The sequence below is a fragment of the Pseudomonas auratipiscis genome (assembly GCF_036324085.1).
Lineage (GTDB): Bacteria > Pseudomonadota > Gammaproteobacteria > Pseudomonadales > Pseudomonadaceae > Aquipseudomonas > Aquipseudomonas auratipiscis.
On the sequence record NZ_JAZDCU010000008.1, the window covers coordinates 114,070 to 225,647 of the forward strand.

Here is a 111,578-nt window from a genome sequence, read left to right on the forward strand (position 1 = left end):
GTGTTTTTGGGGTGCTTTTCAAAGCTGAAGGGTTTGTGAGGAAGGTGCTTTGTAACGGCATCTTCAAGTGAGCCTGCGTTAGCTACATATGCATCTAAGCAAAAGTTAAAGCAATTTTCAATTTCTTCCTGATGTAATAGGTAATCGTCTATGCACTCTCGTAGTCGTTCATTTTGGTAAGTCCAAATGCGAGGAGGAATATATGCGGTTTGTTCGGTTTCATGCGTTCGGCGTGTTGTGGATAATCGTTTTATTGTTGTTAAATCCGCGATAAAAAAGCCTATGTGTTCTCGGTTGTCCCACAGGCGATGCAGTTCTAAAATTGCTACATCAAGTTTGCGAGCTGTTAAGCTCTCTTGTATTTTTTCCTGAATTTTTGGGTGGCGTGGAAGATCACTTGCGAGAATATTATTTTCGCTGCAGATGCTTATTAAATCGCGTATTATATGAAATATAGCTTTAAGGCTATTCGCGTTGATGCAAGATTTGATACCCCACATTCGCCAAGTGGTTATAATGCGGAGTAGCCGCGCGTTAGCAGGATCTAAGGATTTTGCTCTACGTCCGGATTTATAGTTAGCATTGATACAGTCATCACCGAAATCCAGGATCATCCGCCTGCCAGCCCATGGTGATATATCCCACAGAGCATCCCCCCATCGTGAAAGCACCTTACCTGTCTGGTCCTCGCTTACAGTCCAATCTTCTGGTGGGGGCCAGCTGGGAGGTCGGAATGATTGGCTGCTAGGACTCAACCAGTCGCAAGTTCGTCTTAAGCCGAGCATCTCCAGCGTCTTCACGGTGACTCCTCCACGGAAGTAATCCTTCTGTGCCACTCTGGATGATAGTTTCCCTCTTCCACTCTAGCGAGCGCTTCGGTCAGCCACTGTCTTCGTAATGGGTTTGACTCGTCAAACCAAGTGAGTTTCTTTGAAATCCTTTCAATTATCAGCTCAGCTGGATGGGCTTCGCTCTGCTTCTTTCCCTGTACCAATTTCGACAGCTCTATTATTTTTAGATGTCTGAAACACGCCAAAGACCAGACATAATCTGGGGTGTCGATGTCCCGGTGATGTTCACAACACATACACCCAGAAGGACGGATGCAGTCCGGCGATAGCATATTATTGGATAAGGTATTTGAACGAACAGGATTTCCATCGCACTCACCTGGCGCCACAGATTCAGTACGAATAAGTGAGGGGTCGTTCATAGACCAAAAACGTATGACTTCAGAAATAGCGCGTTGTTGGCTTGGGTGTTCGTAAACTTCCAAGAGCGTTTCTTTTAAGTGTTGAGCCATCGTTGCAGTTAGATTTGCATCACCTGTTTGGCGTAGCAACCAGTTTACTCGCGTGCTTCTCAGCTTTTGAGGTGAGACAAATTTAATTCCAATATTCTTGCAGGCGTGTCTTAGGTTAAAATGAGGGCGAGTTTCGAAAGGACGGCCAAGTGTCCGAGTTAAGGGGAAGATAGCATCTGAGTCAGGACAAACTTGACGTCGCCACGACAGATAACGTTCGAAGTGCGGTTTGTATTCTTTAAAAATCTCGAATAGAACTTCGCCACCTCTTCGTGCCTTTCGATCACGTATCTGGTATCCGTCAAGGTGGCTGGTGTAGGAAAAATGACGGAATTTAAGTTTGTGAGCTTGAGAGAGGTTCATGCCTGTTTGGCCAATGAACATCAATAGCTCTGCTTCTATCCTTCTATTTATCAGCGGATGTCGGGTACGTAGAGTCCCGTCGGCTTCATAGGCGGCAAAATTTGCAAAGCTTTTTTCTTGGCTCTTGCTTCTGTAACCAAGCTTGAAAGACTCGCGGTGCCGCTGAAGGGATTTTGAGTTATATCCGGACCACTCGATTAGTTCGCCTCCATCGCGCAAGGGGATGCGTACAGGAAGGGGAGATCTCATAACGACGTCGAAAGTTAGGGCGTCACAGATATCTTGCAGAAAATGCCCAAAAGAATATGTTTCTGCAAGATTTTGCTTCTCGGCTGCTATGCCTTGTGCAGTCTTACGCCGCCGTGGCATACGTAAACGTGTGATTGAGATTAGAGGGCTGCCTCGGTTTAAAATCTCGTCAAGCACCACGCCTACGTCATCTCCACTTTGATAGGCAGATGATTGACTAAGGTCTTTGCGTATCTGCTGCCTATAAAGCAGGTAGTCAGTCCAAGCCAGAAAGGTCGACTGGATAGAAATAATATTTAACGGGAGGCATTCACTCTCGGCCCATTTGAACATTGACTTTATGCGCGAGATTTTTCCGTAGGCACTGAATTTGCTTCCGCCGCTGATTAATTTCGTATGTAGGTTTTCATGTATTTTAGTTACAAGTTCTATGCGTTCTTCTATAGGTTTGCCAAGTTTTCCATCTTTAATCTCCTGTAGAACGTTGCGAACAGGACGGCCCGCGCCCCCGTGATATAACAAGCATAAGAGGTTCCAGGGGGTTTCCGTGCGTCCAAGTTGTATAGTAGGGAAAGTAAGATTAGGGGTGGAACTGGCGTTAAGCATCGAAATCACCCCAGTTTCTATTCTTCAAGCCAGTAAAAATTTCATGAAATGCTTGTGCGGCTTCCTGTTTGCCTTTTGTGCTTTCAAGGAACTTTATGTACTTAAATGTCGTAGTTTCTTGCTTGTGATGCATCGCATTTTTTACGAACTCGATTGCAGCTGCAGGTGTTGTGAGGCTTAGCGTTAATTTCATAAGCCACGTACCATAGGTAGCCCGTGTCTGATGAAACTTAAAGCTATCTATAAATTTCAAGTTTGCGTCGCGACCCTTGCGCCGTAGTTCACTAATTAGTGTTCCTATGGTGGTGTTGCTGTACGGATTACCTCGTGAAGTTAGGAAAAGCAGAGTTTTGTCAGAATGAGATGCCTTCGCCTCTCGCTTTAGGCGCTTTACTGAGTATGCGTAGCGTTTAAGTTCATCTAACAGAGCTTTTGGAACTAGCAGGTCACCTGTGACATTGAATTTAGTCTTTACTTTTGTGCCAGGTCCTACTCGGATAAGAAATATATTCTCAATGTAAGAGTCTGGAGTCGCATTTTCTAAATTTTCAATGCGTAGTGTGGAAATTGTATGAAGTCGAGCCCCGGTGAAGAAACCGATTGTAAGCATGAGGTGGAGTTCTTCGGTTTCTTCGCACGCTGTGAAAGCAAGGAGTTGATTCATGTGCGTTTCGCTAAGCGGAGTAAGACCGTCTTCGAGACGCTCACCTAATGCGGGGCGATTGGGGATAGAAAGATCAGTTGAAAAGCGGGTGAGCGCTCGTTTGAAGCCGTGCGTGTCGTAAAATGGAAGTACAACAGCGCGCTCACGCCACATGTGCGTAGTCGGTTGGATGAACTCTTGATCAGCGGCAAATCGGTAGAATTGGACGATTGCGCTGATTCTGGATCGTGCAGTGCTTGGGGCAAGATCACCTGATTCAATCAGGCGGATGAGCGTACCGCGAAAGCGCACTACTGCGCGCTCCAACATGCGAAGGGGAAAGTGGCGCCAGTCGAGTCCGTGCTCCTCAAGAAAACCTGCATATGAATGCAGGTGCTTCATCAGGCTTTCTGCTGTTTGGACATTACAACGCTGGTTTGTAACCTTGTCTAAAGCCCACAGGTTCGCTTCAGTCCAGCCTTCGCCACTCTTCCAGAAAATCTGAGGTAGGCGCTGTACCCTGTCGGCAATACCGTCAGGTTCCCAGCTAAGTGTTTCACCAGCTTGGACTTCTCGCCAGGGTTGGAAGTCCAAGTGCTCTAGATTTGCCATTGACACCCCCAGAGTCTGGCGACGCTGGGGCAATCAAAACCCTATCGTCGTCTGAGGAAATCACCACCCCTTTGTGTGTCCATAGCGTGGCACACAAAGGGTGGATGTCAATGGTCGTACACTATACGTTGAAGCGGAAGTGCATCACATCACCGTCCTTGACGATGTAGTCCTTGCCTTCCAGGCGCCACTTGCCAGCTTCTTTCGCGCCGCTCTCACCCTTGAACTGAATGAAGTCGTCATAGGCGATCACTTCGGCACGGATGAAGCCTTTTTCGAAGTCGGTGTGGATCACGCCAGCGGCCTGTGGGGCGGTGGCGCCGATGCGTACGGTCCAGGCGCGAACTTCCTGTACACCTGCGGTGAAGTAGGTCTGCAGGTTGAGCAGACCGTAGCCCGCCCGGATCACGCGGTTCAGGCCAGGCTCTTCAAGGCCCAGGGCCTCGAGGAACATGTCTTTTTCTTCGCCTTCGTCGAGCTCGGCGATTTCTGCTTCGATCTTGTTGCACACCGGTACCACGACGGCGCCTTCTTCTTCAGCGATGGCGCGAACAACGTCCAGCAGCGGGTTGTTCTCGAAACCGTCTTCGGCAACGTTGGCAATGTACATGACCGGTTTGCTGGTCAGCAGGTGGAAGCCACGGATCAGTGCCTTCTCGTCATCTGCCATGTCCTTCATCAGGCTGCGCGCAGGCTTGCCTTCGGTGAAGTGCGGAATCAGCTTTTCCAGGACAGCCTTCTGGGCCAGGGCATCCTTGTCACCGCCTTTGGCATTACGCGTGACCTTTTGCAGTTGCTTCTCGCAGCTGTCGAGGTCAGCGAAGATCAGTTCCAGGTCGATGATCTCGATATCACGCTTGGGGTCGACGCTGTTGGAAACGTGAATCACGTTCTCGTCTTCGAAGCAGCGGACCACATGGGCAATGGCGTCGGTTTCACGGATGTTGGCCAGGAACTTGTTGCCCAGGCCTTCACCTTTGGATGCACCGGCTACCAGGCCTGCGATGTCGACGAATTCCATGGTGGTCGGCAGCACGCGGTTCGGCTTGACGATGGCCGCCAAGGCGTCCAGGCGCGGATCAGGCATCGGCACGATGCCGCTGTTCGGCTCGATGGTGCAGAAGGGGAAGTTCTCTGCCGCGATGCCGGATTTGGTCAAGGCGTTGAACAGGGTGGACTTGCCGACGTTGGGCAAACCGACGATGCCGCAATTGAAACCCATGGTGAATCCCTCTTCGTGGAGTCAGGCCTTCTGGCTGTGCAGCTCTCTCATCGCACGCGTCCAGTCGCCGGCGAGGATGTCCGGCAGCACGCCGAGGGCAAAATCGATACTGGCGTCCAGCTTTTCCTGCTCGGCGCGCGGCGCCTTGCCCAGGACAAAACCGGAGACCCTGCTGCTGTCACCCGGGTGGCCAATGCCAAGCCGCAGACGGTGAAAGTCGTTGTTGTTGCCGAGCTGCGCAATGATGTCGCGCAGACCGTTATGCCCACCATGGCCGCCGCCTTTCTTGAGTTTGGCGACGCCAGGAGGCAGGTCGAGTTCGTCGTGAGCCACCAGGATGGCATCTGGCGGGATGCGGAAAAAGTTCGCCAGTGCAGCAACGGCCTGGCCGCTGCGGTTCATAAAGGTGGTCGGGATCAACAGACGAACGTCGTTGCCCTGAAAGCTGAATTTAGCTGTCAGGCCGAAATACTTGCGGTCAGCAGTCAGATTGACACGCTGGGCGCTGGCAATACGTTCTACGAAAAGAGCCCCTGCGTTATGCCGGGTCTGTTCGTATTCGGGGCCAGGGTTTCCCAGGCCGACGATCAGTTGGATGGCGGTCACGTCAGGGGCTCTTCCTTGGAGTTGGGGTTACAGTGCGGGGCACTGTAACCCGATCAACACCGGCGTGCTGAAATTACTCAGCAGCGCCTTCTGCAGCTTCAGGCGCAACACGCGGAGCGTGGACGTTGGCAACAGCCAGGTCGTTGCCGTGGGCCAGAGCGACGAACTCGACGCCTTTCGGAGCTTTGAGGTCCGACAGGTGAACGATGGTGCCGACTTCGGCGTTAGCCAGGTCGACTTCGATGAACTCAGGCAGGTCCTTGGCTTCGCAAGAAACTTCGATCTCGGCCACTACGTGGGAGATTTCGCCACCTTTCTTGACCGGGGCTTCTTCGTTGACGAAGTGAACCGGTACTTTGGCGGTCAGTTTCTGGCCAGCAACAACGCGGACGAAGTCAGCGTGCATGATGAACTGCTTGGCAGGGTGACGCTGCATCGCTTTAACGATGACGTTTTGCTTGACGCCGTCAACGTTCAGTTCGATCACGTGGCTGAAAGCAGCTTCGTTTTCGAACAGTTTGGCGATTTCCTTGGCCACGATGGTCAGGGATTGAGCTTCCTTGTCACCACCGTAAACTACGGCAGGGATGCTGGAGGCGAGACGACGCAGGCGGCGGCTCGCACCTTTCCCCAGGTCGTTACGCGCTTGGGCGTTCAGAGTGAATTCAGTCATTTTGTATCTCCAAAATAGCCATCTCCCGCAGGCGTTTGCGACCAGCGCCAAACGGGGTGGGCAAAAAAGCCCCGCCCCAACAACAGGTGTTGGGGCGGGGCGCTTTTCGTCAACGAGCGTTTCGCGAGGGCAGGACCCTCAGCGGAACATTGCGCTGATCGATTCTTCATTGCTGATGCGGCGGACCGCTTCAGCAACAACCGGTGCGATATCCAGTTGACGGATACGTGCACAGGCTTGTGCAGCAGCGGACAACGGGATGGTATTGGTTACCACCAGTTCGTCCAGCACGGAGTTCTCGATATTCTCGATCGCTCGACCCGACAGGACAGGGTGCGTGCAGTAGGCGTAAACCTTGGCAGCGCCGTGTTCTTTCAAAGCCTTGGCCGCGTGGCACAGAGTGCCGGCGGTATCGACCATGTCGTCGACGAGAATACACGTACGTCCTTCGACGTCGCCGATGATATGCATCACTTCGGAGTGATTGGCCTTTTCACGGCGTTTGTCGATGATACCCAGATCGACACCCAGCGACTTGGCAACAGCTCGTGCACGCACGACGCCGCCGATGTCCGGGGACACGATCATGAGATTCTCGAAACGCTGGTCTTCGATGTCATCCACCAGAACGGGGGAGCCGTAGATGTTATCTACCGGAATATCGAAGAAACCCTGGATTTGGTCTGCGTGCAGATCGACGGTGAGAACACGGTCGATACCAACGACGGTGAGCATGTCAGCGACAACTTTGGCGCTGATTGCAACACGCGCCGAACGCGGACGGCGATCCTGGCGGGCATATCCGAAGTAAGGAATCACGGCAGTGATTCGGGACGCTGAGGAGCGGCGGAAGGCGTCGGCCATCACTACCAGTTCCATCAGATTATCGTTGGTTGGCGCGCAAGTCGGCTGAATGATGAAAACGTCCTTACCACGAACATTTTCATTAATCTCAGTGCTGATTTCGCCGTCGGAGAACTTACCGACAGAAACATCACCCAGTGGGATATGCAGCTGACGTACGACACGCCGAGCCAGATCGGGGTTAGCGTTCCCCGTAAAGACCATCATCTTGGACACGCGCAGTACCTGAAGGCTGAGGGTATACCTGGATGAGTATAGGAAAATGGCAGGGGCGGCTGGATTCGAACCAACGCATGGCAGGATCAAAACCTGCTGCCTTACCGCTTGGCGACGCCCCTGTATCTGTTGCTGCGAGTACTTGGTACTCGATTCCTAGAGCAGACTTTGAAGCTTGCGATGCAACATCGAAACGTTGCTTCCCTTTGCTACAAACCCTGATTGGGTATCTGCAAGAAGGGCCAAAACTTTATCAGCTTCAGCTTTGCTTGGGAAGGCCCCAAACACACAACTTCCAGTTCCGGTAAGTCTAGCTTCAGTGAATTTGTTTAGCAAATTCAGTGAGTTACGTACTTCTGGGTAACTTTGCTCTACTACCAGTTGACAGTCATTTCGACTGTTTCCCTTGGGAACGGGGCGCATCTTAAGGGGCAAAGAATCACGTGTCAACTGCGGATGCGAAAAAATTTCTGCAGTACTAACAAATACTTGCGGGACCAGCACGACGTACCAGGGTTCTTCCGGGTCTGCGGGGGTGAGGATCTCGCCTACACCTTCGGCGAATGCAGCGTGACCACGGACGAAAACCGGAACATCGGCGCCCAGGCTCAGGCCCAGTTCGGCCAACTGATCTTCACTGCATTGAAGTTTCCACAGGTGATTCAGACCGAGCAGGGTGGTGGCGGCATCAGAGCTGCCACCACCGATACCGCCGCCCATGGGCAGGACTTTTTCCAACCAGATGTCAGCGCCTTGGGTGCAGCCGGTCAGTGCCTGCAGTTTGCGCGCTGCCTTGACGATCAGGTTGCTGTCATGGGGTACGCCTTCAATGTTGCTGTGAAGACGGATTTCACTGTCATCGCGCACTGCGAAAGACAGCTCATCGCCGTAGTCGAGAAACTGGAACAGTGTTTCCAGCAGGTGATAGCCATCGGCTCGGCGACCAAGAATGTGCAGCATCAGGTTGAGCTTGGCGGGTGCCGGCAAGGTCAGTCGTGACATTTCAGTGCCCCAGCTGGCGTGGTTGCCAGTCTTTCACTACCACCGTAACGTCGATGTTCTGGCCATGCAGCTTGAGGCGTTCGGGCAGCCAGTAGCCGTTCTGCTCGGTGTAGCTCAGGTACTCGACGTTCCAGCCATCCTGCTTGAGGTTTGCCAGGCGGCTGTCGCTACCCAGGGTCAACTGGCTTTTGCTGTCGGGTGCGGGCAGGCCGCGAACCCACCAGACCAGGTGCGAAACCGGTAGCTCCCAGCCCAGTTGTTCGGCCAGAAGTGCTTCCGGGTTCTTCGCTTCATAGCGTCCCTGGTTGGCAACCTCCAACACTACGCCTCCCGGGCGACCGGTCAGCCGCGCAGCGCCACGACCCAGCGGGCCGGACAGGCGAATGTCGTAGTAGTCCTGGCGTTGCAACCAGAACAAGGTGCCGCTGCCAGAGTCTTTCGGCGCGCGGATTCCCACCTTGCCGTTGATCTGCCAGCCATCAAGCGTGCTCAGCTGTTGTTTGTGCTCGCGCCAGAGTTGTGGGCTGCCCTGGCCCTGTTGTAGGGCCTCGCGGGAACCGAATCCGGCACAGCCGGTGAGCAGGGCGATCAGGCTGAAGGTGATGCAGTGGCGCAAAAACATAGGCTTAAAGAGTCTCGGATCCGGTCAGGCGCAAAATAGTCTTGCGCAGGATTGGGCTGTCTGGTTGGGCTTCGAAACCCTTGGCCCAGATCTGGCGTGCTTCGCGGCGCTTGCCGTTGGACCACAGCACTTCACCCAGGTGGGCGGCCACTTCATGGTCAGGGAAACGTTCCAGGGCCTGGCGCAAAAGGCGCTCGGCCTCGTCGAGATTACCCATCCTGAAATTGACCCAGCCCAGGCTGTCGAGCACTGCGGGGTCGTCCGGATTGATCTGATGGGCTTTGTCGATCAGCGCCTTGGCTTCTGCATATCGCGAGGTGCGGTCAGCCAGCGTGTAGCCCAGGGCGTTGAGGGCCATGGCATTTTCCGGCTCGCGGGCAATAATGCTGCGCAAGTCCTTTTCCATCTGGTCCAGGTCGTTGCGTTTCTCTGCCAGCATGGCCCGGGTGTACAGCAGGTTGTTGTCGTCCGGGTATTGTTTCAGTGCTTGCTCCAGCACCTGCAGGGCCTGGGCATCCTTGTCGTTGTTGCCAAGGGCTTCGGCTTCGATCAGGTACAACTGGATGGCATAGTCGGGCTGGATCTCACGGGCCAGGGCCAGGCGCCGCGAAGCTTCGGTGCTGCGGCCGTTGGCAACCAGGATGTCTGCCTGACGCAATTGGGCGGGCAGGTAGTCGTTGCCCGGGCCGACCTGGGCGTATTCGTCCAGTGCCGCTTGCTGTTGATTGCGCTCCTCATGGATGCGACCCAGGTTCAGGTGGGCAGCATCGACATGGCTATCGCGCTCGATCAACTCTTCCAGATAACCGGCTGCTTCATCCCAGTTTTTGGTTTCCAGGCAGATGAGGGCCAGGGAATAGCGCAGCTCATCGTCATCCGGGTACTGTTCGACCAGGCTGGAAAACTCGATCTTGGCATCGTCCAGGCGATCCTGTTCAACCAGGGTGCGGGCGTAGGTAAGGCGCAGACGTTTGTCGTCCGGGTACTGGCGGATGGTTTTCTGCAGCAGCGGCAGGGCCTCATCCCCACGACCTACGCTTTGTAGCAGGCGCGAGCGCAGGAGTACCGGGGCGATCTCGCCGTCTTCCGGTGGGTGCTCCTCCAGCAGTGCCAGGGCTGCGCTGGCATTGCCGTCCTGTTGTAGCAGCAGGGCTTTGCCGAATACCAGTTGGCTATTGTCCGGGTACTTCTGCAGCAAGCGATCGAAGCTTTTTTGCAGGCCGTCGCGAGTGTCCTGATCGGTTTCCGCAGCCGATAGCGCGAGGAAATCGAAGTGGGTGTCGCCTTTGCCCTGGAGGACCTTCTCCATGTAGGTCATCGAATCATCGTAGCGTCCAGCCCGCGCCAGCTGAATCGCAGCGGCACGTTGGGCGTCGAGATTGTCTGGATCGTTTTTCGCCCAGATCAGGGCGGTGTCCAGCGCCGGTTGATCGGCGCCCAAATATTCGGCAATGCGATAGGCACGCTCGGAAATGCCGGCGTCCTGGGTCTTGATCGCTTCGCTGACGTAGTTGTCCAGGGCAATGTCGAAGCGATTGCGCTGGCCGGCCAGTTCCGCGCTCAACAGATTGTAGATGGTGTCCTGGCTGAACGATCCATACACCACAGGCTTGTCCGGCTGCTGTGCAGCGTCAAGGGCAGGCGCCTGGGTATCCGTCGATTCGGGGGCCAGGGTCTGACAGCCCTGAAGCAGGGCAAAGGCAAGGAACAACGCGTAGGATCTATTCATATTGAGGATTTAGGCGGCTTACCAGCGGTCGGATCATCATGACACAAGCGCAGGGGCAAACCCATAAGCGAAGGTCTTAGTAGAGGTAGACTATAGAGACAATAGCGAGCGGTGGTTGTTCTGGAACCTGCGAAGTAGGACAATTATCGGCTTCTTGTCATTATCAGCGACTTTGCATGGCCTTTCTTGCACTCGGTATCAACCATAAGACTGCCTCGGTAGACGTTCGCGAGCGCGTGGCGTTTACCCCTGAGCAGTTGGTGGACGCCTTGCAGCAGCTCTGCCGACTGACTCCCAGCCGCGAAGCCGCGATCCTTTCGACCTGCAACCGCAGCGAGCTCTATATAGAGCAGGACCACCTGACAGCGGAAAGTATTCTGCGCTGGCTGGCTGAGTACCATCAGCTGAGTCTCGATGAACTGCGGGCTTGCGCCTACGTCCACGAAGATCATGATGCGGTTCGGCACATGATGCGGGTAGCCTCCGGGCTCGACTCGTTGGTGCTCGGTGAGCCGCAGATCCTCGGCCAGATGAAGTCTGCCTATGCCGTGGCCCGCGAAGCCGGCACCATTGGTCCGTTGCTTGGCCGACTGTTCCAGGCCACTTTCAGCGCGGCCAAGCAGGTGCGTACCGACACTGCCATTGGTGAAAACCCAGTCTCGGTGGCCTTTGCCGCGGTCAGCCTGGCCAAGCAAATCTTCAGTGACCTGGGCCGTAGCCAGGCATTGTTGATCGGCGCGGGTGAGACCATCACGCTGGTCGCGCGGCATCTGCACGAGCAAGGTGTCCGGCGTATCGTGGTTGCCAACCGTACCCTGGAGCGAGCCAGCACCCTGGCCGAGCAGTTCGGTGCTCACGCTGTACTGCTGGCAGATATTCCGCAGGAACTGGTCAACAGCGATATCGTCATCAGTTCCACCGCCAGCCAACTACCGATTCTGGGCAAGGGCGCGGTTGAAAGCGCCTTGAAACTGCGCCGGCACAAGCCCATCTTCATGGTCGATATCGCCGTACCGCGCGATATCGAGCCCGAAGTCGGTGAGTTGGACGATGTGTATCTGTACACCGTCGATGACTTGCACGACGTAGTCGCTGAAAACCTCAAGAGCCGCCAGGGCGCTGCCCAGGCTGCTGAGGAGCTGGTCTCGTCAGGTGCCGAGGATTTCATGCTGCGCCTGCGCGAGCTGGCGGCGGTCGATGTACTCAAGGCTTACCGTCAACAGAGCGAACGCCTGCGTGACGAAGAGTTGCAAAAGGCCCAGCGTCTTTTGGCCAATGGTGGCAGCGCTGAAGAGGTGCTGGTGCAATTGGCGCGCGGGCTGACCAACAAATTGCTTCATGCACCCAGTGTGCAACTGAAAAAGCTCTCTGCCGAAGGCCGCCTCGATGCGTTGGCCATGGCTCAGGAACTCTTTGCCCTCAATGAGGGATCGACGGATAAACCCCCGCAATGAAAGCGTCGCTGCTCAATAAACTGGATACCCTCCAGGACCGATTCGAGGAATTGACCGCCCTGTTGGGTGATGCTGAAGTCATTTCCGACCAGACCCGCTTTCGCGCCTATTCCCGTGAATATGCCGAAGTCGAGCCCGTAGCCTTGGCCTACGCCCAGTTGCGCAAGGTGCAGGATGACTTGGCCGGTGCCCAGGCATTGCTCAAGGACAGCGACCCGGACATGCGCGAAATGGCCGTGGAAGAAGTGCGCGAAGCCAAGGAGCTGCTGGTCGAACTGGAAAGTCAGTTGCAGCGCATGCTATTGCCCAAGGACCCCAACGACGGGCGCAACGTGTTTCTGGAAATCCGAGCCGGTACCGGTGGCGACGAGGCAGCGATCTTTTCTGGCGATTTGTTCCGCATGTACGCGCGCTATGCCGAGCGGCGGGGCTGGCGCCTGGAAATTCTCTCGGAGAATGAGGGGGAGCACGGCGGCTACAAGGAAATCATCGCTCGCATCGAAGGCGATCATGTCTATGGCAAGCTGAAGTTCGAATCTGGTGCGCATCGTGTGCAACGGGTGCCGGAAACCGAATCCCAGGGTCGCATTCATACTTCGGCCTGCACCGTGGCGGTACTGCCCGAACCAGACGAACAGGTGGCGATCGAGATCAATCCGGCGGATTTGCGGGTAGACACCTACCGTGCTTCCGGTGCGGGCGGTCAGCACATCAACAAGACCGACTCGGCAGTGCGTATTACCCACTTGCCTACAGGTACAGTAGTCGAGTGTCAGGAAGAACGATCCCAACACAAGAACCGCGCTCGCGCGATGTCCTGGCTGTCGGCCAAGCTCAACGACATTCAGACCAGCGCGGCGCAGAATGCAATTGCCAGCGAGCGCAAGCTGCTGGTGGGCTCGGGCGACCGTTCCGAGCGTATTCGCACTTACAACTATCCTCAGGGCCGGGTTACCGATCATCGTATCAATCTGACCTTGTATTCCCTGGATGAAGTGCTGGCCGGAGGAGTCGATGCCGTGATCGAGCCGCTGCTGGCGGAATATCAGGCTGACCAACTGGCCGCATTGGGTGAGTAAATGACCATTATCGCCAGCCTGCTCCGCGCTGCGGAGCTTCCGGATTCGCCAACGGCGCGCCTGGATGTCGAATTGCTCTTGGCGGCTGCAATTGGCAAATCGCGTAGCTACCTGCATACCTGGCCGGAGCGCATCGTCAGCAGCGAAGCGGCATTGACCTTTGCCCAATACCTGCAGCGCCGCCGCAGCGGCGAGCCGGTGGCCTATATTCTCGGCCAGCAAGGTTTCTGGAACCTGGACCTGGAAGTTGCGCCTCACACCCTGATTCCGCGCCCGGACACCGAGTTGCTGGTAGAAACAGCGCTTGAGCTGCTGCCGCGTGAGCCCGTTCAGGTGCTGGATCTGGGGACGGGTACCGGGGCCATTGCACTGGCACTGGCCAGCGAACGCCCGCAGTGGCAGGTGATGGCTGTCGACCGTGTACTTGAGGCAGTCGCCTTGGCCGAGCGCAACCGTCAGCGCCTGCAACTGGATAACGTCCAGGTGCGTAGCAGCCACTGGTTCGACTCCGTCGATGGCGAGCGTTTTGATCTGATTGTCAGCAACCCACCCTATATCGCCGCCCTGGACCCGCACCTGCAATCCGGTGATGTGCGCTTTGAGCCGAGCAGCGCTCTGGTGGCCGGGGCTGATGGCCTGGACGATCTACGGACTATTATCAGCCAGGCGCCTGCGCACCTGAAGCCGGGCGCTTGGTTGTTGCTCGAGCATGGCTTCGATCAGGCCGCATTGGTACGTGAACTGCTGGCATTGCATGATTTCGAGCAGATCGAGAGTCGTATCGATCTGGGTGGACACGAACGTATCAGCCTGGGGCGACTATCGTGCTAAGTGATCAGGAACTGTTGCGCTACAGCCGGCAAATTTTGCTCTCCCAGGTAGATATCGACGGTCAGTTGCGGCTGAAAGACAGCCGGGCCTTGATCGTCGGTCTGGGTGGCCTGGGTTCGCCGGTGGCGTTGTATCTGGCCGCAGCGGGCGTCGGAGAACTGCACCTTGCAGACTTCGACAGCGTCGACCTGACCAACTTGCAGCGCCAGGTCCTGCACGACACGTCATCGGTTGGCTTGAGTAAGGTCGATTCGGCCCTGAAGCGGCTGCAGGCGATCAACCCTGAAATACGCCTGGTCGCCCATCGCAGTGCCCTGGACGAAGACTCACTGGCCGCAGCCGTGCAGGCTGTGGACCTGGTGCTCGACTGCACCGACAATTTCGCTACCCGCGAGGCGGTCAATGCCGCCTGCGTAGCGCAAGGCAAGCCACTGGTCAGTGGTGCAGCCATTCGCCTTGAGGGGCAATTGTCGGTGTTCGATCCGCGACGTCCGGAAAGCCCTTGCTACCACTGCCTCTATGGTCATGGCAGCGAAGCCGAGCTAACGTGCAGCGAAGCCGGGGTGATAGGCCCGCTGGTAGGGTTGGTCGGCAGCCTGCAAGCGCTCGAGGCGCTCAAGGTCCTGGCGGGTTTTGGCCAGCCGCTAGTGGGGCGGTTGCTACTGATCGATGCCCTTGGCAGCCGTTTTCGCGAGCTGCGCGTCAAACGTGATCCTGGTTGCAGCGTTTGTGGCGCACAGGATGACTGATCCGGCAGCAGCGCCTATCGGCGTTTTTGACTCCGGCGTGGGTGGCTTATCGGTGTTGGTCGAGATTCAGCGTTTGTTGCCCAACGAGTCGCTGTTGTACGTCGCCGACTGTGGAAATATTCCTTACGGCGAGAAGTCTCCCGAATTTATCCGCAAGCGTTGCCGCCTGGTTGCCGAATTTTTCCGCGAGCAAGGTGCCAAGGCTATGGTGCTTGCTTGCAACACGGCGACTGTCGCCGCAGTCGCCGACCTGCGTGAGCAGTATCCGAGCTGGCCGTTGGTGGGCATGGAACCTGCGGTCAAGCCAGCCGCTGCCGCCACCCGCAGTGGCGTCGTCGGTGTACTTGCCACCACCGGGACTCTGCAGAGTGCCAAGTTCGCTGCCCTTCTTGACCGTTTTGCCAACGATGTTCGTGTGATAACGCAGCCCTGTCCCGGGCTTGTGGAGTGCATCGAAGAAGGCGACCTTGGCAGTCAGCATTTGCGTGACTTGCTTGAGGGCTACGTGAAGCCGTTGCTCGATGCAGGGTGCGACACGCTGATTCTGGGCTGTACGCACTACCCGTTCCTCAAGCCATTGTTGGCGCAGTTGGTGCCAGCACACATTGCCATTATCGATACGGGGGCGGCTGTCGCGCGTCAACTGCAACGGCTGTTGGGCGAACGGCACTTGCTGTCTGACGGCCCTGCACGTGCCGCGCAGTTCTGGACCAGCGCCAGCCCGGATCATTTGCACAAGATACTGCCAATGTTGTGGAATAAATCTGACAGTGTGCGAAGCTTCTTGCTGTAGAAAGTGCGATAAACGCAGATATCCAGATGAACTAACGCCACACCACTGATTTCTATAATTTGTCCGATGAGACAAAAGAATCAATATTAGCATTAGGAAAAAGGACGTTTCTCATGAGGAAACTGCTTTGTTTGGCTGCTATTGCAGCTGTGACCCTGGGGCAATCGTTTACAACTCAAGCGGCTGATGTTTCCCTGTCGGTTGGGCAGACGGGTGATTCAACCATGACCTATCGCCTTGGCTTGCAGTCGAACTGGGATGCCAGTTGGTGGCAGACCAGCGTTGGTCGGCTCACTGGCTATTGGGATGCCGGATACACCTATTGGGAGGGCGACGAAACCGCAAGTAATCACAGTCTTTCGTTTGCTCCTGTATTTGTCTACGAATTTGCTGGCGAGTCGGTCAAGCCTTATATCGAAGCCGGTATTGGGGTAGCGGCGTTTTCCAGTACCGAGATCGAAGACAACAAACTGGGGTCGTCCTTTCAGTTTGAAGACCGTATCGGTTTTGGCTTGCGCTTTGCCGGTGGGCATGAAGTGGGCGTACGCGCTATTCACTACTCCAACGCCGGGCTACAAACCCCTAACGATGGCGTAGAAAGTTATTCGCTGCACTACCGTATGGCGCTGTAGTTCAACGTCGGCCCCGCAGTAACTGTGGGGCCGAATGCCTACTTGGGAAGTGGCCAGAGATCGTGCTGGTGCAACGCTTCGAGCACCAGGTTGCCTTGACGTTTTGGCAGGTGCTCAACAATCACCTCTGCGGCGCTTTTCGCTGTCCAGCGTTCTGGTGTAACGGATGCCGATGTTTGCGGTGAGTTCCTGTTGAGCGCAGCGATGAGCGTCATGTCGATGAACTGAGCAGCCAGCGCGGCGCGGTGAGCCTCGAACAATCCGGTCAGGCTGTTGTTGGCTCCGGGGGGATGGCTGGGGTCGTTCAACTGTAGCGCTGAGTATCGGCTGAGAATACCCACCAGTTGGGGCGAGTTTCCGCTTTGCAGTAACGTCAAGGCACTGTCCAGGCAATACCGGGCGGCGTTGAGGTTGCTGCGCACAAGGCTTGCGAACAACGTCGCGGCCGAGACATCGCTTGCCAGGTAATCACTGGTGCCGGCGTTGATAATCAAACAGTCCAACGCGCCCCATCGATAGTAGATCTGTTGGGCCGCCGCTGTCGCTTCAAGCGGATTGCTGAGATTGCCATCCAGTAACAGAAATTTTGAATCGTATTGCCATTCCAGGTTGCGCAAGGCTGCACTGGAGCGACCACTGGCCGCTACAAAATCACCTTCTTCCAGTAGTTTTTCTACCATTGCAAGTCCCAAACCGCTGCTGGCACCTGTAATCCAGGCACGTCGGGCAATAGGGTGGCTCAAATGATGGTTCCTCAACCTGTTTCGTAAGCACATCCTTGTAAGTGCTCAACGCCCGAAGACGACTGCTACCGAGGTCCACAATGGGTGGTGGGTAATCATTTGTAGCAAACAATCCGTCTTGTAGGACAGGGTTGTGAACATTTTTTTCATCGGAATCTGCCAACTCCGGTAGCCATTGCTTGATGAAACGGCCCTTGCTGTCAAAACGTCGCGACTGGCTGATCGGGTTGAACAGCCGGAAATACGGCACCGCGTCGGTCCCGGTGGAGGCGCTCCACTGCCAGCCTCCGTTGTTAGCGGCCAGATCGCCGTCGATCAAGTGGCGCATGAAAAAGCGTTCGCCTTCGCGCCAATCAATCAGAAGGTTCTTGGTCAGGAACATCGCTACGATCATACGGAGTCTGTTGTGCATCCAGCCGGTTGCGAGCAGTTGGCGCATCGCCGCGTCAATGATCGGAAAGCCGGTACGGCCTTCCTGCCAGGCTTTGAGATCTTCAGGAGCGTCACGCCAAGGCAGGGCTTCGGTTTCCTGGCGGAAGGCACGGTTTCGCGACACGCGCGGATAACCCACCAGGATATGTTTGTAGAACTCACGCCAGAGCAGTTCGTTTATCCAGGTCACCAGCCCGGTATTCCCGCTATCGAACTCCCCGTAGTTGTGTGCCAGGGCCCGGTGCAGGCACTGGCGAGGCGAAATGACGCCTGCGCCAAGGTAGGGGGAAAGTTGGCTGGTGCCTGCGACGGCGGGAAAGTCCCGTTGCTCCTGGTAGTCGTCAACGGACTCATCGATAAATCGCTGCAAGCGCGCATTCGCTTCATCCTCACCGGCAGGCCAGAGGTTGCGCAGACTGGCAGGGGGCACTGCAAAACCCGGCACCTGGGCAGGAATTTTATCGCTGGTGATTTTCAGCGCTTTCTGAGGTGTGGGGGGGCGTTGCAGGGCCGGTGGGCTCAAGTGCAAGCGCTCATGACAAACCTTGCGAAATTGGCCGAAGACCTGGAAATAGCCGCCGCTGCGAGTAAGGATGCTTCCAGGTTTGAATAGCAATTGATCCAGGTAGGAACGAACGGCAATGCCTTCGCGTGTCAGTCTGTCGCTCACTGCTTGGTCGCGCCGAGTTTCATTGACGCCGTATTCTTCGTTCAGGTGCAGCGCCTGAATCTGATACTCCTGACACACCTTGAGCAGCACGTCGGGTGCCTGGTCCCAGGTGTCGGCGTCGCGCACCAGCAATGGAATGTTCAGCGAGGCGAGTTGTTTTTCCAGCAATGCGAGGTTGCGTAACCAGAAGTCGATCTTGCACGGTGCATCGTCATGATTGCGCCACTGTTGCGGGCTTACAAGCCAGAGCGCCACGCTAGGGCCCCGCTCGCAGGCAGCGGATAGCGCGGTGTTGTCCAGTACGCGCAGATCGCTACGCAGCCAGATAAGTTGCATGGTCATTCCTGTTGGGTAGCTGCGTCTCAGATGGCATTGCGCAGGCTAAGGCTTTCCGGGTGCGGCTGCAGGTACACCTGCTGCTGCAAGTAGGGATCGGGATGGCAGCGCAAATGATGCTTGAGCAGCGTTAGCGGTACGACCAGAGGGACGATGCCGGCATGATACTGATTGATCAGTTGGCGGATTTCCTGGCGGTCATCCTGGCTAAGCGCAGTGCGCAAATAGCCGCTCAGATGAAGCAGCACGTTGCTGTGGTTGCCGCGACTCGCACAGCGGCGCAGGGCGAGCATCAACTGAGTGAAATAGTGTTGGCCAAGTACCTGCGGATCATCATCGCGGGTCATGCTGCCCAACAGCTTGCCCAATACCTTGTACTGCTGTGGATTGTTGGCCATCAACTGGTACTTGTAGCGCGCATGAAAAGCGATCAGCGCGCCACGGCTCAGACCCTTGGCCAGCAATTGCTGCCAGTCAGCGAAGGCGTAGACGCGAGTGATGAAGTTTTCCCTCAACACGGGATCGCACAGGCGCCCATCTTCTTCGACCGGCAGATCCTGGCGTTGCTCGCAGAACGCTGCCGCGTACAAGCCGCGGCCGTCAACGTGTGCAGGCTTGTCGTTCGCCCGGTAGACCTTGACGCGCTCGAGCCCACAGGATGGAGACTTCTGCATGAAAATGTAGCCGCAGATATCGGTGAGCTCTCTGGCCATCTGGTGCCCATAGGCTTGCAATGGCCCGGAAAGCTCCAGCGCGGAGTCGTGGCTCATTACGGCCTGCGGGGATTGCGAATTACCTACCAGTCGAATCGGGGCGCGAGGAATCCCCAGGCCAATGGCTACTTCGGGGCAGACCGGAACGAGTTCGAAGTAGTCGCCTAATACTGCACACAGGCGCGACGCTTTGTGCCCGCCGTTGTAGCGAACCTGGGCACCGGTCAGGCAGGCGCTTACAGCGATTTTTGGCTTGCGGGCGGAGTGAGAGCTGTCCATAGGCGGGCCCCGTGTTTAATCTTGTACAAATAAAATTAATTGTACAGGTTTATCATAGAGACAAATCTGCACAAGTAAATGAGTTTGTACAAAACATGCCGAGGCCGTTGTTGCAGATATCCAGCGAGCGTCCCCAGGACCTACTCAAGATGCTCGAGTAATCGTCGTGCCGCTTCCTGGCCGCTGAGCCAGGCGCCTTCGACGCGTCCGGACAGGCACCAGTCGCCGCAGGCATACAGGCCCTGATCGGCATCGGCCAGGGCTCCCCATTCATGATTGCCGGCCGGGCGTGCATACAGCCACCGATGGGCGAGGGCGAAATTGGGCGCCGGAACCATGCAGCCCACCAGCTCGGCAAACTCCCCGCGTAGGTGTTCGATCACCGCTTCCTTGCTCAAGTCGATGTGCTGTTTGCTCCAGTCAGAGGTCGCATGCAGCACCCAGGTATCCTTGTGCGCGTCGCGGCCGGGCTTGCTGCGATTACGTGCAAGCCAGTCAAGGGCGCAGTCCTGGACGAAGCAACCTTGCATAGGGGTATCCAGCGGTGAGTCGAAGGCCAGGGCGACAGCCCATGTCGGGTCCATCTGCACCCCTGCAGCGGCAGCTGCAAGCTTGGGTGTGGCAGCCAGCAACTGTGTGGCTTGAGGTGCCGGTACCGCGACAATGACCCGACTGAACGGGCCGTGGCTACAGCCCTCTGTATCTTGCAAGTGCCAGTAGTTCTTGCCGCGAAACACTTCGGCAATTCGGCAGGTGAAGTTGACCGTCAGATCCTTGAGCAAGCCGCGGGTAATGGCGCTCATACGCGGCACGCCGACCCAGCGGGTCTGCTCGTCCGGTGACGGGCTTAGAATGCCGTTTTGATAGGTGTACAACTGGGGTTTCCATTCGGCGACCCAGCCGGCAGCGACCCACTGCTGGATCTGCTCGACAAAGCGCCGGTCGCGGGCAGTAAAGTACTGCGCCCCCAGATCAAGCGCGCCGGCCTCGCTGCGTTTGCTGGCCATGCGCCCCCCGCTACCGTGGCCCTTGTCGAACAAGTGGACGGTTTGTCCGGCTTTCTGCAGAGCCTGGGCGGCGGACAGCCCGGCAATACCGGCACCGATGATGGCAATAGGTACGGTCATGATGGCCTCTTTGAACCGTGATGGTTTAAGACTACTCCATTGGGCAAACCTGTACAGCTTCTAACTTCCGTATAAGATGCCTTCCTTCGTTCCCGCTGGTTGGCCTATGTTTATCCGAGGGTCGTTGGGTCAAAAAAGTGCCTTGATCTTAAAAATAGACCAGGGCGCGCCATGTGAGGACACAGCCATGCATATATTGCTGACCGGTGGCACAGGTTTAATTGGTCAACAGCTTTGTCAGCGCTGGCTGGGCCAGGGGCATCGCTTGACTGTGTGGAGCAGGCGGCCTGAACAGGTGCCCAGGCTGTGTGGTGCCGGGGTACAAGGCGTCGCCAGGCTAGAAGCCCTGAATGAGGATGATCCCATTGATGCGGTGATCAATCTGGCCGGCGCACCGATAGCGGATCGCCCCTGGAGTGCTCATCGTCGCGCCGTGCTTTGGGGGAGTCGCATAACGCTCACCGAGCAATTGCTTACATGGCTTGAGAAGCGCCAGCAGCGCCCGTCAGTGCTGATCTCAGGGTCAGCGGTAGGTTGGTATGGCGATGGTGGCGAACGTGAGCTGACCGAGGCTTCACAGCCCGTCAAGGAGGATTTTGCCAGCCAGCTGTGCATTGCCTGGGAGGAAACGGCGCTACGTGCGCAGGCTTTGGGTATGCGTGTGGTGCTGGTGCGTACGGGGCTAGTGCTGTCCAGTGAGGGCGGCTTTTTGTCGCGTTTGCGGCTGCCGTTCAAGTTAGGCCTGGGCGGGCCGATTGGTGATGGCCGACAATGGATGCCGTGGGTTCATATAGACGATCAAATCGCCTTGATTGATTTTCTCTTGCAGCACAACGATACCAGCGGTCCATATAATGCCTGCGCCCCCGAACCGGTGCGCAACCGTGAGTTTGCCAAGCGCCTGGGACGCACCTTACATCGCCCGGCCTTCATGCCGTTGCCGGCACTGGTGTTAAAAGCGGGGTTGGGTGAGCTGTCGACGCTGCTGTTGGGCGGGCAGCGAGCACGCCCGGTGCGCTTGCTCGCCGCAGGGTTCACTTTCCGCTTCAATGATTTGCAATCGGCGCTGGATGACTTGTCTGGTCGCCTCTGAAATAGGACGTTGCATGACCGATCACGCTCTGCTGCTGGTCAACCTGGGTTCGCCAGCCTCGACTTCGGTGGCTGATGTGCGCAGCTACCTCAATCAGTTTTTGATGGACCCTTACGTCATTGACCTGCCTTGGCCGGTACGACGCTTGCTGGTGTCGCTGATCCTGATCAAGCGTCCTGAACAATCGGCCCATGCCTACGCGTCGATCTGGTGGGATGAAGGCTCGCCACTGGTGGTGCTGACCCGCCGCCTGCAAGCAGCGATGCGTGAGCATTGGCAGCATGGCCCGGTGGAAATTGCCATGCGTTACGGTGAGCCATCTTTGCCGACTGTGCTGCAGCGCCTGGCCGCGCAGGGTGTGCGTAAGGTCACCCTGGCGCCACTGTACCCTCAGTTTGCAGATAGCACGGTAACCACGGTGGTCGAGCAGGCTCGGCAAGTGATAGCCGATCAGCATTTGCCACTGCAAATGGTGGTGCTGAAGCCATTCTACGATCAGCCGGAATATATCGATGCCTTGGTGGAAAGTGCGCGACCCTACCTTGAACAGGATTACGACCATCTACTGATGAGCTTCCATGGCTTGCCCGAGCGCCATTTGAAAAAGCTCGATCCCACGGGCAAGCATGATTTTCAGGCTGAGGATTGCTGCCGGGACTCTTCAGCGCAGATGCTTGCGGTCTGCTATCGCGGACAATGCCTGCGAACAGCGCAGGCGTTCGCGAAAAAGATGGGGATCGCCGACGGCAAATGGTCGGTGTCGTTCCAGTCGCGCCTGGGGCGGGCGAAATGGATCGAACCCTATACTGAGGCGCGCCTGGATGAGCTGGGCAAAGCGGGAGTGAAGAAGCTGCTGGTCATGTGCCCGGCCTTCGTCGCCGACTGCATCGAAACACTGGAAGAGATCGGAGACCGTGGGCATGAGCAGTTCACCGCGGCAGGCGGGGAGGAACTGGTGTTGGTGCCTTGCCTGAATGACCACCCGCAGTGGGTGCAGGCGCTGAAAAGCATGTGCGAAAAAGCCTGAGCCTTGAGTAGCCGGTAGGAGCGGCTTGCCCCGCGATTGCGATCGTCGAGTCCTATCGCATCGCGGGGCAAGCCGGCTCCTGCCGATTGATCAAGGCAACTGGTCGTCCAGCGCCTTTTTCTTCCAGCCGTCATTGCCTGGCAGCAGCAGGTTCAGGGCGATCGCCACCACCGCACACAGTGCGATGCCTTTGAGGCCCCAATCGTCCGGGCCAGTACCGCTACCGACCAGCACGCCACCAATACCGAACACCAGGGTCACCGAAACGATCACCAGGTTGCGCGCTTCGCTCAGGTCGATCTTGTGGCGGATCATGGTATTCATGCCCACCGCGGCAATCGAACCGAACAGCAAGCACAGAATTCCGCCCATTACCGGTACTGGAATGCTTTGCAGCAGGGCGCCGAACTTGCCGATGAAGGCCAGGGTAATGGCGAATATTGCCGCCCAGGTCATGATCTTCGGGTTGTAGTTCTTGGTCAGCATTACTGCGCCAGTGACTTCGGCGTAAGTCGTGTTGGGCGGGCCGCCGAACAGTCCGGCAGTGGTGGTGGCGATACCATCACCGAGCAGGGTGCGGTGCAGACCTGGTTTCTTCAGGTAATCACGCCCTGTCACGCTACCCACTGCGATCACCCCACCGATATGTTCGATGGCTGGCGCCAGGGCGACAGGTACGATGAACAGGATTGCTTGCCAGTTGAAGGCGGGCGCGGTGAAGTGCGGCACGGCCAGCCAAGGCGCGGCGGCGATCTTGGCGGTATCGACCACACCGAAGTAGAACGACAGGCCGAAACCTACCAGTACACCTGCGATGATCGGCACGAGACGGAAGATGCCCTTGCCGAATACGGCAACGATCAACGTGGTCAGCAGCGCTGGCATGGAAATCATCATTGCGGTGCCGTACGGCAGCAGCTCTGCTCCGTCACCAGCCTTGCCCATTGCCATGTTGGCGGCAATCGGGGCCATGGCCAGGCCAATGGAAATGATCACCGGGCCAATCACTACAGGGGGAAGCAGGCGGTCGATGAAGCCGGTGCCCTTGATCTTCACGGCAAGGCCGAGGAAGGTGTAGACAAACCCGGCTGCCATCACCCCGCCCATGGTTTCGGCCAGGCCGAACTGGCCCTTGGCTAAAATGATCGGGGTGATGAATGCAAAGCTGGACGCCAGGAACACAGGCACCTGGCGACCGGTGACGACCTGAAACAGCAGAGTTCCCAAACCTGCGGTGAACAGCGCGACGTTCGGGTCGAGGCCGGTGATCAGTGGCATCAGTACCAGCGCACCAAAGGCTACGAAGAGCATTTGTGCGCCGGAGACGACCTGACGCCAGAGCGGGTCGTTGAACTCATCCTGCATGTTCAGGCGTCCTTCTGCTTGGTGCCGAAGATTTTGTCGCCAGCATCGCCCAGGCCCGGAATGATATAGCCGTGCTCGTTCAGGCGTTCATCGACCGAAGCGGTGTAGATCTGCACATCCGGATGCGCCTTCTCGACCACGTCAATACCTTCCGGCGCAGCCACCAGGACCATTGCGCGGATATCCTTGCAGCCGGCTTTTTTCAGCAGGTCGATGGTGGCAACCATCGACGCGCCAGTGGCCAGCATCGGGTCAATGATCAACGCCAGGCGTTCATCGATTTCCGGGGCAAGCTTTTCCAGGTAGGTATGGGCTTCGAGGGTTTCTTCGTTGCGGGCAACGCCTACGGCGCTGACCTTGGCGCCTGGAATCAGGCTGAGCACGCCTTCGAGCATGCCAATGCCTGCGCGTAGGATTGGTACTACAGTAATCTTCTTGCCGGCGATTTTCTCGACCTGGACCTTACCGCACCAGCCATCAATCTCGTAGGTTTCGAGTGGCAGATCCTGGGTGGCCTCGTAGGTCAGGAGCGTACCGACTTCCTGGGCGAGTTCGCGAAAATTCTTGGTGCTGATGTCAGCGCGGCGCATCAGGCCGAGCTTGTGGCGGATCAGCGGATGGCGGATCTCACGGATAGGCATAGGAAAAGCTCCGGGGGGCGGGCAAAAAAACCGCGGTAGATTAATCTATTCAGCCGTGTGTGTCCTCTAGGCAATCTGGACGTTAGTCCATAAATGCTTGATCTGACGCCCTGGGATGCGTACCTTTGCCCGCTTTTCTCATTTGCAGCCCCCTGGAGAGCGCCATGTCCGCTGATCTCGAGCATATCCGTCAAGTCATGCGAGAGGCTGACTGCCTGTACAACGAAGCCGAAGTAGAGGCCGCCATTGCTCGTGTTGGCGCCCAGATCAGCGACGTGCTCGCCGAACGTAACCCGGTGGTATTCTGCGTGATGAACGGTGGCCTTATCTTCGCCGGCAAGCTGTTGACCCACTTGCAGTTCCCGCTCGAGGCTTCCTACCTGCACGCTACTCGCTATCGCAATCAGACCAGCGGCGGCGATTTGTTCTGGAAAGCCAAGCCCGAGGTTTCGTTCATTGACCGCGACGTACTGATCATCGACGACATTCTCGACGAAGGGCACACCCTCAGCGCGATCATCGATTTTTGCAAGCATGCTGGCGCCCGCGCCGTGCACACGGCGGTGCTGATCGACAAGGATCACGACCGCAAGGCCAGTGCCGAACTCAAGGCTGACTTCTGCGGCTTGAGCTGTGTCGACCGTTACGTGTTCGGTTACGGCATGGACTACAAAGGCTACTGGCGCAACGCCAACGGTATTTTTGCCGTCAAGGGACTCTGACCCCATGCGCCAGCCCGGATTTCTCGACCAATCGTTGTTTACCGAGCTGGCCAGCAAGGCTGCCGCCAACCCACGTGGCCGCCAGCACCATAATTTTCACGCCATGGAAGAACCCTGCCACCGCATGGCGGTAGGGCTCCAGCCTTCGACCTACATCCCGCCGCATCGGCATCTGTCGGCTGACAAGGCGGAATGCCTGATCGTGCTGCGTGGCAAGTTGGGGCTGCTGATCTTCGACGAGCAAGGCGTGGTGCTGGACAAGCGGGTGCTCGAAGCCGGTGGGGAATGCCTGGGCGTGGATCTGGCGCCAGGCACCTACCATGGCCTGGTTGTGCTGGAGGCCGATAGCATGATGTTCGAATGCAAATCCGGTCCTTACCGCCCGGTCGGCGAAGGTGAGATGGCGAACTGGGCGCCGCGCGAGGGCGAGCCAGGGGTGGCTGAGTATCAAGCCTGGATGCGCGCTCAGTTCGAGTGAATCGGCCACGCCTTATCAACCGTGGGCTTGCTCCGCGATATGACCGTCCCATGCTAAAGTGCCCGGCCGCCTCGAGGAGCCTGTCATGCGTGCGATCGTCCCTGTCCTTCTGTTACTGAGCATGCCGCTGGCCGCTGCGCCCTTGCACAGTCAGTTCCTGCCACCGGATGACTTGTCCCTGCGTCAGGAAGTGCCCGAGTTTCAGCAACTGCTCCAGGTCACCGACTACTCAGTAGTCGTTGGTAACCAGCGACAGTCAAACCAGCAGCCGATCCCGGTGACGTCACCTTTGACCCTGCGCCTCAAGGGCAAGCCGCTGAGCAAGGGGACTACGGTCAGCCAGGTAGTGATCAGCTTTGACGCCGAGAGTAAGAGCCTGAAAAAAGCCGTGTTCGATGACAAGCGCAAAGTGCTGAGCCTGAACTACCCGTCGAGCCAATATCAGGTGATTATCGATCTGCTGCGCAACAACACGGTCTACGTGCAATTCCTCAGTTACGCCAATGGTCACGTCTGGGCCGATTTGCATACCGGAGCCGTACGCGCGCGTTGAGCGCCGACGCCGGGCAGGGGTAAACTGCCGGCCCGTGAAAATGTCCGTGATGGTTCAGTTGGAGTCGGTAATGCGTAAAGACAAGAAGCAAGTGATTGGCGACGAGATCAGTGACGACTACATCAAGTCCTTCCTGCAGTTCGAACCGGCGGATGCTACTTCACCTTCGCTGCACAAGCTGATCAAGGCTTATCGTGGCCTGCGCATCGATGACTTCGAGCGTTTTGTCGGTTTCTTTGTTGAGGCGGGTCTGGATGTCGACGGCAAGGACGAGCATGGTCAGACGTTCGTCGACGTGATCAAGGATCAGCGCAACGCCGCTGACTACATCGAAATCATCGACAAGGCACGCAGCTGATTAACGTGCGTGCATAAAAAAACGCCCCGAAGGGCGTTTTTTATTGCCGGTGCGTTACGCGTAATGCTGCGCCGGGCTGTTTTCGACCAGGCCCAGGGCTTCGTCGTTTTGCACGCTGATCTTGTGATACAGGGCAGCGTCGGTAGCCAGGACTTTTTCCCGGGCCGGGAAAATTTCCTTGAGCTTGGCGGCCCAGGCACCCTTGGTCTGCTCGGGGAAGCAGCGCTCGATCAGGTCAAGCATGATCGATACGGTCACCGATGCACCTGGGGAAGCCCCCAGCAGCGCGGCCAAGGTACCGTCCTTGGCTGATACCAGTTCTGTACCAAACTGCAGCACGCCGCCTTTTTTCGGGTCTTTCTTGATGATCTGCACGCGCTGTCCTGCCACTTCCAGGCGCCAGTCTTCGGCTTTCGCTTCTGGGTAGAAGCGGCGCAGGGAGTCAAGGCGTTGCTCCATCGACTGCATCACTTCGCTGACCAGGTATTTGGTCAGGTCCATGTTGTCGCGGGCCACGGCGAGCATCGGGCCGATGTTGCCCATGCGCACCGACAGCGGCAGGTCGAGGAACGAGCCGTGCTTGAGAAACTTGGTGGTAAACCCGGCATAAGGGCCGAACAGCAGCGAAGTCTTGCCGTCGACGACACGGGTATCCAGGTGTGGTACCGACATCGGTGGCGAGCCAACAGCGGCCTGGCTATAGACCTTGGCCTGGTGCTTCTTGACCACTTCCGGGTTGTCGCAACGCAGCCACTGACCGCTGACCGGGAAGCCACCGAAGCCCTTGCTCTCTTCAATGCCCGACTGCTGCAGCAATGGCAGTGCAGCACCACCGGCGCCGAGGAATACGAAGCGAGCATCCACTTCACGGCTGCTGCCGCTGTTCACGTCCTTGATGCTGACGGTCCAGCCGCTGCCGTTACGGCGCAGGCCAGTCACGCGCTTGCAGTACTTGACCTGGGCATCCGGCGTGCTTGCCAGGTGCTTGAGCAGTTTGTTGGTCAGGGCGCCGAAGTTGATATCGGTACCTTTCATGACACGGGTTGCGGCGATTGTCTGGTCGGCAGGGCGACCCGGCATCATCAGCGGCATCCAATCGTTCATGACCGATTTGTCTTCGGTGTATTCCATCTCGGCGAAGGCATGGTGCTGCTTGAGCAGCTCGAAGCGCTTCTTGAGGAAATCGACGCCTTTTTCACCTTCGACGTAGCTCAGGTGTGGAACCGGGTTGATGAACGCCCGTGGAGAGCTGAACGCGCCTTTCTTGCTCAGGTAGGCCCAGAACTGCCGGGACACTTCGAACTGAGTGTTGATGAGCACCGCTTTCTTGATGTCGATGCTGCCGTCGGCGGCCTGCGGCGTGTAGTTCAGTTCACACAGCCCGGCATGGCCGGTCCCGGCGTTGTTCCACGGGTTGGAACTTTCCGCGGCACCCGAATCCATCAACTCGACGACTTCCAGCTTGATGGCCGGGTCGAGTTCCTTTAGCAGTACGGCCAGGGTGGCACTCATGATGCCTGCCCCTACCAATACCACATCGACTGCTTCGTTCTGCGCCATTTAACGCGTCTCCAAAATCTACAGCACCAAATTGACAGCATAGGATCACTGGCCTAGCCAGGATCGCCATGTCCGATTCTTCGCAGTTTTTGCAACTTCAGCGGACACCGCCAAACGGGCTTTACGTTGCTTATGAACGCATTTTAAGACCGATGCGGCAATTCGACTTATGGTCAAGGTGTCCGTCGTGCGTTATGGACCGGCCTCAGGCTCTCATCCTGGAAGAGAGCTGTTGCCAGCTGTTCAGGGCTGCTAGGGACACTTTCGGTGCTTTTGCACATGCCAGACTGTTCATTGCTCGCCACACTCTCGTGAAGTTGTGAAAACCCGTTTTTTCACGCTCTTTTGGAGTCGTGAACCTCAAAAAGGGCTGCGCGATGGCAGACCCGGCAGGTTCAGGCAGAGCAGAGGGCCGAATGATGCTGGCACTGGCTGGTGCAAGACCTGTGTGGAAGGCTCTCTGTGGGCGGTGCGGAGGATGCCGAATGGTGAACATTGGCGGTGCTGCGAGGCCCGATCAGGAGACGTCCTTATAATCGGGGGGAGATTATAACGATGTCTCGGGCAGAAATGATCTTTATTAGCGACTTTTATTGATGCACGGCTCAGGCGGCCAGGCTGCGCTGGATCCAGTTGCCGCCAGGGCGCGCGCAAACCCTTGCGCTAGAGGGCAGCGGGCGATTGAGCCAGGTCAGGCAGATTTCGTTGATTTGCACCCAATTGCCGACAGCAGGCTGATCGGCGCACTGCTTGAACGCCAGGCAAATACCCTGAGCATCCAGGCGCGCGAAGTTGCGCATGGGGCGGCGGGTCAGCAGTGAAGTCCAGAAGTTGGACATGGCGGTCTACCTCTTCAAGTGTTCTTGGCGCCAGCATACCGGTGGGGTCATTAAACGATTGTGACAACGAACCGGCGCCGCGCTTGCCTGTCTCATTCGCTAATGGCACAGCGATGGCTGGGCCGCGCTGCGCTGAGTATACTGGCGGCCTTTGCTGCCTATTCTGGAGAGATGAGCATGTTGCAACGTTTGTTGTTCGGTTTGATCGCGGTGACCAGTCTGACCCTGGTCGGTTGTGCCCACAGCCCGCAACAACTCAGCCCGCAACCAAAACTCACCGCCCAGCTCGCGCCGGTAGGCCATGGCCAGCCGGTCGTGGTCAAGGTGGTCGATGGTCGTGCGTCGCAAACCCTGGGCACCCGCGGTGGCCTGTACCCTGAAACTAGCGCTATTACGGTTACCGGCAACGATATCCTGCCCAAGCTGCAAGCTCAGGCAGAAGCGGCAGTACGCCTGCTGGGCTTCACCCCTACGCCGAACGCCTACAACGCCCCGCAGTTGACCGTGACCCTGGCAGAGCTCAAGTATCAGTCGCCTAAAGAAGGCATGTACGTCACCGAGGCCACCATTGGCGCGACCTTCAAGGCCGACGTTGCCAATGCCAACCGTCGTTACAGCGGACGTTATGGTGCCTCCCTGGACCAGCGCTTCGGCATGGCGCCAAACCAGGAAACCAACACCAAGCTGGTCGGTGATGTCCTCAGCGACGCGCTTACCCGTCTGTTCAAGGACCAGGCCATCGGCCAGATCCTCGGCGAATAAGCCCGCTAAACCCGTACACCTGAAGAAGCCCGATGACTGTGTGGCAGTCGTCGGGCTTTTTTGTAGGTGATTTCAGGCTGCTTCAGGTGAGGCATCCGGATGACGCTCGCATGACGATGATCGTCGTTGGTCGAAAAAGCCGGGACACAAAGGGAGGCTTGGGTAAAATGCGCGCCGTTGTTACGTCGCTTTTCGAGGTGCTGTAAATGTCGTTACAAATGTTCTGGGGGCTGATCGCTGCCCATCCGGCCAAGCTGATCAACCTGTTGGCACTGCTGATTACCTGCCCTGGCGGCCTGTTGTTGCACAGCGCGCGGCGTCGTGAAGCGCTGGCAGTGGCCAAGGCCCCGAGCGACGAGACGGTGGTCGATGGCATGACGCTGCGCATCAACCGCTTCTACTACATCCTGGGCTTTGCCTTCCTGGCGCTGGCCTTGCTGTTGTCCTGGTTCAGCACCTGGGTATGAGAGGGGGCGGCTACGCGCCCCGTTGGTGCCTCCAGGTAATTCTCAGAGCGCCAAGCCTGCCTTGACCCGGTACTGGTTGCGCACTGGCGTGGCGTACTGCTGCACCAGGTAGGGGCGCTGTTCGAGCGGGCAAGCGTCCAGGCGGCGCTGCCATTCGGCTTGGGCGCGGTCCAGCTCTGGGGCCGGGAACACCTGGTCGGCCGTCGGCACCTGCAGTTGCGGGTCGGCATCGGCCCACTGCGCATAAGCCAGGTAGTGCACCGGAAACAAGCGATAACCCGCCAGAATCTGCCGATCGATCTCCACTGCCAACTGCTTGGTGTCTTCGAAGAACGTCGTTACCGGTGGCGCGAAGTTGATGTGTACGCGTCCCTTGTAGCCGGTAATGCCCTGGGCGATGCTCAGGTCATCCTCGCCCGGTGCCTTGGTGTAGGTACCGGTCGTGGCGCGAATGTACAACTCGCGCGCCTTGGCCTGATCGCAGGGGTCGTATTCGTAGCTGATCGACACCGGGCTCAGGTTCAGCGACTGAATAACCGCGCCGAACGGCTCGTCCTTGCGGCTCATGTGGAACATTTTCAGGATCGCTGAATCAGTGCGATCGTCACCATCCTTGGCACGACCTTCGGCCTGGGCGATCCAGATCGACTGGCCGTCGTTGCGGATCGAATGGTTGATATAGGCTGAAAGCAGCTGGTAGGCGGCAAGCTTTTCCCGCCGCCCGCTGATTGAACGGTGAACGATGAAGCTTTTGTTCAGGCGCATCATGTCGCTGACGAACGGCTTTTGCAGCAAGTTGTCACCGATGGCGATCCGCGGCGTAGGCAGGCCGGCGTGGTACACCGCGTAATTGACGAATGCCGGGTCCATGACGATGTCGCGGTGGTTGGCCAGGAACAAATAGGCCGTTCCGGACTTGAGCAGTTCGACGCCTGTGTAGGTGACCCCGTCGGTTGCCCGCTCGATGGTATGGTCGACGTAGTACTCGACTTTGTCCTGCAGGGTCGAAACGCAAGTAACGCCAGCAAACTCTTTGCGTAGGCGTCGGGCGATCAGTGGCTTGAGCAACCAGCCAAAGGCTCCGGCAGCGCGCGGAAAGCGGAAGTGGGTGAGGATATCGAGAAATGCCGGGTCGCTGAGCAGGCGTGCCAGAACGGCAGGGACCTCAGCGTCGTTGTACGGTCGGATGGCATCGAATTCGCCCATCATGCTCTCTTGTTGGAAACGGCTAGGGTAATAGGTAGGACCGGGCTTCGAAAAACGGCTCGAACACGCGCAGGTCCTGTAAATAGACCGGCAATTATACGCACAAGTCACTCGGGAGGCCGCGATGCTGGAAACTGCGATCTACGATTGCCCTTATTGTGGTGAAGAAGTCGAGACAACGGTGGACCTGTCCGGTGGCGATCAGGAATATATCGAAGACTGTCAGGTCTGCTGCAAGCCGATCCGCTTCGTGCTGCAAGTGCACGGGGAGGAGTGGATGCTGGATGTTTACGGTGAGAACGACTGATGCAGCGAATTTATGAGCCGGAAAGCCTGCTGGAAGCCGAAATGCTGATCGGAATGCTTGAAAGTGAAGGGATCAAGGTCCACCTGATCGGTCGGGACCTGATGGGCGCCATGGGCGATCTACCGATGCAGGGCTTGCTGGCCCTGGCGGTTGCCGATGACCAGGCCGAGTACGCACGGCAGATGATCGCCGCGTACAATAGTGCCCAGCCACTGGCTGGCGACGAACCGGAGCACATTCCGGGAACCCTGATTTGCTAGGTCTTTATCCCCCATGTGTGGACGTTACGCGCTGTTTAGATGGTCGCCTGCCTTTGCTGCATTGCCGGGATTTCCGGCCGACCAGCAGGCTCAATGGAATATTTCTCCCGGCGCTTCGGTACTGATCCAGCGAAATGCAGAGCAAGGCCAGGTGGAACTTGCCCGCGCGCGCTGGGGGCTGACCCCAGCCTGGTTGACGGATTTGTCGCGAACGCCCGCGCATGCCCGGGCCGAAACCTTGGCCGAGCAGCCGATGTTTCGCGAGGCGTTTCGCCTGCGTCGGTGCCTGATGCCGGCCAACGGTTTTTACGAATGGCGCGGTACGGTGCGCAAAAGGCCCTATTGGTTGACGCCTGGAGAAGGCTCTTCGTTGTTTTTTGCCGCGATCTGGGAGGCCTATCCGGTGCAGGACCAGGTCTGGCTGAGTACTGCGGTGGTAACCCAGGCTGCAGTGAACCAGCGTCGGCCGCTGATTCTCGATGCCGCCGGTCAAGCAGCATGGCTGGACCCGCAAACACCTGTGGCACGCTTGTATGAGTTACTGGCCAGCGCCCAGGCACCTTTACGAGAGCGCGTGCTGGCCAACTTCGTCAACGATCCCAAGGTCAATGGGCCTGAGTGCCTGACCCCGGCGTAACCAGCCGCCTGGAGATTTCTTCGTTTGGGGTGTAGCGGCCTCAATCGACTCGGCCTAGGATACGCGGCATGTTCGAATGGAGTGTTTTCATGCGTAAGTCATTTGTTATCGGTGCTCTGAGTGCCAGTGTGCTACTTGCCGGATGCCAGGCAGTAAACACCACCAGCGGCGGCGCCGTGGGTGTCGAGCGTAAGCAATATATGTTCAGCATGCTCTCGACCGATGAAGTCAACCAGATGTATGCACAGTCTTACCAGCAGACCCTGGGCGAGGCGTCCAGTAAAGGTGTGCTCGACAAAACCAGCGCCGATGCCAAGCGGGTGCAGGTGATTGCCGATCGTCTGATTGCCCAGGCACCGAAGTTTCGCCCGGATGCGGCGCAGTGGAACTGGGAAGTTAACCTGATCAAGAGTGATGAGCTCAACGCCAACTGCGGCCCAGGTGGCAAGATTTTCTTCTACACCGGTCTGATCGATAAGCTCAAGTTGACCAACGACGAGATCGCCGCGGTCATGGGCCATGAAATCGCCCATGCCCTGCGTGAACACGGGCGTGAGGCTATGTCCAAGGCCTACGGTGTGCAGATGGCGCGTCAGGGTGCGGGTGCATTGCTGGGGCTTGGCCAGGATAGCCTGGCGATTGCCGACACTGTGGTGCAGTACAGCATGACCTTGCCCAACAGCCGCTCGAACGAGAACGAAGCTGATCTGATTGGCCTGGAGCTTGCGGCCCGTGCCGGTTACAACCCGAATGCCGCGATCACCCTGTGGGACAAGATGAGCCAGGCTTCGGGTGGTTCGCAGCCGGAGTTCATGAGCACTCACCCAGCTTCCGACAGCCGCCAGGCTGCGTTGCGAGCGGCGATCCCCAAAGTGATGCCGCTGTACGAACAGGCTAAGAAGTAAGCTGGGCCCGGGCCGCCGAGCGGCCCATCGCCGGCTTGATACGAACAGTCAGCCTATCCAGCCACTGACTTCCATCGCTGAGTACACCGCCACGGCAGCCAGGACAAAGAAGGCCGCCGATGCGAGGCGACGAATCAGGGTCAGTGGCAGCTTTTCTGCGGCGAAGTTGCCCGCCAGCACCACCGGTACGTTGGCAATCAGCATACCCAGGGTGGTACCGATGATAACCATGATCAGGTGCGGATACTGGGCGGCCAGCATCACTGTGGCGACTTGAGTCTTGTCGCCGATCTCGGCGATGAAAAACGCAATCAGGGTGGTCAGGAAAGGCCCGAAGCGCCGGGCGGAGCTGGCTTCGTCGTCATCCATTTTGTCTGGAATCAGGGTCCACAGGGCGGTGGCAGCGAAGCTGGCAGCGAGAATCCAGTGCAGGGTGGCTGCAGAGAAGAAAGTGCTGAACCAGGCGCCGACAGCGCCAGCAGCAGCATGGTTGGCCAGGGTGGCGGCGATGATACCGGCGATGATCGGCCAAGGCTTGCGGAAGCGGGCGGCAAGGATAAGCGCGAGCAATTGGGTCTTGTCGCCAATTTCGGCAAGGGCCACGATCGCGGTTGGGACGAGCAGTGATTCCAGCATCAGGGTTCCTACGGGGGCGGGTCGACACGGCTATGACACGTACAGCCTTCCCGCCCCGGGTAAGGTGTTCGTGTCATAGGTCTTGTCAAACCCTGGGTCCGTCTATGCGGACCGTGGGTCGCACGCGCCATGGTCTGTTGACCAAGTATGTTGACGCGTACCGGGCGAGCTGGGTGCTCGCGGGAGACTACTCCCCTAGGACGGAGCGGATTCTGCCTAGGCAAATCCGTTTCGGCAAGGGTTGATTTTAACCGCGTGTTGCCTGATAGATTTTGAAGCCCTGTCCTTCGGCCCGTATCTGGCAATTGCCCAGCGCACTTTCGATGAGCGGTTGGTAGCGCAGGAAGCTGTTGGCAACAAGCCGAAGTTCGCCGCCTTTTCTCAGATGATCGGCTGATTTTTTTAGCAGGTTTTCCGATGCCTGGTAATTGGTGTGTACCCCGGTATGGAACGGCGGGTTACTTAGAATCACATCCAGATCGTAAGGTGCAGCATCGATGCCGTCACCACAGATTACCTCTCCCTCCAGGCCGTTGGCAGCCAGGGTCAAGCGGCTGCTGGCGACGGCAAAGGCGTCGACATCAAGCAGCGTGATCCGACTTTGGGGATAACGGCGCTTGAGCGCCGAGGCCAACACACCGGCACCGCAGCCGAAATCAAGAACGTGGCCGACCGGCAATTGCTGAAGATTTTCCAGCAGCAGGGCACTACCGCGATCCAGGCGGCCGTGACTGAATACACCCGGCAGGCTGACGATCTTCAACGGCCCTTCGGGCATGTCCAGTTCGAAGCGCTCGGCCAGGCTCTCCAGCGGTTTGGCGTCGGGTGCGTGCTCGACGGTGACTTGCCACAGTTGACAGTGGCGTGCGCTGTCGAGTTTGCGCGGTTTGCCGAAGGCATGCAGTTGTTTGGCCGCGCCTTCGATACCCCCGCGTTTTTCCCCCACCAGATACAGCTCGCGGCCTGCCAGGCGCGAGGCCAAGGCATTGAGCAGGTAATTGGCCAGGTCGCGGGACTTGGGCAGAAACAGCACAGCCGCTTCGAAATGCTCGGCGGGTGCCTCTACACCAAAATGGCTACGGCCTGCAAAGCGGGCATCCAGAGCCGTCTGGTCACCGGCGTGCCAGCACCAGCCATGTGCTGCGGGCAGTTTGCCGAGCAGGTCGTCGGCAGGCAAACCGGCCAGCAACAGCGAGCCCTGGAATAGCTCGGCCTGACGAAGCAACACTTCACTGCGCGGGTCCATGGATGGCGGCTCCTGAAAAAAGTGGCGCAGTTTAGCAGAGCCGGGCGTGGCTTAACCGACCTGTCGGCGTGGACGGCCGGCAAAATAGGCTTCTGCGTTTTCGCTCAACTGCTCGACGATGCGCTGGCGCGATTCCACGGCTCCCCAGGCGCTGTGCGGGGTGATGATCAGCCGTGGGATGTCAGCAGCCAGTAACGGGTTGCCATCGACTGGGGGCTCGACACTCAACACATCGGTGGCAGCGCCACCCAGATGACCTGCCCGTAACGTATCCGCCAGGGCTTGTTCGTCGATCAGGCCGCCCCGGGCCGTATTGATTACAAACGCACCGGGCTTGAGCAGGGCCAGCTCTTTGGCGCCAATCAGGTTGCGCGTGTGTTCGTTGAGCGGGCAATGCAAGGTCAGGGCGTCGATCTGGGGAAGCAGTTCGTCCAGGGGCAGGCGATCTTCACGAGCCGGGCGTCCCGGCAATTGCCCTAGCAGAACACGCATGCCAAAGGCCTCTGCCAAGCGAGCAACGGCACCGCCTAGCTCACCGTGACCGAGCATGCCAAGGGTTTTGCCTTCAAGCTCGACGATAGGGAAGTCCAGAAGGCAGAACTGCTTGGCCTTGCCCCATTGCCCGGCGGCAACAGCGTGCTGATAGTCGGGCAGGCGAGTGGCCAGTGCCAGCAGCAGGGCCAGAGTGTGCTGGGCGACAGAGGGCGTGCCGTAGCCCTGGCAATTGCTCACCACAATGCCGTGAGCCCGCGCAGCCTGCAGGTCGACATTATTGGTGCCGGTGGCGGACACCAGGATCAGTTTCAGGTTAGGACAGGCGGCCAGGGTGCTGGCATCGATCATCACTTTGTTGCTGATCGCCACGGTCGCCTCCTGCAAGCGCTGCGCTACCTGCTCAGGGGCGGTCGCCGGATACAGTTGCAACTCGTCGAAACAACCGCGCAGGCGATCCAGATTGAGGTCGCCCAGGTCCAGGGAGTGGTGGTCGAGAAATACGGCGCGGCGTGGGACAGACATGGAAGCTCCAGTAAGGTCGGTCGGGCTCAGGTCGGGTAGCTGAAGCAATCGTATCGGGTCTGCTCAAGGCTCGCTGCAAAAGCTTCGAGGTTTTGCTGTTGCTGCTGCAGGTCGGCAATTTGGGCCTGTAGTTGGGCGCTCTTGCTGGCAACGGCCTGGTGAATGCGAGCCAACGGTAATGCGCCGGGATCGTTGCCATCGACCATCGCCTGCATCTGCTTGAGACTGAAACCGAGCTTTTGCGCGCATTTGATCAGGCTGACCAGGGTAACGCTCTGTTGATCGTAGATGCGATAGTTGCCTTGGCGTCGAGGCGGGGGGAGGAGACCGATCTTTTCGTAATGGCGTATGCATTTGATCGTGGCACCGGAAAGCTGCGCCGCTTTGCCAATGTACATCGAAAATCCCTTTTAACCGGTGCCGGCCAGCGTGCGGGCCTGTTGCAGCCAGGCATCGCGTTGCTTTGCGGTCGAGCTGATGATGGGGCCAAACGTTAGCGTCTTTTTTGGCCTGATTCCACAAAAGCGCAAGGTCGTACGGCGCATCTGTTCCAGACCTGGCATTCGGTAGACCCAGCGGTAGTACCAAGGGGGTGTATCCATGCACACCAGCAGATCGGCACTGCGACCCTTGAGCAGTTGCTCGGGGAAGGGCGAGTCACTGCGGTACTTGAAAGCGAAGCCTGGAAGCAGGACACGGTCCAGGAAACCTTTCAACAAGGCAGGAATTCCGCCCCACCAGATGGGGAACACGAACACCAGGTGTTGCGCCCAGCTTATCAGTGCCTGCGCGTGCAACAGATCGGACTCCAATGGCTGCTCTTGGCGGTACCCCTGGCGTAACAGAGGATCGAAGTTCAGCGTGCCAACTCCAGTACCTGCACATCATGGCCAAGCGCTCGGGATGCACTGATATAGGCGCTGCTCAATGCGGCGCAGAAACTTTGGCTCGAGGGATGTCCGAGAATCACCAGTACACGTTTGTTCATTGAAGGCGGCCTGTGATGTAAAGCAGCCACGCTAGCGCCTGCCCCTAAGGGGAGAGTCAAGCGGCTCACAGGTTGTTACATGGTATGTCGAGGGCGTAATGTACGTGTTCTTTGTATTTCCCTTTTCGCGCAAGGAGCCCCCATGTATTGGGCTGAATTTTTGACGGTTGCCCTGATTCACCTGCTCGCCGTGGCCAGCCCCGGTCCTGATTTTGCCGTGGTGGTGCGCGAGAGCGTGACTCATGGACGGCGCGCTGGCACCTGGACTGCCTTTGGCGTCGGCATGGCGATCTTTCTGCATGTCGGGTATTCGCTGTTGGGTATCGGTCTGATCGTGTCGCAGTCGATCGTGCTGTTCAATGCCTTGAAATGGCTGGCAGCGGCCTACCTGCTGTACATCGGTTTCAAAGCTCTGCGCGCCGGCCCGGCTGCACCCGGCAGCGAGACAGTGCAGGCCTCCACGGTCGAGCGCACACCACGCGCAGCCTTTGTTGCAGGCTTCATGACCAATGGCTTGAACCCGAAGGCGACCTTGTTCTTCTTGTCGCTGTTCACCGTGGTCATCAATCCGCACACCCCGCTGGCGATTCAGGCCGGGTATGGCGTTTATCTGGCCGCCGCCACCGGTCTGTGGTTCTGTCTGGTCGCCATGTTGTTCAGCCAGCAGCGCGTACGCGCCGGATTCGCTCGTATGGGACATTGGTTTGATCGCACCATGGGCGCGGTACTGATTGCCCTGGGTGTGAAAATCGCTTTTACCGAGATGCATTGATGGCAAATTGCCTGTAATCACACCTCCGGCTAAATCATTCCTTTGGCTGATTTAGCCGGCGTTAGGGCGTTCTAGAGTGGGCCATGTCTTGCCCAGCACGTGCACTCCAGAAAAGGGACCCTTATGTTGCAGACTCGTGTCATTCCTCCCGCCGAGGGCGCTTATCAGTTTCCCCTGTTGATCAAGCGTTTGCTGTTGTCAGGCAGCCGCTACGAGAAAACCCGCGAAATCGTCTATCGCGATCAACTGCGCTTCAGTTACCTGACCCTTAACGAGCGTATTGCGCGCCTGGCCAACGTGTTGACCGAAGCCGGGGTCAAGGCTGGAGATACGGTGGCGGTGATGGATTGGGACAGCCATCGCTATCTGGAGTGCATGTTCGCCATCCCGATGATTGGCGCGGTGGTGCATACCATCAACGTGCGCCTGTCACCGGATCAGATCCTCTACACCATGAACCATGCCGAAGACCGCTTCGTGCTGGTCAACAGCGATTTCGTCGGCCTCTACCAGGCGATTGCAGGGCAACTGACCACGGTCGAGAAGACCCTGCTATTGACCGACGCCGAGTCCAAGACCGCCGACCTGCCCAATCTTGTGGGCGAGTACGAGGCGCTGTTGGCTGCGGCCAGCCCGGTCTATGACTTCCCCGATTTCGACGAAAACTCGGTAGCCACCACCTTCTACACCACCGGTACTACCGGTAACCCCAAAGGTGTGTATTTCACTCACCGGCAATTGGTTCTGCACACCCTGGCTGCCGCTTCCGTTACCGGTAGTATCGACAGCGTGCGCCTGCTGGGCAGTGACGATGTCTACATGCCTATCACGCCAATGTTCCATGTGCACGCGTGGGGAATTCCCTACGTGGCGACCATGTTGGGAATCAAGCAGGTGTATCCGGGGCGCTACGAACCGGAACTGCTGTGTGAACTGTGGCGCAAGGAAAAGGTTACGTTCTCCCACTGTGTGCCGACCATTTTGCAAATGCTGCTCAATGCCAAGGGCGCGCAAGAGCAGGACTTTGGCGGCTGGAAGATCATCATTGGCGGAAGCGCCCTGAACCGAGCCTTGTACGAGGCAGCCAAAGCCCATGGCATTCAGTTGACGGCGGCCTACGGTATGTCCGAAACCTGTCCGCTGGTGTCTTGTGCCCACCTCAACGAGGAGCTGCTGGCCGGTAGCGAAGATGAGTGCATCACTTATCGGATCAAGGCGGGTGTACCGGTGCCCTTGGTGGAATCGGCGATTGTCGACGGTGAGGGCAACTTCCTCCCGAACGATGGTGAAACCCAGGGTGAGTTGGTGCTGCGCGCCCCTTGGTTGACCATGGGTTACTTCCGCGAGCCGGAGAAAGGCGCCGAGCTGTGGCAGGGAGGCTGGCTGCACACCGGGGATGTGGCTACGCTCGACAGCATGGGCGTGATCGATATTCGCGACCGCATCAAAGACGTGATCAAGACCGGGGGCGAGTGGATTTCCTCGCTGGAGTTGGAGGACCTGATCAGTCGCCATCCAGCGATCCGCGAAGTGGCGGTGGTTGGCGTGGCCGATCCTCAGTGGGGTGAGCGTCCTTTTGCGCTGTTGGTGGTGCATGAGCAGCAGAGCGTCGATGCCAAGGCACTCAAGGAGCACCTCAAGCCGTTCGTGGAGCTTGGCCACATCAACAAGTGGGCGATTCCGAGTCAGATTGCCCTTGTTACTGAAATTCCCAAGACCAGCGTCGGCAAACTCGACAAGAAGCGTATCCGTCTCGACATCACTCAATGGCAAGCCAGTAACAGTACCTTTCTCTCGACGCTGTGACCTGCCCTGGGTCGCGCCTGCTTGGGCGCGATCCGCGGGCTAGACGCATCCCAACCTTGTAAAATGTCGTTTTTCGGCCATTCTTCCCCTCGCCAGCGCTGTGGCCGGTTCAACAACCACGCCACTGGGGCAAACATGCAAATCACACTTTAGAGGGATCAAGCAGAAGTACCTGCTGGCTATAGTCGGGTCAGGGGATTTTCAGGAATGGGGGGCAGCACACGCATGTGCCTAGCCACTTGCTCGACGTACAAGGTGCGCTCACACCTGTCGAACGAGGCGTTTCTGCAAAGGACTCACTGCCATAAAAATAAAGAAAGTACATGGAGTAGCGTCGATGACATCAGCAAATCTGTTCTGGCGCCGGGCGAAACTGCCTTTGGCTGTCAGCCTCGCTTCTACGCTCGCCGGTCCTGCATTCGGCGTCAGTTTCAACATCGGTGAAATTGAAGGGTCGTTTGACTCCTCGCTGTCTGTCGGCGCCAGTTGGTCGACGGAGAGTCCGAACAAGAATCTGATCGGCGTCAACAACGGCGGTCAGGGTCTGTCGCAGACCTCCGACGATGGTCACCTGAACTTCAAGAGCGGTGAGACCTTTTCGAAGATCTTCAAGGGCATTCACGACCTGGAACTCAAGTACGGTGATACCGGTGTATTCGTACGCGGCAAGTACTGGTACGACTTCGAGCTCAAGGACGAAAGCCGTCCATTCAAGGATATCAGCGACTCCAACCGCAAAGAGGGCGCCAAGTCCTCGGGTGGTGAGATTCTCGACGCCTTCGTCTATCACAACTACGCCATTGCCGATCAGCCAGGCTCGGTGCGCCTGGGTAAGCAAGTCGTCAGTTGGGGTGAAAGTACCTTCATTGGCGGTGGTATCAACTCGATCAACCCTATCGACGTCGCCGCCTTCCGTCGCCCAGGTGCCGAGGTCAAGGAAGGTCTGATCCCGGTCAACATGTTCTATGTGTCCCAGAGCCTCACCGACAACCTGTCGGCTGAAGCGTTCTACCAGATCGAATGGGACCAGACCGTTGTTGATAACTGCGGTACTTTCTTCTCGCAACCTGACGTCATCGCCGACGGCTGTACCGACAACCTGCGCCTGCTCAACAGCAGCCGCAGCCTGTCGCCACAAGCGCTGGGCTTCCTCGCCAGCCAAGGTGTCGACATCAACCAGGAAGGGGTGAAGGTAGCCCGTGGCCCGGATCGCGATGCCCGTGACAGTGGTCAGTTCGGTGTGGCACTGCGCTACATGTTCGAGCCGCTGGACACCGAGTTTGGCGCCTACTTCATGAACTACCACAGCCGCGCACCGATCTTCAGTGCCACCGGTGCTGATCCTTCGGTTTATGCCGGCTTGAGCAACCTTCAGGGGCCGCTGGCGCAGTTGGCGCCGTTGATCGTCGCCGGTAACTCGCAGTACTTCGTCGAGTACCCGGAAGACATCCGCCTCTACGGCCTGAGCTTCTCCACCACGCTGTCCACCGGCACCGCGTGGAGCGGTGAGCTCAGCTACCGCCCCAACGCGCCAGTTCAGCTCAATACCACGGACATTCTTTACTCCGGTGTCACGCCAATCCCAGGCTTTGGCAATGCCTCGCTGCTCAAAGGCGTTCCAGGCCAGGACCAGCACGGCTACACCCGTAAGGAAATCACCCAGTTCCAGACAACGCTCACCCACTTCTTCGATCAAGTCATGGGCGCCAGCCGCCTGACCGTGGTCGGTGAAGTTGGTGTGACTCACGTGGGTGGTCTGGAAAGTGCGCACAAGATGCGTTACGGCCGTGACCCAGTATTTGGTCCGGGGCCACTGGAGCCTACGGGGCCGGTCAGTACCTGTGAGTTCCTCAACAGCCGAACCATCGCCGGTGCGGGCAACAACGCTTCTTCGGCCAACCTTTCACGCAAGTGCGAGAACGACGGTTTCACCACCAGCACTTCCTGGGGCTACCGCGCTCGCGCCATCTGGGACTACAACGACGTCTTCGCCGGGGTCAACCTCAAGCCTAACGTAGCCTGGTCCCATGACGTTTCCGGTTACTCGCCGGGTCCTGGTGGCAACTTCGAGGAAGGCCGCAAGGCAGTCAGCCTGGGTCTGGACGCCGAGTACCAGAACACCTACACCGCCAGCCTGTCGTACACCAACTTCTTCGATGGTAAGTACAGCACTGTGGATGATCGCGATTTCGTCGCCCTCAGCCTTGGCGTGAACTTCTAAGAACACCGATTCAGGACGAGCATAAACATGAAAATGACCAAGAGTCTGCTGCAAGCCGGTGTACTGGGCCTGTCGCTGCTGGCCACCAGTGTCATGGCGGCGGTGTCCGCCGACGAGGCCGCCAAGCTGGGTTCGACCCTGACGCCAATGGGCGCGGAAAAGGCCGGTAACGCCGATGGTTCGATCAGTGCCTGGAAACCGCTGACCAAGTCGGCCGGCGCCGTTGATAGCAAAGGTTTTCTTGCTGACCCCTACGCGGGTGAAAAGCCGCTGTACACCATCACTGCCCAGAACGTTGACCAGTACAAGGACAAACTGTCGCCTGGCCAGGTAGCGATGTTCAAGCGCTACCCGGACACCTACAAGATCCCGGTGTACACCACTCACCGCGGCTCGACGGTTCCGGATGCAGTGTTTGCCGCGATCAAGAAAAATGCCACCAGCACCAACCTGGTAGGCGGCGGTAACGGTCTGGAGAACTTCGATACAGCAGTGCCGTTCCCGATTCCGAAAAGCGGCGTGGAGGTGATCTGGAACCACATCACCCGCTACCGTGGTGGCAGCGTGACTCGCTTGGTAACCCAGGCCACGCCGCAGCAAAATGGCTCGTACAGCCTGGTGTATTTCCAGGATCAATTCGTCTTCCGTGACCGGATGAAGGATTACGATCCGAGCAACCCTGGCAACATCCTGTTCTATTTCAAACAGAAGGTGACGGCGCCTGCGCGTCTGGCCGGTACCGTGTTGCTGGTCCACGAGACCCTCGACCAGGTCAAAGAGCCGCGTAAGGCATGGGTGTACAACGCCGGTCAACGTCGTGTACGCCAGGCGCCACAGGTGTCCTATGACGGTCCGGGTACTGCCGCCGATGGCCTGCGTACCTCCGACAACCTGGACATGTTCAACGGTGCTCCGGATCGCTACGACTGGAAGCTGGAAGGCAAGAAAGAGCTGTATATCGCCTCCAACAGCTACAAGCTTGACGATCCAAAGCTCAAATACAGCGACATTATCAAGGCCGGTCACATCAACCAGGACCTGAGCCGTTATGAGCTGCGCCGTGTCTGGCACGTGGTTGCTACCCTCAAGCCGGGTCAGCGTCACATCTACGCCAAACGTGACTTCTATATTGACGAAGACACCTGGCAAGCGGCAGTGATCGACCAGTACGACGGTCGCAACCAACTGTGGCGTGTGTCCGAAGCGCACTCCCAGGACTACTACAACGTCGAGGTGCCGTGGTACACCCTGGAAGCCATCTACGACCTGCAGTCGGGCCGTTATCTGGCACTGGGCATGAAGAACGAAGAGAAAAAGGCCTACGACTTCGGGTTTACCGCAGTCAAGGCTGACTTCCAGCCTGCAGCGCTTCGCCAGGAAGGTGTGCGCTAAGTTTCAAACCTCCTTGTGATCTCCCAGAACGCCCCGGCTTGCCGGGGCGTTTCTGTTTATGCAGGTGGGAGCGGGATAGGAACTGTCGCTTTTTGTTGTAGTCTTTTTTCGGCAAGACGACGCAATCATCTTCAAATGCGCGTTTATAACCGCTAGTCTGCCCAGATCTGTGTTGCCGAAGATTCTCTAACTAAAACGAGCCGGCCATGACTGATCTGTCCCGTACGCAAGGGTTCGCCAGCCAGGCCATGAACGTCCTGGAAGGACGCTTCTATCGTCCGCCACTGCCCGAAGGGCACGTGCCGCGGGCGCGCTTGTGCCAGCGCCTGCAATCTGGTCTGGGTGGTCGCCTGTTGCTGGTGACAGCACCAGCAGGATTCGGCAAAAGCTCGCTGGCCGTGGAGTTCTGCCAAAGCCTGCCCAACCACTGGAGCAGTCTCTGGTTGGGGTTGAGCCGCCGCGACAATGACCCGGGACGTTTTCTCGAACGTTTGCTTGAAGGTTTGCAGCAGGTTTGCCCGGCCGTGGGCAACCAGTCACTGGGCCTGCTCAAAATGCGCCAGCGCCACCAACCCTTTGCCTTCGAAGAATGGCTCGATGGGCTGCTCGATGAGCTGGCCCGTCACCTGCAGCCGCAAAATCCTTTGTTGTTGGTACTCGATGACTACCATCTGGTGCAGGGGCCAGTGCTCGACCGTTGCTTGCAGTTCTTCCTCAACCATCTGCCACCTGGGCTGGTCCTGCTGGTAACCAGCCGCCTGCGCCCTGACTGGCACCTGGCGCGGCTGCGCCTGTCGCGACAATTGCTCGAGCTCAACGAGCAGGACCTGCGTCTGACACCCGACGAGTCGCTGGCTGTATTGGGACAACAACCCAGCGGTTTGCGCGGTCAGGCGCTGGACAATCTGATTCAACGCAGTGACGGCTGGATCGCCGGCCTGAGGTTCTGGCAACTGGCGGTCAGCGAATCGGGCGGCGACAACGCGTTGCCGCAGGCTTTGCATGGTGGCGAGGGTTTGATTCGCGATTATTTGCTTGAAGAAGTGATCGACATTCTGCCTGCCGAAGTACAGGGCTTTCTCAACGACACAGCCTGTCAGGAGCGATTCTGCAGTGAGCTGTGCGATGCGCTGCGGGAAAGCCATGACAGTGCCGAGATCATCGGTTATCTACAGGCGCATCAGGTATTTCTGGTGCCGCTGGACGAACATGGCCGCTGGTATCGTTACCATCACCTGTTCTCCGACCTGCTGCGCAGCCGTCAAACCAGCTTGCCGCTTTCGAGCTTGCACTTGCGCGCCTGTCGCTGGTTCCACGGCCAGGGATTGCTTGACGAGGCAGTCGAGCAGGCATTGCGTGCGGGACACCTGGATGTCGCCGCCAACCTGGTGCAGAACCTTTCTGAAGAGCAACTGCTGGCCGAACAGAACGTCGGTATGTTGCTGCGCTGGAAAATGGACCTGCCTGACAGCTTGCTGATCAGCACACCACGGCTGATCGTCTTGTACAGCTGGGCCCTGGGCCTGGCTGGGCAACTGGACGCCGCCGAAGAACTGGCCAGCCACTTGAGTCGGTTTCTGCCGGCCCCCTCGGCAACCGCACAGAAATCGATGCTGGCGCAGTGGCTGGCGCTCAGTGGAGTGATCGCTCGCGGTCGTGGTGATCGCGAACGTACCCGCATCTTCTGTGTAGAAGCCTTGCGCAGCTTGCCGCAAAAACGCTACGGCCAGCGTCTGGTGTGCTTGTCGACGCTATCGAACCTGGCCATTGCCGATGCCGATTTTTCGCGGGCACGCACGTGGAACCGCGAAGCGCTGGAACTGGCGCAACGGATCGGCAACCCACTGTTCGAAGCCCTTGCTCATTACGATCGCGCGCGGGTGCTGCATGCCCGTGGCGAGGTGCTGCGCGCGCTGGATGAAGTGCGTCAGGGCTTGCAACGCCTGCAAGGGCTGTCGGCGCAACGCTTGTATGCGGCAAGAGCGCGCTTGACGTTATACGAAGGCTATCTGCTGGTTGCGCGCCTGCAGCCGGAGGCCGGACGCAGCCGCCTGCGGGCGGGGCTGATCGAAGCGCGAGCCTGTCGCGACATCAGCGTGTTGATCGGCCACTGTGTGATCGCTTCGCTGGATGGCCGCGAAGGCCGCTTCACCGAAGCGTTTGCCGAACTGGCCGAAGCCGAACGGCTGATGCACATATGGGACGTGCCACCGATTTTCTACTTGGCCATGATCACCTTGATCAAGTGCGAGCTCTGGTTGGCCCAGGGGCGCATCGACCTGGCCGAGTCCTGGCTGTTGCGTCTGGGGCAGACCTACGGCGGCAAAAAGCCTGCTGCAGCACCGGAGTTCCATCCCTTGCTGCCACTGCATATCGAGGTGCTGCAAACCTCACTCGACCGTACCCTGGGGCGCCTGGAACAGGCCGGTCAACGTCTGCAGGCGCTGGTTGCACGTGGACAGGCAAGCGGTGGGCATATGCTTTGTGTCACCGCGCTATGCCAGTGGACAAGTTTGCTGCTGGGCAACAACAACCCGGCGCAAGCCCGTGACCTGCTGACCTTGAGCCTGGAGGCGGCGCGAGGTGGCGCCCTGCAACCTTTTCAAAGCTTGTTGAACGAGCATCCGCAATGGTTGCGCGAACAGCTGCTGCTGCAACCGGCTAGCGCAGCGCAAGCCAGTTTGCTGGCGCTGCTACCGGTTCAGGACATTCCGGAGGCAGTGGGCGGCAGTTGTGAAGCGTTGAGTGCACGCGAGAAGTCGGTGCTGGAGTTGATCGCCCAGGGCTGCTCCAATCAGGAGATCAGCGAGCGTCTGTTTATCTCGCTGCATACCGTCAAGACCCATGCCAGTCATATCAACAGCAAACTGGGCGTCGAGCGCAGGACCCAAGCTGTCGCTCGAGCCAAGGCCCTGGGTTTGCTGGCCTGACGATTGGATAAGGGCAGGGGAAAAATATCTGCTGTACTCTCTGGCAGATTATTTTTTGCTGGAGGTTTCACCCATGATCCGCGCGCGTACGCAACTACTGCTGGCCGCTTTATTTTGCGCAGGTGCAGTACAGGCAACTGAAGGGCCGTCGTTTTCTTGCGACAAAGCGCAGGGTATGGAGCTCAAAGTCTGCCAGAGCCCGCAACTGAGCAAACTTGATCGAGACCTTTCCGCGCTGTACAAGCAAATGCTGGCAAAGGCCGATAGCGACGGACAGAAACAACTCAAGGCAACCCAACGGGGCTGGATCAAAGGCCGGGACGAATGCTGGAAAGCCTCTGACGCCGATGCCTGTGTGCTTGAGCAATATCAGGTGCGCATCGTCAAACTACAGATCCAGTCTGGTGCTGTGCAAGTACCGCCAGCGGTCGAGTTTGACTGTGACGATAGCAACAACGACAAGCCCTTCACCGCGGTCTTCTACAACCAGCTCGAGCCACAAGCGGCGGTGCTCACCTACGGCGGTGATCAGACCATCGCGATTGCCCAGCCGGCGGCAAGTGGCAGCAAGTATGGCAGCCAGGGCGTCGAGTTCTGGGAGCATCAGGGCGAAGCCAAAGTGAAATGGTACGGCTCGGAGATGACCTGCCAGGTTGCTCGCTGAGGCTTCTTTTATCCACAGCTTTACGAGCAAGTGCGGATCCAGGATGATGGCTACTAGCTATCATCGTTGAGCGCTTGCTCATGACGCCGACGCCGTGATCCGGGCCTGCGCCAGAGCACGTCCGGCGTGGTTGCGCGTGAAGATATCGAGCGTTATCAACGCAGGTGGCGCAGGACAAGGTGCGCAACAGCACTCGCGGCGCCTTGGCGTTTCTGGACTTGAACGATTTCAAGGTGATCAATGACCGCAATGGCCCTGCTATTGGTGATCAAGTACTGACCTTTACCGCCAAGCAGCTCAAGCAAATGCTGCGCCCGGCCGATACCACAAGCCAAGGGTGACGATGCTGATGTCGTCCCTGGATTTACCCGCGAAGCCAGGCTGAGGTTGTTGAGCTCTGTGCATCCTTCTTATTTTTTGCCATGTCAGGTTTCGTGGATGCAGGTCTACAGCCAAAAAAGTTTTCTGATCGTCGACGACTTCTCGGATTTTCGCAGTTCGGCCCGTTCCATGCTGCGTGAGTTGGGTGTGCGCGATGTCGACACAGCCGACAGTGGTGAGCAGGCCCTGCGCATGTGCGCACAGAAACGCTACGACTTTATTCTTCAGGATTTTCACCTTGGGGACGGCAAGAAGAATGGCCAGCAAGTGCTCGAGGACCTGATCCTCGACAAGCTGATCAGCCATGAGTGCGTGTTTCTCATGGTCACCGCCGAAACCAGCCAGGCCATCGTTCTCAGTGCTCTGGAGCACGAGCCGGATGCCTACCTGACCAAGCCATTCAACCGTATTGGCCTGGCCCAGCGCCTGGAAAAACTGGTGCAGCGCAAGACCTTGCTCAAGCCGATCCTGCAGGCCCTCGATCGTGGTCGCCCAGCCGAGGTGCTGGCGGCGTGCGCCGAGCTGTGCAAAAAAGACCCGCGCTTTGCGCCGTTGTGCCTGCGCTACCGCGCCGATGCCCTGCGCGACTTGAACCGCTTCGATGAGCTGGGCAAGTTTCTCACCAGTATTATTTCCAGCCGGGCCACCCCTTGGGCCTACGCGGCCCTGGGTAGCTTGCTGTACAAGCGCAACCAGTTGGCCCAGGCCCAAGGGGTGTATGAGCAGGCGCTTAAAGCCTTCCCGATGATGCCGGGCCTATACGACGGGTTGGCCGAGGTGCTGATCGCCCAAGGGGAAAGCAAGCGCGCCCAGGGCGTCCTGGAGGAAGCGGTGCGTTTGTCTCCGTTGGCGGTGCGCCGGCAAATGATGCTGGGCAAGCTGGCGCTGAGCAACGATGACTTCGACACCTCTTCCAAGGCTTACCGGCATGCAGTCAGCCAGGGCCAGAGTTCTCGATACAAAGACCCGGAAAGTAACCTCGGCCTGGTCCAGGCACTGATGAATAAGAACGCTGGCAACGGCCTCGATGCGCGCACGCGTGTGGAGATCAACACCGTGCTTAGCGAAGTCGCCAAGGAAAACGTCGAAGACCAAGGTTTGCAGGTGCGTGCCCGGTTGATGAAAGCCGCCAGCCTGCAGCAGGCCGGCGACCCGGAAACCGCTGCCAAACTGACTGAACAAGCCATGACCCGGCTGGACAAGATGGAGCAGTTTTTCTCCGTTGAGGCCGCACTGGTTGTGGCCAGCCAGTTGCAGAAGCTGGGTCAGGAATCGGCTGGTACTTCGATTCTGAAAAGCTGCGTGGAAACCTACGGAGACGATCCCAAGGTGATGCAGAGCGTGTCGCGCCTGACTGAGGACCCGACGGTGCTCGGCGCGGTGACCGAAGCGGTGGACCTTAACCGTCAAGGCGTTCGCAGCTATCAAGCGGGTGAGTTGAGTGAAGCGTTGGGGCAGTTCCGTCGCGCGTTGAGCCTGCAACCGAAGAACATCAGTATCGCGCTCAATACCGCCCAGGCCTTGTTGCGCATAGGTGGGGAAACGCCGCCACCGGCAATCATGGAGGAATGCCGAGCGTGCCTGACCTGCGTCGCCGGCATCCCCGAAAGCGACAGTCGTTATGACCGTTACCGCAAACTGCACATCCGGGCTTTTGGCGCATGAACCAGGACAATCAGGGGTTGGATTTCTCCACGGTGATCGCCTCCACCGTACACGACATGAAGAACTCACTGTCGGCCCTGACCCAGGCACATGGTCAGTGGTTGGCACGTCTGCCAGAAGCCCAGCGTAGTGGTAGCGAACAGGGGGTGATGGAGCATGAATTCACCCACCTCAATGGCATGCTGGTGCAACTGTTGGGGTTGTACAAGCTCGGCATCAACCAGTTACCGATGTGCCCGGACTACCATGAGCTGGATGACTTTATCGAAGCGCAATTGGCGGCCCAGCAGAACCTGCTCCAGCACCGCGATATCCTTGCCAGCTGGCGCATCGAGACGGCCAGCCCATTGGGTTTTTTCGACCGTGAACTGGTCAGTTCCGTGGTTGCCAACATTCTCAACAATGCTATCCGCTATGCCGGTCATACCCTGTTGATCATGGTGACTGACGAAGATGATCAATTAGTACTGAGCATCAACGATGACGGCCCGGGCTTCTCTGCGCGCATGCTCGAACGTCAGCAGGATTATGTGCAAGGTATCGATGCGCAGACGGGTAGTACGGGCTTGGGCTTGTACTTTGCTGCGCAGATCGCAGCGTTGCACGAGCGCAATGGTGTTCGTGGGCGGATCGAAATCGCCAATGGCGGGGCCTTGGGTGGTGGCATGTTCAGACTGTATCTGCCCTGATTTATCGCGGGGCCAATCGACCCCTACCGGGTGACGGCGGTCTTGCCGCACACGGTAGGGCTTACCCTGCGAAACGATGGCTGGCTAGATCGCTGCAGCCAGCTTCAAACCAGCCTCTTCGCGACGAATGCTCGCCAGTGGGATTATCACCAGCAGCAAGGTCAGCAGCACGGTGACGGCAATTCCCCACGCCGCCAGGCTGAATCCACCCAGCGAAATCAAGCCGCCGGAAATCGCCGGGCCGACAGCCAGGCCCAGGCTCAGGAAGCTGCTTGCCGCCGCAACTACCCGGCCTTCCCGATCCAGCGCCGCAGCCAGACCAGTGAGGTAACTGAGGGCGTAGAAGTAGGTCACGCAGATGGTCATCACACCGATGGTGTACAAGGTCTTGGAGTGCTCGCCAAGTACATAGCTCAAACTGGTTGCGCCAGTCAGCAGAATCGCCAGGATCACCGGGGTGCTCAGACCGAAACGCTTGCCGACCATGGCTGCCAGCAACGGGCCGATCAACCCGACGAAGGATTGGAAGGACAGCAGCACGCCGACTTCATCTCCGCTGTAACCGACCATCGTGCCAATGCGCTCGACAAACGCCCAGCCCATGGTGTCGCGTGCCTGGAAGACGAACATGGCCAACATCATGCAGATTGCAGGCAAGCTCAGCAGGATATTGCCCGAACCCTTACTAGCGTACAGATTCACAGGCGCAGCCACCACCGGCGCCCGTTGCGGCATCGCCGGAATCGCCAGCAACATCACCGCCATGGTTGCGGCCATGGCGTAGTACAGCCCCGGCAAACCATAAGCGGCCATGACTTTGGCGTAGCCGAGCATCACCACGATCATCAGCAGCACCGACAGAACGTTCATATGCCCGGCAATTCGGTCAGGTTGCTTGGCGCTGGAAACGCACGCATTACCGCAAGCCAGCGCCAGGCCCGCGCCAATGCCCGCCACACAACGTACGGCAGCCAGCGAATAGAGCTCGGTCATGCTCGCGCTGACCAGGTTGGCAGCGATGGCCAGCAAGGTGCCGAGCAGCGCCAATGTGCGTCGCGGCGCTCGCCCCATGAAGGGCGCAACCAGCAACGATGCGAGCATGGTGAAGACAAATTCGGCTGACATGAGAATGCCGGCCTGTGCCTCATTGAGCTTGAGGTCATTGATAATTGCGCTGATCAGGAACGGCAGCGCCCACAGCCCTAGAAGGCCGACGCCGTAGGCCGAACCTGCAGCGGAGAACACCAGACTCCAGCTTTCAGGCAGAAAACTGTTTATTGTTTTTTTCATCGGGGTAATCCCTGGTTGGCTAGCACGCGGTGCAAAAAAGCGCGCCTTAGGGCGCGCTCATCATCTGGAAACTTACTGCTTGCTCTCGTCCACTGGTGTGCCGTCGTCGTATTGCGACAGCCAGGTGACCATTGCATCGCGATAACGGGTAAAACCCTTGTAATCGACCAGTTCCTGGTCCAGGTCGCGGATTACCCGGTGCATGCGTTTGGCCCACTGCGGAGCGAACTCGGCCAGTTGCTTGAGGCTTACCAAGTAGGTGCGCACCGGGAACAGCACGGCGTTACTGCGCGGCAGACGATGCAACGGTTGCAGTTCAACACGCAAGTTGACCAGATCACCGGCATTTTCCGCTGTGACCACGGTACGGTCCGGCGCCCAGTCCGGCAGGGTCTCGGCCGAGGTTTCCAGGCGTGGGTTAACCGTGATCGACCAGTTGGTGCGGCGAACCGGGTGACCCGGACGCAGGCGCAGGAGGAACTTCAATGCGCGTTGCAGAATGCCCATTTCATGCAGTTTCGGCACTGGACCGTGGAACTCCATGAAGCTCATGCCCAGGTTGAAGCGCAACGAGTAATCGGCGCGTTGGGTAGCCATGCCGGCCCCCATGATCAGCGTTTCATCGCGCTCTTCGAGGAGGATGAACTCGCCTTGGGCCTGGCGGGTGATGTATTCCATCGGGTCCATCGGCAGGGTGCTGGCGTCGCCGAAGGTGAAGGTCTGATCGATCTGCAGCGGGCGGTTGATCCAGTGCCACTGGCTGCCGTTTTTCTCCAGGGTGAAGTGCTCGGGAAAGTCGCGGGAGTAAGATTCCATCAACAGTTCAAGCAGGTCCCACTGGGCTTCCATCATGTGCGGCAAGGCGGCGTAATGCACACCAGGTTGTTCTTCGAGGGTTTTCGCCCGGTGATGGCACTCGGAGATATAGTGTTCGTCGATATCGAACTGGGCGCGCAGCGCTCCGGTACCAAAAGGAACATGCGGCTCGACGTTCATCGAGTACATGTACTGGTCTTCTGGGTAGGGGAATGGCAAGCGCGTAATGGCTTCGCGGCTGTTGCTGTAGGTATAGTCGTCGGAATAGGTTTCGATGGGCTTGAAAGCGGTCATGACGTTTGTTCCTGTTATTAGAGGTCTACGACCAGGCGGCTGCCGCAGGCGCGGGATACGCACGGCATGAATTTGCGATTGCTCTGCTTGTCTTCTTCGCTAAGCCAGTCGTCGCGGTGATCCAGCTCGCCCTCGACCTCCAGCACTTCGGTTTCGCAATAACCACAGGCGCCGCCACGGCACAGGTAGGGCACTTTGTAGCCAGCTTGTTCGGCCGCTTCGAGCAACGACTGGTCTGGCGGTACATCGATGGTCACGCCCTGGCGAGCCAGGGTGACGCTGAATGGCTGGCCGTTTGAGCCCTGTTCGACAAAGCGCTCGTAGTGAATGTGACTGTCGGTCCAGCCCAGCGCGCGTGCGCTGTCGAGGGTGTCATCGATCATGCTGTCCGGACCGCAGACATACACATGACTGCCCAGTGGCCGTGCAGTAAGGATCTGGCGGATATCCATGCGCGCTTCCTGACCCTGTACGTAGAGCTGCACGCGCTGGCCATAACGTGCCTGCAGCTCCAGGCCCAGCGCGGTGTGTTCCGGCCCACGAACTGCCAGGTGCAGCTCGAAATCAGCCTGTTTGATGTGCAGCTCTTCCATCTGCGAGTACACCGGGGTGATACCCACGCCACCGGCGATGAACACGTGCTGGCGAGCATGCTTGGCCAGCGGGAAGAGGTTGGCAGGTTGCAGGATCTGCAACAGCGCACCTTCTTCCAGGGTGTCATGCAGGTAGCGTGAACCGCCGCGGCCATCGCTGACCCGGCGCACGGCGATCTGGTAGGCGCTGGAGTCGTAGGGCGAACCCATCAGCGAATAGGCGTTGCGATGGGTCTTGTCACCGTCCTCGACCACCACGACCACGTGGCTGCCACCGGAGAATGCAGGCAAGTGCTTGCCATTGAGGTCCACCAGGGTAAAGCGCTTGATTTCCGGGGTGAGGTTCTCGATGCGCGCAACCCGAACACTGAGGGTTCCGTTGTGGGTATTCATGTATCGAGCTCCTCGGCAGCTGGCATTTCGCCTGGGACTTCACCGTCGGCCTTGATGCCTTGGAAAGCGGCCAGGCGACGGGAGTAGTGATCGCGCACGACCAGGTCGAGCTTGCAGCCGGGGCAGGTAAATACGCGGTGGGTGACGTTTTCGGTGTAGGTGTCGCAGTGAGCACACCAGACGCGGCGAACCAGGGTACCGCTGTGTTCGCGCAGCACTTCATCGCGATTCAGGTCCACAGCATTGGCCGCCTGCATCGTGGTGCCGATGAAGCTTTCCGAACCGCTGAGGTACAGACGCGTGCCCATGTGGGCGGTGTCGAGCAGGCGACGAAGGCCTTCGATCAGCGCATGGTTGCTGTCAAAAACCTGCAAGTCGCCCGCCGGGGCCTGGCGTAGAGCTGCCAAGTGGTTGTGTCCGGAGAAGGATTCGGTGGAGTACAGCAGCGTGCTGTTTTCACGCTGTGCCGGGGTCATTTCCTCGATCAGCCGCAGCATGGCCGTGCCGCCGCTGCCCTGGCCGACGATCAGGTGGCGTAAACCACCTGCCATCGGGTGCAGGTGGTCGTAGACCGGGCGGCTTTTGATGCCGGTGATAAGCATGACATATTACCTATTGTTTTATATGTTTATAGTGGTGCAGCTCAGCGCAAATGTGCGGCGTCCTTAGTGCTTGAACATCACGTGGCGTACGCAGGTGTAGTCTTCCAGGCCGTACATCGACATATCTTTGCCGTAGCCCGACTGCTTCATGCCGCCGTGGGGCATTTCACTGATCAACATGAAATGGGTATTTACCCAGGTGCAGCCGTACTGCAGGCGTGAGGCCAGGCGGTTGGCGCGGCCTACATCGCGGGTCCATACCGATGAGGCCAGGCCATAGTCGGAGTCGTTGGCGAAGGCCAGCGCCTGGGCTTCATCGCTGAATGGGGTGATGCTGACCACCGGGCCGAAAACTTCGCGCTGAACGATTTCGTCCTCCTGGCGAGCGTCGGCCAATACGGTTGGCTCGAAGAAAAAGCCGGGACCCTCAACACGCTTGCCGCCAGTGATCACGCGAATGTGCGGCTGCGCCTTGGCGCGCTCGACAAAAGCTTCGACGCGTTGCAGATGGTCTTGAGTGATCAGCGGACCGAGTTCGGTTTCTGGGTCGTCCTGCAAGCCATGGCGAATGCTGGCCACGGCTTCGCCCAGCTTTTTCACGAAAGTTTCGTAGACACCTTGTTGCACATACAGGCGGCAGGCAGCGGTGCAATCCTGGCCTGCGTTGTAGAAGCCGAAGGCGCGAATGCCCTCTACGGCTGCATCGATATCGGCATCATCGAAGATCAACACCGGAGCCTTGCCACCCAGTTCCATGTGCGTGCGCTTCACGCTGCTGGCGGTGTTGGCGACGATGCGTGCGCCAGTGGCCACCGAACCGGTAAGCGAAACGAGGCGAACCTTGGGGTGGGTGACCAGAGGCTCGCCCACGCTCGGACCGCGGCCGAAGAGAATGTTGACGACGCCTGCCGGGAACAGCTCGGCAATGATTTGCGCCAGCTTCAAGGCAGTCAGTGGCGTTTGCTCGGATGGCTTGAGCACCACGCAGTTGCCGGCAGCAAGGGCCGGAGCAAGTTTCCACGCCACCATCATCAGGGGGTAGTTCCAGGGCGCAATCGAGGCCACGACACCCAGCGGGTCACGACGAATCATCGAGGTGTGGCCTGGCAGGTATTCGCCACCGGCCGAACCATTCAGGCAGCGGCTGGCACCGGCAAAGAAGCGGAACACATCGGCAATTGCCGGAATCTCGTCATTCAGCGCTGCCTGGTAGGGCTTGCCACAGTTTTGCGATTCCAGGCGCGCCAGTGTCTGCGCGTCGGCCTCGATACGGTCGGCCAGCTTCAACAGCAACTGGGCGCGATCCTTGGGCGGGGTTTGAGACCAGGCGTCGAATGCCTGATCGGCGGCCTGCACAGCGGCATCGACCTGGGCACTGCTGGCCTCGGCGATGTTCACCAGCACGGTGCCCAGGGCCGGGTTGTAAACGGCGTACTGGTCGCCTTCACCGTCGACCAACTGGCCGTTGATCAGGAGTTTGGTTTGCATGGCGTGTCCCTTGATTAGTCTTGTAGGTTGAGAATCGCTGGGCCAATGCGGGGGCGCAGAGGTTGAGTTGCCCGCTGTTCACACTAAACATATAAAAACATATCTTAATGTTCGAGGTTCGGCAACTCTCCATCTGTCGGCTTGAAAACCGCGTTTGAACGGATTTTTAATCGATCAAGGGCCGAAATCGCCGGTGTCGGAGGCAGTGCAATCTCTATAAGATACGAAACTGAACGTTTAGCAGGCTCCATCTGGGCCAATACATGCTGACTATGGAGAGCCAATGAATGCCCTGAATACTGCCCGTAGTACTGCCTTCATCCGGCTGCGCCAGGAAGGGCGCACCGATGAAGTAGCGCGGCGGCTGGTTGAAGCTATCGAACTGGGCCTGTTCGCCGAAGGGCAGCAGCTCCCGAGTGAAACCGAATTGGCGATGCAATTGGGGGTGGCCACCGTTACCCTGCGCGAAGCGCTGGTGGTGCTGCGTCAGCGGGGTCTGATCGAGACCCGGCGCGGACGCAATGGCGGCAGTTTCGTCTGTGCACCAGTGGAGTTGCCCGAAGGCCTGCTGCTGCAGCGACTGCGCGAGATGAGCGGGCCAGACCTGCGTGACCTGGGTGATGAGCAAATGGCAATTTCCGGCACGGCCGCACGCCTTGCTGCCCAACGCGGCTCACGCGAACAGTACGCTCGCATCGCGCAACACATCGACACCCTGAAGCAGGCAGGCACGCGGTTGGCGCGGCATCGCGCCGATGCACGTTTTCATATCGAGGTGGCGGCTGCCGCGCAGTCGCTGCGCCTGACCCACGCCGAAATGCGCTTACAGTCAGAGGTGGGCGAGTTGCTCTGGCTTGAAAAAGCCGGAGGCGGCGATGTGACGGTGGTCGAACACGAACACCGCGCCATTCTCGAAGCCTTGCTCAGCAACGACACGGTGCTTGCCGGTGCTCTCGCCGAGGCGCATGTCAGCCGTGGAATCAAGCGTCTGATCAGCCTGCGACTCGAGTTATTGGCTGGCAGCGACGACGAAGATCAGGCCGGCGCGATAATTGCCTAGACCTTCGTGGGTTTTTACCCAAAACCCGAACGGATAATAATAAAGCCAACCCTGCGTGAGGTAATACCATGTTCGCCCTGAGCGAAAACGACCCCCTGTGTGCTTGCGCTCGGCAGCTCAACAGCACGCTGGAGAGCATCTTCAGCCAGGTCCGCCAGTTGGTGGATGAAACCATCGGTATCTGGGAGCGCGTACTCTCTGAAGGCCGTGTACCCAACGTCAAGGACCTGGCTTTACTCAGGCCGGCAATTGATCAGCAGCTATTGGCCACAGGGGCCTTCGGCTGTGGCGGTGGGGTGATTATTGAGCCGGGCAGCTTGAGCGACCAGGCGATGCACCTGGAATGGTGGTATCTGGCAGATGCAGGCAAGACTCTGCCGCTGCGGCCCAACTTCGATCGTCGGCGGGAAAACTTCTACGATTACACCGCCGCACCCTGGTTCAGCCGTCCGCGTGATTCCGGTAACAGCAGCGTCGAGGGACCCTACGTCGACCTCTACGGCACCAACATGTATGTGCTGACCTTCACCATGCCCATTTTCGTGCAGGGACGTTTTATTGGCGTGGCGGGGCTGGACCTGTCGTTGCACAACGTCGAACGCATGCTGGTACGCAGCCTGATGCGCCTTGAGCATGAAGCGGTGCTGGTTTCCGCCGATGGCCGCGTGATCGCTTCCAATACAGCCAACTGGATGGTGGGTGATCTGGCGCCGAGGCTGCTGGACCCATCACTCAGTCAGGGTGTGCGAGTGGTATTGGCTGAGCCTGAAGGGGGCTGGTCATTGATTCGTTTGCCGGACCTGCGTAAAGCCGCACCCGTTTAGGGGCGGCTACATCGCTCAATCCTTGTTCACTTGATCTGGCCGCCACTGGTCGGCTTTCTCCTGCGTCGCTTGAATCCGTGGATGAACAGGTCTAATTTTTTGATGTGGGAAAATTTCCCACATAGAAAAGTAGAAAAACAAATCTCGATTTCCAACTTGATTCGACGTTTCTCGCGGTAATGACCAGGAGACGGAAGATGCACACTCAGAAGTTATTCACCAAGGCATTGTTGGCGATAGCGATTGGAGGCGTGCTGTCGGCCTCCATGGTTCTGCTCCCCGATTCGATTTCCCATGATTCCAGTGCCTACGCCAAAGATGGCGGTGGCGGTGGCGGTGGCGGAGGTGGCGGCGGTGGTCATGGTGGCGGCGGCGGAGGTGGCCACGGCGGAGGTGGTGGCGGTGGTCATGGTGGCGGCGGAGGTGGTCACGGCGGAGGTGGTGGCGGTGGTCATGGTGGCGGCGGCGGAGGTGGTCACGGCGGAGGCAGTGGCGGCGGCCATGGTGGTGGAAGCGGAGGTTCAGGTGGCCATGGTGGAAGCGGCAGTGGTGGTGGCCATGCTGGCAATGGCAGTGGCGGCAGCAGTGGCAGCGGTCATAGCGGTAGCGGCCATAATGGTAGCGACCATGGTGACGCCGGCCAGGGGCAGGCCGGAAACTCGAACTCCGGGCGCAGCAGCAACCATTCAGAACCTGGCGATGATCATGGCAATCATGTGGGTGGTGAGCCTGGCGATGACCATGGCAATCATGTGGGTGGTGAGCCCGGAGACGATCATGGCAATCATGTTGGCGGCGAGCCCGGAGACGATAACAGCAGAAGTTGACTGACTGAGGGTTCTCGTACAAAACCCAGGGGCGGGTTTTGTACGAGCACTGTATTACTGCAACCATCTGTCAAGGAATGTCCCCAATGTCATCGCCCACACTGCCTCCTTCTCTCATAAGCGCGCTGCGACGAGTCATGCGTCCGCTGGTGCGCCTTATGCTGCGCAAGGGCATCACCTATACGGTGTTTGTCGATTTGCTTAAGGAGGTATTCGTTGATGTGGCCGATCGAGAATTCCGCCTGGATGACAAAGCCCCGAGTGACAGCCGCATCAGTCTACTGACCGGTGTGCACCGCAAGGACGTCCGGCGTTTACGCCATGAGGCTGACGCCTCGAGCATGGCACTCCCCGACAACATCACCTTGGGCGCCCAACTGGTCAATGTCTGGAGCAATAGTCCACCTTTCTGTAAAGAAACTGGCCAGGCTTTACCTCTGCCGCGCTTGGCGAGCGTTGGCGGCGAAGCCTCGTTTGATGCCTTGGTTGCGAAAGTCAGCACGGACATTCGTGCGCGCGTGGTGCTCGATGAATGGTTGCGCCTGGGCGTGGTACGACTCGATGAGCAAGACTGTGTGCACCTGGAGGCCCAGGCATTTTTGCCGCAGAAGGGCTTTGACGAGAAAGCGGCTTACCTAGGCCATAACCTCCATGACCATGCGAGCGCTGCCGTTCATAACCTCAGCGGTGAAGGACCACCCTTCTTTGAGCGCAGTGTGCACTACGACGCACTCACCCCGGTCAGCGTCCAGGTACTGCGCGATGCAGTTGCCAGTGAGGGCATGCAAACGCTGCTCGAATTCAGCCGACTTGCCGCAAATCTGGAAAACCGCGATTTATCCAGCCTGGAGCCACGCCAGCGCATCACTATCGGGCTTTATTTCTACACTGAGCCTAACTCGCCGACGACGCCTCGCTCATGAACTCACTCCTGCGCCGCGCTCATACCTTTATTGCTGTCCTGGGGCTTTTGTCAGGCCTGGGGTTCTGCTCCTTGGGCAACGCAGCACCGGCCTGCGTCAGCCGTGATGAGATTGGCATGGCGGGCGCTTCGAGCCTGCAGTTTCCCGGAGGCACGGGAGGCACCGGGGCCCGCTCGGGCGGCGTGGGTGGCACGGGGATTCAGAGTGATAACGGGGGTATGGGCGGCAGCGGTGCGCCAATCCAGCAACGCCCGGGTGGAACGGGTGGCACCGGTGCGCCGATTTGGTCACCCGGAGGAACTGGTGGCACCGGTATCGTCGGCACTATTACTGGCTTCGCATCAATCTGCGTCAATGGCGTGGAGGTACATTACGGCAAAGATGTTCCAGTGAGCGAAAATGGTGTCGCCGCCAGCAGTGCCCACTTGGCAATCGGGCAAGTGGTGGCAGTGGAATCTTTTGCCAGCAAGCGAGGCCTTGAGGCTGGACGCATTTCGATCCTGAACGTTTACGAAGGCCCGCTGACGCAATTGCCAAATCCCTCCTCGCCACTGCGAGTGATGGGCCAGCCGGTGCACCTGGCCAAGGGCGCAAGAGTCGCAGAAGGCCTGCGCCCCGGTGAGCCGGTCAAAGTCAGTGGTCTGCGTAATGCCCGTGGCGAGGTAGTTGCCAGTCGGATCGAACGAGCGCCGGGCCTCAAGGAATCCAGCGCCATTGGCGTGGTGGACCGCACCGGTAGTCTTCAAGGCCTGAAGCTGGGAAGCCGGGTAGCGGCCGCGCAGGAAGTGCTGGTGCGTGGTCAGTGGACCGGGCGCCAGTTGGAAGTGGCCCAGAGTCGCCCGGATCCGAGCATGCCATTTACCGCCAGAGTACATCAGGTTGTGATCGAGGGGCTGGTGCAGGGTCGACAGGATCGGCGCCTGGTAGTGGGCGGCGTTAATGTGACCCTGGGCCGCGATACGGTAATTGTCGCAGAACAGGGCACTGCATTGGCAATAGACCAGCGTGTGCGCGTGAGCGGCGTACTCAGTGGAGCGAGAGAGGTTCGTGCCACGCGGGTTGAACTGCCCAGCGAGCGCGCCGAAACGCCGGGTAGGGACCGCTCCGGTCACGACGAACATTCTGGCGATGACCACTCCGGTAGCGGTAGTAGCGGCAAGGTCGGTGTGACCGAGAGCGCCCGCTCTGATGCCAGCCACGAGAGTGATGAGCGCGACGACAGCAGCCATGGCAGTGGTCGCGAAGACACCAGCACATCTGCTGCTGTGGATAACTCTGGGAAAGCAGAACACGTCGAGAAAGTTGAACAGGCCGAGAAAGAAGACCGCAGCGGACGATCGGAAAAGGTCGAAAAGGCTGAAAAAGTCGACAAGGTTGAGAAGGTTGAGAAAGCCGAAAAGGTAGAAAAGCCTGAGAAGGTGGAAAAGGCCGAAAAAGTAGAGAAGCCCGAGAAAGTAGAAAAGGCCGAAAAAGTCGAGAAGCCCGAGAAGGTAGAAAAGGTCGAGAAAGTAGAGAAGCCTGAGAAGGTAGAAAAGGTCGAAAAAGTAGAGAAGCCCGAGAAGGTAGAAAAGGTCGAAAAAGTAGAGAAGCCCGAGAAGGTAGAAAAGGTCGAAAAAGTAGAGAAGCCTGAGAAAGTGGAAAAGCTCGAGAAAGTCGAAAAGCCGGAGAAAGCAGAGCGCCCGGACTGATCGTATCGTCGTTGTTCTGCATCGCGGGCAACCAACGATTTGTAGATAAGCAACTAGGCTGACAAGGCCTGATAGCGTTTCCCTGCGCGGCCTTGAGGTGATGATGAGACCTACGCTCCTGCTCGCTAGCCTGTTTGCCAGTTTAAGCCTACCGGCCCTGGCCGATACGTTCAGTACTGCTGTTGGCTTCGATTACTCAAGCGGTGACTATGGCACCGACACCACCTCGGAAATCTGGTACGTGCCCGTTGTCGGCAAGTACGAAACCGGGCCCATGACCTACAAAGTGACCGTGCCCTGGTTGCGGATTACCAACCCCGAAGTGGGCCCGGACGGAGACCCACTGCCCGGTGGTTGTCGGGATGTAGAAAGCGGTCTCGGCGATACGGTGGGCAGCGCAAGCTATGCGTTGCTCGATGGCAGTGAAAATGGCGTCTTCGTGGATCTGATAGGAAAGGTGAAGTTCCCCACCGCAGATGAAGACCAGTGTTTGGGCACGGGCGAGACCGACTATACCGCTCAGGTTGATGTCGCCAAGGCATTTGGCCCGGTAACCGGCTTCGCTACGCTGGGCTGGAAAAAATACGGCGACCCGCCCGATAGCGATTTTGATGATCCGGTATTTGCCAGCCTGGGTTTCGCCACGCCCATCGCAGTACGCACCACTGCAGGAGCGTCCTACGATTGGCGGCAGAAAGTGGTTTCCACCGGTTCGCAAATCCAGGAGCTCACGTTATTTGTCACTCATAAGCTCAACCAGCAATGGAAAGTCCAGCTGTACGCTGTAAAAGGTTTTTCCGACGCCAGCCCGGATGCCGAGGGAGGGATGCTGGTCTTCCACTCGTTCTGATCGGCTTGCTGCCAAAGTGGTCGCCCACTTTCTTTTACTGCGTCAAAATGGGCCATCAATGTTCAAGGAGCACCCATGGAATCCGGAAAACCTGCGCTCATTCGCGAAACCTTCCCTGTCGGTCCGTTGCAGTGCAACTGCACCATCATCGGCGACCCGATCAGCAAGAAGGCCATCGTCGTCGACCCCGGTGGCAACCATGAACAGATCCTCGCACGCCTGGATGCGCACGGCCTCAAGGTGGTGAGCATCATACATACCCACGCACACCTGGATCATTTTCTGGCCTCTGGGCAGTTGAAGGAAAAGACCGGTGCAACCTTGCACCTGCACAAGGACGATCAGTTCCTCTGGGACAACCTGGAAATGCAGTGCCAGATGTTCGGCGTGCCCTACACGCCGGTGCCATCGCCAGACCGCTGGTTGGCCGATGACGAAGAGCTGGCGTGTGGTTGCGGTGTGGCCCTGCACACGCCGGGGCACACGCCTGGCTCAATGAGTTTCTGGTTCGCCGATGCCAAGCTGTTGATCGCCGGTGATACCTTGTTCCGCCGGGGAATTGGTCGCACCGATTTGTGGGGCGGTGACCAAGCGACTATCGTTCGCTCGATCAAACAGCGCCTGTACAGTCTGGATGAAGACGCCACGGTAGTCACCGGGCACGGTCCGGACACTCGTCTGGGTGACGAAATGCGTCAGAACCCATTCGTACGCGCTTGAGCGTTACGGAATTTTTTTACTATTTCGCAATCCAAGGCTGGCACAGAACCGCTAATCGGTCTGCCTGCACTTTTGAATTTCAGTAGGAGCTTGTCCATGTTCACCATGCGTCGTTTGATTATCGTCGCTACTGTTGCCGCCTTGATGTCCGGCTGTGCCAGCCAGAACCCGTACGACAGTCAGGGTCAGGCACAACAGGGCTCCACCGGGATGAGCAAAACCGCCAAGTACGGCGGCCTGGGCGCGTTGGCCGGTGCAATTGCCGGTGCGGCCATCGACCATAACAATCGTGGCAAGGGCGCGTTGATTGGTGCCGCTGCCGTAGGGGCTGCCGCAGCAGGTTACGGCTACTACGCCGACAAGCAGGAAGCTGCCTTGCGTGAAAGCATGGCCAATACCGGTGTAGAAGTGCAGCGTCAGGGCGATCAGATCAAGCTGATCATGCCGGGCAACATCACCTTCGCGACCGACTCGGCGAACATTGCTCCAAGCTTCTACTCGCCCCTGAACAACCTGGCCAACTCCTTCAAGCAGTTCAACCAGAACACCATTGAAGTCGTGGGCTATACCGACAGCACCGGCAGCCGCCAGCACAACATGGACCTGTCCCAGCGTCGTGCGCAGTCGGTCGTGTCTTACCTGACCTCCCAAGGTGTTGACGCCAGCCGCGTTACCGCCCGCGGCATGGGCCCTGACCAGCCGATCGCGAGCAACGCCGATGCCAATGGCCGTGCGCAAAACCGTCGTGTAGAGGTCAACCTGAAGCCGATTCCTGGCCAGCAGTACCAGTAAGTTTCAGTGAATGTAAGAAGGGGAGCCAAATGGCTCCCCTTTTTTCTGAGCTACTGTCGGTAAAAGCGGTCTGCAACAGGCTTGTACTGGCTTTGCTTGGTTCCTAGGACCTATCCTACGAATTCTGTCGCCCTGCAGATGATTGCTCCGAGGGAAGTACGCCACTAGGCTCATTGGGTCGCTGCATTATCAGCGATCGGGTTTGGCGACTCGGAGCGAACAAAAGACCTCACCATAGTTTTTATGGTGGCTGTGCGCGGGAGGGCTTTCGCCCTGCCGGGTTTTCCTTTTGTCTCGGTTCGCCAACCCGCGTACAGCCGCCACCCATTCGTTTGGCGACGATTTGGTGGTGGCTCCACTTCAAAAGGAGTTCCATCATGAAGAAAACTGTTCCCGATCCTCCAGAATTTCACCTCCTCGAAACCACGGAAACCCCTTTTGGCCTCTGTGATGTAGGCCATCCGCCGTTATTTTCCGTGTGCAGTGGAGTCAATGTCGAAGATGCCTTGGTGCATGCAGCGCTGTATCTGAAGTGCGCGAGCATGACCGCGCCACTGGCGGTTGAATACACCCGCGAGCCTGGCCGAGGATTCGTCCAGTCGTCCTTGCATTCAATGGAAATGGCCAAGGGCCTGATCGATTCGTTGCTCGATGGCCTGGAGAGTCGCACAATGCGCTAACTGCAACTCACCACTGCGGGAGCGGGCTTATCCTGCGATGCGATGTAACAGCCAGTTCGCAATCGTAGGGTAAGCCCGTTCCTAATCACAGTGGTCAGTGTTTGGTGGTGATCTTCAGTACATCGGTGAAGACGATGTCGACAGTCTGACCCACCTTGAGGTTTTTCATCCGAGCCTGCAGTTCTGGGTCTTCAACTTTCACCACTTTCTGCGGGCCTTCTGGCGGCATCAGGGTGACTTCGTGAGACTTCAGGTCGATCTTGGTGATCTTCGAGGTAATTTTGATCTGGCGGAACGCTTCGCCGCCCGGATTGGGGTTTTCCTTGGTGGCGCGGATGATTCCGGCTTCCTTGCTGGCACCTGGCTCGCCGCCGACGTTGGTATCCAGCACCGTCGCCACAGAGCGGGTTACATGCACGTTTACATCATCGCCGACCTTCAGGTTGCCCAGCGCCTTGGCCTGTTCTGAAACCTGAATCGGGACCTGGGTGTCATTCGGGCCTGCGACCGTTACCAGGCGCTTGTCCATGTCGATCGCCAATACTTTGGTTACCACATCATCCTCAATGGCCGTGCCACTGATCAGGATATCCTGCGCCTGCACCGAGAAACTGGCTGCAGTCATGAGCGAAGCGAGAGCAATGGCGTGAGTCAGGGTGCGCAGCGGTTTCATAGGCATGCTTTCCATGTGATGGCTATTGAGAAACATCGTGGAGAGAGCATAGATGCTGAAAGGAAACTTGGAAGCGCTAGGTGATTTTCTGTTGATTTGACTCAGTCCCAAGGGGAAGAAAACTTCCCGCTTGGGCAGGACGGGTTTGACTCAGGCAGGATTCTCGGCCTTGAGTCGTTCGAGCAAGGCGTCTTTGTCTTGCCACAACTGATTGATCCACTGTTGGAAGGCCAAGCGGTAGGCTTCATCCTGGTCGTAGTTTTTACCCAGGAATTCAGCCGGAATGGCCAGTTCTTCGAGATGTACGGCAAAGTGCTTCACTCGCCCGCACAACAGGTCCCAGAACCCGGGTGCACCAGCTGGGTAATGGAGGGTGACATTGACGATCGACTGCAACTGCTCGCCCATGGCATCGAGCACGAAGGCGATACCGCCAGCCTTGGGCTTGAGCAGGTGCTTGAAGGGCGATTGCTGTTGGCGGTGTTTGCCTGGGGTGAAGCGGGTGCCTTCGGCGAAGTTGAAAATGGCGGTGGGTTTGCCACGGAACTTGGCACAGGTTCGTCGGGTGGTCTCCAGGTCTTTACCGGCCTTTTCCGGGTGCTTGGCCAGATACGCCTTGGTGTAGCGCTTCATGAACGGAAAACCCAGGGCCCACCAGGCCAGGCCTATCACTGGCACCCATATCAGTACCTGCTTGAGGAAGAACTTCAACGGGCGAATACGTCGATTTAGCACGTACTGCAGGACCAGGATATCCACCCAGCTTTGATGATTACTGGTGATCAGATAGCTGTGCTGATAGTCCAGCCCAGCCAAACCTTCGACCTGCCAGCGGGCTTTGCCCAGCAGATTGATCCAGGCGTTGTTATTGCTGATCCAGGCTTCGTGGATGTGCCGCATCAGTTCATCGGTAACCCGCTGCGCCGCCGCGAACGGCAGACACAGCTTGAACAGGCTGACGATGAACAACGGCGTGCAGCAGACGATGGTGTTGAGGCCTAGCAACAACGAGGCTATTACCCCGCGCAGCGGCGCGGGTAGAAATCCGAGCATGGTCAGCTATCCAGTGAGCGGTTGGCCTGAATCGCAGTCAGGGCAATGGTGTAGACGATGTCATCGACCTGGGCGCCGCGTGGCAGATCGTTGACCGGTTTACGCAGGCCTTGCAGCATCGGCCCAAGGCTTACACAGTCGGCGCTGCGTTGCACTGCCTTGTGGGTAGTGTTGCCGGTGTTCAGGTCGGGGAACACGAAGACCGTCGCACGGCCCGCTACCTGGCTGTTGGGCGCCAGTTCGCGAGCGATCTGCAGGTTGGCGGCCGTGTCGTACTGCAAGGGGCCATCGATCTGCAGGTTGCGTTGAGTTTCCTGCGCCAGCAAGGTGGCCTCGCGCACCTTCTGCACTTCTTCGCCGCTAGCCGACTCACCGCTGGAATAACTGATCATTGCCACGCGTGGAGCGATGCCGAAGGCTTCGGCCGAGTCGGCACTTTGCAAGGCGATCTCTGCCAGTTCGCTGGCGGTTGGGTGCGGATTCATCACGCAATCGCCGTACACCAGCACCTGTTCGGGAAACAGCATGAAAAACACCGAAGACACCAGGCTGCAGCCCGGCGCGGTCTTGATCAGTTGCAAGGCGGGGCGGATGGTGTTGGCGGTAGAGTGGACCAGCCCGGAAACCAGGCCATCGACTTCGTCCAGTGCCAGCATCATGGTGCCGATCACTACCGGGTCTTCAAGTTGTTGCTCGGCCATGGGGGCGTTCAGGCTCTTGCTTTTGCGCAAGCTGACCATCGGTTCTACATAGCGCTCGCGAATCAGGTCCGGGTCAAGTATTTCCAGACCTTCGGGCAAGGTGATGCCCTGAGCCCGCGCCACGGCCTGTACATCGTCAGGCTTGGCCAGCAACACGCAGCGGGCGATGCCGCGGGCCTGGCAAATGGCCGCAGCCTGCACGGTCATCGGCTCGGCGCCCTCAGGCAAGACGATGCGCTTGTTGGCTTGTTGGGCGCGCTGGATCAACTGATAACGGAACACCGCTGGCGACAGTCGCAGCTCGCGTGGGGTACCGCAGCGCAGGTGCAGCCAGTCGGCATCCAAGTAACTGGCGACGAAGTCGGTGATGATTTCCGCACGCTCGCGGTCATCCACCGGGATTTCCTTGTTGAGCTGGTTCAATTGGTTGGCGGTGTCGTAGGAGCCGGTGCTCACCGAGAGAATCGGCAGGCCTGCCAGCAAAGCGCCCTGGCACAGTTCGAGAATGCGCGGGTCAGGCTTGCTGTCGCTGGTCAGCAGCAGACCAGCAAGCGGTACGCCGTTGATCGCTGCCAGGCTTACCGCGAGGATGATGTCGTCACGGTCACCCGGTGTTACCACCAGGGTGCCCGGCTTGAGCAGGGGCACGGTGTTGGCCACGGTTCGGGCGCAGATAATGATCTTGTTCATCCGCCGCTGTTCGTAGTCACCAGCGTTGAGCACTTGGGCACCGAGCAACTCGGCCACATCGCGGGTGCGTGGGGCGTTGAGGTCTGCCTGGTAGGGAATGCAGCCCAACAGGCGGAAGTCACCACCGCGTAGCAACGGCGAGTGCTCTTTCAAGCGGTCGGCGAACACGTTCATGCTTTCGTCGGTGCGCACTTTGTTGAGGATCACACCTAGCACTTTCGGGTCTTTCGGGCCGCCGAAAAGTTGCGCCTGCAACTCGACTCGGCCGGACAGCTCGGTGAGCACCTCGTTTTCCGGCGCCGATACCAGAATTACCTCGGCATCCAGGCTTTTGGCCAGGTGCAGGTTGACCCGAGCGGCATAGCTGGCGTGGCGGGTAGGGACCATGCCCTCGACCACCACCACGTCCTTGCCAATGCATGCCTGCTGATACAGGGTGATGATTTCTTCGAGCAATTCATCCAGCTGACCATCACCGAGCATGCGTTCGACATGACCCAGGCTCAATGGCTGGGGTGGCTTGAGGCCGTGGGTGCGGGCAACCAGTTCGGTGGAGCGCTCCGGGCCGGTGTCGCCAGGGTGCGGTTGGGCAATCGGCTTGAAGAAGCCGACTTTCAGGCCGGCGCGCTCCAGGGTACGAACCAGGCCGAGACTGATGGAGGTCAGGCCGACACCAAAGTCGGTCGGCGCGATGAAAAATGTCTGCATGCGAGCTTCTCGAAAAGAGCTGTGGCAAAAAATTCAATTGCCAAGGGTATCGTTATCGACACCCAGCCGATAGCGGGTATTGCGCCGGAGCGGGCTTGTTCCGCGATTGCCGGCCACCTGCCCGCGACATTCTATCGCAGGGCAAACCTGCTCCTGCAGGCCAGGTGCGGGGGCCCGTTGGTCCGGGTTGCGTTCGCTTTCAAGCGATGCGTTGGTTACACTTGTTGCTCTACATTCTTATGCAAAAGGTCTCGCCCCATGCTGATCGCCGCCAACAAGGCTGTCTCCATCGACTATACCCTCACCAACGACGCTGGTGAGGTCATCGACAGCTCCGCCGGCGGCGCCCCGCTGGTTTACCTGCATGGCGCAGGCAACATCATTCCTGGCCTGGAAAAAGCCCTGGAAGGTAAAACTGCCGGTGACGAACTGGAAGTTGCCATCGAACCAGAAGACGCCTACGGCGAATACCTTGCCGAACTGGTCAGCACCCTGAACCGCAGCATGTTCGAAGGCGTCGACCAACTGGAAGTGGGTATGCAGTTCCACGCTTCTGCTCCAGATGGCCAGATGCAGATCGTTACCATCCGTGATCTGGATGGCGACGACGTGACTGTCGACGGCAACCACCCACTGGCGGGTCAGCGCCTGAACTTCAAGGTCAAGGTCATCACCATTCGTGACGCCAGCGAAGAAGAAGTAGCTCATGGCCACGTCCATGGCGAAGGTGGCCATCACCACTGATTTTCTGCGCTAAGCTCAGAGAGTCGCGAAGGCGCCCGGGCAAGTCCGTCGCACTCCAGATAGGGGAAGACGGCTTGGCAGGGCGCTTTTTTAATGGGCTGGTGTTACTGATTGCAGCCTGCAGCGGCAACCGGGATCTGGAGAGGGGAGTACGTCATGAGTGCATTTCACGACCTGAAGTTGCAGGCGTTGAATGGGCAGGAGTTGCCTCTGGCGCCGTTCAAGGGCCAGGTGGTGCTGGTGGTCAATGTCGCCTCCAAGTGTGGCCTGACCCCGCAATATGCAGCGCTGGAAAACCTTTATCAGCAATACAAAGGCAAAGGTTTCAGTGTGCTGGGCTTGCCATGCAACCAGTTTGCCGGGCAGGAGCCGGGCACTGAAGAAGAAATCCAGCAGTTTTGCAGCCTGAATTACGGAGTGAGCTTTCCGCTGGGCAGCAAGCTGGACGTCAACGGCGCTGAACGCCACCAGTTGTATCGTCTGCTCGCCGGTGAAGGGGCCGAGTTCCCTGGCGACATTACCTGGAACTTCGAGAAATTCCTGGTGGGCAAGGACGGTCGGGTGCTGGCACGTTTCTCACCGCGCACCGCACCGGATGATGCGACCGTGGTGCAGGCGATCGAAAAGGCGTTGGATTAGTCGATCTGATCGCGGGACAAGCCCTCTCCCATGAGACTGTGGGAGTGGGTTTGGCCCGCGATGCTGTTAAATCACTCAAATCAATAGTGCTGGGCCACCCACACCGCTGACCCTATGCTTTGGCGCATTCCTACTTCTTTGGAGCGTCGCATGTCCGCTACTGCACTGTTCACCCCTTTCCAACTGGGCTCTCTTGAGCTGCCAACCCGTGTGGTGATGGCGCCGATGACCCGCACGTTCTGCCCCGGTGGCGTGCCCCACGCCAAGGTCGTCGAGTACTACCGTCGACGTGCCGCTGCAGGTGTCGGGCTGATCATTACCGAAGGCACCACCGTCGATCATAAAGCCGCTAACGGTTACCCGAACGTTCCACGCTTTCACGGTGAAGACGCACTGGCGGGTTGGAAACAGGTGGTTGATGCCGTGCATGCCGAAGGCGGACGTATCGTTCCGCAGCTCTGGCACGTGGGCAGTGTGCGGCGTGTGGGTACCGAGCCGGATGCCAGCGTGCCGGGCTACGGCCCAAGTGAGAAGATCAAGGACGGCCAGGTAGCGGTCCATGGCATGAGCGGTGACGATATTCGTGAGGTTATCGAAGCCTTTGCCCAGGCTGCTCGTGACGCTCAAGCCATCGGCATGGACGGCGTGGAGATTCATGGTGCCCACGGCTATCTGATCGATCAGTTTTTCTGGGCCGGCAGTAATCAACGTACCGACGAGTATGGTGGCGATTTGGCTGGACGTTCGCGTTTTGCCATCGAGCTGATCCAGGCTGTACGGGCCGCCGTGGGTCCTGATTTCCCGATCATTTTCCGCTTCTCGCAGTGGAAGCAGCAGGACTACAGTGCCCGTCTGGTTGAAAGCGCCGAAGCGCTGGGTGCATTTTTGCAGCCGCTGGCCGATGCCGGTGTGGACATTTTCCATTGCTCCACTCGCCGCTTCTGGGAGCCGGAGTTCGCAGGCTCTGACCTGAACCTTGCTGGCTGGACTCGCCAGCTCACCGGCAAACCGACCATTACCGTGGGGAGCGTTGGCCTGGATGGCGAGTTCCTGCAGTTCATGGTGGCCACTGACAAGGTGGCGCAGCCGGCCAGCCTGGAAAACCTGCTGGTGCGTCTGAGCAATGACGAGTTCGACCTGGTAGCAGTAGGGCGTGCGTTGCTGGTCGATCCGGATTGGGCGGCCAAGGTGCGCGATGGGCGCGAGCAGGACATTTTGCCATTCAGCCGTGAGGCGTTGACGACTCTGGCTTGATGATCAGCGCTGGCGGCGGTGGCTGCAGTACGTTGCGGCCTTGGCGACAGGCCGCGTGAAGATGGCCCTCGAACTGCTCGACAACTGCTGACCAGCCTTGCCGGCTGGCGTGTTGTCGGGCGTTCAAGCGTACTCGTCGTAACGCTTCGGGGTCATTGAGCAGCCAGTTACAGGCATCGATAAAAGCTGCTTCGTCGCCCGGCATGGCCAGCGCACCGCTGTGGCCGTGGCGGATGTGCTGGGCGGCGGCTGCCTGATCGTAGGCCACCACTGCCAGCCCCGCTGCCATTGCTTCAAGCACCACGTTGCCGAAGGTTTCGGTCAGGCTGGGGAATAGGAAAATATCCCCGGACGCGTAATGTTCGGCCAGGGCTTCAGCGCGTTGGGCTCCGCAGAACAAGGCGTCAGGTAGCTGCTGTTGCAAAGCCCTGCGCTGCGGGCCATCACCGACCACAATCAACTTGATGCGTCGCTGTGGATAGTTTTTCTGTGCTGCGTGCAGGCAGTGTTGCAGCACGCCGAGGTTTTTCTCCGGCGCCAGACGTCCGACATGCAATAACGCGATGTCGTCGTTTCCCAGTCCCCACTGTTCACGCAACGCTTGGCTTCGCCTTCCCGGCTTGAACAATTGGCTGTCCACGCCGTGGCCCATCAGCGTGAGGTTGTCGAAACCGCGACGTCCTAGTTCAAGATGCTGGCTGACGCTTGCTACCAGGGTGGTATGGGTACGACGGTGGAACGCGCGTAGGTAGTGGGTAAGCAACCTGGCCAGCATCCCCAGCCCATACTCGCTCGAATACTGGTGAAAGTTGGTGTGAAAGCCGCTGATCACGGCTATTCCCAGCCTGCGCGCCGCCCTCAGGGCACTTAAGCCCAATGGCCCTTCGGTGGCGATGTACAGCACGTCTGGACGCTGTCGGCGCCAGCGTCGCATCAGCTTGTGCATCGAAACCTGGCCCCACTGCAATCCTGGATAGCCCGGCAACGGCCAGCCTCGGCAGAGCAATTGCCAGTCACTTTTGTCACCCGGCGGATCCTCCGCCTGACGTGGGCGGATCAGCTCGACGTGATGGCCTCGCTGGCACAACCCCTCGATCAAGTGGCCAAGGGTAATTGCCACGCCATTGATTTCCGGTGGGAAGGTTTCGCTGACCAGGGTGACGTGCAGGGATGGGGCGCTCATAAGGCCAGTTTCAGCGGCCTCGATTGCGCTGCAATGACATATTGATGACTGATTTGTGATGCCCGGTTTTTAGTGCTTGCTGGCTGAAAATATTTCCCAGGCGGGTACTCAAGAATGTGTGCCGATCTGCCGATGCAGAGGCACTCGAATGACCGATTTCGCTCCAGGAGAGCGTTGATGTTCAACAGCAAACTGAAAAAAGAAAACCTCAAGTTGCGCGAAGAGCTGCTGTCGATGGAGCAGGTCAAAAGCAGCCTGGACAGCGAGATGCTGGTTCTGGAGCTTGACCCTCAGGGGCGGATTGAATCGGTCAACAGCAATTTCGAAAAGGAAATGATCTACAGCAGCCATCAACTGATTGGCCGTAATATCGAGGAAATAATCCCGCCTCACGTCAAGCAACTGGATTTCTACCAGCGCATGAAGGCTGCAATTACTCGCGGCGAGCACCTCAACGGTGCGTTTCGCCTGCTGCGCGGCAATGGTGAAGAGGCTTGGCTGCGCTCCATTCTGCAGCCGGTGAAAAACAGTGAGGGACGCCTCAAGTTTTTCACTCTGCACTCCAGTGATCTGACCCGTACGATCGAGACCTCGCGTGAACATGAGAGCCTGATCAAGGCACTGATGCGCTCTACTGCCGTGATCGAGTTCAATCTGCAGGGCGAAGTACTGACCGCCAATGACCGCTTCCTGCAGACCATGGGCTATCGCCTGGAGCAAGTTGTCGGCAAGCATCACCGTATGTTCTGTGAGCCGCAGGAGTACAACTCCACTGCCTACCATGCGTTCTGGGAGCGTTTGCGCCACGGTCAGTTCGTTGCCGAACGCTTCAAGCGTGTGGACGCGCATGGCCGGGTGGTCTGGCTGGAAGCGTCCTATAACCCGATCATCGATGCTCATGACGTACTCTACAAAGTGGTCAAGTTCGCTACCGTGATCACCGAACAGGTCAATCAGGAAATTGCCGTGGCTGCAGCGGCCGATATCGCCTACACCACCTCGCTGGAAACCGACAGCAGTGCGCGCAAGGCTACGGATGTGGTGACCCAGACCGTCGATGTCATGCGTGGCCTGGAGTCGTGCATGCAGGAAGCGGCGGAGGGTATCGAAGCGCTGAACAAGCAGTCGCAGGTCATCGGTTCGATCATCAAGACCATCAGTGACATCGCCGGACAAACCAACCTGTTGGCCCTCAATGCCGCCATCGAGGCAGCTCGCGCCGGAGAGCAGGGGCGCGGCTTTGCCGTTGTAGCCGACGAAGTACGGCAGTTGGCTTCGCGCACCAGCACGGCCACCGAGGAAATCGCCCGGGTGGTGCAGCAGAACGAGCAGTTGGCCAAGGCTGCGGTGGATATCATCGACAGCAGCAAGCGTCAGGCCGAGGAGGGGCTGATGCTTGCCGGTCACACCGGTACGGTGATCGTTGAAATCCAGGACGGGGCGAAAAAGGTCGTCAATGCCGTGGGGCAGTTTTCGAGTCAACTGAACGTCTGAGTACGGGCGCCTGCCTTGCACACAAGGCAGGCGCCCGCATTGACCAAGCCGATGTGGCTCAGTTGAACGGTGCCGGACGCGGCGTTTGCGCCGAAGACGGTGGCAGTATTGGCAGTTTGAAACTCGGTTGATCGCCGGTCAGCGTATCGAGGAAGGCGACGATCTGGGAGACCTCGTCACCGCTCAACTTGCGCCCCAATTGCAACCGCGCCATCACATCCACTGCTTCTTCCAGTTGCCAGTAGGCGCCGTCATGGAAGTAGGGGTAGGTCAACGCGACGTTACGCAGCGTCGGCACCTTGAACATCATCCGGTCCTGATCCTTGCCGGTCAGCCCCGCGACACCTTGGGCCGGGTTTTTGGTGGCATAGGGTTCGACCATGCCCATTTTCTGGAACGAGGCGCCACCAACGGCTTCGCCATTATGGCAAGCGACGCAGCCGATGCTTTTGAACAACTGATAGCCTTTCTCGGCGGTGGCGCTGATGGCTTTTTTGTCCCCCTTCAGCCAACGATCGAATGGAGCGTTGGGTGTGACCAGGGTTTCTTCGAAGGCGGCAATGGCGTCGGTCACCTCGTCGATGGTGACGCCGTCATTGCCGTATACCTGCTTGAACGACGCCTTGTACTGGGGAATCGAGCGCAGCACGTCCACTGCCAGGTCATGGGTGAAGCCCATTTCTCCGGGGTTGGCGATGGGCCCACCGGCCTGCTCTTTGAGGGTAGCGGCGCGGCCATCCCAGAACTGGGCGACGCTCATGCTCGAGTTGAGCACGGTAGGGGAGTTGATCGGGCCTTGATGCCAGTTGTGACCGATGGAGGTTGGCAGGTTATCGCTACCGCCCATGCTCAGGTTGTGGCAAGAGTTGCAGGAAATGAAGCCGGACTTGGACAGGCGTGGATCAAAGAACAACTGCTTGCCCAGCTCAACCTTGGCTGCATTGGTGATCTTCGCCGGTTGTACCGGCAAGATGGGCTCGTTGGCAGGGGCTGAGCCCCATGCCTGTCCTCCCGCCATTAACCCGAACATCAGCATCAGTGGTCTAAACATGGAGCGCTCCCCTACAGGCTTATAGTTTTAATAACCATGTTCCATGTAGGGGTTTGCTGCCGTGATGCAGATCAACGCCGATGTCAGGGTTTCTGTACTGCTGCGGTTTCGGCCCCGCGCTCGCGCACCCAGAACAAGGTGGCGCCGGCCACTGCGGCGGGCATCATCAGAATGTTGACGAAGGGAATCATCAGCGCGAGGTAAGTGATGCCGCCAAAGCCCAGGCTCTGCCAGCGTTTGGCGCGCAGCCAGGCAAGCATGTCCTGCCAGCTCATCTTGTGGTTGTCGGCCGGGTAGTCGATATACTGGATCGCCATCATCCATATACCGAACAGCAGCCACAGCGGCGCGGCGATGATGTTGACCACTGGAATCAACGACAGGACGAAAAGCGCCAGGGCCCGCGGCAGGAAATAGCCCAGCTTGCGCATCTCGCGGCTGAGGGTGCGCGGGACCATGGCCGTCAGTTCGGCCCAACTGAACGCCGGAAAGTCATCCGTGCCGCGTACGACCACTTCGACCTTTTCAGCGAGAAAGCCGTTGAAGGGCGCGGCGATAATGTTGGCCAGCAGCGTGAAGGTGAAGAACACCATCAGCACCACCAGTGCGACGAACAATGGCCACAGCACGTAGTTGAGAAAGCTCAGCCAGCTCGGCAGGCTGGGCATGAGTGAATCGACCCAGAGGCTGAATTGATGGCCAGCGAAATAGATCAAACCGACGAACAGCAGCAGGTTGACTGCCAGAGGCAGCAATACGAATAGGCGCAGGCTCGGGCTCAGGACCAGGTTCAGTCCTTCACGCAGGTACTGAGGGCCAGAGAGTACAGGGGCTTGCATAGAGAACTCCGGGTAAAGGCAAACGCGCTGACCTTACCGAGTTTGAGCGGCTGGCGAAAGCGCGGCGCTATGGAGGAAACGGGCTGTAACAAAGCTCGGCTCCTGGCTAGGCGTACTGTCATAGGCAAACAGCTGTAGTCCCTGATGATGAATAGAGCCGGCCTATAAGGTGGATTGTCTAAGGATATTTCCTTAATCTCTGCGGCCTCGCTAAAGTGCGCACATATTTTTCAACGCCTTCGAATTCTGATCTTCAAGGAGTTTTCATGAGCATTCTGGTCAACAAGCAAGCCCCTGATTTCGATGCGGCGGCAGTTCTGGGCGACGGTTCTATCGTCGACAGCTTCAAGCTCTCCTCGCTGCGCGGCAAATACGTCGTGCTGTTCTTCTGGCCGCTGGACTTCACCTTTGTCTGTCCGTCGGAAATTATTGCCCACAACAACCGCATGGATAAATTCCGCGAGCTGGGTGTTGAAGTGGTAGGTGTCTCCATCGACTCGCAGTTCACTCACCACGCATGGCGCAGCACGCCGGTGGAGAAGGGCGGCATCGGCGAAGTCGAATTCACCATGGTTGCCGACGTCAAGCACGAAATCACCCGTGCCTACGGTATCGAACACGATGCTGGCGTAGCATTGCGTGCCTCGTTCCTGATCGACCAGCAAGGCGTGGTACAGCACCAGGTTGTCAACAACCTGCCGCTGGGTCGTGAGGTCGACGAGATGATCCGTCTGGTCGAAGCACTGCAATTCACCGAGCAGCACGGCGAAGTTTGCCCTGCTGGCTGGCGTCCGGGCCAGAAAGGTATGAAGGCTGATGCCAAAGGCGTTGCCGACTACCTGGCGGAAAACGCCGCCAGCCTGTAAGGCTGCGTTTAAACGGTTTTCAGAACCTGCGGCCAAAAGCCTTCCCCAAGTGCTTCGCAGGTTCTTTTTTATTCCAGCCGGCCACCCCGGCGATACGAAGCGGGCAATCCAGCGCCCGCTTTGACAGGAGAGCGTCATGTCTGAAGTTCGTCATTCGCGTGTGATTATTCTTGGCTCCGGCCCTGCCGGTTACAGTGCCGCCGTGTACGCCGCACGTGCCAACCTCAAGCCGCTGCTGATTACCGGCATGCAGGCTGGCGGCCAGCTGACCACCACCACGGAAGTCGACAACTGGCCGGGCGATGCCCATGGCCTGACTGGTCCGGCACTGATGCAGCGTATGCAGGAACACGCCGAACGCTTCGAGACCGAAGTGGTGTTCGATCACATCAACGCCGTTGACCTGGCCAGCAAGCCGTACACCCTCAAAGGTGACAGCGCCACCTACACCTGCGATGCCCTGATCATCGCTACCGGTGCCAGCGCTCGCTACCTGGGCCTGCCATCGGAAGAAGCGTTCATGGGCAAAGGTGTTTCTGCCTGCGCGACCTGCGATGGTTTCTTCTACCGCAACAAGCCAGTGGCAGTCGTCGGTGGCGGTAACACCGCTGTTGAAGAAGCCCTGTACCTGGCCAACATCGCCAGCAAGGTTACGCTGGTTCACCGCCGCGAAACGTTCCGCGCCGAGAAAATCCTGGTCGACAAGCTCAACGCACGTGTGGCTGAAGGCAAGATCGAGCTGAAGCTCAACGCCACCCTGGACGAAGTTCTGGGCGACGACATGGGTGTCACCGGTGCTCGTCTGAAGAACAACGATGGCAGCTTCGATGAAATCAAGGTTGACGGCGTGTTCATCGCTATCGGTCATACCCCGAACACTTCGCTGTTCGAAGGTCAGCTGACCTTGAAGGATGGCTATCTGGTGGTAAACGGTGGGCGTGATGGCAATGCTACCGCTACCAACGTTGAAGGCGTGTTTGCCGCGGGCGACGTAGCCGACCACGTGTATCGCCAGGCGATCACCTCGGCCGGTGCTGGTTGCATGGCTGCGCTGGATGTCGAGCGCTACCTGGACGGTCTGCAGAACGCTTGATTCTGCTGTAGCAAAAATTGCGGGGCAATCCCGCTCCCACCGGTGGCTGCACTAGCCGGTAGGAGCGGGATTGCCCCGCAATGCGTTTACAGGCTCAGACGCATGGACAAGTCCACAGCCTTCACATCCTTGGTCATGGCACCAATGGAGATGTAGTCCACGCCGGTCTCGGCAATCACCCGCAGGGTGTCTTCGTTTACGCCCCCGCTGGCCTCAAGCTTGGCCTTGCCGGCATTCAGGCGCACGGCTTCGCGCATGTCGTCCAGGCTCAGTTCGTCGAGCATGACGATGTCGGCACCGGCAGCCAAGGCTTGCTCGAGCTCTTCCAGACTTTCCACTTCAACTTCCACCGGCTTGCCGGGCGCGATCTTGTGGGCGGCGCTGATAGCCTGGGCAATTCCGCCGCTGGCGGCGATGTGGTTTTCCTTGATCAGGAAGGCATCGAACAGACCGATACGATGATTGTGGCAACCGCCACAGGTGACCGCGTACTTCTGCGCCAGGCGCAGGCCCGGCAGGGTCTTGCGGGTATCGAGCAGCTTGACCTGGGTATCGGCGACTTTATCGGCGAAGAACTGCGCGCGTGTTGCCACACCCGAGAGCAATTGCAGGAAATTCAGCGCACTGCGCTCCCCGGTCAGCAGCGAGCGGGCGGGTCCTTCCAGATGAAACAGCGGCTGGTTGGGCTGGGCACGCTCGCCGTCCTTTACCTGCCAATGCACCGCTACCCGCGGATCGAGCTGACGAAACACTGCATCGACCCAGGCACTGCCGGCGATGACGCACGCATCGCGGGTAATGATAGTGGCTTTGGCAAGGCGCTCGGCCGGGATCAACTGGGCGGTGATGTCGCCACTGCCAACGTCTTCGAGCAACGCACGGCGCACGTTGGCTTCGATTTCGGCGGTCAGGTCGGCGAGGCGTAAATTCGGCATGGCAGGCTCCACAAGCTAATTGCCCGGGATTATAGGGCAGCCCGTGCTGGCGAGTGTCTTGATTTTGCCAGATAATGCGACTTCTATTTGACGTCATGGCTTTGACGATCTGTCGCCTCACTACAAAAATCTACCCTGCAAGGAGTCCGGGATGCACAAAGACGGGAAGGTGGTGCCAATCAAGGCCACCATCGATCAGGCGCTCAACGCGCCTATGGCTCGTCTGCCGGTGGTGCTTCTGCAGGTGCGTGACAAAGCTGCATTACAACTGCGTCAAGGGCTGCAGGCGTTGTTCGAGAATGCCGACGACATGCTGTTCGAGATGGCTGACAAAGCGGTCAGTAACAGTGAGCAGAATGCACTGTTCGAAGCCATGCGAGACCTGCGGCTGAAAAGCAAGAATATCGAGCGTGGCTACCTGGACTGCTTCTATGAAGCCTTCGGGCGCATGGGGCAGGCCGAGATGCTGTTACCCAGGCAGTCTGGCAGCCCTGAACAGTCAGCTCAGGCGGTACTGAACGAGCAAGAGCGCTCCAGCGTGCTGGAGGCGATGGTCGAGCGGATTCTTGCGCGCGACGGCTTTGCCCTCAATCAGTTGACCTTGCGTTTCAGCGTACTGACCGGCCAGCCTCTCGATGACCGACGTAATCCACTCGGCCCGGCCATGCTGTGTGAGTATTTTCTCCAGGCTGGGCGCAATCTGGGGGTGGGCATCAAGGTCAAGCTGATCATCCTCAAGCTTTTCGAGCGTTACGTCCTGCAGGACGCCCAGCAACTGTATGGCGAAGCCAATCAGTTATTGATGGCGACCGGGATTCTGCCTGAACTCAAAGCGGTACATCGGCGTCGAGCGCAGCACCGTCCCATACCAAGCGTCGAGGACACCTCCTGCCAATGTGGTGAGCCGAATATAGAGCTGGATGCCAACGAGCAGGCGGTATTCGCCTCTTTGCAAAGTTTGCTGTCGAGGGTGCGTGGACGTGTAGCGCCGCGGCTTGAGGCGTGTAGCCCGGTGCAGCCGATCAGTACTCGTGATCTGCTGCGCCTGCTTTCTCATCTGCAGCACTATGTACCGCCGGCCTGCGAGGCTGATGATTTCGACCTGCACCAGCAGCTTGAGCAGTTGTTGACTCGCGTCAGTGTAAAGAGCGGCACCTACCGCAAGGTCGAAGGGGTTGATGAGGATGTCATCAACCTGATTGCCATGCTCTTCGATTTCATTCTTGCCGATCACAACCTGCCGCATTCTCTGCGCAGCCTGATCGGACGTATGCAGATCCCCATGCTCAAGGTTGCAGTGCTGGATAAGCGCTTTTTCAGTCGCAACTGTCATCCCGCCCGACGCCTGCTCAACGAAATCGCCACCGCAGCCGTGGGTTGGGAGGCAGGCGATGACGGCCAGCGCGATGCCTTTTACCTGCGCGTGGAGAAAATCATCCAGAGCCTGCTTAACGACTTTGACGATGATCCGGTGATTTTTTCCGAACTGCTTAACGAATTTGTCGCCTTCAGCAGCGAAGAGCGACGGCGCAATGAACTGCTGGAACAACGCACGCGTGATGCCGAAGAAGGCCGCGCACGCGCGCATCTGGCGCGTCAACGCGTGCAGCAGGAGCTCAATCGCCGGCTCTTGGGCAAAAGCCTGCCACGGGTGGTGGTGCGCTTGCTCGAAGAGGCCTGGAGCCAGGTGCTGCTACTGGCTTATCTCAAGTATGGTGATACATCGGTTTCGTGGCTCGAAGGGCTGGAGACCATGGATGAATTGATCTGGAGTGTCGAGCATTCCACCGACGAGCCGCAGGCGCGCCAGCGCTTGCTTGAGATTTTGCCGGGGTTGCTCAAGGCTCTGCGTGATGGCCTGGCCGGCGCTGTTTTTGATCCCTTCGCCACCAGCGAGTTTTTTGCGCAACTGGAAGCCTTGCACATACAGGCATTCGAAAACTCGTTAACTGGCAGCCACCTGAGCGCCGCCGGGCTGGAGCGTGTGCTGGTGCTTGATGAAATCAACCTGATCGGCCCGGAACAGGCAATGCCAGTGGACAGCGTGATGTGCATGACCAACGACGATCCGGCTTTACTGCAAGTGCAACGCTTGCGTATTGGCAACTGGGTAGAGCTGAAGGATGGCGAAGATGTGCAGCGATGCAAGCTGATTACCCAGATCGACAGCACTGACCGGCTGGTGTTCGTCAACCGCACCGGCCTCAAGGTTTGTGAGTATTCGCCGCTCGCGCTGGCAGCTGCCTTTCGCCGCGGTAATGCGCGCGTACTCGACGACACGCTGCTGTTCGACCGGGCGTTGGACTCGGTAGTGAGTCAATTGCGCCGACATCAGCTGCGTTAGTTTTCCCACGTGTTTTAACCATGCATCCCTTTACGCCTCGGGGCATACTGAGAGCGTGCTCTCGTGCCTCAGGATTTTCTATGCAACTGGACCGCACTACAGGTTGGTTCGCCGGCATCACTCATTGCCCTTCGCCGAACTTCAATGCCCGCGCCGACGGCGAAGTCATCTCTCTGCTTGTGATTCACAATATCAGTCTACCGCCCGCGCAGTTTGCTACCGGCAAGGTCCAGGAGTTCTTTCAAAATCGCCTGGACCCGGACGAACACCCCTATTTCGAAGGGATCAAGCATCTGCGCGTGTCAGCGCACTTTCTGATTGAGCGAGACGGCAAGGTGACCCAGTTCGTTTCCTGTCTGGATCGCGCCTGGCATGCTGGGGTGTCCTGTTTTGCCGGACGTGAGTCCTGCAACGACTTTTCCATCGGCATCGAGCTTGAAGGCACGGATGAGCTGCCTTTCACCGATGCCCAGTATCAGGCTCTGGAGCAACTGACCCGTCAGATCCAGGTTGCCTGGCCGGCCATTGACGAGCAGAGAATCCAGGGCCACAGCGATATTGCCCCGGGGCGTAAGACCGACCCGGGCCCAGCTTTCGACTGGTCGCGATACCGTGCGGCCTTGCAGAACAAAGAGGGCAGATCATGAGTTTTCTGGTGTTGTTACTGGTGCTGTGGGTCGAGAAATTTTCGGCATTGCGCCAGCGACTGCAACGCGACGGTTTCTTTCGTGCCGAACTTGCCCGCCTGGAGCGCAGCGGCAAAAGCCATCCATGGTGGCTGCTGCTGATACTGGTGCTGTTGCCGGTGCTGCTGGTGGCTTTGCTGGTTCATGTGCTGCAACCGGTCGCCTACGGCTTGCTGGCACTGCCAGTGCATTTGCTGGTGCTGATCTACAGCCTGGGCCGCGGTGACGTCAAAGCATCACTGGGCCCGTTTCGCGACGCCTGGCGGCGCGGCGATGAGCAAGCTGCGGTGCACGTGGCCGAACGTGACCTGAATGTGAACGGCGACGACGCGTCATCTCTGCTCGAGCGGGTTCAGGGGCACTTGTTGTGGCAAGCGTACCAAAGCTTCTTTGCGGTGATTTTCTGGTATGCCCTGTTGGGCCCGGCGGCGGCGCTGGCCTATCGTTTGCTGGCGTTGAGCGCCGAGCATGCCAATACGGCAGCGCTGCGTGAACGTGCCCAGCAATTGCGTCATGCCTTCGACTGGGCGCCGGTACGAGTGCTGGGTGTGAGCTTTGCCCTGGTCGGCAATTTTGTTGCAGTAAGCCGAGTGATGCTGCACGAGTTGCTCAATTGGCACATCAGTGCGGAAAAACTGATCGCATCGGTCGGTAAAGTCGCCGGGGACATGCCAGCAGATGTGCCAGCAGGACCTGTTGGTCTGGTCGGGCTGGATTCGCTATGGGAGCTGCTGCTTCGCTCTGCAGTGCTCTGGTATGCGTGTTTCGCCCTGTGGACCGTCCTTGGCTGACTCCGCGAGCGGGAGCAGCCGCTGGTCTGCTCCCGCATCGGTTTACCTTAAGTTACAAAACCTCCTTCCGATATGCGTTATACAGGTGCTGAAATTTCATCAGTGGCCTAGTGCCATTGTGCGCGCATAACAATAAGAATCGGAGGGGACCGCCTGTGAAGAGTCTGTTGTATCCGGCCATCGCACTGATGAATCGGCTGAGCTTCGGGATGAAATTCAGCCTGATCAGTATTCTGTTCTTCCTGCCTATGTTGGTGACCAACTACTACCTGGTCCACGACTCCTACGCGAAATTCCATGCCACCCAGGTCGAGCTCAAGAGTCTTGAACTGCTCGGCAACAGCATGACCTTGCGTGGTGACCTGGAAACCCTGGGCAACCTGGTACAAATCAACGCCATACTCGGCCAGTCGGGTAAGGCCGGCGATCTTGAGGCGCAGATTTCGACGCTTGAGCAGCAAGTGTTCGAGCGTTTGTCGGGTATTTCTGCTGTTATCGCCGATGAGGGCCAGGCGCGGGACCTCCATGGCAAGCGCGATGACATGCTCAACTTGCTTAAAGCTGCCCAAGCCGAGTCGTCCCTGACCAGCAAGGTTGCCCATCTCGACAAGCTTCTGGCGCAGGCCCAGGTGCTGAGCAAAATGATTGCCAGCCAGGCCGGACTTACCCAGGACAGCGACGTGGCAATTCGCCAACTGACAGAGTTGATGGTCAACGTCACCCCTGAAGTGACCCAGACCCTGGGCGAAGGCCGGGCGATGGGGGCTTATTCGCTGGGCCAAGGCTTTCTCAACTCTGCTGTCAGTACCCGCTTCGAAGATTTGCTGCAGCGACTGGACAAGCTCGCAGCAAACTATGCGTTGAGGGTCCAGGAGGCATTGGCCAGTGAGCCTGCTGCGCAGGCGCGTCTAGGCAGCCTGGCCAGCAGCAGCCAGGCTTCGTTGAAGCAGGCCAGTGAGCTGTTCGAAGAACAGGTGGTCATGGCCGAAACCTTCGACGCACCGTGGTTGGGGTTCTACCAGCAAGTCAGCGCGCTGATGGCCCATACCTACGCGCTCAACACGGCGACAGGCGAGTTTCTTGATCAGCAATTGCAGCAGCGCCTCGGCGAGCATCGTTTGCACATGATCTTGCTGGTATCTGCGCTGGCAGGCGTATTTTTACTGATCGTCTATCTCTACGGCGGTTTCTACGCATCTACCCGTCATACCCTGAAAAGCCTGGGCGCGGTCATGGACAAGGTCGCTGCCGGGGATATGACCGTAAGCTTTCGAGCCGACAGCCGTGACGAACTGGGTGAGCTGGGGCAGGTGTTCAACGGTACGGTCCAGCGTATTCATGATCTTATCGAGCAGGTCGGTCGCACTGTGGTTGAAGTCGAGCACCAGGCAGAGCAGGTGCATGCGGTGTCGGCACGCAGCAATCAGGCGGTCAGTGGCCAGCGTGGGCAGATCGAGCAGGTGGCCACGGCCATGAATCAGATGTCGGCCACTGCCCAGGAAGTGGCGCGCAGTGCCGCGGCGGCGGTCAACAGTGCTCATAGCGTCAATCAGGAAACCGTGAGTGGCCGCGGTCTGGTAGAGGTTCAGCAAGGCAATATTGCGCGACTGGCCGGAGAAATCGATCAGTCAGTGGCGGTCATCAATCAACTAGCAGGTGACAGTCAGGCCATCAGTCGCGTACTTGAAGTCATCAAGAGCATTGCCGAGCAAACCAACCTGCTGGCACTCAATGCTGCCATCGAGGCCGCGCGTGCCGGAGAACAGGGGCGTGGCTTTGCCGTGGTGGCCGATGAAGTACGTACCCTGGCCAAACGTACCCAACACTCGACCGAAGAAATCGACCAGATGATCTCGCGCCTGCAAGGCGGTGTCGGTGCTGCGGTCAAGGCCATGGATGCCAGCCACCAAGTGGCTGCCGGTACGGTCGGGCAGTCGCAGCAGGTGCAGCAGGCCTTGGAAAACATACTGGGCGCAGTTGGTACCATCGTCGATCAGAACCAGCAGATTGCGGCGGCGGTCGAGCAGCAGACAGCGGTTGCCCAGGACATCGACCAGAATATCGTGCAGATCAATCGGGCAGCCGAACACACCACCCAAGGCGCTCACCAGACTGAAGATGCCAGCCGCCAGCTGTCAGCCCAGGTGATGGAGCTCAAACGCCTGATCGGAGCATTCAGAGTCTGATATCAGCAGTTGCTGAACTTTTCCACGCTGTGACAAAGTAGCGCCCTCAAGGATTCCAGGGAGCCGGATGTGTCGGCAACGCTGCGGGTGTAGTCTCACCCTCACAGCAACGGAACCACGAGTCCCCCGCGATTCGGCTCCCTCAGCATATTCACTGACGAGGTACAGACATTGGCCATCATCCACCCTAAAGTTCGCGGTTTTATCTGCACCACTACGCATCCAACCGGTTGCGAGCTGAACGTACGTGATCAGATCGAAGCCACCCGCAAGCAGGGCGTGCGCAAGGATGGTCCGAAGAAGGTCCTGGTGATCGGTGCATCCAGCGGCTACGGCCTGGCAGCACGCATCACCGCCGCGTTCGGCTTTGGTGCAGACACCCTGGGCGTATTCTTCGAAAAGCCGGGTACTGAGACCAAGCCAGGCACTGCCGGCTGGTACAACGCCGCCGCATTCGACAAGTTCGCCAAGGCCGAAGGCCTGTACAGCAAGTCGATCAACGGCGATGCCTTCTCCGACGAAGCGCGGGCCAAGGTCATTGAACTGATCAAGAACGAAATGGGCGGCCAGGTCGACCTGGTGGTCTACTCGCTGGCTTCGCCTGTGCGCAAACTGCCACAGACCGGTGAACTGGTACGTTCGGCCCTCAAGCCGATTGGCCAGCCGTACAAATCGACTGCCATCGACACCAACAAAGACACCATCATCGAGGCCTCCATCGAGCCTGCTACCGAGCAGGAAATCGCTGATACCGTTACCGTCATGGGTGGCCAGGACTGGCAACTGTGGATCGATGCCCTGAATGCTGCCGGCGTTCTGGCCCCGCAAGCTCGTACTGTTGCCTTCAGCTACATCGGTACCGAGATTACCTGGCCGATCTACTGGCACGGCGCCTTGGGCAAGGCCAAGATGGACCTGGACGAAACGGCCAAGCGTCTGAGCAGCAAAGTCGGTGGTGGCGCCAATGTGGCGGTGCTCAAGTCCGTGGTTACCCAGGCAAGCTCGGCTATTCCGGTGATGCCGCTGTACCTGTCGATGGTCTTCAAGATCATGAAGGAAAAGGGTGTTCACGAAGGTACTCAGGATCAGTTGGACCGTCTGTTCCGTGACCGTCTGTACCGTGAAGATGGTGCACCGGCAGCACTGGACGAAGAAGGCCGCCTACGTCTGGACGATTGGGAGCTGCGTGATGACGTCCAGGATGCCTGCAAAGCCCTGTGGCCAACTGTGACCACCGAGAATCTGTTCGACGTTACCGACTATAAGGACTACAAGCGCGAGTTCCTCAAGTTGTTCGGTTTCGAGCGTGCGGACGTTGATTACGACGCCGATGTAGCCACCGACGTTAAATTCGACTGCATCGAGCTGTAAGCAGTCCTCTGCCGCCGTTCCCGTATTCGTGCGGGAGCGGCGACTGTTTGAGGTTTCCCGATGAGCAGCCTCGAAGCATTTTCACCTCTATTGGCCGCCAGCAGCGCTGCACAAGCGTTTCGCGAAACGGCAAGCGATGGTTATTCCATTGGCGGTTTCAGCTGGCGCCATCCCTTGGTCGACAGCGCACGCCCGGTGGTGATCATTAACGCTGCCACCTCGGTGCGTTGCAGTTACTACGCCCGTTTTGCCCAATACCTGTTCAACCACGGTTTCGATGTCATGACCTATGACTATCGCGGCATTGGAGAGTCGCGCCCGGCATCGATGCGCAACTTCAAGGCGACCTGGACCGACTGGGGCGTACTGGATTTCGAAGCGGTACTGCAGCGTGCTCATCGGGAGTTTCCCGGCCAGCCGATCGATGTTGTCGGCCATAGCTTCGGTGGCTGTGCGGCAGGATTGGCGGCATCGTCCACCCAGTTGCGCAGGTTGGTAACGGTGGGCGCGCAGTTTGCTTATTGGCGTGACTATGCCGCCGACAGCCGCTGGCAGCTGTTGGGCAAGTGGCATGTAGTAATGCCGCTGCTGACGCAGCTCTTCGGATATTTTCCCGGCAAGCGTCTGGGTTGGTTGGAAGACACCCCGGCCGGCGTGGTCAAAGACTGGAGCACGTTGAGCGCAGCCTACGAGCGGCGTCCCAGCGGCAAGGCGTTGATCGAACGGCCGTTTACCCGGTTCAGGGCGCAAACCTTGGCGATCAGTCTGACCGATGATCCTTTCGGCACGGTTGCGGCAATCGAGCGCTTGCTCAGTTACTGTGCCTCCAGTTCACCCAGCCATTTGCGCATTGCACCGGCCGATATCGGCGAGGCGCAGATTGGCCATTTCGCTTTTTTCCACAATCGTTTCGAGACCCGGCTCTGGCCAATTGCCCTGCAGTGGCTGCAACACGGGCAATTGGCCGATGGCGCGCCGGGACGCCTGCTCGCCCTTAGCGAGCCTTGAGCGGCGGTGCCGCAAACGTGACGCCGGCCAGGCCGTGCTGCATCAGGGCGCGGATGTTGCCGTGGTCGCTGCCTTCAGGGGTAGCCAGGACCGAGCGGTAGTGTTCGCCGAATGCCAGCAGCGTTTCTTCGTTGCTCAGACCTTCGAGCAGGGCCAGGCCCAAGGTTTTGCATGAGCCTTCGTTCTGTCCGGCAGTACTTTCCACACCGCCATTGCTGAATGCTTGTGGCTGATACTCGTAGTGGGCAGCGACAAAAGCCAAGGTGTCCGCGAAGGCATGTTCGCCACTGTTCAGGCTTTTGCGCAGGGTGTTCAGATCAGTCATGGGGTTTTCCTTTGGCAAAGGCAGCTTGCTGTTCGGAGCTGGCTTCTTTCTGGTATTGGGCTTTCCACTCGGCATAGGGCATGCCGTAGACCACTTCGCGGGCGTCATCCAGGCTCAGTTCGATCTGGCGCTCGTCGGCGGCGGCCTTGTACCACTTGGACAGACAGTTACGACAGAAACCGGAAAGGTTCATCAGGTCGATGTTCTGTACATCCTTGCGGCTGTCCAGATGAGCAACCAGCCGGCGGAAGGCGGCGGCTTCTAGCTCAAGTTTTTGTTGGTCGTTCATGGTCATTCTCGTGACAAGGACAATTCAGTCTACCGCGATGCGGTTTTTCAGATGGCGGCCACCGTTGATGACCACATTGCTGCCGGTGCTGTATTGGCTTTCGAGGAGGAATTGCACCGCCTCGATCAGCGGCTGCGCGCCCGGCTCAAATTCCAGCAAGGCCTTCTTCAGGGTTTGTTGACGGTACGCGTCGTCGCTGTTTTCCTTGAGAATCAGCAGCCCGGGCAGAATCGCATTGACCCTGACCACCGGTGCGTATTTCTCGGCAAAGGACAACACCATGTTCTGCAGCGCAGCCTTGGTAGCGGCATAGCCAATGTGGCTCTTGCTGCCGCGCGAGGAGGTTTCGTCGCAGATATGGATGATATCGGCCTTGGCCATTTTCAACAGCTGCTCGCCCAGCGCCAGGTTCAGGTGGTACGGCGCTTCGACGTGCAGTTTGAACATGGTGTTGAGATTGACCAGATCGTCGTCGAGCCACAACGAGGCGTTGTGAATAATTGCTCTGAGGCCGTCATAGTTGCTCTTGAGATGCTCGATCAGGGCCTGGCGGTCGTCTTCCCGGCACAAATCGGCCTGGAACTGGATGATGTTCGGGTGCGTAGCCTCGGGGTTTTTGCTACGGCTGGCGCTGACCACGGTATGGCCGGCCTGCGCCAGGTTCAGGGCCAACGCCAGTCCGACTCGTTGGCTGGCTCCGGTGACAAGAATTGGGCTGTTCATGGTGGGGACGGTCAACTTTTGCAGGTTCGCTTGGATGACCGCCAGCATACCCGAACTAGACCGCGTTGCGCGCACCCTGCGGCCTGCAGCTGCGTGCCGGGGCGTTGAGCCAGTTGGCCAGCAGGCGGGTGGACAAGGGAATGAACACATACACCATCAAGGGCGTTAACCCTAGCGTGCTCAGCAGTATGCGCGGAACCAGGTCGAGGGCGCCCAGCCATTGGCCGAACAACAGGTTGAACAAAAGTGAGACCGGAAAGAACGCCAGCCAGATTGCCACAGCTTGTTTCCAGCGTGGAGGGCGCTGTACCGGATTGGTGCCAAACCAGCCGTCCAGGCCACTGGCCCGCAGCTCGTGCGGCTGCTCGAACAAACCGTCGCCACGGGTCAACCAGGCGTTACGCGAAGCCGAGTGCTCCCAGGCATGCATGGTGTGCTCGTTGGTAAAGCGGAAGATGATTTGAAACTCGTCGCCCTGTGGCGGTGGCGCCAGTACGCCCGAGCCCAGGTAGCCGGTAAAGTCGGTGGCCAATTGTTCGCCTTCGTGAAGCCAGCTCATCAGATCCTGATAGCGGCCTTCGGCGACGCGGCGCGTTACCATCAACGTAACGGGAGGGGTAGACATTGTGTATCTCCTGGCAACGGGGCAGGGCGGATGGCCTTGCCCGTATAATGCGTCCGGGGTGGAGGACGGCATTGGGTTGCATGCAAAAAGCGGGCACGGATTATTCCTGAAATAACCTGACTCGTCAGTGCTGGGTTGTCGCCAACTGACAGAAATGCCAATAGTCGCTTTTGTATTGCCCGGAGTAGAATGTGCTCTACCCCAAAAGAGTCGTGGTTTCTGGCAATGCTTGAGTCTGCCCAGCCTTCATCGAACGCCGGTGACCTCGATCATGAGGAGCTGTTTCCCATTCGTGAAGTCTCGCGCCTGACGGGTATCAACCCGGTTACGCTACGCGCGTGGGAGCGTCGATATGGGCTTATCCAGCCGACACGCACCGAAAGTGGGCACCGCCTCTATTCCCAGGCCGATATCGATGAGGTGCGTAATATCCTCGGTTGGATCGAGCGTGGCGTTGCCGTGAGTAAAGTAGGCAAGATCCTGGCGCGCAGCCAGAGCCTCAAGCTGCAAGGCGAAGTTCGACCCAACCCGATTTCCAAAGACGATTTCAAGCAGTGGCAACTGCAACTGCGCCAAGCTGTAAGAGCGTTCGATGAGCTGCGCCTGGAGCAGGTGTACGGTCAGGTGTTCAGTACTTTTCCACAGGTGGTGGCATTCCAGGACATCTTTTTGCCAGTCTGGCAGGAGTTGCGCAGCACCCAGGAAGCGTTCGGTCACCTCAGCGAATGGCTGTTTCTCGATGGTTTCCTGCGCGGCCGCGTGCTCCAGCGCCTGCAGTTGAGCGCTGGGCAGCAGGAGATCAGGGTGGTGCTTGCGGCGATACCTGGCCACTGCCGCGAGCTGGAACTGCTGGTAACCGCGCTGATGCTGGGTACCAGTGAAATTGGGGTGACAGTACTCGGTCTGGGCCAGCCTGTGGAAGAACTCACCCTGGTCTGCGAACGCATGAGTCCACACGCCCTGGTGCTGTTCTCCAATCATCCTCCGGCGCATGACTTGCCCAAGCGTTTGGCTCGGCTTGCTCTGGGCTTGGAGTGTCCGTTATTGCTGGCGGGAGAGGCGGCGGAAATGGCCCAGGACAGCCTTATCGGGTCGCAAGTGGCGTGCCTTGGCAATGAAGGCCGCTTTATGCTGCGTCGTTTGCAGCAATCGCTGGCAGGTCACTTGGATAGTTGAGGATGCAGTTCCGGGTGAGCTTGGCGATGGGCCTGGAGAATGTACTCGCGTAGCCGGTCGATTTCTCCCTGCTGGCTCTGGCTCAGCTTGTACGCAGCCAGGTTTTGCCCGGTCCGACGCTGCAGAATCCCGTGCAAGGCAATGGGCGGGCAATTGTCCGGGGCGAACCAGAGGTCGAAGGTTTTCGGCGGTTTGGGCTGATCCCGAAATTCCACCAATACGCCCTTGAAGGAAATCTCCCGTACCCACAAACCGGTGCTCAGGCCCAGTTCATCTACCAGCGCGACTGGAGTATCGAGGGTCAGGCGCCATGGCCGTACCATCGGGCCTTCTTCATAGATGTGCGGCGCACCCAGTTGCAGCTGCAGGGAGTGGAACTCATCTTCGACCAGATGCAGGGGGAAGGTCATCTGGTGGTTGTCGAACTGCGCCTGCAGGGTGACTTGCTCCTGGGCAATCAGTTGGGTCAGCAGGTGCTTGATCTCGGTGCCGCCATTGACCATCAGGCGCGAAGGCGACTCAGCCGAAGAAGGCTGCGAGGCGCGCTGCATGGTCCTGATAAAGTCCAACTCATCCTGAGTCAGGAGGGCATCTGCTTGCATGGTCGAACTCGAATGGGTCAGTCGTGAATGCATTTAGTCACCGTGATGGACAACCATACGGTAGTTTTGTTTTTACCGTTCGTCGCTTTCCAGCCTGGAAATATATGCCTTGGCTTCGGCGAGCTCGCGTTCCAGTTCCACCAGCCGATGTTCGCTCTCGACCTGGCGGGTGACATCCTTCTGAATACCGATGAAATACTTGAGCTGATCGGCCTCGTTGAGCACCGGGGTAATCGACAGTTCATTCCAGAACATGCTGCCATCCTTGCGGTAGTTACGCAGGATTTCCCGGCTTGGTCGGCCGCTGTTGATCGCCTCTCGGATTCGCGCGCGGGCGTCCTGGTCTCGATCATCGGCCTGCAGGAATCGGCAGTCTTGATAAAGAATATCGTTGGCCTGGTAACCGGTCATTCGCTCGAACGCCGGGTTCACATAAATCAGGATGGTGTCGTCATCACCTTCTTGCTCGGCAATCACGACCCCGTCGACCGAGGCATCGACCATACGTTGCAGCAATGTTGCGTTAATCATTCGACGAGGTCCGCAAGGCTGAAACAAGAACGGCGGTTGATTCTAGAGGATTGGCTGGCGCCTCACATCTGGAGAATGAGGCCTTTTGCCAGTGTCCGATGCTAGTATCCTACGTTTTTACTCAGCTTCGGAATCCTTTATGAAAGTCGCCATCCTTTCCGGTTCGGTCTACGGTACTGCCGAAGAAGTCGCCCGGCATGCTCAGTCCCTGCTCAACGCTGCAGGATTCGAGGCCTGGCACGCCAATCGCGCTACTTTGCAAGATCTTCAGGGCTTTGCTCCTGAAGCCTTCCTGGCGGTGACCTCAACCACGGGGATGGGCGAGTTGCCTGATAACCTGATGCCATTGTTCAGTGAAATTCGCGACGTGCTGCCCGCAGCCTGGCGCGGGCTTCCCGGTGCAGTGATCGGCCTGGGTGATTCCAGTTATGGCGATACCTTTTGTGGCGGTGGCGAACAGATGCGTGAGTTGTTCGCTGAAATGGGCGTCCGTGAAGTGCTACCAATGTTGCGCCTGGATGCCAGCGAAACCGTCACCCCGGAAACCGATGCCGAGCCATGGCTGGCCGAATTGACCAGCGCGCTGCGCGGCTGATCAGTCCGCGTGAGGTTGCTCGCGCAGCAATTGCAGCCAGGCCTGCGCTGCGCGTGACAGATAAGCGCCTTTTCGCCAGATGAAGGCGATGTCCCAGCGCAGTTCGGTTGGTTCGCTCAACGTCAGGCGAACCACGCCGGGGCGTTCCAGGCCTCGGGCTACTACGCTCGGCAGCAACACGACGCCCTGGTTTGCGGCGACTAGCGCAGCGAGGAAGTCGGCTTGGCCGCTTCGTCCACCCTCCCTCGGGGTAAAGCCCAGTTGCTGGCACGCGCCAAGCAGCCGGTCATTGAGCACGAAGCTGCGCTGATAGAGCAAAAATGGCGTCTCAGCCAATTGCGCCAGACTGATTCGTCCGGCCCCCGCCAAGGGGTGATCGGTGGGCAGCAATGCATCGAGCGGCTCATTGCAGAACGGCTGAAACGCGAACGCCGGATCATTCGGTGTCAGGCTGCCACCGAGCTCCAGCTCACCGCTTAGCACGGCCTGCTCGACACTGCGGCTACCGCCTTCAAGCAAATGAATGGTGATGTTGGGATGGCGCCGACGGTACTCGGCGAACAGCCTGGCAAACAGTGCGTCGCTACCAAGCTGCGGCAGGCCAAGGCGCAGTTCGCCACGGCCCAGTTGGCTCAAGTCATCGAGCTCATTGAGCAGTTCCTGGCGCATGCGCAGCATCGCTTCGCCTCGTTCCAGCACAATCCTGCCGGCAGACGTCAGGTGTAATTGTGAACCTTGGCGTTCCAGCAATGGTGCACCCAGGTCGTGCTCGAGCTGGGCCACTTGCTTGCTGACGGCCGATTGGCTGATGTTCAGGGTTTGCGAAGCTTGAGTGAAACCACCCTGGTGGATCACTTCGATGAAACTGCGCAGCTGTTTGAATTCCATGTTATGAATTCCATTATGGAATGGAAGCTAGTCTAACAATTCGTTTTTAGCGTGGTGAAGGGGACTCTAGAATAGAGCCTTGAAGAGGTCCACTGCGATGAAACCCGCATCATTCAAACGCTTCCTGCGTCTACTTGCCGAACTGGCAGTATTTCTTTCTCTTTATGCAATTGGCGGCCAGTTGGCAGCTTGGCTCGGCTGGCCAATTCCCGGCGGAGTAATGGGGCTGGCGCTGCTGTTGAGCGCATTTGCCCTGGGCTGGCTCAAGCCTGCAGCCTTGCAGCTAGGCGCCGGTTTGTTGATGGCCGAAATGCTGCTGTTCTTCATTCCTGCGCTGATGAGCCTGCTCGACTACGGTAGCTTGCTGCGCGATGAGGGCTGGCGAATTCTTCTGGTGATCGCGGTCAGTACCTTGATGGTCATGGTTATGACCGCCGTCACCGTGGAGTGGGTATGCCGTTGGAGGATGCGTCATGACGCTTGAACCCATGCCCCTGTTCTGGCTGATATTGACGCTATCGGCTTACTTGGGAAGCCGCTGGTTGTACCGGCGCACAGGTCGCTACCTGTTGTCGCCGCTGATTCTGGTGCCAGCGTTGCTGCTGGCGGTTGCCGTACCGTTGAACACGGCCTACGCCGAGTATTCCCGAGACACCCATTGGCTGATGGCGGTTCTGGGGCCGGTGACGGTGGCGTTCGCGGTTCCGATCTGGCAACAACGGGCACTGCTGGCTCGTCACTGGCCGGCATTGACCCTGGGAATGCTGGTGGGCAGTGCCGCGTCCATTTCCAGCTCCTGGGGCCTGGCGCACCTGCTGTCACTGGATAACTCGGTGAGCCTGTCGTTGTTGCCGCGCTCGATTACCACGCCCTTTGCCATGCCGCTGGCCCGGGATCTGGGCGGGGTGCCGGAGCTGACAGCGGTTTTCGTGATGTTCACCGGTGTGCTGGGCGCCATGTTTGGTGGGGTGCTGCTGAAGTTCCTGCCGTTGCGTACGCCCTTGGCACGTGGCGCGTTGTTTGGTGTTGGCGCGCATGGCGCAGGGGTCAGTCGGGCCCATGAGGTCGGGGGTGAAGAGGGCTCTGTGGCGGGCCTGGTGATGGTATTGACCGGGCTTCTCAACCTGTTTGCCGCACCCTTGCTGCTATTGATCCTGTGACGGGTCAGGTTATTTTGCTGCCTGACTCACAAGGTCAATAAGCTGGCTGCCAATGCAACTTACCTTTGCCAGTGTGCTGATTAGACTGCGTCACTAGAGCACACGAATGTGCCGAGGTGATTGCAATGATCGCAACTGATGCCTTGCCCAACCCGCTACTCCCCTGTTCAACGGGGATACGCTGATGCCCTTGACCGAAATTCCACTATGCGTCTGGCGCACCCGGGGGCTGAATTTTACCTTCCGTGGCCAGACCATTCGATACTGGACAGCAGGTCAAGGTGAACCACTGCTGCTTATTCATGGCTTTCCCACCGCGAGCTGGGACTGGCATTATCTGTGGGCTCCATTGACCCAGCGCTTTCGGGTCATTGCCTGTGACATGCTCGGCTTTGGCGATTCCTCCAAACCCGTTCATCACCACTACTCCTTGATCGAGCAGGCCGATCTGCAACAGGCGTTGCTTGAACACCTGCAAGTAGATCAGCCGGTTCACTTGTTGGCTCATGACTATGGCGACAGCGTCTCTCAGGAACTGCTGGCACGCCATCATGAAGGTCGGGCCGACATTGCCAGTTGTGTGTTCCTCAATGGCGGGCTGTTCCCGGAATGCCATCGTTCACTGCTGATCCAGAAACTTCTGCTCAGCCGACTTGGCTGGCTGGTGGCGCGCTCGTTTGGCCGTGATGATCTGGTGCGCAACGTCACCCAGGTCTACGGGCCTTGCACGCATCCCAGTGAGAGTGCCCTGGATGACTGCTGGAGCCTGATGGTTGCCAACCGTGGCACGCGCATCCTGCACAAGCTGGTGACCTACGTACCGGAGCGGGCGATCCACCGCGAACGTTGGCTTGCGGCTATGCAGAAAGAGGCTATACCACTGCGTTTCATCAACGGCGCAGTGGACCCGGTTTCTGGCGCACATATGTATCAGCGTTACCTGCAATTGATTCCAAACCCAGATGCTGTCTTGCTCCCGGGCATTGGTCATTACCCTCATACAGAAGCGCCAACGCAAGTGTTGCGCCATTATCTGGCGTTTCGCGAGCAGGCCCTGCCTGCGCAGCAGAAGGTGGCCTGGTCCTGAGAACAGGCGAATTGCATCATTTTCTGGCCTTATCGACAGCCATTCACCCCAGGCGCGCTTGATTGTGTGCGGGCCGATGCTGGCCGACACTCGGACATCCCCTGTTGATTTGTTGGAGTGTCGAGCATGAGCGATTCTGTGCGCCTGGACGATAAAGTAGTGATAGTGACGGGCGCCGGAGGAGGTCTGGGCCGAGCCCATGCCTTGTTATTTGCTCGTCACGGTGCGCGGGTGGTGGTCAACGATCTGGGCGGCTCCACTCATGGCGAAGGTGCGAACGCCTCTGCGGCCGACCGGATGGTTGTACAGATCCGGGAGGCGGGAGGTACAGCACTGGCCAACCATGACTCGGTGGCCGATGGTCATCGTATTGTCGAGCAGGCGCTGGATACCTTTGGTCGCGTCGATGTGGTGGTCAACAATGCCGGTATTCTGCGCGACAAGACATTCCACAAAATGGAAGACAACGATTGGGATCAGGTCTATCGGGTTCATGTCGAAGGGGCCTATAAAGTTACCCATGCTGCCTGGCCACATCTGCGTGAACAGCATTGGGGACGGGTGATCTTCACCGCCTCCACTTCAGGTATTTATGGCAACTTCGGCCAGTCCAACTACGGTATGGCCAAATTAGGTCTCTACGGGTTGACCCGAACCTTGGCCATCGAGGGACGCAAACACAACATCCTGGTCAACGCCATCGCGCCTACAGGCGGTACGCGCATGACCGAAGGTTTGATCCCCCCTCAGGTTTTCGAGCAACTGAAGCCCGAGCTGATCAGTCCATTGGTGGTTTACCTGGGCAGTGAGCAATGCCAGGACACTGCCGGCCTGTATGAAGTGGGCGGCGGCTGGGTCGGTAAAGTGCGTTGGCAGCGTAGTCTGGGCGTGGGCTTCGACCCCCACCAAGGATTCACTCCAGAAGACATCGCCGCCAACTGGCAGGGCATTGGTGACTTTACCGATGCCGTACACCCGAGCGACAGCCTGCAAGCACTGCAGCAAATGATGGCCAACCTGGAAAAATTCCAACAGCGCTGAGGCTGCCTGAGGTTGTGGTCGCCCGAGGTTCTTTCCTATGCTGGGCGGTCATGATCGTTACAGGAGTGACAAGGATGTACGAGTCCAAGACAGAAGCGCTCATTTCGCCTCGGCAGTTTCGCTTTCGTTTATTGCGCCATGGCCTGGCGGCCTGCGTGTTGCTGGTCGCCTCGGTGCTGTTCGGGGTACTTGGTCATTGGTACTTCGAACCGCACATTCCCCTGCACGACGCCATCTTCAATGCCACCTTGTTACTGGGTGGGGTAGGGCCGGTGATCTTGCCGCAGACCATGGGCGGCAAGTTGTTCTTAGCTATTTATGGCTTGTATGTCGGGCTGGTGTTTGTTGCCAGTATCGGGTTGATCCTGACCCCTGTCGCTCATCGGATACTGCATCGCTTTCACTTCGACGACAGCGATGACGACGATTGACCGCAGCCGATAGGTGTGGGCTTGCCCTGCGATGAGCGCATAAAAAAGGCCGCTGCAAAGCAGCGGCCAAGTAAGACGTTAGATCAAGGAGCTTCAAAATCAACGTCGGTGAACCTGTTGCCGGGGACGGGGTGTGCACGTCTGAAATGCCCGGGCCAGAGCGGCTGCCTATGATGGCGCGATCCAGCTGCAAACAGAATAAGCCGCTGACCCCAAAGGAAAAATAGCCAATTCGGACATTCACTGTTACATCACTGGCAACAGTGCAGGGCGTCTCGAGTCAGGCATGCAGGGGCGCTTCTTCGTAGCCCATGCGCCAACTGATCATTTTTGCCGCCGCCAATAGTTGTTGCGCTGCCGGACCTTGTTCATCGGCATGGAAGATCGAAGTCGGCCCAACGACAGTCAATACCGCGACAATTTTTCCCACCGCATTGAACACCGGGGCCGAGAGCGCGTCGACGCCTGGCATAAGCAAGCCATGGATATGGTGCAGGCCGCGCAGGCGAATGTCGGCGAACAGCGTTTCGTAGTCGTTGACGTTGTGTCCGAGGATGGCCAGTTCCTGATCGCGTAGTTCGACAGTTTCGCGCTCGGGAAGGTAGGCACCAAACACCAGCCCTGTCGATGAGCTAAGCAAAGGCAGCACCGAACCGATCTGGGTGACCACGGTCACCGCGCGGACCGCCGGTTCGATGCTGACCACTGTGGCGCCCTGATTGCCCCACACGGCAATGAAGCAGCTTTCGTTGAGTGCATCACGCAATTGCGACAGCGGCATGGCCGCAACTTTCAGCACGTCCATACCGCCGAGGGCGGCGAGACCTACGCGCAGCGCTTCACGACCCAGCCCGTAGTGGTTGGTGGCCGGATTTTGCTCGGCAAAGCCACTGGCGATCAGCGCCTGCAAATAGCGATGGACTTTACTGGCCGGCATGTCGACATGTTCGGCAAGGCGCGACAGCGAGGTGGAGGGCGATAGTTGGGCCAAGGCCTTGAGGATATCGGTACCGACCTCGGCCGAGCGTACCTTCTGTTTGCCGGTGCTGTCGGCGGGGGAGCTGGCTTTGGCCATTGTAGGAATGTTCCGGATGGTTCAGATGGGCGTCTTTATAGCTTGACGGTCTTCGCCAATCAAATTACGTTATGCGTAATGTAATTACGATAAAAATAATGCAGCCTGTTTGCCAGCGTCACCGGCGCCAGCCAGCTGCCATCAACCGGCCTGCATTGGGCCCGGAGGCTCGATGAACCTCGAAAGCACCCCTGTCCTCGACTACTTGAGCGGTTTCGGCAACGAATTTGCCAGTGAAGCCTTGCCCGGTGCCCTGCCGGTCGGCCAGAACTCGCCACAAAAGGCGCCCTATGGCCTGTATGCCGAGTTGCTTTCCGGCACGGCCTTCACCATGACCCGTAGCGAGTCGCGCCGCACCTGGCTCTACCGTATTCGTCCGTCGGCCTTGCATCCGCGTTTCGAGCGCCTGGAGCGGCAGTTGGCCGGTGGTCCGCTGGGCCCGGTTACCCCTAACCGCCTGCGCTGGAGCCCGCAACCCATCCCGAGCGAGCCGACCGATTTCATCGACGGCTGGGTGGCCATGGCGGCCAACTCGGCGGGCGAAAAGCCGGCCGGAATCAGCATTTACACCTACTGCGCCAATTGCTCCATGGAGCGGGTGTTCTTTAACGCCGACGGTGAATTGCTGCTGGTACCTGAACAAGGCCGCCTGCGCATCGTAACGGAACTGGGTGTACTGGAAGTCGAACCGCTGGAAATCGCCATACTGCCTCGTGGCCTCAAGTTCCGGGTTGAACTGATCGACGCTCAGGCCCGTGGCTATCTGGCCGAAAACCACGGGGCGCCATTGCGTATCCCGGACCTGGGGCCAATCGGTAGCAATGGCTTGGCCAATCCGCGAGACTTCCTCGCGCCAGTGGCACATTACGAAGAAGTCGACGCACCGGTGCAATTGGTGCAGAAGTTCCTCGGTGAACTGTGGAGTTGCCAGCTCAACCATTCGCCACTGGACGTGGTCGCCTGGCACGGCAACAACGTGCCGTACAAGTACGACCTGCGTCGCTTCAACACCATCGGTACTGTCAGTTTCGATCACCCGGACCCGTCGATCTTCACTGTGTTGACCTCGCCGACCAGCGTGCCAGGCATGGCCAACCTCGACTTCGTGATCTTCCCGCCGCGCTGGATGGTGGCCGAGAACACCTTCCGTCCACCATGGTTCCACCGCAACCTGATGAACGAGTTCATGGGGTTGATCAAGGGTGAGTACGACGCCAAGGCCGAAGGGTTCCTGCCTGGCGGTGCCTCGCTGCACGCTTGCATGAGCGCCCATGGTCCGGACGCCGAAACCTGTGCCAAGGCCATTGCCGCGGATCTTGCGCCGAACAAAATCGACAACACCATGGCGTTCATGTTCGAGACCAGCCAGGTGCTGCGTCCGAGCCGTCATGCGTTAGAGTGCCCGCAGTTGCAGGCCGACTACGATAGTTGCTGGGCCTCGTTGCCGAGCACCTTCACCCCGAATCGGAGATAACCCATGAATCAGTCCGCAATTGCCCGCAGTTGGGTCGAACACGCCAACGGGCATCGCGATTTTCCACTGCAGAACCTGCCGCTGGGGATCTTTACCCACAAGGATCAGGCCAAGCGCTGCGGCGTGGCCATTGGTGATGCGATTCTCGACCTTGAAGGTGCCTTGAGCGCTGGGCTGTTCGACGGTGAGGCACGTGCCGCTGTCGAGGCCACTCGTGGCGGCGTGCTGAATGCGTTCTTCGCCCTGGGCCGAGGCGCCCGTGTGGCTTTGCGTGAACGCCTGTTGCAACTGCTCGGTGAACACAGTGAGCATCAGGCTGCGCTAACGCCGCTGTTGCTCGTCAGTGCCGAGTGTCAGTTGCATCTGCCTGCGCAGATCGGCGATTACACCGATTTCTATGTTGGCATCGAGCATGCCAAGAACGTCGGCAAGCTGTTCCGTCCCGACAACCCATTGCTGCCCAACTATAAGTACGTGCCGATCGGTTACCACGGTCGCGCGTCGACCATTCGCCCGTCCGGCACAGATGTGCGTCGACCAAAAGGCCAGACCCTGCCCGCCGGCCAGAACGAGCCGAGCTTCGGCCCGTGCGCGCGCCTGGACTACGAACTGGAACTGGGCATCTGGATCGGCCAGGGCAATGATATGGGCGATTCGATCCCAGTCGCCGAAGCCGCTGAACACATCGCGGGCTTCTGTCTGCTCAACGACTGGTCGGCACGCGACATCCAGGCCTGGGAATATCAGCCGCTGGGTCCGTTCCTGTCCAAGAGCTTTATCTCGACCATCTCTCCATGGGTGGTGACCGCCGAAGCCCTTGAGCCATTCCGTTGCGCCCAGCCGGCGCGTCCAGAGGGCGACCCGCAGCCGCTTTCGTACCTGCTCGACAAGCGCGACCAGGCTAACGGCGCCTTCGATATCGAACTGGAAGTGCTGCTGCTCACCGAGCGTATGCGCGAGCAAAATCTGCCCGCCCATCGCCTGACGTTGAGCAATACTTTAAGCATGTACTGGACCGTGGCTCAGATGGTCGCCCATCACAGCGTCAACGGTTGCCAGCTGCAGTCGGGCGATCTGTTCGGTTCGGGCACTTTGTCCGGCGCCCAGCCTGGCCAGTTCGGCAGCCTGCTGGAGATCACCCAGGGGGGCAAGGAGCCGGTGCAACTGGCGTCGGGTGAAGTGCGCAAGTTCCTCGAAGATGGCGACGAAGTCATTCTGCGTGCTCGCTGCGTCCGGGACGGCGTGGCATCGATCGGCTTTGGCGAGTGCCGAGGCAAGATTCTGCCGGCACATTGAGAGGGCAACATCATGGATCTGCTCAATTACTACCGTTCGACCTCATCCTACCGGGTGAGGATTGCGCTGGCGCTCAAGCAACTCGAGTACCAGTACGTTCCGGTCAACCTGCTCAAGGGTGAGCAGCGCGAAGAGCATTTCCTCGCCCTCAATCCTCAGGGCCGAGTGCCGGCCTTGAAGATCGACTCCGGTGAACTGCTGGTGCAGTCACCCGCAATCATCGAGTACCTGGAAGAGGTTTATCCAAGCCCGGCGCTACTCCCTCAAGACCCGGTGCAACGCGCCCAGGTGCGGGGCGTGGCGGCATTGATTGGTTGCGATATTCATCCGTTACACAACGTCAGTGTGCTCAATCAGCTGCGAGGGTTGGGGCAGAACGATGCGCAAGTCAGCCAGTGGATTGCCCACTGGGTAAGCCAGGGGCTGGCAGCCGTCGAGCAACTGATTGGGGACGAGGGCTTTTGCTTCGGAGAAGAGCCGGGGCTGGCCGATGTCTACTTGATTCCACAGCTGTATGCGGCTGAACGTTTCAACATCGATCTTGGCGGCTTCTCGCGTATTCGTCGGGTCGCCGGGTTGGCCGAACAGCATGCCGCCTTTGTCCAGGCTCATCCGTCCAAACAACCGGATATGCCGGGTTAGTGCACGGATGGCGATGTATGGGGCAGATGGCTCAAGCGTTCAGTCAGGCGCAAACGTTGGATTGGATCGTCACTGAGTAGCAATGCATGCTCCAGGTCGAAGCGTTCGGCCTGGGGGCATTCAAGGTGTTGGTACAAGGTGGCGCGGGCCATGTAGTCGCTGGCCAGGGCAGGGCCCAGTAGCAAGACTCTTTCGGCGTCCTTGAGTGCTGCCAGGTCATCGTCATGAGAGGTGTGCAATTGGCGCAGGTTGCGTGACAGGCGTTGAAGTATCTGCTTGGGACTTGCAGTCAGCAGGTGCTCGGCATTTAGCTGCAATTGCGGACCAAACTGACGACCGAGTAATTCACGGCAATCGGCCGGGTAAAGCCTGCGTCCACCGCACGGGTCGAGCAGATGGTCGGCGCCGGGCACGCGCAGAAGAAAATGCCCGGGAAAGTTGACCCCCTCCAACGGAATCGACAAGCCACGGGCAAGCTCCAGGGTCAGCAATGCCAAGGCCAGCGGTTGGCCGCGACGTCGCTCCAGGACTTTGTCGAGCAAGGCCACCTGGGGGCGCAAGGGGTGGTATTCGTCTTGCTGGAATCCCAAGGCGCTGAGCCTGCGCAACAACGGCTGGGCCAACTCGCAAAGCGGCAGCATCGGCAGGCCTGCGCTGACCTCCTGCTGAAGCGCCTTGACCTGTGCCATGACATCCGCTGTACGCAGGTTGTCGTCGTGCTCGGCTGCCACCCACACCGCCGCCTCCAGCAAATCGACCGGTTCGCGTTCCAGGCAGGCAAGACAAGCTTGGCGTGGGGTCATGACAATCTCCGCTCAAGCTTATTTTGTAGCGCTGACTCAGCCTTTCGTCCAGTGGTCCGGGTGAAGCCATCAATCGGTGTGGCGCAGCCTATACTGGGATCAGCACCTCACTGAGGAGCCCGCTGATGTTCGCGATCATGCAAAGCACCCGCACGCAATCGCTGCACATGTGCATTGACCCCTGTACCGGGCTCAAGGCGGTGGTCGCTATCCACAGCGAGCATCTTGGGCCGGCTATGGGCGGTTGTCGCTACCTGGCCTATCCCGATGACGACAGCGCGATGATCGATGCCATGCGTCTTGCCCAAGGCATGAGCTACAAGGCAGCGTTGGCGGGCCTGCCTTTGGGGGGTGGCAAGGCGGTGATCATTCGTAATCCACATGTGGAAAACCGTGCTGCGTTGTTTGAAGCGTTTGGTCGCTTCGTCGAAACCCTGCAAGGCCGGTTCATTACCGCCGTAGACAGCGGTACTTCTACCCTGGATATGGACTGCATCGCCCAGACTACCCAACACGTCACCAGTACCACTTCTGCCGGCGACCCGTCGCCTCATGCTGCCATGGGGGTATTTGCCGGCATTCGTGCCACCTCTATGGCCCGACTTGGTAGTGACAATCTGGAGGGGTTGCGGGTGGCAGTACAAGGCCTGGGGAACGTTGGCTATGCACTTGCCGAGCAACTGCATGCCGCGGGTGCCGAGCTGCTGGTCAGCGACCTGGACCAGGGAAAAGTGCAATTGGCGATCGAGCAGTTCAATGCACGCCCGGTGGCCAATGAAATGTTGATCAGCACCCCCTGCGATATCTTCGCCCCTTGTGGGGTAGGGCCGGTACTCAACGGACAGACTGTGATGCAATTGCGCTGTGCAGCCGTGGCGGGAGCGGCGAACAACCAGCTCACCACACTGCAGGTGGCTGATCAGTTGGAGAGTCGCGGGATACTCTATGCGCCTGACTATGTAATCAATGCCGGCGGCTTGATCTACGTAGCACTCAAGCACAGAGGAGAGGAACTGCAGACGATCACTGCGCACCTGGCGCGCATCCCTTCGCGGCTCACCGAAGTATTTGCCCATGCGCAGGCCGAAAAGCGCTCACCTGCGCGAGTCGCGCAGATGCTTGCCGAACGGTTGATCTACAACTGACGGGTATTTATTCTGCTGCGCTGTCAGTCAGCAGCTCGGACAATGCGTCCGGTTGGCTCTTGAACGCCTTGGCAAACACATCGCGGTTTTTCGCCATATAAATGCCAGCATCCTCGACTTGTTGCTCGCTCAGCGACGGCACGGCTTTTTTCAGGACCTCGGCGAGCAGCTCGGCCAACTCGAGCATTTTGTCGTGACGGTCAGCTTCGGCTTTATCCATGAACAAGCGCTCCAGATCGCGGCTGCTGCGGTATACCACTTCGACGGCCATTCATCACCTCACATGCCTTTTGAATATCGAGGTACTCGATACTGTTTATTTGTACAGTGTTAATGATAGGGTAATCCACATGACTAAGATAGTGGCAAATCAGCATTCTGCTTTTGCAGAACCGGTCATGCCGGGTTGAAACCGTCAGCGCGGCACTTTTACCGTTCTTGAAGGTCTTGATGAGCGTGTAGAATTCCCGCCAAGGCAGAAGAGCCATTCAGTCAACTAAGGATATGCAATGAACGAGCACACATCGCGCCTGAACCGGGAACGGCGCTTTCTGGTACTGCTGGGGGTGATCTGCCTGGCCTTGATTGGCGGTGCCTTATATATGCAGATCGTTCTCGGCGAGGCGCCTTGCCCGCTGTGTATCCTGCAGCGCTACGCCTTGCTGTTGATAGCGGTGTTTGCATTCATCGGTGCGGCAATGCCAGGACGTCGCAGCCTCACCATCCTTGAAGGCCTGGTGGTACTGAGCGCCATCGGCGGCATGGCCGCTGCTGGCAACCATGTGTATATCCTCGCCAACCCTGCGATCAGTTGCGGCATCGATACCCTGCAGCCGATCGTCGATGGCCTGCCCCTGGCGTCGGTATTGCCACTGGTGTTCCAGGTCGATGGATTCTGCTCTACGCCTTACCCACCGGTGTTGGGTTTGTCGTTGGCGCAATGGGCATTGCTTGCCTTTACGCTTACGGCTGTTCTGGTGCCCGTCGGTATCTACCGCAATCGCCGCAAGCCTTAGACAAAAGTAATGTTTTGATACATCTGCGCCACCTTCGGAAACATCGCTGCGACGTTGCACTTCTCTTGATTCAGATCAAGCGCGAGACCTTGTATTTCAAGGGCTTCAGGGGTATTGAGAGGGGTGCGACAAACTGTCGCGAAACTGATTTTTTAGGCTTGATTATTGTCAATTCTGTAAAGGACTGTTGCTCAATTAGTCATAGTCATTGAATGACGACCTATCTACAATCGCCCCCAATTTCCGTTCGGCACCGCTTGCGAGTCGCAGGATTAAAGGAGCTCAGGCTCTTTTTTGCAGACTCTGACGAGCATCGCCCGCGGCGATGCCGGGCTGACCCCCCTCCGTGATTTCCCGCACCAAATGGAATTGGTCTGAACACAGGCCTGTTGCCTACGAAGTCAAAACAATAAACACCGCAGTACCCGGTTTATGCCGAGCCGCCGCAGCTGGCCTCAAGGCATGACCGTACCCGCTCCCATAAATGCTAACGCTTGGCAGGACGAAGTGTTGGCGACCAAAACACAAATTGCATTGAAGCAAGCTGCTCTAGAGGTCGTGAGATGAGTAAAAAGCGTTACCCCAGACTGTTTGGCATTCTGCCCTTTTTAGGCATGCTTTTACTCAGTGGGTGCAACTGGACCCTGCTCGACCCGAAAGGTCAGGTCGGCATTGAGCAAAAGAACCTTATCCTGATCGCTACCGGCTTGATGTTGCTGGTGGTGATTCCTGTCATTTTCATGACCCTCGCTTTCGCCTGGAAGTACCGCGCCTCCAACAAGGCCGCTACTTACACGCCTGACTGGTCGCACTCGACCAAGATCGAAGTGGCGGTATGGACTATCCCGGTTCTGATCATCATTGCCTTGGGCTATGTGACCTACAAGACCACCCATGAGCTGGACCCGTATCGTCCGCTGGTTTCCGATGTGAAGCCGGTGCAGATCGACGTGGTTGCCCTGGACTGGAAATGGCTGTTCATCTACCCGGAACAAGGCATTGCCACGGTCAACAAGATCGTCTTCCCGGCTAACACCCCGATCAACTTCCGCGTGACCTCGGACTCTGTGATGAACTCGTTCTTCATCCCGGGCCTGGGCGGCCAGATCTATGCAATGGCCGGTATGACCACCAAGCTGCACCTGATCGCCAACGAAAATGGCGAGTTCGACGGTATCTCGGCGAACTACAGCGGCGCGGGCTTCACCGGTATGAAGTTCAAGGCAACCGCCACCTCCCAGGCTGATTTCGAAGCATGGGTGAACGAAGTCAAGCAATCGCCAAAACAGCTGGATGCGGCTGAATACGCTGCATTGGCCAAAACTAGCGAAAACAATCCAGTCGCGCTGTACAGCGTGGCCTCGCCTGAGCAGTTCCAGTCCATCGTCGACAAGTACGAAGGCATGAACCGCGGCCGGCCAGTCCACGAGAAAGAGCAGAGCAAAGAAGCGGCCGGTACCGAAGGGATGGACGTGAGTATGCATTCAGCTGCTGGGGCAGAGGAGTAAGAGATGTTCGGTAAACTAAGTCTGGATGCGATTCCGTATCACGAGCCGATAGTCATGGTGACACTTGCCATGATTGCGCTCGGCGGTCTCGCGCTCGTTGGTGCAATCACCTATTTCAAAAAATGGACCTACCTGTGGTCCGAGTGGCTGACTTCGGTCGACCACAAGAAAATCGGGGTGATGTACATCATCGTCGCGATGATCATGCTGCTGCGCGGTTTTGCCGATGCCATCATGATGCGTACGCAGTTGGCCATGGCCACCGGCGGTTCCGAAGGCTACCTGCCTCCCGAACACTATGACCAGATCTTCACCGCTCACGGTGTGATCATGATCATCTTCATGGCAATGCCATTCTTCACCGGCCTGATGAACCTGGCCCTGCCTCTGCAGATCGGTGCGCGTGACGTTGCTTTCCCGTTCCTCAACTCCCTGAGCTTCTGGCTCCTGGTGTCCGGCGTCGTGCTGGTCAACGTGTCCCTGGGTGTTGGTGAATTCGCCAAGACTGGCTGGGTCGCTTATCCACCGCTGGCGGGTATCCAATACAGTCCGGGCGTGGGTGTCGACTACTACATTTGGGCGCTACAGCTATCGGGGCTAGGTACGACGCTAACGGGGGTCAACTTCCTGGCCACCGTGCTGAAAATGCGTGCCCCTGGCATGAAGCTGATGGACATGCCGATCTTCACTTGGACCTGCACCTGGGCCAACGTACTGATCGTTGCTTCGTTCCCGATTCTGACCGCCGCTCTGGCACTGCTGACTGTTGACCGTTATCTGGACTTCCACATTTTCACCAACGAGCTTGGTGGGAACCCGATGATGTACGTCAACCTGTTCTGGGCTTGGGGTCACCCTGAGGTCTACATCCTGATCCTGCCGGCCTTCGGTGTGTTCTCGGAAGTGACCTCGACCTTCGCAGGTAAGCGTCTGTTCGGCCACAAGTCGATGATCTACGCTTCGGGCGCGATCGCGGTACTGGGCTTTGCGGTATGGCTGCACCACTTCTTCACCATGGGTTCGGGCGCAAGCGTCAACACCTTCTTCGGGTTGGCAACCATGCTGATCTCGATTCCGACCGGGGTGAAGTTGTTCAACTGGCTGTTCACGATCTACCAAGGCCGTCTGCGCTTCACCGCGCCGGTCCTGTGGACCCTGGGCTTCATGGTTACCTTCTCCATTGGTGGTATGACCGGCGTACTGCTGGCTGTTCCAGGTGCTGACTTCGTTCTGCACAACAGCCTGTTCGTAATCGCTCACTTCCACAACGTGATCATCGGTGGTGCGGTATTCGGCTACATTGCCGGCTTCGCCTTCTGGTTCCCGAAAGCCTTCGGTTTCACCCTGAACGAGAAGTGGGGCAAAGCTGCCTTCTGGTTCTGGATCTCCGGTTTCTACGTGGCCTTCATGCCACTGTACGCCCTGGGCTTCATGGGTATGACCCGTCGTCTGAACCACTCCGACAACCCACTGTGGGAACCCTACCTGTACGTAGCCGTATTCGGCGCCGTGCTGATCCTGTTCGGTATCGCTTGCCAGCTGATCCAGCTGTACGTTTCGATCCGCGACCGCAAGGACAACATGGACGTGACCGGCGACCCATGGGGCGGCCGTACCCTGGAATGGTCGACTTCGTCGCCACCTCCGTTCTACAACTTCGCCACCATGCCTGAAAACGTCGAGCTCGACGCCTGGCACGAAACCAAGCAAGCCGGCGGTGCCTACAAGGTTCCGGCCAAGTACGAAGCGATCCACATGCCGAACAACACCTCTACCGGTGTGTTCATGGGTGCGTTGCTCACCGTATTCGGTTTCGCTTTCATCTGGCACATCTGGTGGCTGGTTGCAGCCAGCCTGGTTGGCACCATCGCTGTCTTCGTCGCCCACGCTGCGCGTGACGACCAGGGCTACATGGTTCCTGCCGAGGAAGTGGCGCGTATCGAAGGCGAGCGCATGAAGGCCCTGGGCCTGGCTACCGGTTCGCCGGACGGCGCACGTGTCAAATCGTTTGAGCGGGTTTAATCAATGTCCAGTCATGTAATCAATGCAGACACTCATGCCCATGGTCACGACCATGGCCATGACGATCACCACCACGACTCGGGCCAGATGACCGTCTTCGGTTTCTGGCTGTACCTGATGACCGACTGCATCTTGTTTGCGTCGCTCTTCGCTACCTACGCGGTGCTGTCCGGCAGTTTTGCCGGCGGCCCGTCCGGTCACGACATTTTCCAACTGGACTTTGTCGCGGTCGAAACCGCGTTGCTGTTGTTCTCGAGTATCACCTTCGGCTTCGCCATGTTGCAGATGTTCAAAGGCAACAAGAGCGGCGTGCTGGGCTGGCTGGCTGTCACCTTCCTGTTTGGTGCCGGCTTCATCGCGATGGAAATCTATGAATTCCATCACCTGATCGCTGAGGGCTTCGGCCCGCAGCGCAGCGGTTTCCTCTCGGCGTTCTTTGCGCTGGTGGGCACCCACGGTCTGCACGTGACTGCTGGTCTGATCTGGATGGCGGTGATGATGTACCAGATCAACAAGCACGGTATCACTGGCACTGCCAAGACCCGTATGAGCTGCCTGAGCCTGTTCTGGCACTTCCTGGACGTGGTCTGGATCTGTGTGTTCACCGTCGTGTATCTGCTGGGGGTTCTGTAAATGGCTAATGCACATAACAGCCACGCCGAGGGCAACCACGGTAGCGTCAAGTCCTATGTAATCGGCTTCATCCTCTCGGTGATCCTGACTGCAATTCCATTCGGCCTGGTGATGTTCCCAAGCATGCCGAAGGACATCACTATCATGGTCGTAGTGGCCCTGGCGGTCATTCAGGTGGTCGTGCACTTGGTGTACTTCCTGCACATGGACCGTTCTGCCGAGCAGCGTTCCAACGTGTCGACCTTCCTGTTCACCGCGATGGTCATTGCACTGCTGGTAGGCCTGTCGCTGTGGATCATGTTCAGCATCCACACCAGCATGATGGCGAAGTGAGGTAAGACGACATGTCCATTAAGCACTTTATCCAAATCACCAAACCGGGGATCATTTTCGGTAACGTGCTTTCTGTGGCGGGCGGTTTCTTCCTTGCCGCGCAAGGGCATGTCGACTTCCTGCTGTTCCTGGCCACAGTGATTGGTACTTCGTTGGTGGTGGCGTCCGGTTGCGTGTTCAACAACTGCATCGACCGTGACATCGACATCAAGATGGAGCGCACCAAGAACCGTGCGATGGTTCAAGGTCAGATCTCGCTGAAAGTCGCCTTGGCCTATGCCACCCTGCTAGGGGTGGCCGGCCTTGGCCTGCTGTACGTGCAGGCCAACGCGCTGGCAGCGTTGTTCGGCCTGATCGGCTTCATCATCTATGTAGGTTTCTACAGCCTGTATCTGAAGCGTAAATCGGTGCACGGCACCCTGGTTGGCAGCCTGTCCGGTGCCATGCCTCCGGTGATCGGCTACTGCGCCGTGAGCAATACCTTCGATCTGGCTGCACTGACGCTGCTGGTGATGTTCAGCCTTTGGCAGATGCCGCATTCCTATGCCATCGCGATCTTCCGCTTCAACGACTACCTGGCTGCCTCGATTCCGGTTCTTCCGGTCAAGCGCGGCATCCTGGTCGCCAAGAAGCACATCCTCTGGTACATCGTCGCGTTCCTCGCGGCAACCCTGATGCTCACCATCGGTGGTTATGCGGGCATGAGCTACATGGCGGTGGCTGCGGCCATGGGCATGTACTGGCTGTACATGGCCTGGACCGGCTACAAGGCGGTGGATGATCGCCTGTGGGCACGCAAGTTGTTTGTGTTCTCCATCTTCACCATCACAGCCTTGAGCGTGATGATGTCGCTGGACACCAAAGTGCCGACAGAGCTTTTGCTGACCTACGCACATTGAGTGTGTCGGGTTGAATGAGAACGCCCCGAACCGCAAGGTTCGGGGCGTTTTTGTTTGTGCCTCGGTCAATGCGCAGTAGGGCAGGGTTGCCCTCTGCTGCTGCGTGAATACCGTGATTAGAGTGCGCCACTACTCATTCACGGAGGATAATTACATGAGTGTACTGACTGTCTATTTTTGTGGCACCGGCTCCCATCGCTTCGATGACGCCAACCCCAGCTTCTGGAATGGCGAGCTGGTTTCGACCCTGGCTGCCAACGATCAGGGCAAGGAGTACGCCCATTGGATTGCAGTCGACGGGCCTGGCAGTGGCAACCTGCAAGCCGATGAGCTGTTCGTAAAACCCGGTGGCTACTACAACTGGAATCAGACCTTGTTCGGTAAGGGCTGGGAAGAGAACGTTCAGCACGCAATGCAGATCATCAAGGGCCGCAGCAATTGGCAGCGCAAGGAGCTCAGTGAAGACGAGTATCAGCGCCTCAAGGCATCTGGCGTGCCTATTCCTGAGCCTACGGCGACAGCCTCCTGGTTCTGGCGTACGTACAACTACGGTCACCGCAAAATCACTCCACAGATGCTTCAGGAGCAGATCATCAAGCAATTTCGCAAGGACGGCATCATCCCTACCCAGGTCAACCTGGTCGGATGGAGCCGGGGCGGTATCAGCTGTCACATGCTCGCTAATGCGATGCTCGCAGACAGTGAACTGAGCAAGCTCCCGGTTAACATTTTCGCCATTGACCCGGTTCCAGGTGTTGGCAATTTCGACAGCCATCGTGTGCAACTCGGTGCCAATGTGAAGGAGTACGTTGGCTTCTTCTCACGCGATGAGCGATCCAAGGGTTTTTCCTGCGTTGTTCCGAAAACCCACGGCACTACCCGCTGCCATATCTACCCTATGTCAGGCCGACACGCGACGTTGGTGGGCAACGCCTCGGCGGATGGTGCCGGTGGCGGCAAGGTGCTCGCCGAACCTGGCTTGATCGTTCGCCATTTTGCTGAGGTCTGCCTGACGCGCTGGGGGGTAAAGTTGAACAAGATGCTCAAACTCAGTGAAGGCGATTTGAACAACCACCATCAGGCACTGGCTCGCGATGAGGGCAAATATGAGTCGATGCGCAAGCACTCATACACGGTGATCACCGAGTCCGAGAAGAATGAGCGCCGCGTCAGTCTGGGGGGCCAAAGTGTGGCGTTCTCAAGTATCCAGGGCGGGGCCTTCCAACCGGACAGCGCCCTTGCGAGTCCTGTGACTTGGAGCGCCGCCACTTACAAGGACATCCGCTAGTTGCCTGCCGGCCTGGGCTGGCCGTCCTGGTGTTTACTTTGCTACTGGACAGGCGGCACGCCCAGGCTCTATTGTTTGCCCCGGCCACCGCAGTGGCCAACGTCGCTCGGACGGTTCCGGGCGCTTACGTCTTCGAGGAAACCATGGCTGACCAAGGTTCGCCGCGCCGCTTTGCGCGCATTGATCGTCTCCCCCCTTACGTTTTCAACATCACCGCCGAACTCAAGATGGCTGCGCGCCGTCGTGGCGAGGATATTATCGACCTGAGCATGGGCAACCCCGATGGGGCGACGCCGCCGCACATTGTCGAGAAACTGGTGCAAGTCGCCCAGCGTGATGACACCCACGGCTATTCGACCTCTCGCGGTATTCCCCGCCTGCGCCGGGCGATTTCGCGTTGGTACAAAGAACGCTACGAGGTCGAGATCGACCCGGAAAGCGAAGCCATCGTCACCATTGGTTCCAAGGAAGGCCTGGCGCACCTGATGCTTGCCACCCTGGACCATGGCGATACCGTGCTGGTCCCCAACCCAAGCTACCCGATTCATATCTACGGTGCGGTAATTGCCGGTGCCCAGGTGCGTTCGGTACCGCTGGTGCCGGGTGTGGACTTCTTCAACGAGCTGGAACGGGCGATTCGCGAGTCGATCCCCAAGCCGAAGATGATGATTCTCGGCTTTCCTTCCAACCCTACTGCACAGTGTGTAGAACTGGACTTCTTCGAGCGCGTAGTGGCCTTGGCCAAGCAGTACGACGTGCTGGTCATTCACGACCTGGCTTACGCCGACATCGTCTACGACGGCTGGAAAGCGCCATCGATCATGCAGGTTCCCGGCGCCAAGGACATTGCCGTCGAATTCTTCACGCTATCCAAGAGCTACAACATGGCAGGCTGGCGAATCGGTTTTATGGTCGGTAACCCGGAGCTGGTCAACGCTTTGGCGCGAATCAAGAGCTACCACGACTACGGCACCTTCACCCCCCTGCAAGTTGCCGCGATCGCTGCCCTGGAAGGCGACCAGCAGTGCGTACGGGATATTGCCGAGCAGTATCGCCAGCGTCGCAATGTGCTGGTCAAGGGGTTGCACGAGCTGGGCTGGATGGTCGAAAACCCCAAGGCTTCGATGTACGTCTGGGCAAAAATCCCAGAGGAATACGCTCATCTGGGTTCTTTGGAGTTTTCCAAAAAGCTGCTGGCTGAGGCCAAGGTTTGCGTATCCCCAGGTATTGGCTTTGGCGACTATGGCGATGACCACGTACGCTTTGCCCTGATCGAAAATCAGGACCGGATCCGTCAGGCAGTCAGGGGTATTCGTCAGATGTTCCGCGCTGATGGGGTAGGGGGCAAGTCTCAGAAGTAAGCGCAGCAGTCGCACTGCGAGACCACGAAAAAACCGTCCGTCAGCGACGGTTTTTTTCTGCTCGCACCCCCTTCTCAAAATCGTTGCGAAGCATAGAATGGCGGCGGGTTTTCTCCCAATAACGATAACTTGCCCCCCGTCTTCTCATCATGTCCGAACATAATCCTTGTTTGAACTGCGGCGCCTGCTGCGGGTATTTCCGTGTGTCATTTTTCTGGGGCGAGTGCGAGTCGTCGGGAGGTTTGGTGCCCGACGACCTGGTGGTTCAGATCAATCCTACCCGCGTAGCGATGATCGGCACCGATAGCAAGCCTTGCCGCTGTATT

Annotated in this window: 112 protein-coding genes, 1 tRNA gene, 5 pseudogenes and 1 riboswitch (2 of these 119 only partly in view); of the genes and pseudogenes, 70 read left to right on the top strand and 48 right to left on the bottom strand. The window is 58.3% G+C overall.

Features of this window, described 5'->3' with window-relative positions; all coding sequences use genetic code 11:
- The 11 genes from V0R60_RS13395 to V0R60_RS13445 form a co-directional block, all read right to left on the bottom strand.
- Positions 1–800: the 5' end (the start) of a hypothetical protein gene (locus V0R60_RS13395; RefSeq protein WP_302028791.1), read on the bottom strand. Its footprint begins 1,249 nt before the window's first position; 800 of the gene's 2,049 nt are visible here — the first part of the coding sequence; it begins with the start codon at positions 798–800; its stop codon lies beyond the left edge, outside the window.
- A complete protein-coding gene (locus V0R60_RS13400) occupies positions 797–2,521 on the bottom strand; it encodes a site-specific integrase (RefSeq protein WP_302028790.1) in 1,725 nt (574 codons plus the stop codon). Before V0R60_RS13400 ends, V0R60_RS13395 begins: the two co-directional genes overlap by 4 nt.
- A complete protein-coding gene (locus tag V0R60_RS13405; RefSeq protein ID WP_302028788.1) occupies positions 2,514–3,776 on the bottom strand; it encodes a tyrosine-type recombinase/integrase in 1,263 nt (420 codons plus the stop codon). The genes V0R60_RS13400 and V0R60_RS13405 overlap by 8 nt, the downstream gene beginning before the upstream one ends.
- A gap of 121 nt (positions 3,777–3,897) precedes the next feature.
- On the bottom strand, positions 3,898–4,998 hold the full coding sequence (ychF, locus tag V0R60_RS13410) for a redox-regulated ATPase YchF (protein ID WP_136478179.1): 1,101 nt from the start codon (positions 4,996–4,998) through the stop codon (positions 3,898–3,900).
- A gap of 21 nt (positions 4,999–5,019) precedes the next feature.
- Positions 5,020–5,604: an aminoacyl-tRNA hydrolase gene (pth, locus tag V0R60_RS13415; protein ID WP_136478178.1), complete on the bottom strand. Its 585-nt coding sequence runs from the start codon at positions 5,602–5,604 to the stop codon at positions 5,020–5,022.
- A gap of 73 nt (positions 5,605–5,677) precedes the next feature.
- Complete coding sequence (locus V0R60_RS13420; RefSeq protein WP_136478177.1) at positions 5,678–6,277, bottom strand: 50S ribosomal protein L25/general stress protein Ctc; 600 nt, start codon at positions 6,275–6,277, stop codon at positions 5,678–5,680.
- A 138-nt stretch (positions 6,278–6,415) separates the two neighbouring features.
- On the bottom strand, positions 6,416–7,357 hold the full coding sequence (locus tag V0R60_RS13425; protein ID WP_028944092.1) for a ribose-phosphate pyrophosphokinase: 942 nt from the start codon (positions 7,355–7,357) through the stop codon (positions 6,416–6,418).
- 47 nt (positions 7,358–7,404) lie between these two features.
- Positions 7,405–7,479 (bottom strand) — tRNA-Gln (locus V0R60_RS13430).
- Positions 7,480–7,513: 34 nt separating this feature from the next.
- Positions 7,514–8,359, bottom strand: a complete 846-nt coding sequence (gene ispE, locus V0R60_RS13435) for a 4-(cytidine 5'-diphospho)-2-C-methyl-D-erythritol kinase (RefSeq protein WP_330079858.1) — start codon at positions 8,357–8,359, stop codon at positions 7,514–7,516.
- A 1-nt stretch (position 8,360) separates the two neighbouring features.
- Positions 8,361–8,981 carry a lipoprotein insertase outer membrane protein LolB gene (gene lolB / locus V0R60_RS13440; RefSeq protein ID WP_136478175.1) on the bottom strand — a complete coding sequence of 207 codons (621 nt, stop codon included), beginning with the start codon at positions 8,979–8,981 and terminating at the stop codon, positions 8,361–8,363.
- 4 nt (positions 8,982–8,985) lie between these two features.
- On the bottom strand, positions 8,986–10,710 hold the full coding sequence (locus tag V0R60_RS13445; protein WP_136478174.1) for a tetratricopeptide repeat protein: 1,725 nt from the start codon (positions 10,708–10,710) through the stop codon (positions 8,986–8,988).
- Positions 10,711–10,886: 176 nt separating this feature from the next.
- Between V0R60_RS13445 and hemA the strand changes: the two genes are divergently transcribed.
- The 6 genes from hemA (at position 10,887) to V0R60_RS13475 (ending at position 16,248) form a co-directional block, all read left to right on the top strand.
- On the top strand, positions 10,887–12,164 hold the full coding sequence (gene hemA / locus V0R60_RS13450) for a glutamyl-tRNA reductase (protein WP_136478173.1): 1,278 nt from the start codon (positions 10,887–10,889) through the stop codon (positions 12,162–12,164).
- On the top strand, positions 12,161–13,243 hold the full coding sequence (gene prfA / locus V0R60_RS13455; RefSeq protein WP_136478172.1) for a peptide chain release factor 1: 1,083 nt from the start codon (positions 12,161–12,163) through the stop codon (positions 13,241–13,243). Before hemA ends, prfA begins: the two co-directional genes overlap by 4 nt.
- Entirely contained in the window at positions 13,244–14,074 is an 831-nt protein-coding gene (prmC, locus tag V0R60_RS13460; RefSeq protein WP_136478171.1) for a peptide chain release factor N(5)-glutamine methyltransferase, read from the top strand.
- Entirely contained in the window at positions 14,068–14,823 is a 756-nt protein-coding gene (locus V0R60_RS13465; protein WP_136478170.1) for a molybdopterin-synthase adenylyltransferase MoeB, read from the top strand. The genes prmC and V0R60_RS13465 overlap by 7 nt, the downstream gene beginning before the upstream one ends.
- Positions 14,816–15,616, top strand: coding sequence for a glutamate racemase (gene murI / locus V0R60_RS13470; RefSeq protein ID WP_330079859.1), 801 nt, complete (start codon positions 14,816–14,818; stop codon positions 15,614–15,616). The genes V0R60_RS13465 and murI overlap by 8 nt, the downstream gene beginning before the upstream one ends.
- 113 nt (positions 15,617–15,729) lie before the next feature.
- Positions 15,730–16,248 (top strand): acyloxyacyl hydrolase, encoded by a 519-nt coding sequence (locus V0R60_RS13475; RefSeq protein ID WP_136478168.1) that lies wholly within the window; start codon positions 15,730–15,732, stop codon positions 16,246–16,248.
- 38 nt (positions 16,249–16,286) lie between these two features.
- Here V0R60_RS13475 and V0R60_RS13480 read toward each other — a convergent pair whose 3' ends face one another.
- From V0R60_RS13480 to V0R60_RS13495, 4 genes and pseudogenes are all read right to left on the bottom strand, one after another.
- Positions 16,287–16,928 (bottom strand): SDR family NAD(P)-dependent oxidoreductase, encoded by a 642-nt coding sequence (locus V0R60_RS13480; protein ID WP_330079860.1) that lies wholly within the window; start codon positions 16,926–16,928, stop codon positions 16,287–16,289.
- Positions 16,929–17,007: 79 nt separating this feature from the next.
- Positions 17,008–18,429, bottom strand: a pseudogene (gene phrB, locus V0R60_RS13485) (deoxyribodipyrimidine photo-lyase); the annotation flags it as partial.
- Positions 18,430–18,455: 26 nt separating this feature from the next.
- Positions 18,456–19,421, bottom strand: a complete 966-nt coding sequence (locus V0R60_RS13490; protein ID WP_136478165.1) for a DUF523 and DUF1722 domain-containing protein — start codon at positions 19,419–19,421, stop codon at positions 18,456–18,458.
- Positions 19,422–19,561: 140 nt separating this feature from the next.
- Entirely contained in the window at positions 19,562–20,548 is a 987-nt protein-coding gene (locus V0R60_RS13495) for an NAD(P)/FAD-dependent oxidoreductase (protein ID WP_330079861.1), read from the bottom strand.
- 187 nt (positions 20,549–20,735) lie between these two features.
- Between V0R60_RS13495 and V0R60_RS13500 the strand changes: the two genes are divergently transcribed.
- On the top strand, positions 20,736–21,641 hold the full coding sequence (locus V0R60_RS13500; protein ID WP_136478163.1) for a TIGR01777 family oxidoreductase: 906 nt from the start codon (positions 20,736–20,738) through the stop codon (positions 21,639–21,641).
- A 13-nt stretch (positions 21,642–21,654) separates the two neighbouring features.
- On the top strand, positions 21,655–22,668 hold the full coding sequence (hemH, locus tag V0R60_RS13505) for a ferrochelatase (protein WP_330079862.1): 1,014 nt from the start codon (positions 21,655–21,657) through the stop codon (positions 22,666–22,668).
- A 90-nt stretch (positions 22,669–22,758) separates the two neighbouring features.
- Here the strand turns inward: hemH and V0R60_RS13510 are convergent, their stop codons facing one another.
- Together V0R60_RS13510 and upp are read right to left on the bottom strand one after the other, a co-directional pair.
- Positions 22,759–24,033: a uracil-xanthine permease family protein gene (locus tag V0R60_RS13510; protein WP_136478161.1), complete on the bottom strand. Its 1,275-nt coding sequence runs from the start codon at positions 24,031–24,033 to the stop codon at positions 22,759–22,761.
- A gap of 2 nt (positions 24,034–24,035) precedes the next feature.
- On the bottom strand, positions 24,036–24,674 hold the full coding sequence (gene upp / locus V0R60_RS13515) for a uracil phosphoribosyltransferase (protein WP_136478160.1): 639 nt from the start codon (positions 24,672–24,674) through the stop codon (positions 24,036–24,038).
- 164 nt (positions 24,675–24,838) lie between these two features.
- Between upp and V0R60_RS13520 the strand changes: the two genes are divergently transcribed.
- The 4 genes from V0R60_RS13520 to V0R60_RS13535 all read left to right on the top strand — a co-directional run bounded on the left by V0R60_RS13520 (position 24,839) and on the right by V0R60_RS13535 (position 26,785).
- Positions 24,839–25,396 (top strand): hypoxanthine-guanine phosphoribosyltransferase, encoded by a 558-nt coding sequence (locus V0R60_RS13520; RefSeq protein ID WP_136478159.1) that lies wholly within the window; start codon positions 24,839–24,841, stop codon positions 25,394–25,396.
- Positions 25,397–25,400: 4 nt separating this feature from the next.
- Complete coding sequence (locus tag V0R60_RS13525) at positions 25,401–25,874, top strand: WbuC family cupin fold metalloprotein (protein WP_136478158.1); 474 nt, start codon at positions 25,401–25,403, stop codon at positions 25,872–25,874.
- An 85-nt stretch (positions 25,875–25,959) separates the two neighbouring features.
- Positions 25,960–26,427, top strand: coding sequence for a hypothetical protein (locus V0R60_RS13530; RefSeq protein WP_136478157.1), 468 nt, complete (start codon positions 25,960–25,962; stop codon positions 26,425–26,427).
- Positions 26,428–26,497: 70 nt separating this feature from the next.
- Entirely contained in the window at positions 26,498–26,785 is a 288-nt protein-coding gene (locus V0R60_RS13535; protein WP_136478156.1) for a PA4642 family protein, read from the top strand.
- Positions 26,786–26,839: 54 nt separating this feature from the next.
- On the opposite strand, the gene mqo is transcribed toward V0R60_RS13535, so the two are convergent.
- Complete coding sequence (gene mqo / locus V0R60_RS13540) at positions 26,840–28,345, bottom strand: malate dehydrogenase (quinone) (RefSeq protein WP_136478155.1); 1,506 nt, start codon at positions 28,343–28,345, stop codon at positions 26,840–26,842.
- 605 nt (positions 28,346–28,950) lie between these two features.
- Positions 28,951–29,184 (bottom strand): hypothetical protein, encoded by a 234-nt coding sequence (locus V0R60_RS13545; RefSeq protein WP_136478154.1) that lies wholly within the window; start codon positions 29,182–29,184, stop codon positions 28,951–28,953.
- Positions 29,185–29,361: 177 nt separating this feature from the next.
- Between V0R60_RS13545 and V0R60_RS13550 the strand changes: the two genes are divergently transcribed.
- Both V0R60_RS13550 and V0R60_RS13555 read left to right on the top strand, forming a co-directional pair.
- Entirely contained in the window at positions 29,362–29,946 is a 585-nt protein-coding gene (locus tag V0R60_RS13550; protein ID WP_136478153.1) for a YajG family lipoprotein, read from the top strand.
- Positions 29,947–30,152: 206 nt separating this feature from the next.
- Positions 30,153–30,413, top strand: coding sequence for a hypothetical protein (locus V0R60_RS13555; protein ID WP_136478152.1), 261 nt, complete (start codon positions 30,153–30,155; stop codon positions 30,411–30,413).
- Positions 30,414–30,455: 42 nt separating this feature from the next.
- On the opposite strand, the gene V0R60_RS13560 is transcribed toward V0R60_RS13555, so the two are convergent.
- Positions 30,456–31,622, bottom strand: coding sequence for a 1-acyl-sn-glycerol-3-phosphate acyltransferase (locus V0R60_RS13560; protein ID WP_168198494.1), 1,167 nt, complete (start codon positions 31,620–31,622; stop codon positions 30,456–30,458).
- Positions 31,623–31,743: 121 nt separating this feature from the next.
- Here V0R60_RS13560 and V0R60_RS13565 point away from each other — a divergent pair, with 121 nt between their 5' ends.
- The 4 genes from V0R60_RS13565 to V0R60_RS13580 all read left to right on the top strand — a co-directional run bounded on the left by V0R60_RS13565 (position 31,744) and on the right by V0R60_RS13580 (position 33,728).
- The gene (locus tag V0R60_RS13565) at positions 31,744–31,926 is read left to right on the top strand and encodes a CPXCG motif-containing cysteine-rich protein (RefSeq protein ID WP_010225771.1); all 183 of its coding nucleotides are present in this window, start codon (positions 31,744–31,746) and stop codon (positions 31,924–31,926) included.
- Complete coding sequence (locus V0R60_RS13570) at positions 31,926–32,186, top strand: putative signal transducing protein (protein WP_136478150.1); 261 nt, start codon at positions 31,926–31,928, stop codon at positions 32,184–32,186. Before V0R60_RS13565 ends, V0R60_RS13570 begins: the two co-directional genes overlap by 1 nt.
- A gap of 13 nt (positions 32,187–32,199) precedes the next feature.
- On the top strand, positions 32,200–32,823 hold the full coding sequence (locus V0R60_RS13575; RefSeq protein WP_330079863.1) for an SOS response-associated peptidase: 624 nt from the start codon (positions 32,200–32,202) through the stop codon (positions 32,821–32,823).
- A gap of 89 nt (positions 32,824–32,912) precedes the next feature.
- Positions 32,913–33,728: a M48 family metallopeptidase gene (locus V0R60_RS13580; RefSeq protein ID WP_136478148.1), complete on the top strand. Its 816-nt coding sequence runs from the start codon at positions 32,913–32,915 to the stop codon at positions 33,726–33,728.
- Between the two features lie 48 nt (positions 33,729–33,776).
- Here the strand turns inward: V0R60_RS13580 and V0R60_RS13585 are convergent, their stop codons facing one another.
- The 5 genes and pseudogenes from V0R60_RS13585 to V0R60_RS13605 all read right to left on the bottom strand — a co-directional run bounded on the left by V0R60_RS13585 (position 33,777) and on the right by V0R60_RS13605 (position 37,615).
- Positions 33,777–34,364 carry a TMEM165/GDT1 family protein gene (locus tag V0R60_RS13585; RefSeq protein ID WP_136478147.1) on the bottom strand — a complete coding sequence of 196 codons (588 nt, stop codon included), beginning with the start codon at positions 34,362–34,364 and terminating at the stop codon, positions 33,777–33,779.
- An 87-nt stretch (positions 34,365–34,451) separates the two neighbouring features.
- A riboswitch (yybP-ykoY riboswitch) is annotated at positions 34,452–34,573 on the bottom strand.
- A gap of 38 nt (positions 34,574–34,611) precedes the next feature.
- A complete protein-coding gene (locus V0R60_RS13590; RefSeq protein WP_136478146.1) occupies positions 34,612–35,610 on the bottom strand; it encodes a class I SAM-dependent methyltransferase in 999 nt (332 codons plus the stop codon).
- Between the two features lie 51 nt (positions 35,611–35,661).
- Positions 35,662–36,627: a 2-hydroxyacid dehydrogenase gene (locus V0R60_RS13595; RefSeq protein ID WP_330079864.1), complete on the bottom strand. Its 966-nt coding sequence runs from the start codon at positions 36,625–36,627 to the stop codon at positions 35,662–35,664.
- Positions 36,628–36,653: 26 nt separating this feature from the next.
- A complete protein-coding gene (locus V0R60_RS13600) occupies positions 36,654–37,025 on the bottom strand; it encodes a MerR family transcriptional regulator (RefSeq protein ID WP_330079865.1) in 372 nt (123 codons plus the stop codon).
- Between the two features lie 12 nt (positions 37,026–37,037).
- A pseudogene (locus V0R60_RS13605) lies at positions 37,038–37,615 on the bottom strand (NAD(P)H-dependent oxidoreductase).
- Positions 37,616–37,757: 142 nt separating this feature from the next.
- Between V0R60_RS13605 and V0R60_RS13610 the strand changes: the two are divergent.
- From V0R60_RS13610 to V0R60_RS13650, 9 genes are all read left to right on the top strand, one after another.
- A complete protein-coding gene (locus V0R60_RS13610; protein WP_136478142.1) occupies positions 37,758–38,387 on the top strand; it encodes a LysE family translocator in 630 nt (209 codons plus the stop codon).
- A gap of 123 nt (positions 38,388–38,510) precedes the next feature.
- Positions 38,511–40,193, top strand: coding sequence for a fatty acid--CoA ligase (locus tag V0R60_RS13615; protein WP_136478141.1), 1,683 nt, complete (start codon positions 38,511–38,513; stop codon positions 40,191–40,193).
- 337 nt (positions 40,194–40,530) lie between these two features.
- Positions 40,531–42,414 (top strand): DUF1302 domain-containing protein, encoded by a 1,884-nt coding sequence (locus V0R60_RS13620; RefSeq protein WP_136478140.1) that lies wholly within the window; start codon positions 40,531–40,533, stop codon positions 42,412–42,414.
- A 27-nt stretch (positions 42,415–42,441) separates the two neighbouring features.
- Positions 42,442–43,806, top strand: coding sequence for a DUF1329 domain-containing protein (locus V0R60_RS13625; protein ID WP_136478139.1), 1,365 nt, complete (start codon positions 42,442–42,444; stop codon positions 43,804–43,806).
- 206 nt (positions 43,807–44,012) lie between these two features.
- The gene (locus tag V0R60_RS13630; RefSeq protein WP_136478138.1) at positions 44,013–46,736 is read left to right on the top strand and encodes a LuxR C-terminal-related transcriptional regulator; all 2,724 of its coding nucleotides are present in this window, start codon (positions 44,013–44,015) and stop codon (positions 46,734–46,736) included.
- 73 nt (positions 46,737–46,809) lie between these two features.
- Positions 46,810–47,400, top strand: coding sequence for an MliC family protein (locus tag V0R60_RS13635; RefSeq protein WP_330079866.1), 591 nt, complete (start codon positions 46,810–46,812; stop codon positions 47,398–47,400).
- Positions 47,401–47,564: 164 nt separating this feature from the next.
- Positions 47,565–47,741: a diguanylate cyclase domain-containing protein gene (locus tag V0R60_RS13640; protein WP_136478136.1), complete on the top strand. Its 177-nt coding sequence runs from the start codon at positions 47,565–47,567 to the stop codon at positions 47,739–47,741.
- A 97-nt stretch (positions 47,742–47,838) separates the two neighbouring features.
- Positions 47,839–49,446 (top strand): response regulator, encoded by a 1,608-nt coding sequence (locus V0R60_RS13645; protein ID WP_136478135.1) that lies wholly within the window; start codon positions 47,839–47,841, stop codon positions 49,444–49,446.
- Positions 49,443–50,135: a sensor histidine kinase gene (locus V0R60_RS13650; protein ID WP_330079867.1), complete on the top strand. Its 693-nt coding sequence runs from the start codon at positions 49,443–49,445 to the stop codon at positions 50,133–50,135. Before V0R60_RS13645 ends, V0R60_RS13650 begins: the two co-directional genes overlap by 4 nt.
- A gap of 84 nt (positions 50,136–50,219) precedes the next feature.
- Here V0R60_RS13650 and V0R60_RS13655 read toward each other — a convergent pair whose 3' ends face one another.
- The 5 genes from V0R60_RS13655 to V0R60_RS13675 form a co-directional block, all read right to left on the bottom strand.
- Positions 50,220–51,425, bottom strand: a complete 1,206-nt coding sequence (locus tag V0R60_RS13655) for an MFS transporter (protein WP_330079868.1) — start codon at positions 51,423–51,425, stop codon at positions 50,220–50,222.
- A gap of 72 nt (positions 51,426–51,497) precedes the next feature.
- Positions 51,498–52,535, bottom strand: coding sequence for a heme-dependent oxidative N-demethylase family protein (locus V0R60_RS13660; protein WP_136478132.1), 1,038 nt, complete (start codon positions 52,533–52,535; stop codon positions 51,498–51,500).
- A 17-nt stretch (positions 52,536–52,552) separates the two neighbouring features.
- A complete protein-coding gene (locus V0R60_RS13665) occupies positions 52,553–53,521 on the bottom strand; it encodes a PDR/VanB family oxidoreductase (RefSeq protein ID WP_330079869.1) in 969 nt (322 codons plus the stop codon).
- Complete coding sequence (locus V0R60_RS13670; RefSeq protein WP_330079870.1) at positions 53,518–54,123, bottom strand: dimethylamine monooxygenase subunit DmmA family protein; 606 nt, start codon at positions 54,121–54,123, stop codon at positions 53,518–53,520. Before V0R60_RS13670 ends, V0R60_RS13665 begins: the two co-directional genes overlap by 4 nt.
- Positions 54,124–54,186: 63 nt before the next feature.
- Complete coding sequence (locus tag V0R60_RS13675; RefSeq protein WP_136478129.1) at positions 54,187–55,611, bottom strand: gamma-aminobutyraldehyde dehydrogenase; 1,425 nt, start codon at positions 55,609–55,611, stop codon at positions 54,187–54,189.
- A gap of 283 nt (positions 55,612–55,894) precedes the next feature.
- On the opposite strand from V0R60_RS13675, the gene V0R60_RS13680 reads away from it, so the two are divergent.
- The 9 genes from V0R60_RS13680 to V0R60_RS13720 all read left to right on the top strand — a co-directional run bounded on the left by V0R60_RS13680 (position 55,895) and on the right by V0R60_RS13720 (position 63,975).
- Positions 55,895–56,671, top strand: coding sequence for a FadR/GntR family transcriptional regulator (locus V0R60_RS13680; protein WP_330079871.1), 777 nt, complete (start codon positions 55,895–55,897; stop codon positions 56,669–56,671).
- 68 nt (positions 56,672–56,739) lie between these two features.
- Positions 56,740–57,495, top strand: a complete 756-nt coding sequence (locus V0R60_RS13685; RefSeq protein WP_330079872.1) for a cache domain-containing protein — start codon at positions 56,740–56,742, stop codon at positions 57,493–57,495.
- 197 nt (positions 57,496–57,692) lie between these two features.
- Positions 57,693–58,322, top strand: coding sequence for a hypothetical protein (locus V0R60_RS13690; RefSeq protein WP_330079873.1), 630 nt, complete (start codon positions 57,693–57,695; stop codon positions 58,320–58,322).
- A gap of 86 nt (positions 58,323–58,408) precedes the next feature.
- Entirely contained in the window at positions 58,409–59,245 is an 837-nt protein-coding gene (locus V0R60_RS13695; protein WP_330079874.1) for a DUF6502 family protein, read from the top strand.
- Complete coding sequence (locus V0R60_RS13700) at positions 59,242–60,933, top strand: DUF5666 domain-containing protein (RefSeq protein WP_330079875.1); 1,692 nt, start codon at positions 59,242–59,244, stop codon at positions 60,931–60,933. The genes V0R60_RS13695 and V0R60_RS13700 overlap by 4 nt, the downstream gene beginning before the upstream one ends.
- A 103-nt stretch (positions 60,934–61,036) precedes the next feature.
- Positions 61,037–61,783 carry a hypothetical protein gene (locus V0R60_RS13705; RefSeq protein ID WP_330079876.1) on the top strand — a complete coding sequence of 249 codons (747 nt, stop codon included), beginning with the start codon at positions 61,037–61,039 and terminating at the stop codon, positions 61,781–61,783.
- 75 nt (positions 61,784–61,858) lie between these two features.
- Positions 61,859–62,503, top strand: a complete 645-nt coding sequence (locus V0R60_RS13710; RefSeq protein ID WP_330079877.1) for an MBL fold metallo-hydrolase — start codon at positions 61,859–61,861, stop codon at positions 62,501–62,503.
- A gap of 96 nt (positions 62,504–62,599) precedes the next feature.
- Positions 62,600–63,295 (top strand): OmpA family protein, encoded by a 696-nt coding sequence (locus V0R60_RS13715; RefSeq protein WP_136478123.1) that lies wholly within the window; start codon positions 62,600–62,602, stop codon positions 63,293–63,295.
- 377 nt (positions 63,296–63,672) lie between these two features.
- Positions 63,673–63,975, top strand: a complete 303-nt coding sequence (locus V0R60_RS13720; RefSeq protein WP_330079878.1) for a DUF3077 domain-containing protein — start codon at positions 63,673–63,675, stop codon at positions 63,973–63,975.
- A 94-nt stretch (positions 63,976–64,069) separates the two neighbouring features.
- Here the strand turns inward: V0R60_RS13720 and V0R60_RS13725 are convergent, their stop codons facing one another.
- From V0R60_RS13725 to V0R60_RS13740, 4 genes and pseudogenes are all read right to left on the bottom strand, one after another.
- The gene (locus tag V0R60_RS13725) at positions 64,070–64,648 is read right to left on the bottom strand and encodes a hypothetical protein (protein ID WP_136478121.1); all 579 of its coding nucleotides are present in this window, start codon (positions 64,646–64,648) and stop codon (positions 64,070–64,072) included.
- Positions 64,649–64,798: 150 nt separating this feature from the next.
- Positions 64,799–65,701 (bottom strand): acyltransferase, encoded by a 903-nt coding sequence (locus tag V0R60_RS13730; RefSeq protein ID WP_330079879.1) that lies wholly within the window; start codon positions 65,699–65,701, stop codon positions 64,799–64,801.
- Between the two features lie 2 nt (positions 65,702–65,703).
- Complete coding sequence (gene pta / locus V0R60_RS13735; protein WP_330079880.1) at positions 65,704–67,800, bottom strand: phosphate acetyltransferase; 2,097 nt, start codon at positions 67,798–67,800, stop codon at positions 65,704–65,706.
- Positions 67,801–67,974: 174 nt separating this feature from the next.
- Positions 67,975–68,090 (bottom strand): annotated as a pseudogene (locus V0R60_RS13740) (DUF3565 domain-containing protein); the annotation flags it as partial.
- On the opposite strand from V0R60_RS13740, the gene V0R60_RS13745 reads away from it, so the two are divergent.
- The 3 genes from V0R60_RS13745 to V0R60_RS13755 all read left to right on the top strand — a co-directional run bounded on the left by V0R60_RS13745 (position 68,059) and on the right by V0R60_RS13755 (position 70,437).
- Positions 68,059–68,544 (top strand): FKBP-type peptidyl-prolyl cis-trans isomerase, encoded by a 486-nt coding sequence (locus V0R60_RS13745; RefSeq protein ID WP_136478118.1) that lies wholly within the window; start codon positions 68,059–68,061, stop codon positions 68,542–68,544. The pseudogene V0R60_RS13740 and the gene V0R60_RS13745 overlap by 32 nt on opposite strands.
- 156 nt (positions 68,545–68,700) lie before the next feature.
- A complete protein-coding gene (locus tag V0R60_RS13750; protein WP_136478117.1) occupies positions 68,701–69,183 on the top strand; it encodes a glutathione peroxidase in 483 nt (160 codons plus the stop codon).
- 150 nt (positions 69,184–69,333) lie between these two features.
- Complete coding sequence (locus V0R60_RS13755; protein WP_330079881.1) at positions 69,334–70,437, top strand: NADH:flavin oxidoreductase; 1,104 nt, start codon at positions 69,334–69,336, stop codon at positions 70,435–70,437.
- Here V0R60_RS13755 and V0R60_RS13760 read toward each other — a convergent pair.
- A complete protein-coding gene (locus V0R60_RS13760; protein WP_330079882.1) occupies positions 70,406–71,620 on the bottom strand; it encodes a glycosyltransferase family 4 protein in 1,215 nt (404 codons plus the stop codon). The genes V0R60_RS13755 and V0R60_RS13760 overlap by 32 nt on opposite strands.
- Before the next feature lie 267 nt (positions 71,621–71,887).
- On the opposite strand from V0R60_RS13760, the pseudogene V0R60_RS26970 reads away from it, so the two are divergent.
- Both V0R60_RS26970 and V0R60_RS26975 read left to right on the top strand, forming a co-directional pair.
- Positions 71,888–72,568: pseudogene (locus V0R60_RS26970) on the top strand (PAS domain-containing protein); the annotation flags it as partial.
- A gap of 135 nt (positions 72,569–72,703) precedes the next feature.
- Entirely contained in the window at positions 72,704–73,114 is a 411-nt protein-coding gene (locus V0R60_RS26975) for a methyl-accepting chemotaxis protein (protein ID WP_375547278.1), read from the top strand.
- 58 nt (positions 73,115–73,172) lie between these two features.
- Here the strand turns inward: V0R60_RS26975 and V0R60_RS13770 are convergent, their stop codons facing one another.
- Positions 73,173–74,165, bottom strand: a complete 993-nt coding sequence (locus V0R60_RS13770) for a cytochrome-c peroxidase (RefSeq protein WP_330079883.1) — start codon at positions 74,163–74,165, stop codon at positions 73,173–73,175.
- A gap of 83 nt (positions 74,166–74,248) precedes the next feature.
- Positions 74,249–75,004: a sulfate transporter CysZ gene (gene cysZ / locus V0R60_RS13775; RefSeq protein ID WP_330079884.1), complete on the bottom strand. Its 756-nt coding sequence runs from the start codon at positions 75,002–75,004 to the stop codon at positions 74,249–74,251.
- A gap of 266 nt (positions 75,005–75,270) precedes the next feature.
- On the opposite strand from cysZ, the gene V0R60_RS13780 reads away from it, so the two are divergent.
- Together V0R60_RS13780 and trxB are read left to right on the top strand one after the other, a co-directional pair.
- Positions 75,271–75,870: a peroxiredoxin gene (locus V0R60_RS13780; RefSeq protein ID WP_133216766.1), complete on the top strand. Its 600-nt coding sequence runs from the start codon at positions 75,271–75,273 to the stop codon at positions 75,868–75,870.
- 136 nt (positions 75,871–76,006) lie between these two features.
- Complete coding sequence (trxB, locus tag V0R60_RS13785; protein WP_136478111.1) at positions 76,007–76,963, top strand: thioredoxin-disulfide reductase; 957 nt, start codon at positions 76,007–76,009, stop codon at positions 76,961–76,963.
- An 86-nt stretch (positions 76,964–77,049) separates the two neighbouring features.
- Here trxB and nadC read toward each other — a convergent pair whose 3' ends face one another.
- A complete protein-coding gene (gene nadC / locus V0R60_RS13790) occupies positions 77,050–77,898 on the bottom strand; it encodes a carboxylating nicotinate-nucleotide diphosphorylase (protein WP_136478110.1) in 849 nt (282 codons plus the stop codon).
- A gap of 151 nt (positions 77,899–78,049) precedes the next feature.
- Here nadC and V0R60_RS13795 point away from each other — a divergent pair, with 151 nt between their 5' ends.
- The 7 genes and pseudogenes from V0R60_RS13795 to V0R60_RS13820 all read left to right on the top strand — a co-directional run bounded on the left by V0R60_RS13795 (position 78,050) and on the right by V0R60_RS13820 (position 86,284).
- Positions 78,050–80,242 (top strand): DUF1631 domain-containing protein, encoded by a 2,193-nt coding sequence (locus V0R60_RS13795; RefSeq protein WP_330079885.1) that lies wholly within the window; start codon positions 78,050–78,052, stop codon positions 80,240–80,242.
- Between the two features lie 80 nt (positions 80,243–80,322).
- On the top strand, positions 80,323–80,889 hold the full coding sequence (ampD, locus tag V0R60_RS13800; RefSeq protein ID WP_136478108.1) for a 1,6-anhydro-N-acetylmuramyl-L-alanine amidase AmpD: 567 nt from the start codon (positions 80,323–80,325) through the stop codon (positions 80,887–80,889).
- Complete coding sequence (ampE, locus tag V0R60_RS13805; protein WP_330079886.1) at positions 80,886–81,719, top strand: regulatory signaling modulator protein AmpE; 834 nt, start codon at positions 80,886–80,888, stop codon at positions 81,717–81,719. The genes ampD and ampE overlap by 4 nt, the downstream gene beginning before the upstream one ends.
- Before the next feature lie 1,124 nt (positions 81,720–82,843).
- Positions 82,844–83,050: pseudogene (locus V0R60_RS26980) on the top strand (HAMP domain-containing protein); the annotation flags it as partial.
- Positions 83,051–83,200: 150 nt separating this feature from the next.
- On the top strand, positions 83,201–83,905 hold the full coding sequence (locus V0R60_RS26985) for a methyl-accepting chemotaxis protein (RefSeq protein ID WP_375547279.1): 705 nt from the start codon (positions 83,201–83,203) through the stop codon (positions 83,903–83,905).
- Between the two features lie 171 nt (positions 83,906–84,076).
- Complete coding sequence (gene fabV, locus V0R60_RS13815; RefSeq protein ID WP_136478105.1) at positions 84,077–85,276, top strand: enoyl-ACP reductase FabV; 1,200 nt, start codon at positions 84,077–84,079, stop codon at positions 85,274–85,276.
- A gap of 60 nt (positions 85,277–85,336) precedes the next feature.
- Positions 85,337–86,284 (top strand): alpha/beta hydrolase family protein, encoded by a 948-nt coding sequence (locus V0R60_RS13820; RefSeq protein WP_330079888.1) that lies wholly within the window; start codon positions 85,337–85,339, stop codon positions 86,282–86,284.
- On the opposite strand, the gene V0R60_RS13825 is transcribed toward V0R60_RS13820, so the two are convergent.
- Genes V0R60_RS13825 through V0R60_RS13840 form a run of 4 tightly spaced genes read right to left on the bottom strand, consistent with a single transcriptional unit; the run spans position 86,271 to position 88,246 of the window.
- Positions 86,271–86,609, bottom strand: coding sequence for a HopJ type III effector protein (locus tag V0R60_RS13825; RefSeq protein ID WP_136478103.1), 339 nt, complete (start codon positions 86,607–86,609; stop codon positions 86,271–86,273). The genes V0R60_RS13820 and V0R60_RS13825 overlap by 14 nt on opposite strands.
- Complete coding sequence (locus tag V0R60_RS13830; protein WP_136478102.1) at positions 86,602–86,898, bottom strand: DUF1244 domain-containing protein; 297 nt, start codon at positions 86,896–86,898, stop codon at positions 86,602–86,604. Before V0R60_RS13830 ends, V0R60_RS13825 begins: the two co-directional genes overlap by 8 nt.
- 24 nt (positions 86,899–86,922) lie before the next feature.
- Positions 86,923–87,621, bottom strand: a complete 699-nt coding sequence (gene folM / locus V0R60_RS13835; protein ID WP_136478101.1) for a dihydromonapterin reductase — start codon at positions 87,619–87,621, stop codon at positions 86,923–86,925.
- 55 nt (positions 87,622–87,676) lie between these two features.
- On the bottom strand, positions 87,677–88,246 hold the full coding sequence (locus V0R60_RS13840) for an antibiotic biosynthesis monooxygenase (RefSeq protein ID WP_136478100.1): 570 nt from the start codon (positions 88,244–88,246) through the stop codon (positions 87,677–87,679).
- A 225-nt stretch (positions 88,247–88,471) separates the two neighbouring features.
- On the opposite strand from V0R60_RS13840, the gene V0R60_RS13845 reads away from it, so the two are divergent.
- A complete protein-coding gene (locus V0R60_RS13845) occupies positions 88,472–89,422 on the top strand; it encodes a MerR family transcriptional regulator (protein ID WP_330079889.1) in 951 nt (316 codons plus the stop codon).
- On the opposite strand, the gene V0R60_RS13850 is transcribed toward V0R60_RS13845, so the two are convergent.
- Both V0R60_RS13850 and V0R60_RS13855 read right to left on the bottom strand, forming a co-directional pair.
- On the bottom strand, positions 89,407–90,024 hold the full coding sequence (locus V0R60_RS13850) for a hypothetical protein (protein WP_136478098.1): 618 nt from the start codon (positions 90,022–90,024) through the stop codon (positions 89,407–89,409). The two genes, V0R60_RS13845 and V0R60_RS13850, sit on opposite strands and share 16 nt — an antisense overlap.
- Before the next feature lie 72 nt (positions 90,025–90,096).
- Positions 90,097–90,555, bottom strand: a complete 459-nt coding sequence (locus tag V0R60_RS13855) for a PAS domain-containing protein (RefSeq protein WP_330079890.1) — start codon at positions 90,553–90,555, stop codon at positions 90,097–90,099.
- Between the two features lie 139 nt (positions 90,556–90,694).
- On the opposite strand from V0R60_RS13855, the gene V0R60_RS13860 reads away from it, so the two are divergent.
- Complete coding sequence (locus V0R60_RS13860) at positions 90,695–91,150, top strand: flavodoxin (RefSeq protein ID WP_136478096.1); 456 nt, start codon at positions 90,695–90,697, stop codon at positions 91,148–91,150.
- Here V0R60_RS13860 and V0R60_RS13865 read toward each other — a convergent pair whose 3' ends face one another.
- Positions 91,151–92,038: a LysR family transcriptional regulator gene (locus V0R60_RS13865; protein WP_330079891.1), complete on the bottom strand. Its 888-nt coding sequence runs from the start codon at positions 92,036–92,038 to the stop codon at positions 91,151–91,153.
- 97 nt (positions 92,039–92,135) lie between these two features.
- On the opposite strand from V0R60_RS13865, the gene V0R60_RS13870 reads away from it, so the two are divergent.
- From V0R60_RS13870 to V0R60_RS13890, 5 genes are all read left to right on the top strand, one after another.
- Positions 92,136–92,522 (top strand): CidA/LrgA family protein, encoded by a 387-nt coding sequence (locus tag V0R60_RS13870; protein WP_330079892.1) that lies wholly within the window; start codon positions 92,136–92,138, stop codon positions 92,520–92,522.
- The gene (locus V0R60_RS13875) at positions 92,512–93,198 is read left to right on the top strand and encodes an LrgB family protein (RefSeq protein ID WP_330079893.1); all 687 of its coding nucleotides are present in this window, start codon (positions 92,512–92,514) and stop codon (positions 93,196–93,198) included. The genes V0R60_RS13870 and V0R60_RS13875 overlap by 11 nt, the downstream gene beginning before the upstream one ends.
- A gap of 184 nt (positions 93,199–93,382) precedes the next feature.
- Complete coding sequence (locus V0R60_RS13880; RefSeq protein WP_330079894.1) at positions 93,383–94,285, top strand: alpha/beta fold hydrolase; 903 nt, start codon at positions 93,383–93,385, stop codon at positions 94,283–94,285.
- A 126-nt stretch (positions 94,286–94,411) separates the two neighbouring features.
- Positions 94,412–95,326: an SDR family oxidoreductase gene (locus V0R60_RS13885; RefSeq protein WP_330079895.1), complete on the top strand. Its 915-nt coding sequence runs from the start codon at positions 94,412–94,414 to the stop codon at positions 95,324–95,326.
- A gap of 74 nt (positions 95,327–95,400) precedes the next feature.
- Positions 95,401–95,757 (top strand): hypothetical protein, encoded by a 357-nt coding sequence (locus V0R60_RS13890; protein WP_330079896.1) that lies wholly within the window; start codon positions 95,401–95,403, stop codon positions 95,755–95,757.
- 280 nt (positions 95,758–96,037) lie between these two features.
- Here V0R60_RS13890 and V0R60_RS13895 read toward each other — a convergent pair whose 3' ends face one another.
- Positions 96,038–96,832, bottom strand: coding sequence for an IclR family transcriptional regulator (locus V0R60_RS13895; RefSeq protein ID WP_136478089.1), 795 nt, complete (start codon positions 96,830–96,832; stop codon positions 96,038–96,040).
- A gap of 172 nt (positions 96,833–97,004) precedes the next feature.
- Here V0R60_RS13895 and hmgA point away from each other — a divergent pair, with 172 nt between their 5' ends.
- From hmgA to maiA, 3 genes are read left to right on the top strand one after another with little or no spacing between them, the layout of a single operon-like run.
- Entirely contained in the window at positions 97,005–98,306 is a 1,302-nt protein-coding gene (gene hmgA / locus V0R60_RS13900) for a homogentisate 1,2-dioxygenase (protein WP_136478088.1), read from the top strand.
- Between the two features lie 3 nt (positions 98,307–98,309).
- Positions 98,310–99,602: a fumarylacetoacetase gene (gene fahA / locus V0R60_RS13905; RefSeq protein ID WP_136478087.1), complete on the top strand. Its 1,293-nt coding sequence runs from the start codon at positions 98,310–98,312 to the stop codon at positions 99,600–99,602.
- A gap of 12 nt (positions 99,603–99,614) precedes the next feature.
- A complete protein-coding gene (maiA, locus tag V0R60_RS13910) occupies positions 99,615–100,244 on the top strand; it encodes a maleylacetoacetate isomerase (protein ID WP_136478086.1) in 630 nt (209 codons plus the stop codon).
- Here the strand turns inward: maiA and V0R60_RS13915 are convergent.
- Complete coding sequence (locus V0R60_RS13915) at positions 100,241–101,047, bottom strand: SirB1 family protein (RefSeq protein ID WP_136478085.1); 807 nt, start codon at positions 101,045–101,047, stop codon at positions 100,241–100,243. The genes maiA and V0R60_RS13915 overlap by 4 nt on opposite strands.
- A gap of 125 nt (positions 101,048–101,172) precedes the next feature.
- On the opposite strand from V0R60_RS13915, the gene V0R60_RS13920 reads away from it, so the two are divergent.
- Positions 101,173–102,192: a Leu/Phe/Val dehydrogenase gene (locus V0R60_RS13920; RefSeq protein ID WP_136478084.1), complete on the top strand. Its 1,020-nt coding sequence runs from the start codon at positions 101,173–101,175 to the stop codon at positions 102,190–102,192.
- Positions 102,193–102,199: 7 nt separating this feature from the next.
- Here V0R60_RS13920 and V0R60_RS13925 read toward each other — a convergent pair whose 3' ends face one another.
- Positions 102,200–102,463, bottom strand: a complete 264-nt coding sequence (locus V0R60_RS13925; RefSeq protein WP_136478083.1) for a YebG family protein — start codon at positions 102,461–102,463, stop codon at positions 102,200–102,202.
- Positions 102,464–102,701: 238 nt separating this feature from the next.
- Here V0R60_RS13925 and V0R60_RS13930 point away from each other — a divergent pair, with 238 nt between their 5' ends.
- The 9 genes from V0R60_RS13930 to V0R60_RS13970 all read left to right on the top strand — a co-directional run.
- Positions 102,702–103,208, top strand: a complete 507-nt coding sequence (locus V0R60_RS13930; RefSeq protein ID WP_136478082.1) for a disulfide bond formation protein B — start codon at positions 102,702–102,704, stop codon at positions 103,206–103,208.
- Between the two features lie 563 nt (positions 103,209–103,771).
- The gene (cyoA, locus tag V0R60_RS13935; RefSeq protein ID WP_136478081.1) at positions 103,772–104,716 is read left to right on the top strand and encodes a ubiquinol oxidase subunit II; all 945 of its coding nucleotides are present in this window, start codon (positions 103,772–103,774) and stop codon (positions 104,714–104,716) included.
- A gap of 3 nt (positions 104,717–104,719) precedes the next feature.
- Positions 104,720–106,738 carry a cytochrome o ubiquinol oxidase subunit I gene (gene cyoB, locus V0R60_RS13940; RefSeq protein ID WP_136478080.1) on the top strand — a complete coding sequence of 673 codons (2,019 nt, stop codon included), beginning with the start codon at positions 104,720–104,722 and terminating at the stop codon, positions 106,736–106,738.
- Between the two features lie 3 nt (positions 106,739–106,741).
- Complete coding sequence (locus tag V0R60_RS13945; RefSeq protein WP_136478079.1) at positions 106,742–107,371, top strand: cytochrome o ubiquinol oxidase subunit III; 630 nt, start codon at positions 106,742–106,744, stop codon at positions 107,369–107,371.
- On the top strand, positions 107,372–107,704 hold the full coding sequence (cyoD, locus tag V0R60_RS13950; RefSeq protein WP_045188206.1) for a cytochrome o ubiquinol oxidase subunit IV: 333 nt from the start codon (positions 107,372–107,374) through the stop codon (positions 107,702–107,704).
- An 11-nt stretch (positions 107,705–107,715) separates the two neighbouring features.
- On the top strand, positions 107,716–108,603 hold the full coding sequence (cyoE, locus tag V0R60_RS13955; protein ID WP_136478078.1) for a heme o synthase: 888 nt from the start codon (positions 107,716–107,718) through the stop codon (positions 108,601–108,603).
- Positions 108,604–108,757: 154 nt separating this feature from the next.
- Positions 108,758–109,891, top strand: a complete 1,134-nt coding sequence (locus V0R60_RS13960) for a hypothetical protein (RefSeq protein WP_136478077.1) — start codon at positions 108,758–108,760, stop codon at positions 109,889–109,891.
- Between the two features lie 143 nt (positions 109,892–110,034).
- Positions 110,035–111,252: an alanine transaminase gene (alaC, locus tag V0R60_RS13965; RefSeq protein WP_136479028.1), complete on the top strand. Its 1,218-nt coding sequence runs from the start codon at positions 110,035–110,037 to the stop codon at positions 111,250–111,252.
- Positions 111,253–111,401: 149 nt separating this feature from the next.
- On the top strand, positions 111,402–111,578 hold the 5' portion of the coding sequence (locus V0R60_RS13970) for a YkgJ family cysteine cluster protein (protein WP_136478076.1). The gene runs 198 nt beyond the window's last position; 177 of the gene's 375 nt are visible here — the first part of the coding sequence; the start codon lies at positions 111,402–111,404; its stop codon lies off the right edge, out of view.

Excerpts from the sequence above, each read along its gene's own strand:
- V0R60_RS13400 (WP_302028790.1), bottom strand. The coding sequence starts at position 2,521 with ATGCTTAACGCCAGTTCCACCCCTAATCTTACTTTCCCTACTATACAA.
- V0R60_RS13405 (WP_302028788.1), bottom strand. The coding sequence starts at position 3,776 with ATGGCAAATCTAGAGCACTTGGACTTCCAACCCTGGCGAGAAGTCCAA.
- ychF (WP_136478179.1), bottom strand. The coding sequence starts at position 4,998 with ATGGGTTTCAATTGCGGCATCGTCGGTTTGCCCAACGTCGGCAAGTCC.
- V0R60_RS13420 (WP_136478177.1), bottom strand. The coding sequence starts at position 6,277 with ATGACTGAATTCACTCTGAACGCCCAAGCGCGTAACGACCTGGGGAAA.
- ispE (WP_330079858.1), bottom strand. The coding sequence starts at position 8,359 with ATGTCACGACTGACCTTGCCGGCACCCGCCAAGCTCAACCTGATGCTG.
- lolB (WP_136478175.1), bottom strand. The coding sequence starts at position 8,981 with ATGTTTTTGCGCCACTGCATCACCTTCAGCCTGATCGCCCTGCTCACC.
- V0R60_RS13445 (WP_136478174.1), bottom strand. The coding sequence starts at position 10,710 with ATGAATAGATCCTACGCGTTGTTCCTTGCCTTTGCCCTGCTTCAGGGC.
- hemA (WP_136478173.1), top strand. The coding sequence starts at position 10,887 with ATGGCCTTTCTTGCACTCGGTATCAACCATAAGACTGCCTCGGTAGAC.
- prfA (WP_136478172.1), top strand. The coding sequence starts at position 12,161 with ATGAAAGCGTCGCTGCTCAATAAACTGGATACCCTCCAGGACCGATTC.
- prmC (WP_136478171.1), top strand. The coding sequence starts at position 13,244 with ATGACCATTATCGCCAGCCTGCTCCGCGCTGCGGAGCTTCCGGATTCG.
- murI (WP_330079859.1), top strand. The coding sequence starts at position 14,816 with ATGACTGATCCGGCAGCAGCGCCTATCGGCGTTTTTGACTCCGGCGTG.
- V0R60_RS13475 (WP_136478168.1), top strand. The coding sequence starts at position 15,730 with ATGAGGAAACTGCTTTGTTTGGCTGCTATTGCAGCTGTGACCCTGGGG.
- V0R60_RS13480 (WP_330079860.1), bottom strand. The coding sequence starts at position 16,928 with ATGGTAGAAAAACTACTGGAAGAAGGTGATTTTGTAGCGGCCAGTGGT.
- V0R60_RS13490 (WP_136478165.1), bottom strand. The coding sequence starts at position 19,421 with ATGGACAGCTCTCACTCCGCCCGCAAGCCAAAAATCGCTGTAAGCGCC.
- V0R60_RS13495 (WP_330079861.1), bottom strand. The coding sequence starts at position 20,548 with ATGACCGTACCTATTGCCATCATCGGTGCCGGTATTGCCGGGCTGTCC.
- V0R60_RS13500 (WP_136478163.1), top strand. The coding sequence starts at position 20,736 with ATGCATATATTGCTGACCGGTGGCACAGGTTTAATTGGTCAACAGCTT.
- hemH (WP_330079862.1), top strand. The coding sequence starts at position 21,655 with ATGACCGATCACGCTCTGCTGCTGGTCAACCTGGGTTCGCCAGCCTCG.
- V0R60_RS13510 (WP_136478161.1), bottom strand. The coding sequence starts at position 24,033 with ATGCAGGATGAGTTCAACGACCCGCTCTGGCGTCAGGTCGTCTCCGGC.
- upp (WP_136478160.1), bottom strand. The coding sequence starts at position 24,674 with ATGCCTATCCGTGAGATCCGCCATCCGCTGATCCGCCACAAGCTCGGC.
- V0R60_RS13520 (WP_136478159.1), top strand. The coding sequence starts at position 24,839 with ATGTCCGCTGATCTCGAGCATATCCGTCAAGTCATGCGAGAGGCTGAC.
- V0R60_RS13525 (WP_136478158.1), top strand. The coding sequence starts at position 25,401 with ATGCGCCAGCCCGGATTTCTCGACCAATCGTTGTTTACCGAGCTGGCC.
- V0R60_RS13530 (WP_136478157.1), top strand. The coding sequence starts at position 25,960 with ATGCGTGCGATCGTCCCTGTCCTTCTGTTACTGAGCATGCCGCTGGCC.
- V0R60_RS13535 (WP_136478156.1), top strand. The coding sequence starts at position 26,498 with ATGCGTAAAGACAAGAAGCAAGTGATTGGCGACGAGATCAGTGACGAC.
- mqo (WP_136478155.1), bottom strand. The coding sequence starts at position 28,345 with ATGGCGCAGAACGAAGCAGTCGATGTGGTATTGGTAGGGGCAGGCATC.
- V0R60_RS13545 (WP_136478154.1), bottom strand. The coding sequence starts at position 29,184 with ATGTCCAACTTCTGGACTTCACTGCTGACCCGCCGCCCCATGCGCAAC.
- V0R60_RS13550 (WP_136478153.1), top strand. The coding sequence starts at position 29,362 with ATGTTGCAACGTTTGTTGTTCGGTTTGATCGCGGTGACCAGTCTGACC.
- V0R60_RS13555 (WP_136478152.1), top strand. The coding sequence starts at position 30,153 with ATGTCGTTACAAATGTTCTGGGGGCTGATCGCTGCCCATCCGGCCAAG.
- V0R60_RS13560 (WP_168198494.1), bottom strand. The coding sequence starts at position 31,622 with ATGATGGGCGAATTCGATGCCATCCGACCGTACAACGACGCTGAGGTC.
- V0R60_RS13565 (WP_010225771.1), top strand. The coding sequence starts at position 31,744 with ATGCTGGAAACTGCGATCTACGATTGCCCTTATTGTGGTGAAGAAGTC.
- V0R60_RS13570 (WP_136478150.1), top strand. The coding sequence starts at position 31,926 with ATGCAGCGAATTTATGAGCCGGAAAGCCTGCTGGAAGCCGAAATGCTG.
- V0R60_RS13575 (WP_330079863.1), top strand. The coding sequence starts at position 32,200 with ATGTGTGGACGTTACGCGCTGTTTAGATGGTCGCCTGCCTTTGCTGCA.
- V0R60_RS13580 (WP_136478148.1), top strand. The coding sequence starts at position 32,913 with ATGCGTAAGTCATTTGTTATCGGTGCTCTGAGTGCCAGTGTGCTACTT.
- V0R60_RS13585 (WP_136478147.1), bottom strand. The coding sequence starts at position 34,364 with ATGCTGGAATCACTGCTCGTCCCAACCGCGATCGTGGCCCTTGCCGAA.
- V0R60_RS13590 (WP_136478146.1), bottom strand. The coding sequence starts at position 35,610 with ATGGACCCGCGCAGTGAAGTGTTGCTTCGTCAGGCCGAGCTATTCCAG.
- V0R60_RS13595 (WP_330079864.1), bottom strand. The coding sequence starts at position 36,627 with ATGTCTGTCCCACGCCGCGCCGTATTTCTCGACCACCACTCCCTGGAC.
- V0R60_RS13600 (WP_330079865.1), bottom strand. The coding sequence starts at position 37,025 with ATGTACATTGGCAAAGCGGCGCAGCTTTCCGGTGCCACGATCAAATGC.
- V0R60_RS13610 (WP_136478142.1), top strand. The coding sequence starts at position 37,758 with ATGTATTGGGCTGAATTTTTGACGGTTGCCCTGATTCACCTGCTCGCC.
- V0R60_RS13615 (WP_136478141.1), top strand. The coding sequence starts at position 38,511 with ATGTTGCAGACTCGTGTCATTCCTCCCGCCGAGGGCGCTTATCAGTTT.
- V0R60_RS13620 (WP_136478140.1), top strand. The coding sequence starts at position 40,531 with ATGACATCAGCAAATCTGTTCTGGCGCCGGGCGAAACTGCCTTTGGCT.
- V0R60_RS13625 (WP_136478139.1), top strand. The coding sequence starts at position 42,442 with ATGAAAATGACCAAGAGTCTGCTGCAAGCCGGTGTACTGGGCCTGTCG.
- V0R60_RS13630 (WP_136478138.1), top strand. The coding sequence starts at position 44,013 with ATGACTGATCTGTCCCGTACGCAAGGGTTCGCCAGCCAGGCCATGAAC.
- V0R60_RS13635 (WP_330079866.1), top strand. The coding sequence starts at position 46,810 with ATGATCCGCGCGCGTACGCAACTACTGCTGGCCGCTTTATTTTGCGCA.
- V0R60_RS13645 (WP_136478135.1), top strand. The coding sequence starts at position 47,839 with ATGCAGGTCTACAGCCAAAAAAGTTTTCTGATCGTCGACGACTTCTCG.
- V0R60_RS13650 (WP_330079867.1), top strand. The coding sequence starts at position 49,443 with ATGAACCAGGACAATCAGGGGTTGGATTTCTCCACGGTGATCGCCTCC.
- V0R60_RS13655 (WP_330079868.1), bottom strand. The coding sequence starts at position 51,425 with ATGAAAAAAACAATAAACAGTTTTCTGCCTGAAAGCTGGAGTCTGGTG.
- V0R60_RS13660 (WP_136478132.1), bottom strand. The coding sequence starts at position 52,535 with ATGACCGCTTTCAAGCCCATCGAAACCTATTCCGACGACTATACCTAC.
- V0R60_RS13665 (WP_330079869.1), bottom strand. The coding sequence starts at position 53,521 with ATGAATACCCACAACGGAACCCTCAGTGTTCGGGTTGCGCGCATCGAG.
- V0R60_RS13670 (WP_330079870.1), bottom strand. The coding sequence starts at position 54,123 with ATGCTTATCACCGGCATCAAAAGCCGCCCGGTCTACGACCACCTGCAC.
- V0R60_RS13675 (WP_136478129.1), bottom strand. The coding sequence starts at position 55,611 with ATGCAAACCAAACTCCTGATCAACGGCCAGTTGGTCGACGGTGAAGGC.
- V0R60_RS13680 (WP_330079871.1), top strand. The coding sequence starts at position 55,895 with ATGAATGCCCTGAATACTGCCCGTAGTACTGCCTTCATCCGGCTGCGC.
- V0R60_RS13685 (WP_330079872.1), top strand. The coding sequence starts at position 56,740 with ATGTTCGCCCTGAGCGAAAACGACCCCCTGTGTGCTTGCGCTCGGCAG.
- V0R60_RS13690 (WP_330079873.1), top strand. The coding sequence starts at position 57,693 with ATGCACACTCAGAAGTTATTCACCAAGGCATTGTTGGCGATAGCGATT.
- V0R60_RS13695 (WP_330079874.1), top strand. The coding sequence starts at position 58,409 with ATGTCATCGCCCACACTGCCTCCTTCTCTCATAAGCGCGCTGCGACGA.
- V0R60_RS13700 (WP_330079875.1), top strand. The coding sequence starts at position 59,242 with ATGAACTCACTCCTGCGCCGCGCTCATACCTTTATTGCTGTCCTGGGG.
- V0R60_RS13705 (WP_330079876.1), top strand. The coding sequence starts at position 61,037 with ATGAGACCTACGCTCCTGCTCGCTAGCCTGTTTGCCAGTTTAAGCCTA.
- V0R60_RS13710 (WP_330079877.1), top strand. The coding sequence starts at position 61,859 with ATGGAATCCGGAAAACCTGCGCTCATTCGCGAAACCTTCCCTGTCGGT.
- V0R60_RS13715 (WP_136478123.1), top strand. The coding sequence starts at position 62,600 with ATGTTCACCATGCGTCGTTTGATTATCGTCGCTACTGTTGCCGCCTTG.
- V0R60_RS13720 (WP_330079878.1), top strand. The coding sequence starts at position 63,673 with ATGAAGAAAACTGTTCCCGATCCTCCAGAATTTCACCTCCTCGAAACC.
- V0R60_RS13725 (WP_136478121.1), bottom strand. The coding sequence starts at position 64,648 with ATGAAACCGCTGCGCACCCTGACTCACGCCATTGCTCTCGCTTCGCTC.
- V0R60_RS13730 (WP_330079879.1), bottom strand. The coding sequence starts at position 65,701 with ATGCTCGGATTTCTACCCGCGCCGCTGCGCGGGGTAATAGCCTCGTTG.
- pta (WP_330079880.1), bottom strand. The coding sequence starts at position 67,800 with ATGCAGACATTTTTCATCGCGCCGACCGACTTTGGTGTCGGCCTGACC.
- V0R60_RS13745 (WP_136478118.1), top strand. The coding sequence starts at position 68,059 with ATGCTGATCGCCGCCAACAAGGCTGTCTCCATCGACTATACCCTCACC.
- V0R60_RS13750 (WP_136478117.1), top strand. The coding sequence starts at position 68,701 with ATGAGTGCATTTCACGACCTGAAGTTGCAGGCGTTGAATGGGCAGGAG.
- V0R60_RS13755 (WP_330079881.1), top strand. The coding sequence starts at position 69,334 with ATGTCCGCTACTGCACTGTTCACCCCTTTCCAACTGGGCTCTCTTGAG.
- V0R60_RS13760 (WP_330079882.1), bottom strand. The coding sequence starts at position 71,620 with ATGAGCGCCCCATCCCTGCACGTCACCCTGGTCAGCGAAACCTTCCCA.
- V0R60_RS26975 (WP_375547278.1), top strand. The coding sequence starts at position 72,704 with ATGCAGGAAGCGGCGGAGGGTATCGAAGCGCTGAACAAGCAGTCGCAG.
- V0R60_RS13770 (WP_330079883.1), bottom strand. The coding sequence starts at position 74,165 with ATGTTTAGACCACTGATGCTGATGTTCGGGTTAATGGCGGGAGGACAG.
- cysZ (WP_330079884.1), bottom strand. The coding sequence starts at position 75,004 with ATGCAAGCCCCTGTACTCTCTGGCCCTCAGTACCTGCGTGAAGGACTG.
- V0R60_RS13780 (WP_133216766.1), top strand. The coding sequence starts at position 75,271 with ATGAGCATTCTGGTCAACAAGCAAGCCCCTGATTTCGATGCGGCGGCA.
- trxB (WP_136478111.1), top strand. The coding sequence starts at position 76,007 with ATGTCTGAAGTTCGTCATTCGCGTGTGATTATTCTTGGCTCCGGCCCT.
- nadC (WP_136478110.1), bottom strand. The coding sequence starts at position 77,898 with ATGCCGAATTTACGCCTCGCCGACCTGACCGCCGAAATCGAAGCCAAC.
- V0R60_RS13795 (WP_330079885.1), top strand. The coding sequence starts at position 78,050 with ATGCACAAAGACGGGAAGGTGGTGCCAATCAAGGCCACCATCGATCAG.
- ampD (WP_136478108.1), top strand. The coding sequence starts at position 80,323 with ATGCAACTGGACCGCACTACAGGTTGGTTCGCCGGCATCACTCATTGC.
- ampE (WP_330079886.1), top strand. The coding sequence starts at position 80,886 with ATGAGTTTTCTGGTGTTGTTACTGGTGCTGTGGGTCGAGAAATTTTCG.
- V0R60_RS26985 (WP_375547279.1), top strand. The coding sequence starts at position 83,201 with ATGTCGGCCACTGCCCAGGAAGTGGCGCGCAGTGCCGCGGCGGCGGTC.
- V0R60_RS13820 (WP_330079888.1), top strand. The coding sequence starts at position 85,337 with ATGAGCAGCCTCGAAGCATTTTCACCTCTATTGGCCGCCAGCAGCGCT.
- V0R60_RS13825 (WP_136478103.1), bottom strand. The coding sequence starts at position 86,609 with ATGACTGATCTGAACACCCTGCGCAAAAGCCTGAACAGTGGCGAACAT.
- V0R60_RS13830 (WP_136478102.1), bottom strand. The coding sequence starts at position 86,898 with ATGAACGACCAACAAAAACTTGAGCTAGAAGCCGCCGCCTTCCGCCGG.
- folM (WP_136478101.1), bottom strand. The coding sequence starts at position 87,621 with ATGAACAGCCCAATTCTTGTCACCGGAGCCAGCCAACGAGTCGGACTG.
- V0R60_RS13840 (WP_136478100.1), bottom strand. The coding sequence starts at position 88,246 with ATGTCTACCCCTCCCGTTACGTTGATGGTAACGCGCCGCGTCGCCGAA.
- V0R60_RS13845 (WP_330079889.1), top strand. The coding sequence starts at position 88,472 with ATGCTTGAGTCTGCCCAGCCTTCATCGAACGCCGGTGACCTCGATCAT.
- V0R60_RS13850 (WP_136478098.1), bottom strand. The coding sequence starts at position 90,024 with ATGCAAGCAGATGCCCTCCTGACTCAGGATGAGTTGGACTTTATCAGG.
- V0R60_RS13855 (WP_330079890.1), bottom strand. The coding sequence starts at position 90,555 with ATGATTAACGCAACATTGCTGCAACGTATGGTCGATGCCTCGGTCGAC.
- V0R60_RS13860 (WP_136478096.1), top strand. The coding sequence starts at position 90,695 with ATGAAAGTCGCCATCCTTTCCGGTTCGGTCTACGGTACTGCCGAAGAA.
- V0R60_RS13865 (WP_330079891.1), bottom strand. The coding sequence starts at position 92,038 with ATGGAATTCAAACAGCTGCGCAGTTTCATCGAAGTGATCCACCAGGGT.
- V0R60_RS13870 (WP_330079892.1), top strand. The coding sequence starts at position 92,136 with ATGAAACCCGCATCATTCAAACGCTTCCTGCGTCTACTTGCCGAACTG.
- V0R60_RS13875 (WP_330079893.1), top strand. The coding sequence starts at position 92,512 with ATGACGCTTGAACCCATGCCCCTGTTCTGGCTGATATTGACGCTATCG.
- V0R60_RS13880 (WP_330079894.1), top strand. The coding sequence starts at position 93,383 with ATGCCCTTGACCGAAATTCCACTATGCGTCTGGCGCACCCGGGGGCTG.
- V0R60_RS13885 (WP_330079895.1), top strand. The coding sequence starts at position 94,412 with ATGAGCGATTCTGTGCGCCTGGACGATAAAGTAGTGATAGTGACGGGC.
- V0R60_RS13890 (WP_330079896.1), top strand. The coding sequence starts at position 95,401 with ATGTACGAGTCCAAGACAGAAGCGCTCATTTCGCCTCGGCAGTTTCGC.
- V0R60_RS13895 (WP_136478089.1), bottom strand. The coding sequence starts at position 96,832 with ATGGCCAAAGCCAGCTCCCCCGCCGACAGCACCGGCAAACAGAAGGTA.
- hmgA (WP_136478088.1), top strand. The coding sequence starts at position 97,005 with ATGAACCTCGAAAGCACCCCTGTCCTCGACTACTTGAGCGGTTTCGGC.
- fahA (WP_136478087.1), top strand. The coding sequence starts at position 98,310 with ATGAATCAGTCCGCAATTGCCCGCAGTTGGGTCGAACACGCCAACGGG.
- maiA (WP_136478086.1), top strand. The coding sequence starts at position 99,615 with ATGGATCTGCTCAATTACTACCGTTCGACCTCATCCTACCGGGTGAGG.
- V0R60_RS13915 (WP_136478085.1), bottom strand. The coding sequence starts at position 101,047 with ATGACCCCACGCCAAGCTTGTCTTGCCTGCCTGGAACGCGAACCGGTC.
- V0R60_RS13920 (WP_136478084.1), top strand. The coding sequence starts at position 101,173 with ATGTTCGCGATCATGCAAAGCACCCGCACGCAATCGCTGCACATGTGC.
- V0R60_RS13925 (WP_136478083.1), bottom strand. The coding sequence starts at position 102,463 with ATGGCCGTCGAAGTGGTATACCGCAGCAGCCGCGATCTGGAGCGCTTG.
- V0R60_RS13930 (WP_136478082.1), top strand. The coding sequence starts at position 102,702 with ATGAACGAGCACACATCGCGCCTGAACCGGGAACGGCGCTTTCTGGTA.
- cyoA (WP_136478081.1), top strand. The coding sequence starts at position 103,772 with ATGAGTAAAAAGCGTTACCCCAGACTGTTTGGCATTCTGCCCTTTTTA.
- cyoB (WP_136478080.1), top strand. The coding sequence starts at position 104,720 with ATGTTCGGTAAACTAAGTCTGGATGCGATTCCGTATCACGAGCCGATA.
- V0R60_RS13945 (WP_136478079.1), top strand. The coding sequence starts at position 106,742 with ATGTCCAGTCATGTAATCAATGCAGACACTCATGCCCATGGTCACGAC.
- cyoD (WP_045188206.1), top strand. The coding sequence starts at position 107,372 with ATGGCTAATGCACATAACAGCCACGCCGAGGGCAACCACGGTAGCGTC.
- cyoE (WP_136478078.1), top strand. The coding sequence starts at position 107,716 with ATGTCCATTAAGCACTTTATCCAAATCACCAAACCGGGGATCATTTTC.
- V0R60_RS13960 (WP_136478077.1), top strand. The coding sequence starts at position 108,758 with ATGAGTGTACTGACTGTCTATTTTTGTGGCACCGGCTCCCATCGCTTC.
- alaC (WP_136479028.1), top strand. The coding sequence starts at position 110,035 with ATGGCTGACCAAGGTTCGCCGCGCCGCTTTGCGCGCATTGATCGTCTC.